At 71.1% G+C, this 108,254-nt stretch carries 117 protein-coding genes and 7 pseudogenes; 56 read left to right on the top strand and 68 right to left on the bottom strand.

Annotated elements, in window-relative coordinates; genetic code table 11:
* The first annotated feature begins 57 nt into the window (after positions 1-57).
* Both Nocox_RS21885 and Nocox_RS21880 read left to right on the top strand, forming a co-directional pair.
* Positions 58-546, top strand: coding sequence for a MarR family winged helix-turn-helix transcriptional regulator (locus Nocox_RS21885; RefSeq protein ID WP_020545661.1), 489 nt, complete (start codon positions 58-60; stop codon positions 544-546).
* 64 nt (positions 547-610) lie between these two features.
* Positions 611-1,483, top strand: a complete 873-nt coding sequence (locus tag Nocox_RS21880) for a hypothetical protein (RefSeq protein WP_020545660.1) — start codon at positions 611-613, stop codon at positions 1,481-1,483.
* A 48-nt stretch (positions 1,484-1,531) separates the two neighbouring features.
* Here the strand turns inward: Nocox_RS21880 and Nocox_RS21875 are convergent, their stop codons facing one another.
* A complete protein-coding gene (locus Nocox_RS21875; RefSeq protein ID WP_211212765.1) occupies positions 1,532-1,735 on the bottom strand; it encodes an MFS transporter in 204 nt (67 codons plus the stop codon).
* On the opposite strand from Nocox_RS21875, the gene Nocox_RS21870 reads away from it, so the two are divergent.
* The gene (locus Nocox_RS21870; protein ID WP_020545658.1) at positions 1,728-2,024 is read left to right on the top strand and encodes a TetR family transcriptional regulator C-terminal domain-containing protein; all 297 of its coding nucleotides are present in this window, start codon (positions 1,728-1,730) and stop codon (positions 2,022-2,024) included. The genes Nocox_RS21875 and Nocox_RS21870 overlap by 8 nt on opposite strands.
* Positions 2,025-2,133: 109 nt before the next feature.
* Here Nocox_RS21870 and Nocox_RS21865 read toward each other — a convergent pair whose 3' ends face one another.
* Complete coding sequence (locus Nocox_RS21865) at positions 2,134-3,090, bottom strand: cyclase family protein (protein WP_246649489.1); 957 nt, start codon at positions 3,088-3,090, stop codon at positions 2,134-2,136.
* Between the two features lie 152 nt (positions 3,091-3,242).
* On the opposite strand from Nocox_RS21865, the pseudogene Nocox_RS21860 reads away from it, so the two are divergent.
* Positions 3,243-4,463 (top strand): annotated as a pseudogene (locus Nocox_RS21860) (RNA-guided endonuclease InsQ/TnpB family protein).
* 66 nt (positions 4,464-4,529) lie between these two features.
* On the opposite strand, the gene Nocox_RS21855 reads toward Nocox_RS21860, so the two are convergent.
* Positions 4,530-5,201, bottom strand: a complete 672-nt coding sequence (locus tag Nocox_RS21855) for an alpha/beta fold hydrolase (protein WP_020547412.1) — start codon at positions 5,199-5,201, stop codon at positions 4,530-4,532.
* Positions 5,202-5,292: 91 nt separating this feature from the next.
* On the opposite strand from Nocox_RS21855, the gene Nocox_RS21850 reads away from it, so the two are divergent.
* Positions 5,293-6,099, top strand: coding sequence for an alpha/beta fold hydrolase (locus Nocox_RS21850; RefSeq protein WP_026215205.1), 807 nt, complete (start codon positions 5,293-5,295; stop codon positions 6,097-6,099).
* On the top strand, positions 6,096-6,551 hold the full coding sequence (locus tag Nocox_RS21845; protein WP_020547410.1) for a GbsR/MarR family transcriptional regulator: 456 nt from the start codon (positions 6,096-6,098) through the stop codon (positions 6,549-6,551). Before Nocox_RS21850 ends, Nocox_RS21845 begins: the two co-directional genes overlap by 4 nt.
* On the opposite strand, the gene Nocox_RS21840 is transcribed toward Nocox_RS21845, so the two are convergent.
* Together Nocox_RS21840 and Nocox_RS21835 are read right to left on the bottom strand one after the other, a co-directional pair.
* Complete coding sequence (locus Nocox_RS21840) at positions 6,548-7,510, bottom strand: hypothetical protein (RefSeq protein WP_157383487.1); 963 nt, start codon at positions 7,508-7,510, stop codon at positions 6,548-6,550. The two genes, Nocox_RS21845 and Nocox_RS21840, sit on opposite strands and share 4 nt — an antisense overlap.
* 5 nt (positions 7,511-7,515) lie before the next feature.
* The gene (locus Nocox_RS21835; protein ID WP_020547408.1) at positions 7,516-8,076 is read right to left on the bottom strand and encodes an RNA polymerase sigma factor; all 561 of its coding nucleotides are present in this window, start codon (positions 8,074-8,076) and stop codon (positions 7,516-7,518) included.
* Positions 8,077-8,584: 508 nt separating this feature from the next.
* Here Nocox_RS21835 and Nocox_RS21830 point away from each other — a divergent pair.
* The 3 genes from Nocox_RS21830 to Nocox_RS21820 all read left to right on the top strand — a co-directional run bounded on the left by Nocox_RS21830 (position 8,585) and on the right by Nocox_RS21820 (position 10,542).
* A complete protein-coding gene (locus tag Nocox_RS21830) occupies positions 8,585-8,767 on the top strand; it encodes a hypothetical protein (protein WP_157383486.1) in 183 nt (60 codons plus the stop codon).
* 224 nt (positions 8,768-8,991) lie between these two features.
* Complete coding sequence (locus tag Nocox_RS21825) at positions 8,992-9,309, top strand: hypothetical protein (RefSeq protein ID WP_020547406.1); 318 nt, start codon at positions 8,992-8,994, stop codon at positions 9,307-9,309.
* 468 nt (positions 9,310-9,777) lie between these two features.
* Complete coding sequence (locus Nocox_RS21820; RefSeq protein ID WP_020547405.1) at positions 9,778-10,542, top strand: pyrroline-5-carboxylate reductase; 765 nt, start codon at positions 9,778-9,780, stop codon at positions 10,540-10,542.
* A gap of 10 nt (positions 10,543-10,552) precedes the next feature.
* Here the strand turns inward: Nocox_RS21820 and Nocox_RS21815 are convergent, their stop codons facing one another.
* Entirely contained in the window at positions 10,553-11,161 is a 609-nt protein-coding gene (locus Nocox_RS21815) for a TetR/AcrR family transcriptional regulator (RefSeq protein ID WP_020547404.1), read from the bottom strand.
* A 54-nt stretch (positions 11,162-11,215) separates the two neighbouring features.
* Entirely contained in the window at positions 11,216-11,575 is a 360-nt protein-coding gene (locus Nocox_RS21810; protein ID WP_020547403.1) for a hypothetical protein, read from the bottom strand.
* Positions 11,576-11,959: 384 nt separating this feature from the next.
* On the opposite strand from Nocox_RS21810, the gene recD2 reads away from it, so the two are divergent.
* The 3 genes from recD2 to Nocox_RS21795 all read left to right on the top strand — a co-directional run bounded on the left by recD2 (position 11,960) and on the right by Nocox_RS21795 (position 16,030).
* The gene (recD2, locus tag Nocox_RS21805) at positions 11,960-14,176 is read left to right on the top strand and encodes an SF1B family DNA helicase RecD2 (protein ID WP_020547402.1); all 2,217 of its coding nucleotides are present in this window, start codon (positions 11,960-11,962) and stop codon (positions 14,174-14,176) included.
* A gap of 124 nt (positions 14,177-14,300) precedes the next feature.
* Entirely contained in the window at positions 14,301-15,503 is a 1,203-nt protein-coding gene (locus tag Nocox_RS21800) for a L,D-transpeptidase (RefSeq protein WP_020547401.1), read from the top strand.
* A 29-nt stretch (positions 15,504-15,532) separates the two neighbouring features.
* Positions 15,533-16,030: a GNAT family N-acetyltransferase gene (locus Nocox_RS21795; RefSeq protein WP_020547400.1), complete on the top strand. Its 498-nt coding sequence runs from the start codon at positions 15,533-15,535 to the stop codon at positions 16,028-16,030.
* Positions 16,031-16,231: 201 nt separating this feature from the next.
* Here Nocox_RS21795 and Nocox_RS21790 read toward each other — a convergent pair whose 3' ends face one another.
* Entirely contained in the window at positions 16,232-16,603 is a 372-nt protein-coding gene (locus tag Nocox_RS21790; RefSeq protein ID WP_020547399.1) for a winged helix-turn-helix transcriptional regulator, read from the bottom strand.
* 75 nt (positions 16,604-16,678) lie between these two features.
* Between Nocox_RS21790 and Nocox_RS21785 the strand changes: the two genes are divergently transcribed.
* Positions 16,679-17,089: a RidA family protein gene (locus Nocox_RS21785; protein ID WP_020547398.1), complete on the top strand. Its 411-nt coding sequence runs from the start codon at positions 16,679-16,681 to the stop codon at positions 17,087-17,089.
* 219 nt (positions 17,090-17,308) lie between these two features.
* Here Nocox_RS21785 and Nocox_RS21780 read toward each other — a convergent pair whose 3' ends face one another.
* Positions 17,309-18,067: a hypothetical protein gene (locus tag Nocox_RS21780; RefSeq protein ID WP_020547397.1), complete on the bottom strand. Its 759-nt coding sequence runs from the start codon at positions 18,065-18,067 to the stop codon at positions 17,309-17,311.
* A gap of 262 nt (positions 18,068-18,329) precedes the next feature.
* Here Nocox_RS21780 and Nocox_RS21775 point away from each other — a divergent pair, with 262 nt between their 5' ends.
* The 3 genes from Nocox_RS21775 to Nocox_RS21765 all read left to right on the top strand — a co-directional run bounded on the left by Nocox_RS21775 (position 18,330) and on the right by Nocox_RS21765 (position 21,729).
* The gene (locus Nocox_RS21775; protein ID WP_033411383.1) at positions 18,330-19,532 is read left to right on the top strand and encodes a sensor histidine kinase; all 1,203 of its coding nucleotides are present in this window, start codon (positions 18,330-18,332) and stop codon (positions 19,530-19,532) included.
* Positions 19,529-20,239, top strand: a complete 711-nt coding sequence (locus Nocox_RS21770; protein WP_020547395.1) for a response regulator — start codon at positions 19,529-19,531, stop codon at positions 20,237-20,239. Before Nocox_RS21775 ends, Nocox_RS21770 begins: the two co-directional genes overlap by 4 nt.
* Before the next feature lie 260 nt (positions 20,240-20,499).
* Positions 20,500-21,729 carry a serine hydrolase domain-containing protein gene (locus Nocox_RS21765; RefSeq protein ID WP_219495487.1) on the top strand — a complete coding sequence of 410 codons (1,230 nt, stop codon included), beginning with the start codon at positions 20,500-20,502 and terminating at the stop codon, positions 21,727-21,729.
* A gap of 317 nt (positions 21,730-22,046) precedes the next feature.
* On the opposite strand, the gene Nocox_RS21760 is transcribed toward Nocox_RS21765, so the two are convergent.
* On the bottom strand, positions 22,047-23,492 hold the full coding sequence (locus Nocox_RS21760; RefSeq protein ID WP_020546932.1) for an MFS transporter: 1,446 nt from the start codon (positions 23,490-23,492) through the stop codon (positions 22,047-22,049).
* Between the two features lie 521 nt (positions 23,493-24,013).
* Here Nocox_RS21760 and Nocox_RS21755 point away from each other — a divergent pair.
* Positions 24,014-24,343 (top strand): hypothetical protein, encoded by a 330-nt coding sequence (locus Nocox_RS21755; protein WP_157383434.1) that lies wholly within the window; start codon positions 24,014-24,016, stop codon positions 24,341-24,343.
* Positions 24,344-24,397: 54 nt separating this feature from the next.
* The gene (locus Nocox_RS21750; protein WP_020546929.1) at positions 24,398-24,829 is read left to right on the top strand and encodes a YkvA family protein; all 432 of its coding nucleotides are present in this window, start codon (positions 24,398-24,400) and stop codon (positions 24,827-24,829) included.
* Here Nocox_RS21750 and Nocox_RS21745 read toward each other — a convergent pair.
* The 3 genes from Nocox_RS21745 to Nocox_RS21735 all read right to left on the bottom strand — a co-directional run bounded on the left by Nocox_RS21745 (position 24,826) and on the right by Nocox_RS21735 (position 28,334).
* On the bottom strand, positions 24,826-25,818 hold the full coding sequence (locus Nocox_RS21745) for a tyrosine-type recombinase/integrase (RefSeq protein ID WP_246649883.1): 993 nt from the start codon (positions 25,816-25,818) through the stop codon (positions 24,826-24,828). The two genes, Nocox_RS21750 and Nocox_RS21745, sit on opposite strands and share 4 nt — an antisense overlap.
* A 170-nt stretch (positions 25,819-25,988) precedes the next feature.
* Entirely contained in the window at positions 25,989-27,518 is a 1,530-nt protein-coding gene (locus tag Nocox_RS21740; protein WP_026215116.1) for a helix-turn-helix domain-containing protein, read from the bottom strand.
* Positions 27,519-28,079: 561 nt separating this feature from the next.
* The gene (locus Nocox_RS21735) at positions 28,080-28,334 is read right to left on the bottom strand and encodes a hypothetical protein (protein ID WP_020546926.1); all 255 of its coding nucleotides are present in this window, start codon (positions 28,332-28,334) and stop codon (positions 28,080-28,082) included.
* A gap of 198 nt (positions 28,335-28,532) precedes the next feature.
* On the opposite strand from Nocox_RS21735, the gene Nocox_RS21730 reads away from it, so the two are divergent.
* Positions 28,533-28,832, top strand: a complete 300-nt coding sequence (locus Nocox_RS21730; protein ID WP_157383433.1) for a hypothetical protein — start codon at positions 28,533-28,535, stop codon at positions 28,830-28,832.
* 102 nt (positions 28,833-28,934) lie between these two features.
* On the opposite strand, the gene Nocox_RS21725 is transcribed toward Nocox_RS21730, so the two are convergent.
* Genes Nocox_RS21725 through Nocox_RS21705 form a run of 5 tightly spaced genes read right to left on the bottom strand, consistent with a single transcriptional unit; the run spans position 28,935 to position 31,085 of the window.
* Positions 28,935-29,309 (bottom strand): nuclear transport factor 2 family protein, encoded by a 375-nt coding sequence (locus Nocox_RS21725; protein ID WP_020546924.1) that lies wholly within the window; start codon positions 29,307-29,309, stop codon positions 28,935-28,937.
* Between the two features lie 30 nt (positions 29,310-29,339).
* The gene (locus Nocox_RS21720; RefSeq protein WP_020546923.1) at positions 29,340-29,636 is read right to left on the bottom strand and encodes a DUF952 domain-containing protein; all 297 of its coding nucleotides are present in this window, start codon (positions 29,634-29,636) and stop codon (positions 29,340-29,342) included.
* On the bottom strand, positions 29,633-30,187 hold the full coding sequence (locus Nocox_RS21715; RefSeq protein ID WP_020546922.1) for a GNAT family N-acetyltransferase: 555 nt from the start codon (positions 30,185-30,187) through the stop codon (positions 29,633-29,635). The genes Nocox_RS21720 and Nocox_RS21715 overlap by 4 nt, the downstream gene beginning before the upstream one ends.
* 20 nt (positions 30,188-30,207) lie before the next feature.
* On the bottom strand, positions 30,208-30,762 hold the full coding sequence (locus Nocox_RS21710; RefSeq protein ID WP_020546921.1) for a TetR/AcrR family transcriptional regulator: 555 nt from the start codon (positions 30,760-30,762) through the stop codon (positions 30,208-30,210).
* The gene (locus tag Nocox_RS21705) at positions 30,759-31,085 is read right to left on the bottom strand and encodes a DMT family transporter (protein WP_020546920.1); all 327 of its coding nucleotides are present in this window, start codon (positions 31,083-31,085) and stop codon (positions 30,759-30,761) included. Before Nocox_RS21705 ends, Nocox_RS21710 begins: the two co-directional genes overlap by 4 nt.
* 193 nt (positions 31,086-31,278) lie before the next feature.
* On the opposite strand from Nocox_RS21705, the gene Nocox_RS21700 reads away from it, so the two are divergent.
* Complete coding sequence (locus Nocox_RS21700) at positions 31,279-32,166, top strand: radical SAM protein (RefSeq protein ID WP_020546918.1); 888 nt, start codon at positions 31,279-31,281, stop codon at positions 32,164-32,166.
* A gap of 57 nt (positions 32,167-32,223) precedes the next feature.
* Here Nocox_RS21700 and Nocox_RS21695 read toward each other — a convergent pair whose 3' ends face one another.
* The 5 genes from Nocox_RS21695 to Nocox_RS43720 all read right to left on the bottom strand — a co-directional run bounded on the left by Nocox_RS21695 (position 32,224) and on the right by Nocox_RS43720 (position 34,506).
* Positions 32,224-32,688, bottom strand: coding sequence for a nuclear transport factor 2 family protein (locus Nocox_RS21695; protein ID WP_020546917.1), 465 nt, complete (start codon positions 32,686-32,688; stop codon positions 32,224-32,226).
* Between the two features lie 70 nt (positions 32,689-32,758).
* On the bottom strand, positions 32,759-32,902 hold the full coding sequence (locus Nocox_RS21690; RefSeq protein WP_020546916.1) for a hypothetical protein: 144 nt from the start codon (positions 32,900-32,902) through the stop codon (positions 32,759-32,761).
* Positions 32,903-32,945: 43 nt separating this feature from the next.
* Positions 32,946-33,197: a helix-turn-helix domain-containing protein gene (locus Nocox_RS21685; RefSeq protein WP_026215115.1), complete on the bottom strand. Its 252-nt coding sequence runs from the start codon at positions 33,195-33,197 to the stop codon at positions 32,946-32,948.
* A 713-nt stretch (positions 33,198-33,910) separates the two neighbouring features.
* Positions 33,911-34,381, bottom strand: coding sequence for an ATP-binding protein (locus Nocox_RS21680; RefSeq protein WP_211212826.1), 471 nt, complete (start codon positions 34,379-34,381; stop codon positions 33,911-33,913).
* Complete coding sequence (locus Nocox_RS43720; RefSeq protein WP_020546913.1) at positions 34,378-34,506, bottom strand: hypothetical protein; 129 nt, start codon at positions 34,504-34,506, stop codon at positions 34,378-34,380. Before Nocox_RS43720 ends, Nocox_RS21680 begins: the two co-directional genes overlap by 4 nt.
* A 191-nt stretch (positions 34,507-34,697) precedes the next feature.
* Here Nocox_RS43720 and Nocox_RS21675 point away from each other — a divergent pair, with 191 nt between their 5' ends.
* From Nocox_RS21675 to Nocox_RS21655, 5 genes are all read left to right on the top strand, one after another.
* Positions 34,698-35,456 (top strand): MerR family transcriptional regulator, encoded by a 759-nt coding sequence (locus Nocox_RS21675; RefSeq protein WP_020546912.1) that lies wholly within the window; start codon positions 34,698-34,700, stop codon positions 35,454-35,456.
* A 45-nt stretch (positions 35,457-35,501) separates the two neighbouring features.
* On the top strand, positions 35,502-35,825 hold the full coding sequence (locus tag Nocox_RS21670; RefSeq protein WP_020546911.1) for an ArsR/SmtB family transcription factor: 324 nt from the start codon (positions 35,502-35,504) through the stop codon (positions 35,823-35,825).
* Positions 35,822-36,613: an SRPBCC family protein gene (locus tag Nocox_RS21665; protein ID WP_020546910.1), complete on the top strand. Its 792-nt coding sequence runs from the start codon at positions 35,822-35,824 to the stop codon at positions 36,611-36,613. Before Nocox_RS21670 ends, Nocox_RS21665 begins: the two co-directional genes overlap by 4 nt.
* Positions 36,614-36,686: 73 nt before the next feature.
* Complete coding sequence (locus Nocox_RS21660; RefSeq protein WP_020546909.1) at positions 36,687-37,187, top strand: pyridoxamine 5'-phosphate oxidase family protein; 501 nt, start codon at positions 36,687-36,689, stop codon at positions 37,185-37,187.
* Between the two features lie 9 nt (positions 37,188-37,196).
* Positions 37,197-37,604, top strand: coding sequence for a YciI family protein (locus Nocox_RS21655; protein ID WP_020546908.1), 408 nt, complete (start codon positions 37,197-37,199; stop codon positions 37,602-37,604).
* A gap of 24 nt (positions 37,605-37,628) precedes the next feature.
* On the opposite strand, the gene Nocox_RS21650 is transcribed toward Nocox_RS21655, so the two are convergent.
* The 4 genes from Nocox_RS21650 to Nocox_RS21635 all read right to left on the bottom strand — a co-directional run bounded on the left by Nocox_RS21650 (position 37,629) and on the right by Nocox_RS21635 (position 44,263).
* Positions 37,629-38,651: a DUF4037 domain-containing protein gene (locus Nocox_RS21650; RefSeq protein ID WP_246649488.1), complete on the bottom strand. Its 1,023-nt coding sequence runs from the start codon at positions 38,649-38,651 to the stop codon at positions 37,629-37,631.
* A gap of 82 nt (positions 38,652-38,733) precedes the next feature.
* Positions 38,734-39,465 (bottom strand): GNAT family N-acetyltransferase, encoded by a 732-nt coding sequence (locus tag Nocox_RS21645; protein WP_020546906.1) that lies wholly within the window; start codon positions 39,463-39,465, stop codon positions 38,734-38,736.
* A gap of 19 nt (positions 39,466-39,484) precedes the next feature.
* Positions 39,485-40,915 (bottom strand): adenylosuccinate lyase, encoded by a 1,431-nt coding sequence (gene purB, locus Nocox_RS21640; protein WP_020546905.1) that lies wholly within the window; start codon positions 40,913-40,915, stop codon positions 39,485-39,487.
* A 102-nt stretch (positions 40,916-41,017) separates the two neighbouring features.
* Complete coding sequence (locus Nocox_RS21635; RefSeq protein WP_020546904.1) at positions 41,018-44,263, bottom strand: efflux RND transporter permease subunit; 3,246 nt, start codon at positions 44,261-44,263, stop codon at positions 41,018-41,020.
* Positions 44,264-44,360: 97 nt separating this feature from the next.
* Here Nocox_RS21635 and Nocox_RS21630 point away from each other — a divergent pair, with 97 nt between their 5' ends.
* Complete coding sequence (locus Nocox_RS21630) at positions 44,361-44,816, top strand: MarR family winged helix-turn-helix transcriptional regulator (RefSeq protein ID WP_157383432.1); 456 nt, start codon at positions 44,361-44,363, stop codon at positions 44,814-44,816.
* A gap of 12 nt (positions 44,817-44,828) precedes the next feature.
* On the opposite strand, the gene Nocox_RS21625 is transcribed toward Nocox_RS21630, so the two are convergent.
* The 6 genes and pseudogenes from Nocox_RS21625 to Nocox_RS21605 all read right to left on the bottom strand — a co-directional run bounded on the left by Nocox_RS21625 (position 44,829) and on the right by Nocox_RS21605 (position 50,440).
* Positions 44,829-47,078: a HelD family protein gene (locus Nocox_RS21625; RefSeq protein ID WP_020546902.1), complete on the bottom strand. Its 2,250-nt coding sequence runs from the start codon at positions 47,076-47,078 to the stop codon at positions 44,829-44,831.
* 427 nt (positions 47,079-47,505) lie between these two features.
* Entirely contained in the window at positions 47,506-47,877 is a 372-nt protein-coding gene (locus Nocox_RS21620) for a tyrosine-type recombinase/integrase (RefSeq protein WP_020546901.1), read from the bottom strand.
* A 290-nt stretch (positions 47,878-48,167) separates the two neighbouring features.
* Positions 48,168-48,332: pseudogene (locus Nocox_RS43170) on the bottom strand (ISKra4 family transposase); the annotation flags it as partial.
* Between the two features lie 188 nt (positions 48,333-48,520).
* Complete coding sequence (locus tag Nocox_RS21615; RefSeq protein ID WP_020546899.1) at positions 48,521-48,793, bottom strand: group II intron maturase-specific domain-containing protein; 273 nt, start codon at positions 48,791-48,793, stop codon at positions 48,521-48,523.
* A 151-nt stretch (positions 48,794-48,944) separates the two neighbouring features.
* On the bottom strand, positions 48,945-49,952 hold the full coding sequence (locus Nocox_RS21610) for an IS3 family transposase (protein WP_219495485.1): 1,008 nt from the start codon (positions 49,950-49,952) through the stop codon (positions 48,945-48,947).
* A gap of 29 nt (positions 49,953-49,981) precedes the next feature.
* A complete protein-coding gene (locus Nocox_RS21605; RefSeq protein ID WP_219495483.1) occupies positions 49,982-50,440 on the bottom strand; it encodes a hypothetical protein in 459 nt (152 codons plus the stop codon).
* Between the two features lie 177 nt (positions 50,441-50,617).
* Between Nocox_RS21605 and Nocox_RS21600 the strand changes: the two are divergent.
* A pseudogene (locus tag Nocox_RS21600) lies at positions 50,618-50,749 on the top strand (IS256 family transposase); the annotation flags it as partial.
* 78 nt (positions 50,750-50,827) lie between these two features.
* On the opposite strand, the gene Nocox_RS21595 reads toward Nocox_RS21600, so the two are convergent.
* Together Nocox_RS21595 and Nocox_RS21590 are read right to left on the bottom strand one after the other, a co-directional pair.
* Positions 50,828-50,968, bottom strand: a complete 141-nt coding sequence (locus Nocox_RS21595) for a hypothetical protein (protein ID WP_219495479.1) — start codon at positions 50,966-50,968, stop codon at positions 50,828-50,830.
* Positions 50,969-51,006: 38 nt separating this feature from the next.
* A pseudogene (locus Nocox_RS21590) lies at positions 51,007-51,666 on the bottom strand (IS3 family transposase); the annotation flags it as partial.
* A 113-nt stretch (positions 51,667-51,779) separates the two neighbouring features.
* Between Nocox_RS21590 and Nocox_RS21585 the strand changes: the two are divergent.
* The gene (locus Nocox_RS21585; protein WP_020543074.1) at positions 51,780-53,069 is read left to right on the top strand and encodes an IS256 family transposase; all 1,290 of its coding nucleotides are present in this window, start codon (positions 51,780-51,782) and stop codon (positions 53,067-53,069) included.
* Between the two features lie 35 nt (positions 53,070-53,104).
* On the opposite strand, the pseudogene Nocox_RS43165 reads toward Nocox_RS21585, so the two are convergent.
* The 3 genes and pseudogenes from Nocox_RS43165 to Nocox_RS21565 form a co-directional block, all read right to left on the bottom strand.
* A pseudogene (locus Nocox_RS43165) lies at positions 53,105-53,664 on the bottom strand (transposase); the annotation flags it as partial.
* Between the two features lie 100 nt (positions 53,665-53,764).
* Positions 53,765-54,400 (bottom strand): annotated as a pseudogene (locus Nocox_RS21570) (IS701 family transposase); the annotation flags it as partial.
* A 164-nt stretch (positions 54,401-54,564) separates the two neighbouring features.
* On the bottom strand, positions 54,565-55,158 hold the full coding sequence (locus Nocox_RS21565; RefSeq protein WP_020543078.1) for a TetR/AcrR family transcriptional regulator: 594 nt from the start codon (positions 55,156-55,158) through the stop codon (positions 54,565-54,567).
* A gap of 128 nt (positions 55,159-55,286) precedes the next feature.
* Here Nocox_RS21565 and Nocox_RS44175 point away from each other — a divergent pair, with 128 nt between their 5' ends.
* Positions 55,287-56,129 carry a DUF998 domain-containing protein gene (locus Nocox_RS44175; protein WP_425517799.1) on the top strand — a complete coding sequence of 281 codons (843 nt, stop codon included), beginning with the start codon at positions 55,287-55,289 and terminating at the stop codon, positions 56,127-56,129.
* Between the two features lie 252 nt (positions 56,130-56,381).
* Here the strand turns inward: Nocox_RS44175 and Nocox_RS44170 are convergent.
* Positions 56,382-56,987 (bottom strand): annotated as a pseudogene (locus Nocox_RS44170) (Tn3 family transposase); the annotation flags it as partial.
* 358 nt (positions 56,988-57,345) lie between these two features.
* Here Nocox_RS44170 and Nocox_RS21555 point away from each other — a divergent pair.
* Positions 57,346-58,395 carry a TerC family protein gene (locus Nocox_RS21555; protein ID WP_051112555.1) on the top strand — a complete coding sequence of 350 codons (1,050 nt, stop codon included), beginning with the start codon at positions 57,346-57,348 and terminating at the stop codon, positions 58,393-58,395.
* A 129-nt stretch (positions 58,396-58,524) separates the two neighbouring features.
* Positions 58,525-58,848 carry a helix-turn-helix transcriptional regulator gene (locus Nocox_RS21550; protein WP_033408998.1) on the top strand — a complete coding sequence of 108 codons (324 nt, stop codon included), beginning with the start codon at positions 58,525-58,527 and terminating at the stop codon, positions 58,846-58,848.
* A 195-nt stretch (positions 58,849-59,043) separates the two neighbouring features.
* Here Nocox_RS21550 and Nocox_RS21545 read toward each other — a convergent pair whose 3' ends face one another.
* Positions 59,044-60,069: a LacI family DNA-binding transcriptional regulator gene (locus Nocox_RS21545; protein ID WP_033409000.1), complete on the bottom strand. Its 1,026-nt coding sequence runs from the start codon at positions 60,067-60,069 to the stop codon at positions 59,044-59,046.
* A gap of 109 nt (positions 60,070-60,178) precedes the next feature.
* Between Nocox_RS21545 and Nocox_RS21540 the strand changes: the two genes are divergently transcribed.
* Positions 60,179-60,940, top strand: a complete 762-nt coding sequence (locus tag Nocox_RS21540) for an SDR family NAD(P)-dependent oxidoreductase (RefSeq protein ID WP_020543086.1) — start codon at positions 60,179-60,181, stop codon at positions 60,938-60,940.
* A gap of 21 nt (positions 60,941-60,961) precedes the next feature.
* On the opposite strand, the gene Nocox_RS21535 is transcribed toward Nocox_RS21540, so the two are convergent.
* The 4 genes from Nocox_RS21535 to Nocox_RS21520 form a co-directional block, all read right to left on the bottom strand.
* Entirely contained in the window at positions 60,962-62,176 is a 1,215-nt protein-coding gene (locus tag Nocox_RS21535) for a cytochrome P450 (protein ID WP_020543087.1), read from the bottom strand.
* Between the two features lie 33 nt (positions 62,177-62,209).
* A complete protein-coding gene (locus Nocox_RS21530; protein WP_026214322.1) occupies positions 62,210-63,580 on the bottom strand; it encodes an NAD(P)/FAD-dependent oxidoreductase in 1,371 nt (456 codons plus the stop codon).
* Positions 63,570-63,779 carry a ferredoxin gene (locus tag Nocox_RS21525; protein WP_020543089.1) on the bottom strand — a complete coding sequence of 70 codons (210 nt, stop codon included), beginning with the start codon at positions 63,777-63,779 and terminating at the stop codon, positions 63,570-63,572. Before Nocox_RS21525 ends, Nocox_RS21530 begins: the two co-directional genes overlap by 11 nt.
* Before the next feature lie 95 nt (positions 63,780-63,874).
* Positions 63,875-64,288 (bottom strand): cupin domain-containing protein, encoded by a 414-nt coding sequence (locus Nocox_RS21520; RefSeq protein ID WP_020543090.1) that lies wholly within the window; start codon positions 64,286-64,288, stop codon positions 63,875-63,877.
* A 206-nt stretch (positions 64,289-64,494) separates the two neighbouring features.
* Here Nocox_RS21520 and Nocox_RS21515 point away from each other — a divergent pair, with 206 nt between their 5' ends.
* Both Nocox_RS21515 and Nocox_RS21510 read left to right on the top strand, forming a co-directional pair.
* The gene (locus Nocox_RS21515; RefSeq protein WP_157383034.1) at positions 64,495-64,743 is read left to right on the top strand and encodes a hypothetical protein; all 249 of its coding nucleotides are present in this window, start codon (positions 64,495-64,497) and stop codon (positions 64,741-64,743) included.
* A 416-nt stretch (positions 64,744-65,159) separates the two neighbouring features.
* The gene (locus Nocox_RS21510; protein WP_020543091.1) at positions 65,160-65,531 is read left to right on the top strand and encodes a hypothetical protein; all 372 of its coding nucleotides are present in this window, start codon (positions 65,160-65,162) and stop codon (positions 65,529-65,531) included.
* Positions 65,532-65,788: 257 nt separating this feature from the next.
* Here the strand turns inward: Nocox_RS21510 and Nocox_RS21505 are convergent, their stop codons facing one another.
* Positions 65,789-66,010, bottom strand: a complete 222-nt coding sequence (locus tag Nocox_RS21505; RefSeq protein ID WP_020543092.1) for a Tn3 family transposase — start codon at positions 66,008-66,010, stop codon at positions 65,789-65,791.
* A 1,003-nt stretch (positions 66,011-67,013) separates the two neighbouring features.
* Here Nocox_RS21505 and Nocox_RS21500 point away from each other — a divergent pair.
* The 5 genes from Nocox_RS21500 (at position 67,014) to Nocox_RS21480 (ending at position 72,126) form a co-directional block, all read left to right on the top strand.
* On the top strand, positions 67,014-69,287 hold the full coding sequence (locus Nocox_RS21500; RefSeq protein ID WP_020543093.1) for a hypothetical protein: 2,274 nt from the start codon (positions 67,014-67,016) through the stop codon (positions 69,285-69,287).
* A gap of 242 nt (positions 69,288-69,529) precedes the next feature.
* Entirely contained in the window at positions 69,530-69,754 is a 225-nt protein-coding gene (locus tag Nocox_RS21495) for a DUF4158 domain-containing protein (RefSeq protein ID WP_020543094.1), read from the top strand.
* A gap of 436 nt (positions 69,755-70,190) precedes the next feature.
* Positions 70,191-71,267, top strand: coding sequence for a ribosome small subunit-dependent GTPase A (gene rsgA / locus Nocox_RS21490; protein WP_020543095.1), 1,077 nt, complete (start codon positions 70,191-70,193; stop codon positions 71,265-71,267).
* Positions 71,264-71,617, top strand: coding sequence for a class I SAM-dependent methyltransferase (locus Nocox_RS21485; protein WP_169577031.1), 354 nt, complete (start codon positions 71,264-71,266; stop codon positions 71,615-71,617). The genes rsgA and Nocox_RS21485 overlap by 4 nt, the downstream gene beginning before the upstream one ends.
* On the top strand, positions 71,524-72,126 hold the full coding sequence (locus tag Nocox_RS21480; RefSeq protein ID WP_020543096.1) for a GNAT family N-acetyltransferase: 603 nt from the start codon (positions 71,524-71,526) through the stop codon (positions 72,124-72,126). Before Nocox_RS21485 ends, Nocox_RS21480 begins: the two co-directional genes overlap by 94 nt.
* A gap of 362 nt (positions 72,127-72,488) precedes the next feature.
* Here Nocox_RS21480 and Nocox_RS21475 read toward each other — a convergent pair whose 3' ends face one another.
* The 4 genes from Nocox_RS21475 to Nocox_RS43715 form a co-directional block, all read right to left on the bottom strand.
* A complete protein-coding gene (locus Nocox_RS21475) occupies positions 72,489-73,649 on the bottom strand; it encodes a hypothetical protein (RefSeq protein ID WP_157383035.1) in 1,161 nt (386 codons plus the stop codon).
* Positions 73,650-73,860: 211 nt separating this feature from the next.
* Positions 73,861-75,456 carry an ABC transporter permease gene (locus Nocox_RS21470; protein WP_020543100.1) on the bottom strand — a complete coding sequence of 532 codons (1,596 nt, stop codon included), beginning with the start codon at positions 75,454-75,456 and terminating at the stop codon, positions 73,861-73,863.
* Positions 75,453-76,379: an ABC transporter ATP-binding protein gene (locus tag Nocox_RS21465; protein ID WP_169577032.1), complete on the bottom strand. Its 927-nt coding sequence runs from the start codon at positions 76,377-76,379 to the stop codon at positions 75,453-75,455. Before Nocox_RS21465 ends, Nocox_RS21470 begins: the two co-directional genes overlap by 4 nt.
* Entirely contained in the window at positions 76,372-77,061 is a 690-nt protein-coding gene (locus Nocox_RS43715) for a TetR/AcrR family transcriptional regulator (protein WP_020543102.1), read from the bottom strand. Before Nocox_RS43715 ends, Nocox_RS21465 begins: the two co-directional genes overlap by 8 nt.
* Positions 77,062-77,270: 209 nt before the next feature.
* Between Nocox_RS43715 and Nocox_RS21455 the strand changes: the two genes are divergently transcribed.
* Positions 77,271-77,837, top strand: coding sequence for a dihydrofolate reductase family protein (locus Nocox_RS21455; RefSeq protein WP_020543103.1), 567 nt, complete (start codon positions 77,271-77,273; stop codon positions 77,835-77,837).
* A 36-nt stretch (positions 77,838-77,873) separates the two neighbouring features.
* Here Nocox_RS21455 and Nocox_RS21450 read toward each other — a convergent pair whose 3' ends face one another.
* On the bottom strand, positions 77,874-78,881 hold the full coding sequence (locus Nocox_RS21450; RefSeq protein ID WP_020543104.1) for an RNA polymerase subunit sigma-70: 1,008 nt from the start codon (positions 78,879-78,881) through the stop codon (positions 77,874-77,876).
* Between the two features lie 167 nt (positions 78,882-79,048).
* Here Nocox_RS21450 and Nocox_RS21445 point away from each other — a divergent pair, with 167 nt between their 5' ends.
* Genes Nocox_RS21445 through Nocox_RS21435 form a run of 3 tightly spaced genes read left to right on the top strand, consistent with a single transcriptional unit; the run spans position 79,049 to position 81,587 of the window.
* Positions 79,049-79,804 carry a ThuA domain-containing protein gene (locus Nocox_RS21445; protein ID WP_020543105.1) on the top strand — a complete coding sequence of 252 codons (756 nt, stop codon included), beginning with the start codon at positions 79,049-79,051 and terminating at the stop codon, positions 79,802-79,804.
* Between the two features lie 8 nt (positions 79,805-79,812).
* The gene (locus Nocox_RS21440) at positions 79,813-80,859 is read left to right on the top strand and encodes a Gfo/Idh/MocA family protein (protein ID WP_084685653.1); all 1,047 of its coding nucleotides are present in this window, start codon (positions 79,813-79,815) and stop codon (positions 80,857-80,859) included.
* A 14-nt stretch (positions 80,860-80,873) separates the two neighbouring features.
* Positions 80,874-81,587 (top strand): hypothetical protein, encoded by a 714-nt coding sequence (locus Nocox_RS21435; RefSeq protein ID WP_157383037.1) that lies wholly within the window; start codon positions 80,874-80,876, stop codon positions 81,585-81,587.
* On the opposite strand, the gene Nocox_RS21430 is transcribed toward Nocox_RS21435, so the two are convergent.
* From Nocox_RS21430 to Nocox_RS21420, 4 genes are all read right to left on the bottom strand, one after another.
* Positions 81,520-82,770, bottom strand: coding sequence for a hypothetical protein (locus Nocox_RS21430; protein WP_211212648.1), 1,251 nt, complete (start codon positions 82,768-82,770; stop codon positions 81,520-81,522). The genes Nocox_RS21435 and Nocox_RS21430 overlap by 68 nt on opposite strands.
* A gap of 219 nt (positions 82,771-82,989) precedes the next feature.
* Positions 82,990-83,427, bottom strand: coding sequence for a cytochrome P450 (locus Nocox_RS43155; RefSeq protein WP_246649487.1), 438 nt, complete (start codon positions 83,425-83,427; stop codon positions 82,990-82,992).
* On the bottom strand, positions 83,321-84,175 hold the full coding sequence (locus tag Nocox_RS21425; protein WP_246649486.1) for a cytochrome P450 family protein: 855 nt from the start codon (positions 84,173-84,175) through the stop codon (positions 83,321-83,323). Before Nocox_RS21425 ends, Nocox_RS43155 begins: the two co-directional genes overlap by 107 nt.
* A gap of 126 nt (positions 84,176-84,301) precedes the next feature.
* Positions 84,302-85,243, bottom strand: a complete 942-nt coding sequence (locus Nocox_RS21420) for an RNA polymerase sigma-70 factor (protein WP_020543108.1) — start codon at positions 85,241-85,243, stop codon at positions 84,302-84,304.
* A 188-nt stretch (positions 85,244-85,431) separates the two neighbouring features.
* Between Nocox_RS21420 and Nocox_RS21415 the strand changes: the two genes are divergently transcribed.
* On the top strand, positions 85,432-86,280 hold the full coding sequence (locus Nocox_RS21415; RefSeq protein ID WP_020543109.1) for an SDR family NAD(P)-dependent oxidoreductase: 849 nt from the start codon (positions 85,432-85,434) through the stop codon (positions 86,278-86,280).
* A 2-nt stretch (positions 86,281-86,282) separates the two neighbouring features.
* On the opposite strand, the gene Nocox_RS21410 is transcribed toward Nocox_RS21415, so the two are convergent.
* The 3 genes from Nocox_RS21410 to Nocox_RS21400 all read right to left on the bottom strand — a co-directional run bounded on the left by Nocox_RS21410 (position 86,283) and on the right by Nocox_RS21400 (position 87,668).
* Positions 86,283-86,825 (bottom strand): cysteine hydrolase family protein, encoded by a 543-nt coding sequence (locus Nocox_RS21410; protein ID WP_020543110.1) that lies wholly within the window; start codon positions 86,823-86,825, stop codon positions 86,283-86,285.
* 61 nt (positions 86,826-86,886) lie between these two features.
* Positions 86,887-87,249 carry a YdeI/OmpD-associated family protein gene (locus tag Nocox_RS21405; RefSeq protein WP_020543111.1) on the bottom strand — a complete coding sequence of 121 codons (363 nt, stop codon included), beginning with the start codon at positions 87,247-87,249 and terminating at the stop codon, positions 86,887-86,889.
* 5 nt (positions 87,250-87,254) lie between these two features.
* Complete coding sequence (locus Nocox_RS21400; RefSeq protein WP_020543112.1) at positions 87,255-87,668, bottom strand: VOC family protein; 414 nt, start codon at positions 87,666-87,668, stop codon at positions 87,255-87,257.
* Between the two features lie 242 nt (positions 87,669-87,910).
* On the opposite strand from Nocox_RS21400, the gene Nocox_RS21395 reads away from it, so the two are divergent.
* The 5 genes from Nocox_RS21395 to Nocox_RS21375 all read left to right on the top strand — a co-directional run bounded on the left by Nocox_RS21395 (position 87,911) and on the right by Nocox_RS21375 (position 91,093).
* Positions 87,911-88,309, top strand: coding sequence for a VOC family protein (locus tag Nocox_RS21395; RefSeq protein WP_026214325.1), 399 nt, complete (start codon positions 87,911-87,913; stop codon positions 88,307-88,309).
* A 25-nt stretch (positions 88,310-88,334) separates the two neighbouring features.
* On the top strand, positions 88,335-88,673 hold the full coding sequence (locus Nocox_RS21390; RefSeq protein WP_026214326.1) for a YciI family protein: 339 nt from the start codon (positions 88,335-88,337) through the stop codon (positions 88,671-88,673).
* Complete coding sequence (locus tag Nocox_RS21385; protein WP_020543115.1) at positions 88,670-89,872, top strand: RNA polymerase sigma factor; 1,203 nt, start codon at positions 88,670-88,672, stop codon at positions 89,870-89,872. Before Nocox_RS21390 ends, Nocox_RS21385 begins: the two co-directional genes overlap by 4 nt.
* A 214-nt stretch (positions 89,873-90,086) precedes the next feature.
* Positions 90,087-90,608: an RNA polymerase sigma factor gene (locus Nocox_RS21380; RefSeq protein ID WP_020543116.1), complete on the top strand. Its 522-nt coding sequence runs from the start codon at positions 90,087-90,089 to the stop codon at positions 90,606-90,608.
* A complete protein-coding gene (locus Nocox_RS21375) occupies positions 90,605-91,093 on the top strand; it encodes a hypothetical protein (protein WP_020543117.1) in 489 nt (162 codons plus the stop codon). The genes Nocox_RS21380 and Nocox_RS21375 overlap by 4 nt, the downstream gene beginning before the upstream one ends.
* 144 nt (positions 91,094-91,237) lie before the next feature.
* On the opposite strand, the gene Nocox_RS21370 is transcribed toward Nocox_RS21375, so the two are convergent.
* The 8 genes from Nocox_RS21370 to Nocox_RS21335 form a co-directional block, all read right to left on the bottom strand.
* Positions 91,238-92,494, bottom strand: coding sequence for a M28 family metallopeptidase (locus Nocox_RS21370; protein WP_157383039.1), 1,257 nt, complete (start codon positions 92,492-92,494; stop codon positions 91,238-91,240).
* Entirely contained in the window at positions 92,491-92,769 is a 279-nt protein-coding gene (locus Nocox_RS21365) for a hypothetical protein (RefSeq protein WP_085996012.1), read from the bottom strand. Before Nocox_RS21365 ends, Nocox_RS21370 begins: the two co-directional genes overlap by 4 nt.
* Before the next feature lie 149 nt (positions 92,770-92,918).
* Positions 92,919-93,662: a helix-turn-helix domain-containing protein gene (locus Nocox_RS21360; RefSeq protein WP_020543120.1), complete on the bottom strand. Its 744-nt coding sequence runs from the start codon at positions 93,660-93,662 to the stop codon at positions 92,919-92,921.
* A gap of 86 nt (positions 93,663-93,748) precedes the next feature.
* Positions 93,749-94,831, bottom strand: coding sequence for an ArsO family NAD(P)H-dependent flavin-containing monooxygenase (locus tag Nocox_RS21355; RefSeq protein ID WP_020543121.1), 1,083 nt, complete (start codon positions 94,829-94,831; stop codon positions 93,749-93,751).
* Positions 94,828-95,226 (bottom strand): ArsR/SmtB family transcription factor, encoded by a 399-nt coding sequence (locus Nocox_RS21350; protein ID WP_020543122.1) that lies wholly within the window; start codon positions 95,224-95,226, stop codon positions 94,828-94,830. Before Nocox_RS21350 ends, Nocox_RS21355 begins: the two co-directional genes overlap by 4 nt.
* 43 nt (positions 95,227-95,269) lie before the next feature.
* Positions 95,270-96,682, bottom strand: coding sequence for an FAD-dependent oxidoreductase (locus Nocox_RS21345; RefSeq protein ID WP_020543123.1), 1,413 nt, complete (start codon positions 96,680-96,682; stop codon positions 95,270-95,272).
* Positions 96,683-96,708: 26 nt separating this feature from the next.
* On the bottom strand, positions 96,709-96,855 hold the full coding sequence (locus tag Nocox_RS21340; protein WP_020543124.1) for a hypothetical protein: 147 nt from the start codon (positions 96,853-96,855) through the stop codon (positions 96,709-96,711).
* 113 nt (positions 96,856-96,968) lie between these two features.
* Positions 96,969-97,307, bottom strand: a complete 339-nt coding sequence (locus Nocox_RS21335) for an ArsR/SmtB family transcription factor (protein WP_020543125.1) — start codon at positions 97,305-97,307, stop codon at positions 96,969-96,971.
* Between the two features lie 58 nt (positions 97,308-97,365).
* On the opposite strand from Nocox_RS21335, the gene Nocox_RS21330 reads away from it, so the two are divergent.
* On the top strand, positions 97,366-98,433 hold the full coding sequence (locus tag Nocox_RS21330) for a flavin-containing monooxygenase (protein WP_020543126.1): 1,068 nt from the start codon (positions 97,366-97,368) through the stop codon (positions 98,431-98,433).
* 204 nt (positions 98,434-98,637) lie between these two features.
* Here Nocox_RS21330 and Nocox_RS21325 read toward each other — a convergent pair whose 3' ends face one another.
* Positions 98,638-100,290, bottom strand: a complete 1,653-nt coding sequence (locus tag Nocox_RS21325; RefSeq protein ID WP_157383040.1) for an OmpA family protein — start codon at positions 100,288-100,290, stop codon at positions 98,638-98,640.
* 334 nt (positions 100,291-100,624) lie between these two features.
* On the opposite strand from Nocox_RS21325, the gene Nocox_RS21320 reads away from it, so the two are divergent.
* The 3 genes from Nocox_RS21320 to Nocox_RS21310 all read left to right on the top strand — a co-directional run bounded on the left by Nocox_RS21320 (position 100,625) and on the right by Nocox_RS21310 (position 104,213).
* Positions 100,625-102,316 (top strand): YncE family protein, encoded by a 1,692-nt coding sequence (locus Nocox_RS21320; protein ID WP_157383041.1) that lies wholly within the window; start codon positions 100,625-100,627, stop codon positions 102,314-102,316.
* Between the two features lie 204 nt (positions 102,317-102,520).
* Positions 102,521-103,300 carry a DUF6193 family natural product biosynthesis protein gene (locus Nocox_RS21315; protein ID WP_157383042.1) on the top strand — a complete coding sequence of 260 codons (780 nt, stop codon included), beginning with the start codon at positions 102,521-102,523 and terminating at the stop codon, positions 103,298-103,300.
* 220 nt (positions 103,301-103,520) lie between these two features.
* Entirely contained in the window at positions 103,521-104,213 is a 693-nt protein-coding gene (locus tag Nocox_RS21310; protein ID WP_020543130.1) for a class I SAM-dependent methyltransferase, read from the top strand.
* 121 nt (positions 104,214-104,334) lie between these two features.
* Here the strand turns inward: Nocox_RS21310 and Nocox_RS21305 are convergent, their stop codons facing one another.
* Positions 104,335-104,655 (bottom strand): hypothetical protein, encoded by a 321-nt coding sequence (locus Nocox_RS21305; protein WP_020543131.1) that lies wholly within the window; start codon positions 104,653-104,655, stop codon positions 104,335-104,337.
* A 285-nt stretch (positions 104,656-104,940) separates the two neighbouring features.
* On the opposite strand from Nocox_RS21305, the gene Nocox_RS21300 reads away from it, so the two are divergent.
* From Nocox_RS21300 to Nocox_RS21290, 3 genes are all read left to right on the top strand, one after another.
* A complete protein-coding gene (locus Nocox_RS21300; RefSeq protein ID WP_026214328.1) occupies positions 104,941-105,213 on the top strand; it encodes a DUF1876 domain-containing protein in 273 nt (90 codons plus the stop codon).
* A gap of 77 nt (positions 105,214-105,290) precedes the next feature.
* Positions 105,291-105,575, top strand: coding sequence for a DUF1876 domain-containing protein (locus Nocox_RS21295; protein WP_020543133.1), 285 nt, complete (start codon positions 105,291-105,293; stop codon positions 105,573-105,575).
* Positions 105,576-105,734: 159 nt separating this feature from the next.
* A complete protein-coding gene (locus Nocox_RS21290; RefSeq protein WP_020543134.1) occupies positions 105,735-106,607 on the top strand; it encodes a GerMN domain-containing protein in 873 nt (290 codons plus the stop codon).
* A gap of 87 nt (positions 106,608-106,694) precedes the next feature.
* On the opposite strand, the gene Nocox_RS21285 is transcribed toward Nocox_RS21290, so the two are convergent.
* Entirely contained in the window at positions 106,695-108,227 is a 1,533-nt protein-coding gene (locus Nocox_RS21285) for a bifunctional aminoglycoside phosphotransferase/ATP-binding protein (protein ID WP_020543135.1), read from the bottom strand.
* Positions 108,228-108,254 lie beyond the last annotated feature (27 nt).

Here is a 108,254-nt window from a genome sequence, read left to right as displayed (position 1 = left end):
TCGCCTGATATCGTCAAGCAGCCTGACGAATCCGCCCGGAAAGAGGACCGCACGACCATGACGCCCCGTTCAGGAGCACGGGAGCGGCGACCTGAGCCGAAGCTGCCCCTCCCGACCCTGCTCACCCAGGTCAGGGACATCGCGATCGAGGGACTTCACCGGCGGCTGGCCGACGAAGGGTTCGAGGGGATCCGGTTCGTCCACGGCTCGGTCTTCCGGAACATCGACCCCGAAGGCTCGCGGCTCACCACGCTCGCCGAACGCGCCGGACTCACCAAGCAGGCGATCGGCGAACTCGTCGGCGAACTGGAGGAGCACGGCTACCTCGAACGGGTCGCCGACGAGGCCGACCGCCGTGCCAAGATCATCCGGTTGACCGGCCAGGGCCGGGCGGCCCAGGCCGCGGCCGCCCGGATCCTCGCGGACGCCGAGCAACGATGGTCCCGGCTGCTCGGCGAGGACCAGGTCGCCGTGCTGCGCCGCGCTCTGGAACAGGTCATCGCCCTCGAATCGGCCGGCACCGCGACCCCGTCCTCCCCGCGATGAGCGGACGGACCGGATCTTGTGATCAGCCCAGTCCGGCCATCTGTGAACGAGACAAGGAGATCCCGTGACGCAGCCGCCGGCTGTGGGCCCGCGGCTCATTCCCGGCCTCCTTCGGGCCGGAGCCGTGCTGGCCGCATCCGCGCCGGTCCTGCTGAAGACGTCCGGCGTCACCGCAGCGGAACTGGTCCTCGGGATCTGCGGTGGAATCGAGGGAGCAGGCCCCTCCCTCATGACGGTCACGCCGTGGGGGAACCTGCTCTCGTGGGCCGAGCTGATGTTGCCCGCCGTCCTGGCCTGCCTCCTTCTCGCGGCGCCGCGCCACAGCGTAGCCCTGGGAACAGCGGCGATCTCAGCTGCTCTCATGCTCCGGCTCCCCTCCGAGACCCACCACACCGACAGCGCTGGACACCTCCCTTTCGCACCGCACTGGGCGGCGGTGACGTGGTATGCCGCCGCCCTCATCGCGTTGCTGCTCACCGCGCGTTCGCCCAGCTCCCCGGCCCGACCGGAAGCCGTCTTCTGGGCGCTCGCCATGGCGGCGTCGGCGGTCACGGCCGGATGGGCCTCACTCCGGCCGGCCTCGGGCGCTGCCGGATGGGTCCTCGGCACGAAGCCGGCCGAGGTGCTGTGGAACCATCCGTGGGCATGGTCGTGCAAGGCCGAGGTGGACGGTGTCCTGATCGTCCTGGTGGCCCTGGCGGCAGCGGCGGGCACCGTCGCCACGCATCGGGCACGACGCCACATCACCCTGGCAACGGCCGCGCTCCTCGGCCTGGCCGCACTCCAGCGAGCCATTGAGAATCTCACCCACGGCACCGAGTCCGCGCTCATGATCACCGGCATCCGCTGGAACCTGCTCGTCGCAGCCGCACTCGTTGTCACCACCCTCTACGCGGAACGGCTTCTTCGTTCTCCGGCATCACGCGCACCCGCATAAGCCGTACACGGGCGAGCCAGCACCCTGTGGGCTCGGTGAAGGGTTCGGTCAGTGACGGGCGTCGTTGCGGGCAGTCCAGATCGCCAGGGCGGCGAGCAGGGCGCAGGCACCGCCGAGCCACAGCACGCCCTGGAGGGCGAGCGTGTCGACGATGACGCCGCCGACCAGCGCGCCGAGGCCGATGGACAGGTTGAACACCGCCACCCACAGCGAGGAGGCCGCTTCCACCGCCCGCGGGGCGGACTTGATCATCCAGGTCTGGAGGCCCACGGAACTCGGCACCACCGACGAAACGGTCCGTCAGCAGACCGAGGCCGCCTTCGAGGTCACCCGGCAGGCCCTGCGGTCCGTGCTGGCCGAGGGCCGTGGCCGTGGCGAACTGTCCGCCGGTCTCGACATCGACGACGCCGTGGAGCTGCTGTTCACCACGGTGCTCGGCCTGCGGGTGCGGGAACGCGCCGGCCACGGCACCGAGCGTCTGACCACCGCGATCGATCTCGCGATCCGCGCCCTGGGACCCACGTCCGCGCCACCTGCCTGACAGCACCGGGAGGTGCCAGGAGCGTGTCGCAGTAACGGGGTGATCCCGGTATGCGTGATCCAGCATCCGCCTAACGCCTCACCCATCACCGCGCAGGGGTGAGCCGCGGTCAGAAGGTGGCGATCGGGTTGACCGGGCTGCCGGACGTGCCGGCGAGGCGGACCGGCGCGACGGTGAGGTGGAAGTCCCACTGGCCGAGTTCGGCGGCCGTCGCCGCGCACGCCTCCAGGTCGCAGTTGTCGAGCATCCACAGGCCCATCGCGACGAGGCTCACGGCGTGGACCGGCATCAGCACGTCGTCGTACCCCGACGGCTGAACGTCCTGCGGGGTGTCGGCACCGATCAGCGCGACCTGCCGTTCGTGCAGCCACGGCAGGCAGGAGGCGTGCCAGCCGGCCTGCGTGAAGCCGCCCGCCGGGCCGTTCTCGTGCCGGGCGCGGCCTTGGCCGGTACGCAGGAGCACCGCGTCGCCGGATCGCACCCGCACACCCTGGCGACGTTCGGCCTCCTCGAGATCGTCGGGGCACACGCCCTGCCCCGGCTCCAGCCACGGCACCTCGCGGGCTCCGGCGATGTCCAGCAGGACGCCACGGGTGATGATCCCGTTCGCCGCCGCCGTGACGGCCGCCCACGCCGATCCCGTCGCGGCGTCGACCAGCGCATGCGGGCGCCCGTTGTACATCGTGCCGTCCCAGAAGATATGGCACGGCGAGTCGAGGTGGGTGACGGTGTTGCCGTGGAAGGTGATGGCGAGCCGCTCGGTCGAGAAGCCCCAGCTCCGGTCGTTGCGGAACCCGGGCGCCGGCATGTTCTCGGCGCCCGGCATGTCGGCGGCGCACGGGCACGCGGTCGTCGTCCGCTCCATCTCCTCCGGTACGGCGACCTCCCAGGCGCACGACACGCTCCTGCCGTGACGCACCGCCCGCGCCGCCGCCACCCGGACGTCGCCGGTGATGAGGTTCAGGGTGCCGAGTTCGTCGTCGTCGCCCCACCGTCCCCAGTTCGACAGCGTGTCGAAGTAGGCGAGCACGTCGTCCTGGGTGGGCACCGGCCGCCCTGCCGTCATCAGGTACCTCCGAGGAAACCCCCGCCTTCAGGCGGGGGAGGAATCGGACTCCTGCGAAGCAGGGCAGGAGCAGGCGATACGCCGCCAGGCGGACCGCCGTTGTCTTCTGGGATCGGCCGGTGCGCGGGTGATCTCGCACCTAGGATCGGGGAATGGCGCAGCTGGTGAAGCGGGCCTACAAGTACCGCTTCTACCCGACCCCCGAACAGGCCGAGGAGCTTGTCCGGACGTTCGGCTGCGTGCGCCTGGTCTACAACAAGGCATTGGAGGAGCGGATTCGCGCCTACACCCAGGAAGGCCGCGGCGTCTCCTGCACCGAGTCGTCCGCGACGCTGACCGCCTGGAAGAAGACACCCGAGCTGGCGTTCTTGAACGAGGTGTCGTCGGTGCCGCTGCAGCAGACCCTGCGGCATCTGCAAGCGGCGTTCGCGAACTTCTTCGCCAAACGGGCCAAGCACCCGACGTTCAAGAGCAAGAAGAAGTCGCGGGCGTCGGCCGAGTACACCCGCTCGGCGTTCCGCTGGCGCGACGGCCGGCTCACCCTGGCCAAAATGAACGCGCCGCTGAACATCGTATGGTCGCGCCCGCTGCCCGAGGGAGCCGAGCCGTCCACGGTCACCGTGAGCCGGGACGCGGCCGGGCGGTGGTTCGTGTCCTTGCTGGTGGAGGAGAAGATCGCGCCGTTGCCGCCGGTCGAGCGGTCGATCGGCGTGGACGCCGGCCTCACCGCCCTGCTCACGCTGTCGTGCGGCGAGCAGATCGCCAACCCGCGTCACGAGCGTCGCGAACGGCGCAGACTGGCCAAAGCACAGCGGGCACTGGCCCGCAAACAGAAAGGATCGAACAACCGGGCCAAGGCCCGGCTGCGCGTGGCGAAGATTTATGCCCGGATCGCCGATCGCAGGCGCGACTACCTGCACAAGGTCACCACCCGGCTGGTTCGCGAGAATCAAGTGATCGCCGTGGAGGACCTGGCCGTCCGCAACCTGCTGAAGAATCATGCGCTCGCCCGCGCCATCTCCGATGCCGGTTGGCGGGAGCTGCTGCGCATGCTGGAGTACAAGACGGACTGGTACGGTCGCACCCTGGTCGTGGTGGACCGGTTCTTTCCCTCCTCCAAGTTGTGCTCGGTCTGCGGGGCCCTGCGGGAAGAGATGCCGTTGAGCGTCCGCGAGTGGACCTGTGCCTGCGGTGCGATCCATGATCGGGAGGTGAACGCGGCGCAGAACATGCTGCTCGCCGCCGGGCCGGCGGAGAGCTGAAACGCCTGTGGAGCTGGTGTAAGACCTCAAACGGGAGTCCTCCTCTCGGGCGGGCGATCGGCGGTGAAGCAGGAAGACCGACCGGCGACGGTCGGAATCCCCCTCGTTTAGGAGGGGGAGGAGCATCAGCTCCTCCGGTCACGCGGTTCGCTGCGACAAGGGCAAGGGTAGGCGGGGTCAGGCCGGGCCCAGCACCTGTTCGGCCAGTTGCCGGATGACGCGGGCGACCTCCCCGGGTTTTCTCAGGTCGGCGCCGTGGTCGAGCCCGGGGAGCGTCACCCGCTCGGCGCGCGGCATCACGCCGGCGAGGGCGTCGAGCCGTCCGGCGAGGTGCGCGGGGCTGCGGTCGCCGCCGAGCCACGCCTGCCGGCCCGGCAGGCCGACGGTGTCACGCAGGAAGATCGTCAGCGCCTTGCCCGTCCGGCCCGCCGCCATCGCCGCGCGGGCCTGCTTCAGCACCTCGCCGCCCAGCGGCGGCCCGGTGACCACGGGCGGCTCGAAGATCACGGCTCCGGCGAACGACGACGGCGAGGCCACCAGAGCCTCCAGCGCCACGACCCCTCCGGAGGAGTGGCCGTAGAGGACGACCGGCGCTCCGACGGCCCGTACGAGCGCCAGCACGTCCTCGACCTCCTGCTCGATCCCGACGGGCGGCCCCGGCCTGAGGTCGAGCCGGTACTGCCGGCGCTCCAGGCGCAGCACCCGATAGCCGCCGCCGGACAGGATCGCGGCGAGCCTGCGGCACCGGGTCCCGTCGGAGAGCCCCGGGTGGACCATCAGGATCGGGGGGCCCTGCCCGTCGTCGTAGGCGCGGACGCCGGTGCCGTCCGCCGACACTGTGGTGATCATCGGGCCTCCGGCGCGTCTCGCCCAGTCTCCGCGCCGCCCACCATACTGCGTCCCGGTCCGGCCGGACGGGAATGTTCACTATATTCAGAGAATGCTGAATCTACCGTCGGTGCTTCCCTTCCACGGCTGCGACCTGCGCTACGCCGACAGCGGCGGCGACGGCGTCCCGCTGGTGTTCACCCACGGGGCCGGGGCCGACCACGTGATGTTCCAGGCCCAGCGCGAGCACCTGCGTGCGCGGGGCCACCGCGTCGTCGTCTGGGACCTGCGCGGCCACGGCCTCTCGCGCCCGTCCGCCGTCCCGTTCACCGCCGGGCAGGCGCTCGCCGACCTGCGCGCGCTGATCGAGCACCTGGCACTCGACCGGCCGGTGCTGGTGGGGCAGTCGCTCGGCGGCAACCTCGGCCAGGCCCTCGTACGGCGGCATCCCGGCCTCGCCCGGGCCCTGGTCGTCATCGGCGCGACGTGGAACACCGCGCCGCTGTCCCGGTGGGACCGTCTCCTGCTGCGGTCCGCCGCGCCGCTGCTGGCGGCCATCCCGGCCAGGGCGCTCCCGCCGCTCATGGCCGCTGCCTCCGCCGTCACCCCGGAGGCGCGCGACGACGCCCGGCGGGCCTTCGGCGGGCTGTCGAAGAAGGAGTTCCTCCAGGCATGGCGGGCCACCGTCGCCCTCCTCGCCCCGGAGCCCGGCTACCGTACGCCGGTGCCGTTGTGCCTGATCCGCGGCGAGCGGGACCGTACCGGCAACATCGCCTCCGCCATGCCCCGCTGGGCCGCGGCCGAAGGCGTCGAGGAGGTCGTCGTGCCGGACGCGGGCCACATCGCCAACCAGGACAACCCGGAGGCGGTCAACGAGGCGATCGAGACGTTCCTGGCCGCGATCGGGGCGCGGCGATGAGCGCCGCCGGGCGCGGGGCGTTCATCACCTCGGTGGGCGACCTGCTGGCCTCCTGGAACCTGCCGCACGCGACCGGCCGCGTCTACGGGCTGCTGCTCCTCGGCGAGGAGCCGGTCTCGCACGACACGATCGCCGCCGAGCTCGAACTCAGCAAGGGGGCGGTGAGCACGGCCGTACGGCAGCTCGCCTCCTGGGGGCTGGCCAGGGTGATCCCGCAGCCCGGCAGCCGGCGGCTCCTGGTCGAGGCCACTGGAGGGATCGAGTCCCTGCTGGAGGCCAGCCAGGCGCGGGCCAGGACCCTGATCGCCGCCCTGCGCGAGGGCCAGGGACTGGTGGCCCCCGGCCCCGCGCGGGAACGGCTCGACGACGTCATCGGGTTGTTCGCCGGCTACGTCGACGTCGGCGGCGAACTGCTGGCGAGCCACCGGCGGCGCACCTCCGGGCCGTCCTAGTCGAAGGCCGCGTCCCGGGGCCCGCCGTAGACGGGATTGCGGTCCAGCCGCTGCTCCGTCACCAGCAGCCTGATCACCCCCTTCGCGTTCTCCTCGGCCTCCCACACGACGAAGCCGTCGCCGACGGGCTCGTCCTGGGTGCGGTCGATGCCGTACCCGCCGGGGTTGCCCGGCGGCACGGAGATGATCGCGAAGACGACCTTCTTGCCGCGCCTGTGCAATTCGGGCAGAACCTCTCCGACGGTCTTCTCGTCCACGCGCAGGCCCGCCAGCGACCGTCCCTCCACCGTCGCGACGCGGAACTCCGGCTTGACGAGCCGCGGGGCGGGCGCGGGCACGGGCTCGCAGGCCGCCACCGGGCCTTCCATCAGGTACGTCGTGGTCGTGCCGCCCTTGCCGCTGATGGTCCACACGAACGTCTGGCCGGGCCCGAACAGCTTCGTGTTGATCCGCATCTGCCAGCCCTCCGCCTCGCCGGGGATGTTCTCCGGCACGCTGTACAGGCCCCGCGGGATGTTCTCCACGAGCCTGCCGCGCGGTTCCCTGCACATCATGCCCTCGGGCACGTGATCGACCGTCGCGGGCACCTTCAGCTCCTTCAGCCGCCGTTCCAGCCCGGCGGCGTCGTCGAAGTCGCGGATCTGGATGGTGACGGTCCCGTCGTCCAGGGTGACGGCGTAGGAGCTGGGCGCGCCGTCGCGCAGCGCGATCGGTACGGCGATGACGCCCGCGGCCACCCCGACCGCGACCGCCAGCCCGAACGCGGGCCGCCTCAGCGACCGCCGGCGCCGGGCCGCCGGCGCCGGCGACGGCTCCTGCGCGGTGATCGCGGCCAGCAGCGCCCGTCCGGCCGCGCCGGACGGCTCGCCGCCCCGGCCGCCGGGCTCGACCCTGGCCAGCCGCCTGATCGCGGCGAGGCCGCCGGTGTCGTCGGTGATCTCGTCTGCGTTGTTCATCATGCTCCTCACAGCGACCTCTCCGACGGGACCAGCGGGGTGCCCGCGCCCGGCCGCTCGTCCGCGCGCTCGCCCGAACGGGCCAAGGCGCGGGCCAGGCGCCTGCGGGCGCGGTGCAGCCTGATGCGTACGGCGTTGCGCGACAGCCCCAGCGCCGTGGCGATCTCCTCACGGCCCAGGCCCTCCCAGGCGACCAGGGACAGCAGCTCCCGGTCCTCCTCGGGCAGGCTCCTGAACGCCCGGCCGATCGCGTCCAGCTCGACCTCGGTGTCGGGGGAGTGGCCGTACAGGTCGGCCATCTCGGCGTCGAGCTCGGCGGTGCGTGCCCGGCGGCGGTTGTCGCCCCGGAAGTGGTTGGCCAGCACCTTGCGCGCCACCCCGTACAGCCAGGGCGTGGCCTCCGCGCCGTCCGGCAGCTCCGCCACCCGCCGCCAGGCGACGGTGAACGTCTCGGCCACCACGTCGGCGGCGTCCTGCGGCGAGTCGCAGCGGCGCGCGGCGTAGGCCGTGATCAGGCCGTAGGCCTGGTGGTAGGCGGCCTCGAACTTGGCCCGCCGCTCGTCATCCACGGGCGGTTCCCATGGCAGGTCTCCTCATCGGATCATTTACAGGGACACCTCTGCCTATGTACGCCCGACAGCCATCATTTCGGCATGTGCCCATCGTGTGCGCCTGGACCGCCGTGTCCCAGCCGCAGGTCACTGGCGGCGCCGCCCGCACCGGCACCGTGCTCCCTCTGCTGACCCGGAACTTCACGCCTGTCCACGAAACGATCCCGCTGGTGCCGTCGGTCAGGGTGACAGCATGGGTAGCTTCGCCGCCATGAACATTCGCGCCGCCGCTTAGCGGCGGTATGACCATGTGCCGAGGGTGAGGCGGCACGTGGTCTCGGTGTGGTACTCGACTGTTGATCCGCCTGGGGCGAAGCGGGCGACGGTGGAGGCGGGCCAGGCGAGGACGGCTGAGCCCGGTCGAGGGGGGTGCGTGGGCGTGTGGGGCTTGATGCGGTCCATGCGCATCGCGCGCCATCGGTCCGGCCGGCTGGCGAGCCCATCCATGACATCTACTCTCCTGTACGTGATGATCGCCTTTTGTCATGTACATGAGCGATCAGGACGGCGCGGCGACCCGGACAGCCCTTCGCCGGGCTGGCGCCAGACCGAGAAGCACTGGGGCGCCCCCTCGGATCCGGCCGGCGCCGAACGCCGTGAGGAGAGCGCCGGCGAGGCCGACGCGCCGCCGTACCCACTGATCAACTGAGTGGCGGCCGGCCGGAGCCAGGGGAATTCAGGCCAACAGGTCTGGAATGATGCACAGGATGATCAAGCTGAACCGCGACAGGGTAACGCCGCACGGCCCCGTGATGCCGGGCGTCGCGGCAAGGCACGTCAACCTCGCCGCCGGATCGGCCTCACGCCTGATCGGCCAGCGGCGTTGATCGCACGGCATGACGCGAAAGCACACCACGAAAAGGACGATCGCAGTTGGGCGCGGAAGAGGATTTCAAGCAGGTCGGAGCCGAGTTGGCCGACCTGGGTGTGCAGCGGTCCAGAATGATGGGGCGTCCCGCGCTCAAAGACCAAGCGGGGAAGGTGTTCGCGAGTTTGCAGCGTGACGGCGCGATGGTGTTCAGGCTGGTCAGGGACACGCCCGAACACGCGGCCGCGCTTCAGTTGCCCGGGGCGTCCCTGTTCGACCCCATGGGGAAGGGCCGGGAGGTGAAGGACTGGGTGGTCGTGCCGCACTCCTCGGTCGATGAATGGACGGATCTGGCCGAGGTGGCACTCGGCCGCCCACGCTGAATCATCTGGCCGCACCGGAGGTCGGCTGACTCCCTTCGGCGACGCCCACGGGTGCGCCGGGACACGCCGCTTCGTGATCCGAGCCGCAGCCGGGCCGGGTTCTGGCCGCAGGGCGGATGACGATGGTGCCGTCTCCTCTGGCGGGGGAGCAGGCTGACCCCCGTACTCGGAGGTGGTGGCGCTGCTGGACGTGATGCGGGTGGGACCGATCGGCGCTACCACGGCGGCTCGGCTCCAGGGTCGTCGAATAGCGCACGTGGCCTCACCCTCCCTCGCCGTAACGGGCGCCGCGCCTGCACGACGTCGTCAACCGGCCGGCGCCGGGCAGGAACTGCGCGCTGTTGGCGACGTGCATGACGGCCCCGGCAAGGTCCTGGCTGCCGTCCTCGTCAAGGTCCTCGGCGTCGAACGGTATGTTCGACAGCGGTCACCCATGAGCGGCCCGTGACCAGCCAAGAAGGAGCCTTCGTGCAGCACATCGGGATCATCGGCGTCGGCGAGATCGGCGGGGCCGTCGTGGACGGCCTGAGCGACGGCGTCGAGGATCCGCCGCGCGTCCACCTGTCGCCGCGCGGCGCCCGCGCGGCCGCCGAGCTGTCCGGACGCTACGCCAACGTCGAGGTGTGCGCCGGCAACCAGGAGGTGGTTGACCGCTCCGACCTGGTGATCCTCGCCGTGCGCCGCCCTGACGTCCACGACGCGCTCGCCGGTCTGAGGGTGGACGACGGCACGGTCGTGGTCAGCGTGGTGGCCGGCGTCGCCGTCGCCGACCTGCGCGCGATCCTGGGCACCGGCGCGCCGGTGGTGCGGGCCATCCCGCTTCCTCCGGTGCGTGAACGCCGCTGCGTGACCGTGACGTACCCGTCGCACCCGGTCGTGGACGCCTTCTTCGGCCGCCTCGGGGAGGCGCTGCCGGCCGCGGACGAGGCGGCCTTCAACGTCATGTCCGCGCTGACCGGCACGCTCACGACCCACTACGCGTTCCTGGGGACGCTCGCGACGTGGGCGGCCGGCCACGGCATCGCCCCCGACGAGGCCGAGCGTTACGTCCGCGGCCTGTTCCAGGCGGCCGGCCGTTCGCTGGGGGACGAGACCCGTTCCCTGCAGCGGCTCGCCGCCGACCACGAGACCCCGAACGGCCTCAACGAACGGGTCCGCACCACCTGGTTCGACCCGGGCAACGCCGAGGCGCTGACCAAGGTCCTGGACGCGGTCCTCGGCGACCTCGGCTGACCTCCGCCTCTCAGCGCGGGCCCGGGTCCGGCCGCATGGCTTTGAGCAGGGCGTCGACGAGGGCGTCGGCGTAGTGCGGGGTGAGCGGGCCGGAGCGCAGCAGCCAGCGCTGGTAGAGGGGGGCGTACAGCAGTTCGAGCGCCAGGTCGAGGTCGGCGTCGGCGGCGAGCTGCCCGGCCCGTTGCGCGCTGCGCAGCCGGTCCTTCTTGGCCTCGTCCACCGGGCCGGCCAGTTTCTCGCGGTACTGCGCGGCCAGCGCCGGGTCGTTGATGATCTCGGTGTTGAGCGCGCGGACCGGCGCCTCGAACGCCGGGTCGGCGAACTCGGCCACCGTCGCCCGCATCACCGTCTTGAGGTCGGCCTCCAGGTCCCCGGTGTCGGGCAGCGCGAGGTCCCGCTCGGGCCCGCCCTCGCTGAGCGCGAGGAACGCGTCCAGGACCACCGCGCCCTTGGAGGGCCACCAGCGGTAGATGGTCTGCTTGCCGACGCCCGCCCGGGCCGCGATGGCCTCGATGCTCAGCTTGGCGTATCCCAGTTCGGAGACCAGCTCGCGGGCGGCGGTGAGGATGGCCTGCCGGGAGCGCTGGCTGCGGCGGGCGGGGTCGGGCTGCTTGGCCATGCGCCGGATCGTACCACGTCGTGAGACGATCCGTTCCGTCTTGTCAGGGTCCGCTCACGACGCGAGAAGATCCAGGTGAAAACCGGCGAACAACAGCGCGAACCCCGCCCACCGCAGCAGATGGCCGGGCCGCGCACTGTGCAGGACGTCCGCGAGCGCCGACCGTACGAGGACCGAGACCCGGTACCTGAGCCACAGCCCCGACCTCTCCAGCCAGAACGGCTCACCACCCCCGGACAGGACCAGGACGAGCACCACCCCGGCGATCCACGTCCACACCGGGCTCGCCGTCAGTGCCCACACCGCCCAGCCGCCCGTGACCACCACCCCGCCGCACAGCCACGGATGCGGCTCGCCCTGGCCGCACCCGGCCCCGCAGGAGGCGCTCCGCTCCCTGACGAACGCCTCCTTCATCCGCAGATACGCGGCGAGCGGGAAGTGCCCCCGCCCGAAGGTCGCGGGCGGCGTCCCGGGATCGACGTACGCGAGCCCCTGGCCTCGCCACGACTCGTACGGATAGCGGACCGTCCGCTCGTAGACGGCCCTCTCCAGGGCGGCGAGCTCCGCGAGATAGCGGCTCGCCTGCAGCAGCCCGCGTAACCCGGCGGCCTTCCTGCCCGCCCTGCGCGCCGAGGCCCGCAGCTTCTCCGGATCGACCAGGTCCAGGAGCGCGACCAGCCCCCCGGCGAACTGCAGCCACTTGCCGACGCGCCCCCACCAGAACAGACGCTCCGCTTCCGCCCCTGTCGGCCGCCTGCTCTACTCTGGCCACCATCACCGGCAGGAGAGGGGTTTCGCGTGAAGTCTGGCGACGACGACCGTCCCGTCGGATCGACGCTGGACGCCGTCCTCGAACGCATCACCTACGCCAATGAGGAGACCGGCTACACGATCGCCCGCGTCGCCACCGAGCGCACCGGTGCCGACCTGCTGACCGTCGTCGGCCCCCTGCTCGGCGCGCAGGTCGGGGAGTCGCTGCGGCTGCAGGGGCGCTGGACCTCCCATCCCCGCTACGGCCGCCAGTTCGAGGTGTGGTCCTACTCCACCGTGCTGCCTGCCACCGTGCAGGGCATCCGCCGCTATCTGGGCTCGGGCCTCATCAAGGGCATCGGCCCCAAGATGGCCGAGCGGATCGTCGACCACTTCGGCACCGGCACCCTCGACGTCATCGAGCAGCAGCCGGAACGCCTCGTCGAGGTTCCCGGCCTCGGGCCCAAGCGCACCAGGATGATCGCCGCCGCCTGGGAGGAACAGAAGATCATCAAAGAGGTGATGATCTTCCTTCAGGGCGTCGGCGTGTCGACCTCCATCGCGGTGCGCATCTTCAAGCAGTACGGCGAGTCGTCCATCTCCGTCGTGCGCACCCAGCCCTACAAGCTGGCCGACGAGGTCTGGGGCATCGGCTTCAAGACCGCCGACACCATCGCCCAGGCCGTCGGCATCCCCCACGACAGCCCCGAACGGGTCAAGGCCGGCCTGCGCTACACCCTGTCCCAGGCCGCCGACGACGGCCACTGCTACCTGCCCGCCCCCAACCTCACCGCCGACGCCGTCAAGATCCTCGACGTGCCCCCCGACCTGGTGGCCACCTGCCTGCAGGAGCTGGCCGCGGCCGAGGGCGTCGTGGGCGAGGACGTCCCCGCCGGCGACAACACCGTCCCCGCCGTCTACCTGCCGCCCTTCCACCGCGCCGAGCTGTCCCTGGCCGGCACCCTGCTCACCCTGCTGCGCAGCGGCCACGACCGGCTCAAGGCCTTCGCCGACGTCGACTGGGAACGCGCGGAGACCTGGCTGCACCGCCAGACCGGCGCCGAGCTCGCGCCGGAGCAGCGCCAGGCCGTCCGCCTGGCGCTCACCGAGAAGGTCGCCGTCCTGACCGGCGGCCCCGGCTGCGGCAAGAGCTTCACCGTACGGTCCATCGTCACCCTCGCCCGCGCCAAACGCGCCAAGGTCATCCTGGCCGCTCCCACCGGCCGCGCCGCCAAACGCCTGGCCGAGCTGACCGGCCACGAGGCCACCACCGTCCACCGGCTGCTGCAGCTGCGCCCCGGCGGCGAGGCCACCTTCGACCGCGACAATCCTCTCGACGCCGACCTCGTCGTCGTCGACGAGGCCTCGATGCTCGACCTGCTGCTGGCCAACAAGCTCGTCAAGGCCGTCGCCCCGGGCGCCCATCTGCTGTTCGTGGGCGACGTCGACCAGCTGCCCTCCGTCGGCGCCGGCGAGGTGCTCAAGGACCTCCTGGCCGCGCCCGAGATCCCGCGCGTGCGCCTGACCCAGATCTTCCGCCAGGCCCAGGAGTCCGGCGTCGTCGTCAACGCCCACCGGGTCAACACCGGCCGCCACCCGGTCCTGGAGGGGATGAAGGACTTCTTCCTGTTCCCCTGCGAGGAGCCGGAGGAGATCGCCGCCCTCACGGTCGACGTCGTCGCGCGCCGCATCCCCGCCCGCTTCCGCCTCGACCCCCGCCGCGACGTACAGGTCCTGGCCCCCATGCACCGCGGCGCCGCCGGCGCGGGCGCGCTCAACATGGCCCTGCAGGAGGCTCTCACCCCCGCCCGTGAGGGCATGCCCGAACGCCGCTACGGCGGGCGCGTCTTCCGCGTCGGCGACAAGGTCACCCAGCTGCGCAACAACTACGACAAGGGCGCGGCCGGGGTGTTCAACGGCACCGTCGGCATCGTCACCGACATCCGGCCCGACGAGCACAAGCTGGCCGTGCTCACCGACGAGGACGAGCACGTCGACTACGCCTTCGACGAGCTCGACGAGCTCGCCCACGCCTACGCCGTGTCCATCCACCGCTCGCAGGGCAGCGAGTACCCGGCGGTCGTCGTGCCGCTGGCCACCAGCGCCTGGATGATGCTGCAGCGCAACCTGCTCTACACGGCCATCACCCGCGCCAAGAAGCTCGTGGTGATCGTCGGTTCCCGCCGGGCGCTGGCCCAGGCCGTACGCACCAAGGGAGCCGGCCGCCGGCACACCGGCCTGACCTATCGCCTGACCCCGCGTTGAGCTGCTCCGATCGGCGAACAGTGATCTAAATGTGACCGAACTCTCCCATATGATTCCTCGTCTTACATGCAGGAGCATTAAGGTTTTTGGGGTGTGATTGACCGCCCCGGGGGAGAGGACAGTCTTGAACGTTGCGACCGCCTGGCGGACACCGGCCGTCCCGCTCGCCCTGCTGGCTGCCGCCGTGCTGACCACGTCCTGCTCGTCGTCCGGCGACAACGCCGCGGGCGGCCGGCCTGACGCGTCCGACGCCACCACCAGCGCCACTCCCGAGGCCCCCGTCGTCAAGATCAGCCCCGCCGAGGGCAGCGCCACCGTCAGCCCCGACAAGAAGATCGTCGTGGCCGCCGCCGGCGGCGCCCTGGAGGACGTCACGGTCGAGGCCGGCGGCGACGAGATCCAGGGCCGCTACAACGCCGACAAGACCCGCTGGATCTCCAGGACGCCGCTGAAGCCCTCCACCGACTACACCGTCACAGCCAAGGCCGGCGCCACCACCTCCACCAGCACCTTCACCACCGCCAAGCCCGAGCGCTCCCTGCAGGTCATCGACGTCACCCCCAACGCCAAGGGCGAGACCCTCGGCGTCGGCGCGCCCATCATCGTGACCTTCAACCAGCCCGTCACCAACAAGGCCACCATCGAGCGCACCCTCAAGATCGACGCGGAGAAGCCCGTCGACGGCGCCTGGCGCTGGGTCAACGACAGCAAGGTCATCTACCGCACCGCGAAGTACTGGCCCGCCCACCAGAAGGTCACCTTCACCGCCGGCATCACCGGCATCAAGGCCGGCAAGGGCCTGTACGGCACCAAGGACTACACCGCGAACCTCAAGATCGGCGCCAAGCAGATCAGCAAGGTCGACACGCGTACCCACATGATGTACGTCTACAAGGACGGCAAGCGCGTCCAGACCATGCGCATCAGCGCCGGCATGGCCACCACCCGCGAGTACACCACCACCTCCGGCGTCCACCTCACCATGGAACGCGGCAACCCCGTCCGCATGATCTCCCCGGGCCGCAAGAAGGGCGACGAGGGCTACTACGACGTCATGATCAACCATGCCGTCCGCATCTCCAACTCGGGCGAGTACGTCCACGCCAAGGACAACGTGTGGGCCCAGGGCCGCAGGAACGTCAGCCACGGCTGCGTCAACGCCCGCCCCGACCAGGCCCGCTGGTTCTACGACACCATGCAGCGCGGCGACGTCGTCGAGATCACCGGCACCGACCGCCAGCTCGAATGGGACAACGGCTGGGGCTACTGGCAGATGCCCTTCTCCCAGTGGAAGAAGGGCAGCGCCCTTCACGACGACAACGCCTGACCCACCCTTTTGCGAGGAACACACCCGACGTGCACATCCGTCCCGGCACCCCCGACGACGTCACCGCCGTTCTGGCCATGTTCGACAGCGCCGTCGCCTGGCTCGCCGCCCGGGGCCGCACCGGCCAATGGGGCGACCAGCCCTTCACCGGCAATCCCCGGCGTACCGACCAGGTCACCCGCTGGGCCTTCGGCGGCGGCATGTACGTCGCCGAACGCGACGGCGACCCCGCCGGCTGCATCGTCCTCGGGGACGCCCACGACTACGTCACCCCCGCCCCCGAGCCCGAGCTCTACGTCCAGGCCCTGGTCATCGACCGCCGCCACGCCGGCCACGACGTCGGCCGCACCCTCCTCGACCACGCCGCCGGCCAGGCCCGCGAGCGCGGCCTGAACCTCCTGCGCGTCGACTGCTACGCCGGCGACGACGGCCGCCTGGTCGCGTACTACGAAAGCTGTGGCTTCACCCGCGAAGCCCCCTTCACGGTGGGGGAGTGGCCCGGCATGCTCCTGCACCGCCGCCCCTGACCCGCGCGGATCCTCACCACGCCCCTGCCCGCCTTCTCCTCGCCCTCACATGGGGGAGAGGAAAGCAGGCATGGGGGTGAAGACACTCGCAGCCCTCGCGGGCGCCTTCATGGCCCTGGGCCTTCTCCCCGCACCTCCGCCGCCGAGCGGGTACCGCGGCCCGGCACGCTCCGGGCCGTGGACCAGCGTGAAGCGGGGCGCTCAGAGGCTGGTCTCCTCCCGTGTGTCGAAGGCGTCGCGCGCGCGTTCGACGGCGGGCATGTGCTCCGAGGCCCACGCCAGCAGGACGTCAACGGGCTGCCGCAGGGTCTTGCCGAGCGGTGTGATCCGGTACCTGATCGCCACCGGACGCGTGGAGACGACCTCGCGTTCGATCACGCCGTTGCGTTCGAGCCGGCGGAGAGTGGCGGTCAGGGACTTCTGCGTGACCGCGGGAATGGCCCGGCGCAGCTCGTTGAAGCGGCAGGGGCGTTCGCAGAGCTCGTTGAGCACGCCGAGGGACCACTTGTCGAGCACCTGATCGAGGAGCTCGCGGTGGGGGGCGTCGATGCGGAGTTCTCCGTCGGTATCCATGGCGAAACCTGGTCTCGTTGAAGTGTCCTTTTTGTACTAGATATCGTACGGATACCTACTTGAAGGAGAAAAGGGATGACTGTCCAGCACTTCACGCCGGAAGGCATGATGCAGCCCACCCCGTACCACCACGTGGCCGTCGGCAAGGGCGCGACTCACGTACACGTCAGCGGCCAGGTCGCCCGCCAGGCCGACGGAACCCCGGTGGCCCCAGGCGATCTTGCCGGGCAGGTCGCCCAGGCACTGCGGAACACCGCCCTCGGCCTGGCGGGCGCGGGCGCCTCGTTCGCGGACGTGCTGCGCCTGACGTTCTACGTGACCCGGTGGAGCCCGGACAAGATCGGCGACTTCATGGCCGGCGTGGAGGCCGTCGCCGAAGAGATCGGCCTCCCGCTTCCCATGCCGCCGGCCAGCCTCATCGGTGTGGAGTACCTCTTCGAGCCGGACGTGCTCGTCGAGGTCGAGGCGACCGCGCTGCTCGACTGACTCGCCGCACACGGACCCGGTCCGCCTGACGGAGCCGCAGCAGTGACGTACTGGATCGTCCGCAGTTCGCCCTGCACGATGACCCACGCTCGTGGCACGCGAACCACCGCGAGGTCCCGCCAGGGGCACGCAGAGCTCCCGGCCGGTGTTTCTCCGGCCGCCGGTCAGCGACTCCCTCAAGGGAGCCGGCATCGGCCGGAAACGGACCTGGCCGTCGCCCTATCCCCTTGGGCCGTAGGCCGTCATGAGGATGTGCACGACGATGAGGACCACGACCCAGACCATGGCGCGTCCGGTCGGCGGGGGGCCGCTGCGCAGCAGGGAGATGCCCAGGGGGATGAAAGCGACGCAGAGGCCGCCCACGGCGATGAAGGACTGCGGGACTTGGGTGCCTTTGAGTGGCCCGAGCGCGAGCACCGACATCAGGCCGAGTGCGACCGAGCGGCCCAGCCCCAGGGCGCCGGAGCGATAGGCGCCGATGGCCAGCACGACCCAGCCGAAGAACGCCGGTCCGGACATGGCCTTGAACGGATGCCAGCGCGTATCTCCCCACGCCGTGTAGTAGTCGTCGATGCCCTTGAGCATCGTCTGCAGGCCAAAACCGTCAGTCAGGTGCAAGGCCAGGTGATCAGTGCCGAACTGGAAGGTCCGGGTGAACAGGCCGACGATCACCAGGCAGCCGCCCCACAGTCCCCACAGCGGGCTGGTGGCGGCGATCCGTTGCGCCAGCGTCATGACCGCCGGCCACAGGAGGACGAACCCGGCGGCGAAGCAGGTGTAGGCGGCGGTGACGAGGGCGGGGTGCCGGGTGTAGGCGGCGAGTTGGTGAGGGACGAAGAAGTGGAACGGGGAGCGCAGAAGAGTTCCCGTCATGATCAGTATGGGGCCGCCGATCAGCGAGATGGCGCTCACCCATCGTCCGGGAAACAGGTGTGGCCGGCCCAGGTCGGCCGTGGCGTTGGCGGCGCGCCGGTCCACAGCGGACTGCCGCCATCGCGTGAATCGCCCCTGAAGATCAAACGTCATGAGTTCCTGCCCGTCTTGTCGATGCCGGCGGCGCGCGCCTCGGCTGGGGATGCCGGGCGCATCAGCATGGTGATGGGCGCCGCGGTGGAGGCGCGTCTGGCTCAGGTCGCATCTTGGTCGCCAGGACCGAGCCAGTGGTACGACCCCAGACGGATGCGGAAGGTCCGACCGTGGGCAGATGCCGGGCGATCCGGTGGGGCGATAACGTGCCGTCATGGAGTGGGCTGGGCGGCGGCTCGATGGGCGGGGTGCCGCCGACGCGGCAACGGCGGCCGTCGTGGCGCTGATCATGAGATACGCCATCGTTGACCCGCCGGGACCGTCGTCGTGGTGGCCCGCCTGGTCGGCTTGGCCGGTCGCGGCGGCTGTGAGCTTGCCCGTCGCCGTCCGGCGGCGCCGCCCGCGCGCTGTGCTCGTTCTCGCGTGCGCCGCGGGCGTGCTGGCGACCGTGGCCGGCGCTGTCGCGGCAGGCGCCATCTGGGTGACGTTCGTGCCCACCGTGCTCGTGTTGTACCTGGTGGCCTCCACAGCCTCGGTCGCGTGGTCGGTGGCGGGCTTGGCGACGTGCGCGTCAGCCGCGGTGATCGCAGTCCTGATCTTCTACGAGCGGGTGTTCCCGGGCCTCGAGCCCGCGGCGGCGCCCAGCGAGCTGCCGCCGGCCTGGCCGATCGAGATCGGCGTGATCTGTGTGCTCCTGGCCGCCGGATGGGCCGTCGGGACGGCTGTCCGCTGGAAACGGGACACGACCGCCCACCTCGTCCGGCACCTCGCCGAGGCGGCCGTGGCCGACGAACGCATGCGCATAGCCCGCGAACTGCACGACGTCATCGGCCACAGCATGAGCCTGATCGCCGTCAAGGCCACCGTGGCCAACCACGTCGCCGACGCCCGGCCGCAGGAGGTGCGCGCCGCGCTGACCGTCATCGAACAGACCAGCCGAAGCACGCTCACCGAGATCCACCGAGTGCTCGGCCTCCTGCGCTCCGACAGCGACCCCCAGCAGGCCCATCTGCCCGTTCCCGGCATGGCGGAGCTGCCCGAACTGGCCGCCCACGCCCGCTGCGCCGGGGTCGAGGTGGACCTGACCGTCCGCGAAGGAGCCGAGCTGCCTGCCGCGGTCGCGATGTCGGTGTACCGCATCGTGCAGCAGGCTCTGACCAACGTCATCACCCACGCGGCGCCCACCCGCTGCGCGGTCACCGTGGACATCGACGGGCGGGAGGCCGCGATCGAGGTCGTCGACGACGGCCCCCGCCACGGACGGCCGCCGCGAGCGAGCCACGGCGGACACGGCCTGATCGGCATGCGTGAACGGGCCAAGATGTACGGGGGCACCTTCAGCGCAGGCCGCCGGCCCGAGGGAGGTTTTCGCGTAGCGGCTCGACTGCCTTACGACCAGAGCGGCGCCATGACATGACCGTCGACGACGACGCTCCGCACGACCCGTCCCCGCCGCCCGTCCGGGTCCTGCTCGCCGAGGACCAAGTGCTGGTACGCGACAGCCTCAAAGTCCTCATCGACACCACGCCAGGGCTGGCCACCGTGGGAGAGGCGGGCACCGGCGCCGAAGCCGTGCTCCTGGCCCGCCGGCGGCGGCCCGACGTCGTCCTCATGGACGTGCGGATGCCCGACATGGACGGCATCGAGGCGACCAGGCGCATCTGCGCGCACCCGGACAGCGCCGGCGTCCGCGTGCTGATCCTCACCACCTTCGACCTCGACGAATACCTGTACGCGTCGCTACGAGCGGGTGCGAGCGGCTTCCTCCTCAAAAGCGCGACTGCGACCGAGCTCCTGGCCGCCATCCAGATCGTCGCCGCCGGCGAGGCGCTGCTGGCCCCTTCCGTGACCCGCCGGCTCATCGCCGAGTTCCTGCGGGGCGCTCACCCCGCCCCGTTCGTACGAGACCTCGGCGACATCACGCAACGCGAGCGAGAGGTGCTCACCCTCATCGGCAAGGGCATGTCCAACTCCGAGATCGCCGAACACCTCCGCCTCACCGTCGGCACGGTCAAGACACACGTCGGCCGCCTCCTGGCCAAACTGCACGCCCGCGACCGGGCTCAGCTCGTCATCGCGGCCTACGAAGGCGGGCTCGTCACTCTCCCGGATGGCCGCCGGTAGCCAGGCAGCCCTCTCCAGGGCACCCGCAGGACGGCAAAAGACCGGCCAATGACCGCATCCGGGCCGTGACCTGCGTATCCCGCGATGTCGCCTCCTGCCCGCTGTGTCCCGCCGGGTTCGCGGGTGCCCAGGCCGCGCGTGCCAGCGGCCGTGTCAGGACGGTGACGGCCCGATATCAGGGCGCCCGGCGATCGTGGACGTCATGAACGGCCCGGCGCCCGCGCACCGGGCCACACCGATCACAGATGAGGAAGTCCACCATGGGACAGAACAACACCGGCTTCACCACGACCGGGCTGCGCAGGCTGCGTGAGGTGCTGGCCCGGCATGTCGATTCGGGGAAGATCCCCGGGCTGGTGGCCCTGGTCAGCCGGGGCGGCCAGACGCACGTGGAGGCGCTGGGCACGATGCGGCATGACGGTGGCGCGCCGATGCGCCGGGACACGATCTTCCGGATGGCGTCCACGTCCAAGCCGGTGTCGATCGCGGCGGCGATGGTGCTGCTGGATGAGTGCCGGCTGCGGCTGGACGACGTGGTCGACCCGTGGCTGCCGGAGCTGTCGGGCCGGCAGGTGCTCAGGAGCATCGACGCCGGGCTGGACGACACGGTGCCGGCCCGCCGCCCGATCACCGTGCGGGACGTGCTGACCTCCACGTTCGGCCTGGGTATGGACATGACCGCGCTGGGCACCCCGATCCTGAACGCCGTCTTCGAGCGGGGGCTGACGCCGAACCTGCCGGCCGAGGTGCCCGAGCAGGACGAGTGGATGCGCCGCCTGGGCGAGCTGCCGCTGATGCACCAGCCCGGCGAGCAGTGGCAGTACCAGATCAGCAGCGACCTGGCCGGCGTGCTGGTGTCCCGGGTGACCGGCCAGAGCTTCGGGGAGTTCCTGCGTGAGCGCATCTTCGAGCCTCTGGGCATGGCCGACACCGGCTTCCACGTGCCCGCCGACCGGATCGACCGGCTGCCTGCCCTGTATGCCCCCGACCCGGCCACGGGTGAGTTCCTCGTGTGGGACGAGCCCGCCGGCGGCCGGTGGAGCAAGCCGCCGGCGTTCCAGGGCGGCGGTGGCGGCCTGGTCTCCACCGCCGACGACTATCACGCCTACTTCCGGATGCTGCTCAACGGCGGGGTTCACGAGGGCCGGCGGATCCTGTCGCGGCCGGCGGTGGAGCTGATGACCACCAACCGGCTCACCCCGGAGCAGAACGCCGCCCGCACCGCGCTGGCCCGCAACGCCGTGCACATCTCCTTCGGCCAGGGCCAGCAGGGCGGCTGGGGCCTGGGCATGGCGGTGCGCACCTACCGCGGCGACTACGCGCCCGTCGGCCAGTTCGGCTGGGATGGCGGCAGCGGCACCTCCGCCTACGCCGACCCGGCCAACCAGCTCACCGGCATCCTGCTCTGCCAGCTCGGCTACACCGTGCCGGACCCGGCCCACCTGATGAGCGACTTCTGGACCACCGTCTACCAGGCCATCGACGCCTGACACCGAGCCTCGCCCAAGGGGGTGAAGCTGGACCACGCGTCCGTGGCCGCCATCGCCGAGCCGGCGCCTGGTCGCCGAGGTGTCCGGCCGCGCGGGTTGATCAGGGCGCACGATGGGGGCAGGTGCCCGATCCACCTGACCGGCCGGAAGCGGCGGTCACGCGGATCCGGCCGGATGCCTCCTCCGGCAGCGACGAGGAACATCAGGATGTCTCCATCTCAAGGACCCTCCCCGGCACCTCGTTCGACCTTCGACGACGGACCCGCCCTCCCCGTACGGAGGAGGGCGGGTCCCGCCGGCTCAGGCGCCGCCGATGCTCACGGGACGGACGCGGTTTCCGGGTCCGGCGCGGGCCGGGACCCGGCACGCGCACCGGGGAGCCTGAGAGCGGCCAGGACGGCCGTCAGCATGACGGCGCCCAGGACGTGGACGGCGACGCGCATCCCTTCTGCGGAGGCCGCGCGCAGCGCCTGACCGGACAGCCCTTCGATGCCGGCGTTGGCGACGGCCACCAGAACCGCCAGCCCCGCGGCCGTCCCGACCTGCAGCGCGGTGGAGGCCACCCCGGAGGCGAGGCCCTGTTCGCCGGCCGGGACGCCGGTGCCGGCGGCGATCCACATGGCCTCGTACGTGATGCCCATGCCCAGGCCGATGACGACGACCCCGGCCAGGACGGTGAGGACGGACCCGTCCGCCTGCATGCCCGGCGCCAGGAGCGCGGCGCCCACGGCGTTGACGACGATGCCGGCGAGAAGCGTCCTGCGGGTGCCGAAACGATGGTTCAGCCGCTCGCTGAGGAAGTTCCCGGCCGTGATCGACAGGGTCGGGCCGAGGAACGCCAGCCCGGTCTCCAGGGCGTTCAGTCCGAGGACGTCCTGGAAGTAGAGAGTCAGGAAGTACGGCACGGCCTGCATCGTCAGCCCGAACACGAGAATGACCATGATCGCTCCGCTGAGCGCCCGGTTGCGGAACAGCCGCAGCGGCATCAGCGGCGTCCGCCCGCGGGCCTGGACGAGCAGGAACGTGGCCAGCAGGACCACCGCGGCGACAGCCGAGGCGATCACCTCGGTCCGCGCCCAGCCGGCCTCGCTGCCATGCGCGACCGCGAAGATCAGCATCGTGATGCCCGCGGTGCCGGTCAGGGCTCCGGGCACGTCGACGCTCCCCCGGGTGACAGGGCCGTCGGGGGGCAGCAGGGCGAACGCGGCGGCGGCGCCGGCGACGGCCAGCGGGACGTTGACGTAGAACACGGCCTGCCAGCCGAGCGTCTGAGTGAGCACCCCGCCGGCCAGGGCGCCCGCGGTGAGCCCGCCGGCGCCCGCCATGGCCCAGACGGTCAGCGCGCGGTTGCGTTCCCTGCCCTCGGCGAACGCGGTGTTGACCAGGGCCAGCACCGCCGGGAACAGCACCGCGCCGGCGAGACCCTGCAGGGCGCGCGCGGCCAGCAGCACCGCCGGCACCGTGGCCAGGCCGCCCAGCAGGGAGGCCACACCGTACAGCGTCATGCCGAGCACGAACATGCGCCGGCGTCCCATCAGGTCGGAAAGCCGGCCGCCGAACAGCAGGAAACCTCCGTACAGGACGGCGTACGCGGTGACCACCCACGGCAGGGTGTGCGGCGTGAACCCGACATCGGCCGCGATGTCGGGCAGGGCCACGAAGATGATGGTGAAATCGAGACTGATGATCAGATGCCCGAGCGCGAGCAGCGCGAGGCTCCAGCCCGGCCTCCGGCCGCGGGCCGGGGACTGGTGTGGGGACATGGATGTGCCTTTCGTCCGTGATGGGTCCAGTGGCCTGTCATGGCTGCACCGGCATCGGCGGACATTTGTTGGCACACCCCTTCAGCGCGCTGGGATGGGCCGCACCCGGGCTCGGCCCGTCCGGTCCGGTCATCGCTCCTCCCTCCCCGCGCGTCCCGCGCTGTCCGGGCTCCGATCATGCCGCTCGCCGGAACCGGCGGCATCGGACGCTGGGCGGGCATGATCCGGGACCTTGGACCTACGACCCCGGGACCACGGCGCGCCTCAGACAGCGGGGCGGGCGGCGAGACGCAGGCCGAGATGGGCGTGCGCGCCGAGCAGCCACGCCGCGCTGACGTACACCGAGACCGTGGAGCCGCCGAAGATCTGGGCCACCATCGTCACCGGGAACCACATCCCGGCGAGCAGCGGCAGCCACCGGTTCGCGCCCCGGTAGCGGCCGCAGGCCGCGACGACGACGCCCGCTGGATCACCGGCCAGGTCATCGACGCCAGCGGCGGCCTGTTCCTGGGCCCGCGCACATGACGAGCGGCGCGCGGTTGCCCGGCTTCCAGGGCCAGGTCACGGCCGATCCCGGCGTGCCCGGACGTCCGGGTCCCGGCTGGAAAGACACCTGGACCCCCAGCACCACGTACGGCACCGGCGTCTTCTCCTGGCAGCCGTCGTGCGGGGTGAAGGTCTGGGGCATCACCGGCGGGTTCTCCTTCGCGATGGGCACCCGGGACGCCAAACGCATGATCACCACCAACATCAACATCGACCGCTACGGCCGGCACAACTCGCTCGACATGGCCAAGACCGTGATCCACGCCGAGTTCTGCCCCTCCGGTTCCCCGACACGAAACAATTGACGATCACGCACGAAACGGAGCGCTGAGCCGGACGCCAGGGGAGAGCGAGCAGACATGACCGGATCATGGGAATGGGACCTGCTGATCGGGGTCACGGCCGCACTGCTGGTCGCCTGGCTGGCGCTGATCGGCACGCTCGCGATCCTGCGGCCCCACGGCACACTCCTGCGCGAGGCGCTGCGACTGCTGCCCGACGTGCTGCGCCTGGTACGCCGCCTGGCCGCCGACCCCACCCTCCCACGCGGCGTGCGCGTGCGGCTCGCACTGCTGCTGGCCTACCTGGTCCTGCCGTTCGACCTGGTGCCCGACTTCATCCCCGTCCTCGGCTACGCCGACGACGCCATCATCGTCATCGCCGTACTGCGTTCCGTGGTCCGCCGCGCCGGCCCGCAGGCGGTGCGCCGGCACTGGCCGGGCACCGACGACGGCCTCGCCACCCTGGCCAGGCTGACCGGCCTCGACAAACCCCCCACCACCCCCCGCTAACCGGACCCCTCACCCCGCAGCAGCGGATGCGTCCGCATCGCCACCTCCAGCTCACCCGGCAACTCGTCCCGGTAACGCCCCAGCGTCGACAGATCACTGTGCCCCAGCACCCGCCGCACCGCATCCATGTCCACCGCCTCGGCCAGCAGATGCGTCGCCGTCGTGTGCCGCAACCCGTGCGGCGTCACCGACCGCCGCCGATCCGGATCCACCCGCGCCAGCACCCGGTCGATCACCGCCTGCACATCGCCCCGCGCCAGCCGCCGCCCCCGCCACGACAGCAGCAACGCCTTCTCCTCCACCCCCGCGGACCGGCCCCGCTCCAGGTACGCCTGCAACACCCGCGCCACGTCATCCGGCAACGGCACATCCCGCGTACGCCCGCCCTTGCCGAAGATCCGCCAATAACGCACCCCGCCGTTGGTGAAGAAATCCTCCACATTCGCCCGCGTCAGCTCCGACACCCGCGGACCCACCGTCGCCAGCAGCAACACGATCAGCCCGTCACGCAACTCCGTACGCTGATCACGCCGCTTGCCCGCTCCCACCGGCTCCTCCGGCAGCCGCCGCGCCGCCCCGATCAGCCCCTGCGCCTGCTCCCGCGTCAACGCCCGCCGATGCGGACGCAACCCGCCCCGCTCCTTCGCCGTCACCGTCGCATGCAGCATCGGATTGACCTGCACCCACCCCACCAGCGCCGCATGCTTGAACAACGCCGACACCGACCGGCGAAACCGCGCCTGCGACGACGGCGACTGCCCCCCGCCCCCCGACCCGGCGGGGGAGCGGCCGTCAGGCTTACGCGCGAACGCCAGCAACACCGCGTCCACGTCCTCGCCCGTCAGATCGTCCAGCACCCGATCCGCCCCCGCCAGCTCCACCAGCGTCGCCACGTCCCGCGCGTACACCTCAGCCGTCGACGCCGACAAACCCCCCGTCACCGTCCGCGCCCGCACCAGCTCCACATAACGGTCAGCCGCCTCCACCACCGTCAACCGCTCGAGCTCCGCAGGCCGCACCCGCCAACCCCCTCCACAGCCGACGCCCGCACGAACGCTCACGCCGCACGGGCCACCCGATCACCCCCGACCGTAACCGACCCCACCGACGAAAACGCGCGCCGCCTCAGACGCCGCCACGCCTCAGACGCCGCGCCACCTCAGATGTCGCGGAACGTCTCGATCCGCGCCCCCAACGCATTCAACCGCTCCGCCAGATCCTCATACCCCCGGTTGATCACGTACACGTTCCGCAACACCGACGTCCCCTCCGCCGCCATCATCGCCAGCAGCACCACCACCGCCGGCCGCAACGCCGGAGGACACATCATCTCCGCACTACGCCACCGCGTCGGCCCCTCCACCAGCACCCGATGCGGATCCAGCAACTTCACCGACGCCCCCAGCCGCGTCAGCTCCGTCAGATAAATCGCCCGATTGTCGTACACCCAGTCATGAATCAACGTCGACCCCTGAGCCGACGCCGCGATCGCCGCGAAGAACGGCACATTGTCGATGTTCAGCCCCGGGAACGGCATCGGGTGGATCTTGTCGATCGGGGAGACCAGCTTCGACGGCCGCACCGTCAGATCCACCAGCCGCGTACGCCCGTTCGCCGCCCGATACTCCGGCCCCCGATCACAGTCCAGCCCCATCTCCTCCAGAACCGCCAGCTCGATCTCCAGGAACTCCACCGGCACCCGGCAGATCGTCAGCTCCGACGACGTCACCACCGCCGCCGCCAGCAGACTCATCGCCTCCACCGGATCCTCACTGGGGGAGTAGTCCACATCCCGCTCGATCACCGGCACCCCATGCACCGTCAGCGTCGTCGTCCCCACCCCCTCCACCCGGACACCCAGCTCCTCCAGGAAGAAGCACAGATCCTGCACCATGTAGTTCGACGAAGCGTTACGGATCACCGTGACACCGTCATGACGCGCCGCCGCCAGCAGCGCATTCTCCGTCACCGTGTCACCCCGCTCCGTCAGAACGATCGGCCGCGACGGCGCCGCCGACCCATCCACCCGCGCGTGATAGAACCCACCCGTCGCCGTAATGTCCAGCCCGAAATGCCGCAACGCCGACATGTGCGGCTGCACCGTCCGCGTCCCCAGATCACAACCCCCCGCGTACGGGATCCGGAACTGCTCCGTCCGATGCATCAACGGACCCAAGAACATGATCACACTCCGAGTACGCCGCGCCGCCTCGGTGTCCATCGCCTCCAGCTCCAGCCGAGCCGGCGGCACGATCTCCAGATCACTGCCCTCGTTGATCCACCGCGCCCGCACCCCGATCGAGGCCAGCACCTCCAGAATCCGGTAGACCTCCTCGATCCGCGCCACCTTACGCAGGATCGTCCGCCCCGAATTCAGCAACGACGCACACAACAACGCCACACACGCGTTCTTCGACGTCTTGACATCAATGCTGCCCGACAACCGCCGGCCACCCACCACCCGCAGATGCATCGGCCCCGCATACCCCAGCGACACGATCTCACTGTCGAGCGCCTCACCGATCCGGGCGATCATCTCAAGGCTGATGTTCTGATTGCCCCGCTCGATCCGGTTCACCGCACTCTGACTCGTCGCCAGCGCATCCGCCAGCTGCAACTGCGTCCATCCACGATGCTGCCGAGCATCCCGAATCAACCGGCCGATCCGTACCAGGTAATCATCTGTCATAACAGCCGACCATATCTCACATATGAGATGCATCCACGACCGGAGCCCCCCGACGCGCCGAAGCAGGGGAGAGGCCGGCCCCTCACCATGCCCCTCCCGAACGAACCAACACCTGACACTCCTCAGCGGCATGAAAGACAGCGGCTCATACCCTGATCAACTGTTCGTGCCGGGCGCGATGGCAGGGACCACGAGTGAGCGCAGCCAAGAGCATGCGGTGGGGGAGCGAAGGCTGCCGCTCCGGCAGTCAGTGGCAACGCCCGGACTGTGCCGTGACACTGCGTGTCGGCGCGTGGGCCGAACGTGCCAGGTGGTGGGGGAGTCGGCGTGCAGGTTGTCGGCTGCCTGCGGGAACGGGACTCGCGTACACGCTCAGGGGAAGGCGCGACGGCGTGGGAGACGCACCGGACGCTGCACATACGCCAGGAACGGTCGTTCCTGGCGTATGCCGGAGAAAAGTACGAAACGGTCGATACCAGACAGAACCCACATTCTGTCTGGTATCGCGTCATTTTCCGGCATTACCCAGTGTCACCGGGGAGCGGCCCGGCCAAACCAGGTTCACAGCCGGTTGACGAACCGGGCGGCGGCCCGCTGGCTCATGCCGGTCTCGCCGCGTACCAGGAACACGGCTTCCTGGATCTGGCCGAGGGACTTGAGTTCGCGAGCCTGGTCGACAAGATCGATGCTCGGGTTGAGCCGGTTACGCGGCCGCTGGGTCAGGCGCACGGCGAGGATGATGAGCCAGATGGCGGCTGCGGTGATGACGGCCGTGAGCGCGATGAGGCTCGGGGTCGTGATCTCCAGGGGGTACATGCGGTGCGTCTTCCCGGTGTGGTGGGCTTTATGCGGGACATGTGTGTTTGCTCGATAATGAACATTATGTCAAGTAGAGCGGATCCGCCCTGGTGGGGCCTGACGGTGAGGTTGACCTTGTGTTGATTAGCTGTTCTTGTGCGGGAGTGTGGCTTTAGGGTGGAACTCCTGCTATTCGCGCCGCGAGAGGAGCAGCACGTGGGGACCGAGTCTGTTTTATGCCCGGTGTGTCAGGGGGTTCTGCCCGCTTCCGGTAAGGAGGCGTACACGACGCTGCGGGGGCGGCTGATCCTGACGAACGGTTATTGCGGGGGTGACTGCGCGGAGCGGGTCGCGCAGGAGCGGACGCGAGAGATGGCACGCCCGCGGCCGGCCATGCCGGTGATGCCGGCGGAGCCGGCGCAGGCGCCCGTTCCGATGGCCGAAGCGGCGCCGGTGATGCCGCCGGTGATGACGGCGCGTCCGGCGGGTGGGGCGTCGCTGCGGGTGGTTCGCTGACGTAAGGGGCGTTCAGGGGCAGGGGCGCTCAGGGGCGCTCGGCGGGTGCCGTGTTGACGGGGTGTGCTGACCGGGGTTGGTTGTCGCGCGGGCGGGTGCGGGTCAGTGGTGGCCGTCGGTGGTGTGCCAGTAGTCGCGGGTCTCGGTGGCGAGGCCGTCGGGGTCGAAGCGGGCGAAGACGCAGCCTGCGAGGGTGACGGGGCGGCCGTTGTCGAGGGCGTGGACGCGGAATTCGATGGCGGCCCGGTCGCCGTCGACGATGGGGGTGGCGAAGGTGACGTGGGGGTCGCTCTCGCCGGTAAAGGACCAGGTGATGTAGTCGGCGATGGCCTTTTTGCCGTGGTGTGGGGGGCGGAAGGGCATGCTGGTGTGGACGGCGTCGTCGTGGTAGAGGGCGGTGATGGCGGGGACGTCGTGGTGGGTCCAGGCGTGCTGCCAGGTGTCGGCGAATCGGTGGGCGGCGGTGCGGGTGTCCATGTGGGGTGCTTCTCCCCCGCTGCTGGGCGGTCAGGTGGTGTAGGGGCGGACGTGGGTGACGGCGGTCACGGGTAGCGGTCCGTAGAGGTGGGGGTAGCCGTTCTCGGTGCGGATGTCGAGCCCGGTGGGGTCGATGTCGAGGACGAGCAGGGGTTCGGTGACGTGGGTGTAGTAGCGGTGGTGGACTTCGTGGAGCTGGTCGAGGTCGCGGCTGCAGTGGATGAAGCCTTCCTCGTCGAGGGTGCGGCCGAGGGTGGAGATGCGGTACTCCCCCGTGTGGGTGGCGTGGTGCCAGTCGGTGGCGAGGGCGAGGTGGTGGATGGTCATGGGGTGGCCTCGGTCTCGAGGATGGCGTAGATGGTTTCGCTGGCCCATTCGCCTTTGACGAATTCGTTGTCGACGAGGGTGGCTTCGTGGCGCATGCCGAGTTTGGCGAGGACGCGGGCGGAGGCGGTGTTGCGGGCGTCGAGGCGGCCGGTGATGCGGTGCAGGTGCAGGCCGGTGAAGCCGAGGGTGAGCATGGCGCGGGCGGCTTCGGTGGCGTAGCCGTGGCCGTGGTGGTCGGGGTGGAGGATGTAGCCGATCTCGCCTTGGCGGTGGGTGCTGCTGGTCCAGATGAGCAGGGCGGAGCCGATGAGTTCGCCGGTGTGGCGGTGGGTGATGGCGAGGTCGAGGGCGTCGCCTTCTTGGTGGATGGCGGTGCGGGTGGCTTTCTTGGCGAGGAGTTCGCGGCTGGTGTCGCGGTCGCGGGGTTCCCAGTAGAGGTAGCGGGCGACGTCGGGGCGGGCTTCGTAGGCGTGGACGGCGTCGAGGTCGTCGGTGGTGAAGGGGCGCAAGGCGAGGCGTGGGGTGGTGATGGGGTAGGTGGGTTGCAGCACGGGGGCAGTGTAGGGAGTGGTCAGCGGGGTGGCAAAAGGGTTTCGAGTGCGTGGGTGAGGAGGGTGGTGGCGTGGTCGGCGGGGCGTTGTTCGACGATGAGTTCGAGCCAGAGGGTGGAGAGGGTGGTGTAGAGGAGGCGGGCGCGGGGGTCGGTGTCGGGGAGGTCGAGGGTTTGGGCGATGAGGTGGGTGCAGCCGTCGGTCCAGCGGCGGGCGATGTGTTGCAGGACGGGGTCGCGTCCTGCGTGGACGTACAGCTCCCAGAGGCCGAGTTGGCGGGTGCGGTCGGCGTCGGTGGTGAGGGCGGTGGGCAGTCCGGTGAGGCCGTGGTGGTTGATCCAGGTGGCGGTGGTGGTGAGTTCGGTCTCGACGAGCTGGGCGAAGGCTTCGGCGAGGAGTTGGTCGCGGGAGGCGAAGTAGTAGGTGGTGGCGGCGAGTGGGAGGTGGGCGCGTTGGGCGACGGCTCGGTGGGTGACGGCGGCGAAGCCGCCTTCGGCGAGGAGGTCGACGGCGGCGTTGAGGAGGGTGGCGCGGCGGCGGCGGGAGCGGGCCTGGGTGGTGGGGTGGGGGTTCATGGGGTGCGGGCGGCGAGGTTGAGGACGATGACGCCGGCGATGATGAGGAGGATGCCGCTGATCTTGAGTGGGGTCAGGGTCTCCCCCATGAAGGCGGCGCCGATGAGGGCGATGGCGGCGGTGCCGGCGCCGGACCAGACGGCGTAGGCGGTGCCCATGTCGAGCTGGAGTTTGAGTGCTTGGGCGAGGAGGGTGAAGGAGGTGATGTAGCCGGCGGCGACGGTGATGGTCCAGCCGGGGTGGGTGAGGCCGTTGCTGAGTTTGAGTGCGCTGGTGGCGAGGATTTCGGAGGCGATGGCGAGGGCGAGCAGGAGCCAGGCCATGGTGTCCCTTGGGGGGTGAAGTGGTACGGGTGTCTCAGTTTATCGTGGGCGGCCGGGATGGGCCCGCTCCCCCGGGTGTGCCGGAACTGCTTGAAAACGCAGTCGAATACGTGTTCCACTGGAAGGTGTGGGTTGGGACGCGCTTCCGCTGGTTGACGCAGCAGATGAGCGACCGCTGATCGAGCGGCGCGCGGTGTTGCGCGACGGCTTCTACGAGACGCAGGCCCGGACGATGATCGAGCGGGTGCCGGCGGTGGCGGGCATCGCGCAGCGGTGGGCGGTCTCCCCTTATCGGGGTTGTGCGCACGCCTGCCGGGGTTGTGGGGCGCGGGCGGGTCATCGGCGGCTGGGGCTGGACGCGGGGCGTGATTTCGACACCCGGATCGTGGTCAAGCCGAACGCGGTGGCGCGGTTGCGCGCGGATCTGGCGCGCTGGGGTGGTGAGGAGCTGGCGGTGGGCGTCAGCGGTGACTGCTACCAGGAGGCGGAGCGGACCTACCGGTTGATGCCGGGGGTGATCGGGGCGCTGGCGGAGGCGGGGGTGCCGTTCACCGTTCACACCAAGGCGGCGCTGGTGTTGCGGGACGCGGCGTTGCTGGCTGAGGCGGGGGCTCGGGTGGCGGTGTCGATCGCGTTCGTGGACGAGCGGATCCGGCGGGCGGTGGAGCCGGGGGCGCCGACGGCGCAGGCGCGGCTGGAGCTGGTGTCGGCGCTGGCGGAGGCGGGGGTGGAGTGCCGGGTGTTGATGGCGCCGGTGCTGCCGTTGCTGAGTGACGCGGCCGATCAGCTCGGGGCGACGGTGCGGCGGATCGCGGGTGCGGGGGCTCGGGCGGTGGAGCCTGTGGTGCTGCGGCTGCCGCCGGGGACGCGGGCGTGGTATCTGGAGTGGCTGGGGCAGGCGCATCCGCGGCTGGTGGAGCGTTACGAGGAGTTGTACGACCGGGCGGGGCTGCCGTCGCCGGATTACGAGCGGCGGATCACGGGGCAGATCGCGCAGTTGTGCCGGGTGTACGGGATGGCGTTCGGGCCGGGTGAGGCGCGGCGGCGGGAGCCGCGGGTGGCGCAGTTGTCCCTCGTCTGATTCGGGGGCGGGGTCGCGGGCCGCGCTGCCCGCGCGTGGTGAGGCGCGGGCAGGTGTTCAGGGGGCGTCGGGGGTTCGGCAGGCGTCGGCGATGGCTTGGGGGTCCCAGTAGAAGGGGCGGCATTCGAGCATGCGGCCGTTTCTGGTGGTGATGAGTTGCATGATGTGGGTGTCGACTTCCTGTCCGGTGGCGCGGGCTCGGAAGCGGACGCGGTTCCGTACGACCACGGTGTCTTGTTCACCCCAGTGGTCCTGTTCGAGGAACTCCATCGATTCCCATACTTCGCTGAAGCGGGCCAGGAAGCGTTCCATGCCGTCGTGGCCGTGCCAGGTTCCGGTGCCGGTGAAGGGCAGTCCGGGGGCTTGGTGCAGGGTCACCTCTGGGTCGAGGTGGGCGGCGACGTGCTCGTAGCTGGCTTTGCCGAGTCCGCCGGCGGCCACGTATGCGGCCTCGGCCTCGTAGAACTTCTGCATGACCGTCCAGGCGTCGGCGTGGCCGGCGGCGGGGTCTGTTGTGCTCATGGTGACGAGTGTGGTCGTCGGGGGCGGTTCTTCGCTGGCGGTGATCAGACCTGCATCCGGAGTGCGGTGGTCAGCGGGTGGTGGTGGTGAGCAGGAAGGAGGCCGCGCCGAGTGCGGCGGCGGTGAGGATCACCGTGGCCAGGGCGGTCAGGATGAGCAGGCGCCGCCAGAGGCTGGGCCTGGGCGGTGGCGGGCGGTGCTCCCCCGTGTCCATGTGTCCGACGGTAACAAGGGGGTTGAGCTGGGCTGACGCGGGGTCAGGTGGGGGCGGGGGTGGTGCGGGTGGCGAGGTGGTCGAGGGAGATGCCGAGGACGTCGGCGAGGGCGGCGATGGTGAAGAACGCGGGTGTGGCGATGCGGCCGGTCTCGATCTTGCGGAGGGTTTCGGCGGACATGCCGGCGGCGGCGGCGACCTCGACGATGCTGCGCTCGCCGCGGGCCTGGCGGAGCATGGTGCCGAGGTGCTCGCCGCGGAGTCGTTCTTCGGGGGTCAGTGGTGGTCGCACCATGGGGCTCACTCTATACCGTCACCGGTATTGTTATCGTCCGCGTGGTGGCTTGTGGGTGGTGCGCGGCGCGCACCCCGGGTAATAAGCGGTGGTCGAGTGACGTGGCCGGTCGGTGGCCGTGCTCGGGTCGCCGGCTGTGCCGGCCGGCGTGGTGGGGCGGCTGCTCGGGTTGCCGGCCGGGTTCGGGCGTTGCCGTTACGGCCGTAACGGCCGTAACGGCTGTGGCGGCCATAGTGGTCAGGGCGTCCGGCCGGGGCCGGGGGCCTGGGTGGTGAAGCCTGCGGGCGCGGCGCGGTAATAAGCGTGGCGCGGCGAGGGCGGGCACGCGTGTCCGTTCCGGCGCCGGCTGCGCGGCGTGCGGGAGCGGGTGTCGTCCGCGTGGTCCACGCGCGTCGGCGCGGGCTCGTCCGGCGGGTCCGGGACGTCCTGGAGGGCGGTTGCGGCCGCGGAGCGGGCCGGTCCGGCGGGCGCCGAGGTGCGTTGCCATGGCGGTCGTTCCTCCTTCGTCCCTGACCGCGGTCTCGCGGTCGGCGGTGGTACGGAGCAGGCGCGTGACGGGGAAGGCCGGCCGGCGGGGGTACGTGCCGGGTCGCCTCCCGCCGTCGTTCCCAGGTTATGTCCGGCCCCTTATCCGGGGCAGTTCCTGCCAAAACCCACAGCAAGTTTTTGCCTGTTGATGGGGTGACGCCGGGGCGCGCGTGACCAGGGGAATCTCACGCGCGTCCCGGCGCGGCCAGTTCGAACCAGACGACCTTGCCGCGCCGGGTGGGGGCGCTGCCCCAGGTGTCGGCGAGCGCCTGCACGAGTTCGAGGCCGCGGGAGCCTTCGTCCTCCTCGCGGGCCTGGCGGGGGCGGGGTGGGCGGGGGTCGGCGTCGGCCACTTCGCAGCGCAGCCGTCCGTCGCGTGCCCACATGCTGAGCACGACGGGGCCGTGCGCGTGCTGGACGGCGTTCGTGACGAGTTCGCTGACCAGGAGTTCGGCGACTTCTCCTACCTGGTGGGGCGGGCCCCATTCGGCGAGCAGGCCGCGTGCCGCGCGGCGGGCGCGCGGGACCGAGGCGGCGGCGGCGGGCAGTGTCCATGACGCCGCGAGCATGGGCTTCAGCGTGGGCATGGGCGACGGGAGGAGGGCGGGCATGAGCGTGGGCACGGCGGCGAGCACGGCCGCGGGGGCCGGGGTCATGCGGGCCGCCCGCCGCTGAGGGCCACCAGGCGGGCGGCGTCACGGGCGGCGTCGCGGGCGGTGTCGCGGGCGGTGTCGCGGGCGGTGTCTCCGGGCGGCGGGCACGGAGGCCGGTGCTGGCACATGTCGGATTCCCCCAATCCTTGGCGTGTCCCGATTCCGGGGCACTGTGTCATCATGCGCGCACACCTCGCCCCACCAAGAGGTGAGAAATCCCCATTTGAGTACCTACGTAGGTCAGGTGCGCGCCGCGTCCCCGTACTCCCCGCGCAAAGGATTTGACCCTCACCCTTCGTGAGGGTGCATCGTGGGGGGTATGAGTCTGTCGGTCGGCCAGGTCGCGCGTCTCGCCGGCGTCACCGTCCGCACCCTGCACCACTACGACGAGATCGGCCTGCTCTCCCCCACCGAGCGCACCCGCGCGGGCTACCGCCGTTACACCGACGCCGATCTGTCCCGTCTGCAGCAGATCCTGCTGTACCGGGAGCTCGGCTTCCCCCTGGAGGAGATCGCCGTCATCCTCGACGAGCCCTCGGCCGACGAGCTGACCCACCTGCGCCGCCAGCACGCGCTGCTGACCGACCGCGCCCGCCATCTCGGTCAGGTGATCGCCGCCGTCGAACGCGCCATCCACGCGCACACCAGCGGCGTCGCCCTCACCCCTGAGGAGCGTTTCGAGGTCTTCGGCGGCTTCCGGCCGGAGGAGCACGAGGCCGAGGCCGCCGCCCGCTGGGGCGCGGACCCTCGGTACGCCGAGAGCCGCCGCCGGGTCGCCTCCTACACCAAGGCCGACTGGCTGGAGCTCAAGGCGGAGGCCGGGGCCATCACGGGCGCGCTGGCCGCCGCCTGCGAGGCCGGGCTGCCCGCCGGCGGCGAGCACGCGATGGACCTGGCCGAACGTCACCGCGGCCACGTCACCCGCTGGTTCTACGACTGCGGGCACGACCTGCACCGCGGCCTCGGCGACCTGTACGTCGCCGATGCCCGTTTCACCGCGGTCTTCGACGCCGTGCTGCCGGGCCTGGCGGCTTACGTGCGTGAGGCCATCCACGCGAACGCCGCCCGCCACCCCTGATGCATGCCCTTGCGGGCATATAACTGGCTGGGTATATTCGCTGGCATGCCTTTCGACGTCCTCGCCGAGCCCGCCCGCCGGCGCATCCTCGACCTGCTCCTCGAACGCCCCCGCAACGTCACCGAGCTCACCGCCGGCCTCGGCCTCACCCAGCCCGGCACCAGCAAGCACCTGCGCGCCCTGCGCCGCGCCGGCCTCGTCACCGTCCGCAAGGACGCCCAGCGCCGCTTCTACGAGCTCACCCCCGCTCCCCTGGCCGAGATCGACGCCTGGCTCACCCCGTACCGCCGGCTGTGGACCCGCAGCCTCGACCGCCTGGAAGCCCATCTGGACGCCATGCCGGACGAGCCGGGAAAGGACGCGCGATGAACGAGAGCCTCACCCTGCACCCCGACGGCCGCACCTCCCTGAGCATGCGGCGCCGCCTGCCGCACCCGCCGGAGAAGGTCTGGCGCGCCCTCACCGAGCCGGGCCACCTGGCCGCCTGGTTCCCCGCGGAGGTCACCTTCGACGGCGACCGCGTCGGCTACGGTTTCGGCCCCGGCGGCCGGGTCACCCACCGGGAGCCGCCCCGCCTGCTCGCCCACACCTGGGGCGAGGACCACCTGCGGTGGGAGCTGGAGCCCGACGAGGACGGCGGCACCCTGCTCACGCTCACCCACACCTTCTCCGACCGGCACGGCGCCGCGAGCTTCGCCGCCGGCTGGCACACCTGCCTCATCGCCCTGCTCGCCCACCTGGACGGCCGCTCCCCCGCCGCCGCCCCGGCGGACATGGGCCGCCTGCACGAGGACTACGTCCACATCCTCGGCCTCGGCGCCGTGACCCGCGACGGCGGCACCGTACGCGTGGAACGCCAGCTCGTCCGCCCCGCCGCTCAGGTGTGGCGGCATCTGGACGGTGACCGCGCCGCCGTCGGCGAGCCGCCGCCCGCCCCGTTCACCGTGCCCTCCGTCCCCGCCGGCCCCGTCACCCGCGCCGAGCCCGGCAGGCTCCTGCAGTACGCGACGCCGGGCGGCAGCGTCCGCTGGGAGCTGGGCGAAGGCACCGGCCACGGCGCCCGGCTCGTCCTGACGTGCACCGGCGGGACGGCCGCGCCGGACGCCTGGCGGTCGCGCGCCGCGGAAGTGGCCGCCGAACTCGCCGAGGAGATCTGAAAAAAATCTCGGCGCGGATGTCGAGAACGGGCCGCCGGCTCCGTCCCAGGGGCATCGGAAAGGAGAACCCAGCATGCACCCGCACGAAGTCGCCGAGATCCTGAACCTGCCGGGCAGCCGCGAGCTGCTGTCGCGCGACATCACCCGCCTGGCCTACGTCGCCGCCGACGGCACGCCCCGCAACGTCCCGATCGGGTTCACCTGGAACGGCACCCACATCGTCCTGTGCACCACGCCGAACGCCCCCAAGCTCGCCGCGCTGCGCCGCAACCCGGCGGTCGCGCTGACCATCGACACCGAGGTGCACCCGCCCTCCATCCTGCTCATCCGCGGCCGCGCCGAGCTGGACCCCGTGGACGGCATCCCCGAGGAGTACCTGCAGATGAACGGCAGCTACCGGATGACGCCCGAGCAGCGCGTCCACTGGGAGGCCGAGGTGCGCTCGCTCTACACCGGCGGGATGGTCCGCATCCTCGTCACCCCCGCCTGGGCCAAGCTCATCGACTTCGACAACACCTTGCCGAGCGCCGTCGAGGAGCTCGTCCGCGCCCGCGACGCGCGCCTGCCCGCCTGAGGAGACCACATGGCCAAGTACCTGCTGCTCAAGCACTACCGGGGCGCGCCGGCGGCGGTCAACGACGTGCCCATGGACCGGTGGACGCCCGAGGAGATCGCCGCCCACGTGCGTTACATGGACGACTTCGCCGACCGGCTGAGGAGCACCGGCGAGTACGTCGACGGCCAGGCGCTGTCCCCGGACGGCGTGTTCGTCCGTCACGGGGGCGAGGGCCGGCCGCCGGTCGTCGACGGGCCGTTCGCCGAGACCAAGGACCTGATCGCCGGCTGGATGGTGATCGACGTCGAGTCCTACGAGCGGGCTCTGGAGCTGGCCGCCGAGCTGTCGGCCGCGCCGGGCGCCGGCGGTGAGCCGATCCACGAGTGGCTGGAGCTGCGGCCGTTCCTGGCGCCGCACCCGGCGGCCACCGACTGACCGTGAAGGGCCGGGTGCGGGCGGTCAGGCGGTCAGGCCCAGTGCCGCCGCCGTGAGCGCCCGCGCCCGCCCCGACTCCACCAGCACCTCGGTGGAGTCCGACAGCTGGTCGACGCATCCCGCCATCGGCAGCGCCCGGATCGCCGGGTCCGACACCGACGCCAGCAGCGCCTCGGCGAACCGGTCCCCGCCGATCACCTTGAACGGCCGGTCGTGGAAGGCGCGCACGCCCTCGTCCAGCCGCGCGGCCAGCGCCGTCCGGTTCTGCAGCGCCGCCAGCCGCGCGTAGGCGCCCGCCAGCCGTTCCTCGCGGTCCCGCCACGACCGGGCGGCCACCGCCGAGCCCAGGCACTCGCCGAGCTCCGCCGACCCGGGCAGCCGGGCCAGGGCGCTGCCGAGCCATTTGGCGTAGGGCGGGTAGCGGCGGCGCAGCAGCAGCGCCAGCCGCATCACCTCGCGGGCCAGCCGCGCCCCCACCACCGCCGACCCCAGCTCGTCGCCCACCTCGCCGCACCGGCCGGGGAACGGCTCCTCCTGCGCGATGCGCCGCCACTGGCAGGCCAGCACGTACCGCCACACGTCCTCGGGATACCAGCGCAGCGCCGCCCGCGCCGCCTCCATCGCGCCGAGGCCGTCGTGGAAGACCTCGCCGCGGGTCACCTCCGCCAGCCGCTGCCACGGCGCCGACAGCCAGTCCAGCAACGACATGCCCGCCCGCGGGTCGAACCCGAGGTGCTCGCGCAGCCACGCGCCCGGCTCGCACACCCGCACCCCGGCCCGTGTCCGGCCGTGATAGGGGAACACGGTCGGCAGGCCGCGGAAGCGCTCCGGCAGTCCCGCCAGCACCCGCGCCTCCACCTCGGCCACCTGCTCGCCCGGCACGAACAGCAGCACCCGCGGCCCCCAGTCGTGGTCGGCCGAGCGCGCGGTGTCGAACTCCAGCACCTCCGACCCCGGCCCCACCAGCGCGGCGCTGTGCGGGATCGCCGGCACCAGCGGCGCCACCACCTCGTGGTAGAAAGCCCGCGACAACTCAATACCCGGCATGAAATCGGACATCACGCCGTCAACTCTGCACCAGCACCGCCGGAACCTCACCCGATTTTCGCCCGCCCGTCCGGGGGTGCGTTCAGGCGGTGACGCGGGAGGTCATGACGGGGCGGCGCCGGTAGCCGATGCGCTCGTAGACGCGGATCGCGGCCGGGTTGTCGTCGTCCACCATGAGCGCCGCCCGGCCGTAGGTGTCGATGAGCCGCCCCGACACCCACCGGCACACCCGTTCGGCGAGGCCGCGCCCGCGGTAGGCGGAGCCGGTCGCGACGCCGGCCAGCAGCCCGACGTCCGGGGCCGACCAGGCGTCGGCGGCGACCGCCGCGAGCCGGTCGCCGTCGCGCAGCCCCGCCCACCGCAGCACCCCGGCGTCGCCGGGCACCGCGTAGGCGTCGGGGGCGTCGGCGGCCAGCAGCGCGGCGATCTCGGCGTCCGCGCCCTCCAGCCACCCCACCCCGTCCCCGCCGCCGTCGTGGCGAAGTCCGGTGAGGCTCATCCAGGAGAAGCACGGCCCCGCCCGCAGCTCCTCGACCGCGCCGGCGACCTGCCGGATCAGCCCGGCCTCGCCGAGCGGCCGGTACGACGGCCCCAGCTCCGCCAGCGCGTGCCGGACCAGCGGCGCGGCGTCGCCCGGCCGGCCCCACACCACGAGCCGGTCCCGGCGGGAGATGCGCGGGCAGCCGGCCACGACCGCGCCGCCCGCCGCCCAGGCGCGCGCTCCCGCGCGCAGGCCCTGGGCCGCCCACATCACCAGGTCGTCGTTCCCGCACGCCGAGCGCACCTCGGCCGGTGTGCGCAGCTCCCGTGTCACCGCAGGGCTCCTCAGCGGGTCAGAGGATGGCGCCCGGCCGGTACGCAGCCGCCTGCGGATGCGCCGCCACGACCTCGCCCACCCGCCGCGCGACCTCCTCGACCTGCTCGGCCGCCGCCCCGGTGAACGACACCCGGTCGGCCAGCAGCTCCTCCAGCCGCGCCCGGTCCAGCGGGAACCGCTCGTCGCCGCCCAGCAGGTCCAGCAGCTCGTTGGCCGCGCCGCGCGAGCGCATCGCCAGCGCCGCCGCGACCGCGTGCTCCTTGATGATCTCGTGGGCCGCCTCGCGGCCCATCCCGGCCCGCACGGCCGCCATGAGCATCTTGGTGGTGGCCAGGAACGGCAGGTAGCGGTCCAGCTCCGCGGCGATCACCGCGGGGAAGGCGCCGAACTCGTCCAGCACCGTCAGCATCGTCTCCATCAGCCCGTCGAAGGCGAAGAACGCGTCCGGCAGCGCCACCCGGCGCACCACCGAGCACGACACGTCGCCCTCGTTCCACTGGTCGCCCGCCAGCTCGCCGGTCATCGAGGCGTAGCCGCGCAGCACGACCGCCAGGCCGTTGACGCGCTCGCAGGAGCGGGTGTTCATCTTGTGCGGCATCGCCGAGGAGCCGACCTGCCCTTCGGCGAACCCTTCGGTGACCAGCTCGTGGCCGGCCATCAGCCGGATCGTCCTAGCCAGCGACGACGGCGCCGCCGCCAGCTGCACCAGCGCCGTCACCACCTCGAAGTCGAGTGAGCGCGGGTAGACCTGGCCGACGCTGGTGAGGGCGCCGGCGAACCCGAGGTGCCGGGCCACCCGGCCCTCCAGGCCGGCGAGCTTGTCCTGGTCGCCGCCGAGCAGGTCCAGCATGTCCTGGGCGGTGCCGACCGGGCCCTTGATGCCGCGCAGCGGGTAGCGGGCGATCAGCTCCTCCAGCCGCCGGTAGGCGACCAGCAGCTCGTCGGCGGCCGTGGCGAACCGCTTGCCCAGCGTCGTGGCCTGCGCGGCCACGTTGTGGGAGCGGCCGGCCATCACCGTGGCCTCGTGCTCCTTGGCCAGCCTCGCCAGCCGCGCGAGCAGGGCGACCGTCTTCCCGCGCGCCAGCAGCAGGCTGTCGCGGATCTGCAGCTGCTCGACGTTCTCCGTCAGGTCGCGCGAGGTCATGCCCTTGTGCACCTGCTCGTGCCCGGCCAGCGCGTTGAACTCCTCGATGCGGGCCTTCACGTCGTGGCGGGTCACCCGCTCGCGCGCGGCGATGGACTCCAGGTCGACCTGCTCGACGACCTTGTCGTAGTCGGCGAGGGCGCCCTCGGGCACCGCGACGCCCAGCTCCGCCTGCGCCCGCAGCACCGCCAGCCACAACCGCCGCTCGGCGACGATCTTGTACTCGGGCGACCACAGGCGGGTCAGCTCCGGCGAGGCGTAGCGGGCGGCCAGGACGTTCGGGATGCGCGGCTTGGAAGTCACGTTCGACAAGTGTAGGCACCGCCACCTGCCATGGTGCACGCCCGGGGGCGCGGAAGGGCCCGGCCGCCGTCGCCGGCGGCCGAGCCCTTCCGCGCCGTGCCGTCAGGACGGCGTCGGCTCCAGCACCTTCTCCTCCTTGGCCGGCGCCGCGGGCCGGCGGCGCAGCCGCTCCTTGGCCCGCTCGACCATCGTGTACAGGGTCGGCACCAGCACCAGCGTGAGCAGCGTCGAGGAGATCAGCCCGCCGATCACCACGATCGCCAGCGGCTGCGAGATGAACCCGCCCGACCCGGTCACGCCCAGCGCCATCGGCGTCAGCGCGCAGATCGTCGCCACGGCCGTCATCAGGATCGGCCGCAGCCGCCGCCGGCCGCCCTCGATCACCGCCTCGACCACGCCCATGCCCTGCTCGCGGTACTGGTTGATCAGGTCGATGAGCACGATCGCGTTCGTCACCACGATCCCGATCAGCATGAGCATGCCGATCAGCGCGGGCACGCCCATCGCGGTGCCGGTCGCGACCAGCAGCCCGATCGCGCCGGTCGCGGCGAACGGGATCGACACCAGCAGGATCAGCGGCTGCACGAAGCTGCGGAACGTGGCCACCATGATGAGGAACACGATCGCGATGGCCGCCAGCATCGCCATGCCGAGGTCGGCGAAGGCGTCCTCCTGGTCCGCCGACGCGCCGCCCAGCGTGTAGGAGGCCGACGCCGGCAGTTGCAGCCCGTCGAGCTTGTCGCGCAGCGCCTGCGTGACCGCGCCCAGGTCGCCGGCGTCGGCGGCCTTGGCCGTCACCGTCGCCGACCGCTCGCCGTCGATGCGGGTCACCTGGGTGGGGCCGGCGACCTCCTTGACCTGCGCGACCGACGACAGCCGCACCGGGCCGGAGGCGGTCATCAGCGGCAGGTCCCGTACCGCCTTGAGGTCCTCCGGCGCCGCCGAGCCGCGCAGCACCAGGTCGCTGTTGCGGCCGTCCAGCGTCACCTGGCCGAGCGGCGCGCCGCGGAACGCCTGTGCCACGCTCTGCCCGATCTGCGCCTCCGACAGGCCGCGTGCCGCCGCCTTCTCGCGGTCGACGACGACCTCGACGCGCGGGGCGGACGCCTCCATGTTCGAGGCGACGTCGCGCAGCCCGCTGACCTCGCCCATCGCCGTGGCGACCTGCTCCGCCGCCGAGCGCAGCGTCGGCAGGTCGGGGCCGCGCACGATGACGCTGATGCCGTCGGCGTTGAACCCGCCGCCGCCGGCCGCGCCGACCGTGACCTCGCCGACCCCGCTCAGCTTGCCGATCTTGTCGCGCAGCCGCTGCTCCACGGCCGGGGTGTCGGCCCCGTCGGCGAGCGTCACCGAGTACGACGCCCGGTCCGAGCCGCCGCCCCCGCCGAACGCGGCCGCCATCGCGTTGCCGCCGCCCACGTTCGCCTGGTACATCTCGACCTGGTCGTCGTCGGCGAGCACCTGCTCGATCTTCTTGGCCGCCCGGTCGGTGGTCTCCAGGTCGGTGCCGACCGGCATCCGCTGCGACAGCGAGATGGTGTTCTGGCCGGAGGAGTCGAGGAAGTTGGTCTGCAGCGCGCCCGCCACGCCCATCGTCGCGACGAACACCGCCACCCCGATGAGCACCGTCGTCAGCTTGAACCGGGTCGCGAAGCGCAGCACCGGCAGGTAGGCGCGCTGCAGCGGCGAGCGCAGTTCCTTGGCCTCGGCCTCCTCGCGCTGCTTGCGCGCCTGCTCCGGGGTGAGCTGCGGCGCCTTGAGGAACCAGTACGCCAGCACCGGCACCACCGTCAGCGACACCACCAGCGACGCCAGCAGCGCCACCGTCACCGTGATCGCGAACGGGCTGAACAGCTCGCCCACCATGCCGCCGACGACCGCGATCGGCACGAACACCGCGACCGTGGTCAGCGTCGAGGCCGTCACCGCGCCCGACACCTCGCGCACCGCCGTCAGGATCGCCTGCAGCTTGGCCTCTCCGTAGCCGAGATGCCGTTTGATGTTCTCCAGCACCACGATCGAGTCGTCCACGACCCGGCCGACCGCGATGGTCAGCGCGCCGAGCGTCAGCATGTTGAGCGAGTGGCCGCCCGCCCACAGCACGATCAGCGCGATCACCACCGACAGCGGGATCGACACCGCCGTCACCAGCGTCGAGCGGACCGACAGCAGGAAGACCAGGATGACCAGCACCGCGAACACCAGGCCGAGCACGCCCTCGGTCGTCAGGCTCTCGATGGACTTCTCCACGTAGGGGGCCTGGTCGAACACCACCGACACGGCCGTGTCCGAGCCGTCGCCGAGCGCCTTGGTCAGGTCCGGCAGCAGGTCGCGGATCTCGTGGGAGATCGACACGGCGTTGCCGTCGGGGGTCATCGTCACCGACACGCCGAGGCTGGAGCGCCCGTCGGTGCGGGTGATCGTGGTCGCCTCCGCCAGGCCCTGCGTGATCGTGGCCACGTCGCCCAGCTTGACCGGCCGCGACGGCCGCGCCGGGGCCTGAGCCTGAGCTTGTGCCTGGGCTTGCGCTTGTGCCTGGGACGTGGGGGTGCGGGCCTGGGCGGGGGACTGCTGCCGGGCCTGCTGGGGCTGCTGGGCCTGCTGCTGGGGCTGGGCCGGCGTCAGGTAGAGGTTCTTCAGCTTCTCCAGCGAGTCGACGCGGGTGCCCACCTGGACCGTCAGCGCCTTGCCGTCCTCGACGAGCGTGCCGGCGGGGATCGGGGTGCCGTTGGCCCGCAGCGCCTCGGGGATCTGCGCGGGCGACACGCCCGCGAGCGCCATCTTCCCGGCGTCCGGCTCGATCGTCACCACCTCGTCGCGGACGCCGGTGACCGTCGTCTCGCGCACGCCCTCCACGCCCTGCAGCGCCGGCACCACGATGCGGCTGAGCTTGTCGGCCATCGCCTGCTCGTCGCCGCCGTCGCCGACCGCCAGCACCAGCACCGGGATGTCGTCGGTGCTGCCCGCCGCGACCTGCGGCTCGACGCCGTCCGGCAGGGTCACCCGGTTCAGCGCCTGCTGCATCCTGTTCAGCGACGCCTCGATGTCGGTGCCGTACTCAAAGGCCACCTGGACCTGCGACAGGCCCTCCCGCGAGGTGGACGTCAGCTGCTCCATGCCGTCAAGCCCCTGGAAGGAGTCCTCGATCGGCTTGGTGACCTGCTCCTCCACGATCTCGGGCGACGCGCCCGGGTACGGGGCGATCACGAACGCGCCGGGGAACGACAACGACGGCAGCAACTGCTGCTTCAGCTGCGGGATCGTGAACGCGCCGAACGCGCTGAGCACGACCGCGATCAGGATGACAAGCGTGCGGTTGACCAGGCTCAGCCTGGCGAAAGCGGTCATAAGCCCCCTCCAAGAGTTCGGCCAAGACTAACACTTCGCATCGCACGAATATTTAGACACATCAAACCTTCCTGATAACCTTCTCAGGAAGCGAGAGGTGAAAGTGAACGACGAACGCGAAGACCTGATCCGCCGGATCAACGAGACACAACGCAGCCTGGGGCGCGTCTTCGCCCAGCATCCGTCTCCCCTGTTCACCTCCAACCTCACGATGCGCCAGTTCAAGGTCGTCCTGCTCCTGTCGGCCAGCGGCGGCTCGGCCAGCGGCCAGGAGATCGCCGCCGGCCTCGGCGTCGGCCCCGGCACCGTCACCGGCATCGTCGACCGCCTCCTCGCCCAGGGCCTCGTCAGCCGGCACGAGGACCCCCACGACCGGCGGGTGCGCCGCGTCGAGCTCACCCCCGCCGGCGCCGCCTTCCTCGAAGAGGTCAACAGCGTCGGCAGCCAGCAGATGCGCCGCATCATGGACCACCTCGACACCGAGACCCTGCGTGCGCTCGACGAGGTCACCCGGGCGATCCGGGCCGCCGCGGAGAAGCTCGGCGGCCCCTGACCCCGGCCGCCCCTACGCGGGGGTCCCGCCGGCCAGGCGGGACAGCACGGCCGGCAGCTCGCCCTCGTGGACGACCGTCAGCCGCCGCGTCGCCCGCGTCACCGCCACGTACAGGTCCCGCCCGCCCATCGGCGACTGCGTGAGGATCCCCGCCGGGTCCACCACCACGACCGCGTCGAACTCCAGCCCCTTGGCCTGCGTCACCGTCAGCACCGCCACCGGCGCGTCCAGGTCCGCCGCCGGGAACGCGCGCGCCACCCGCTCACGCAGCGCGTCGGAGGTCACCACCCCGACCCGGCCCTCCCCGATCGCCGCCCGTTCCCCCGCCACCAGCTCCGCCAGCTCCTCCTCCAGCCCTCCGGCCGGGACCCGCACCGCGCGTGGCGCCGACTCCCCCGAGCGCACCGACTCCGGCGGCTCCTGCTCGGCGTCGAAGGCCCGCAGCACGTCCGCCGCCACGTCCATGATCTCGACCGGCGTCCGGTAGTTGACCCGCAGGTGCTCCAGCCGCCACCGGCCGAGCAGGTAGGGGTCCAGCACCTCGCCCCAGGACCGCGCGCCGGCCGCCGAGCCCGTCTGCGCGATGTCGCCCACCACCGTCAGCGACTTGGCCGGCACCCGCCGCATCACCATCCGCCACGCCATCGGCGACAGCTCCTGCGCCTCGTCCACGATCACGTGCCCGTAGGCCCAGCTCCGGTCGGCGGCCGCCCGGTCGGCCGTGGTCAGCTCCGCGCCCGGGTCGGCCTGCCGCTCGGCCAGCACGTCCGCCCGCGCGAAGACGCCCTCCTCGGCCACGCCCGTGCTCTGCAGCACCTCGCTCGCGTACAGCAGCTCCTCGTCCTGTTCGGCCCGTGACCGCCGGGAGGCCGCGCGCCGCGCCGAGTCGTCCTCGCCCAGCAGCTCGGCGGCCTCGTCCAGCAGCGGGACGTCCTCCACCGTCCACGGCGCGCCCGCCGGGCGCAGCAGGGGCGTCCAGTCCAGGCCGGGCGGCATGGCCGCGGCCAGCGCCCGCCGGTCCGACAGCAGCCCGGCGACCAGCTGCTGCGGCGTCAGCTCCGGCCACAGGCCGTCGACGGCGCGGCGCACGGCCGGCTCGCCCCACAGCCGCCGCGAGGCCAGGTCCAGGTCCAGCTCGTCCAGGTCGCCCTCCAGGTCCAGCGGCTGGGCCAGCTCCTCCAGCTCCGGGTCGCCGTTGGCGAGCTCCTCGATGTGCAGCGACTCCTCCAGCGCCCGCGCCTCCGCCCGGGCCAGCTCCCGGAGCAGCTCGCTCACGTACAGCTTGCGGGCCATGTTGTGCGGCAGCCGCACCGCCCGCGCCCGCTCGCGCAGCCGTACGCACGTCTCGTGCGGCACCCGCAGCTCCAGTCCGTCCAGCTCCACCACCAGGTCGCCCTCCGGCGGCCGGCGGCGCAGCTCCAGTGCCGCCGCCATCACCTCGCTCATCCGCGGGTCGCCCTTGACCACCGCGGCGGCCGGCGCGTCGGCCTCCACCGCCCGCACGCCCGGGAACATCTCGCCGACCGTCGTCAGCACCACCTGCGTCTCCCCCAGCGACGGCAGCACCTGGCCGATGTAGCGCAGGAACATCGCGTTCGGGCCGACGACCAGCACGCCGCGCCGCTCCAGCACGTCGCGGTGGGTGTAGAGGAGGTACGCCGCCCGGTGCAGCGCCGCGACGGTCTTGCCGGTGCCCGGTCCTCCCTGCACCACCAGCGCCCCCTGCAGGCCGGCCCTGATCACCCGGTCCTGCTCGGTCTGGATGGTGGCCACGACGTCGCCCATGCGGCCCGTACGGCCCCGGCGCAGCGCCGCCAGCAGCGCGGCCTCCCCCACCAGCGTGCGCCGGTCGCCCTCGCTCATCCGCTCCAGGTCGAACACCTCGTCGTCGATCGCGACCACGCGGCGGTCCTTCAGATGCAGGTGGCGGCGGCGCAGCAGCCCGCCGGGGTCGCCGGCCGTGGCGACGTAGAACGGCCGCGCCGCCGGCGCCCGCCAGTCGATCAGGACCGTCTCGTGCCGCTCGTCGCGCAGCCCGATCCGGCCGATGTAGGCGCTGCGGCCGGACCGGTCGTCGACGCGGCCGAAGCACAGGCCCCGCTCCACGGCGTCGAGCTGCGCCAGCCTGCGCGCCTGCTCCGAGGCCGCGGCCTCGCGCTCGACCATCGCCTGGCGGGTGCCGCCGCCACGGCCGTACACCTGGCGCAGCGTCGCCCGCGCGCGGTCCCTGGCGAGGTCGAGCAGTCCGTACAGCCACGACACGGTCCGCTGCTCGGTGTCAAGGGCTTCGGCGAGACCATCTTGACGATTAGCCATCCGCTGGTATACTCCTATCGGGAAGCTTGTGAAGCGCATGCGTTTATGGAAGCGTTCGAGCTTACTCCGCGCCGCCATGACCGCGCAATCCGGCCCCTGGCGATGACTGCGGAAACCCCGGGCGTCGGCGATACTGCGGGCGTGGAGTACGTGTCCAGAGTGCCGCGACCGCCGCTGGACGGGCTGATCGACGACCTCTACTACCTCGAGGGCACGCCACCGTACGCCCGGCTGACGCTGCCGCCGATGCCGGCGGCGCTGCTCATCGTCAACCTCGGGGGGGTCCTCGTAGCAATCGCGGAAAATTCAACGAACCCATCTCTGACCTGCGCTGATGACGCAAGAGGGTGCGATGGCCCAGAGCGATTTGTCGTCAGTGGATCGTTTGGTCGCGGCGTCGGCGGGCGGCGCGGATCTCGGCGTCGGCGACCTTGTCGTCCAGCAGTGCGTAAAGCTCGGTGGTCTCGGTGGAGGCGTGGCCGAGGCGGCGGCGAACGGCCTCGATGGACACTCCGGCGTTGATGAGCTCGGTGGCGTGGGCGTGCCGCAGTTGATGGATGTCGATCTCGACGCGTGCGGCGGTGCAGTAGTTCTGCCAGCGATGGTGGGCGGCGTCGTAGGACAGCGGTCCGCCGCGGCCGTTGATGCTGGCACGGAACAGTGGCCCGGCGGTGTAACCGGAGCGGGCCAGGTAAAGCTTGAGCAGGGTGACGTAGCCGCGGTCGTCCAGCAGGACGGTGCGCACGCTGCCGCCCTTGCCGGCCGGAGCTGGCGTTCACCCCACCGACCCGTCCGCCTGCAGCGCTGGGCATGGGCCCCGGCGGGTCTCCGGTCTCACGGGGATTGGCTGGCGTGTAGGGCCACGAGGATGGCCGCTTCCACGCTGTGGTGCGCGGTCAGCACGGGCCTGGCGCCCGTGGTGGCCAGCAGGCAGGCGGGCCGTGCTGCAGGGCGGCCAGGTGCAGGTCGCCGCCATGCCGGCGGATCAGAGCGCGAACGTTGAGGGGTGTAGCTCTTTCTCAGTGACCGCAGCGATCAGGCCGTGAGGGAGTATCCGTCCTGGTAGCCGCTCTGGTGGACACGTTCGTGTTGCCGGGCGAGGTGAAAACGCCAGTATTCGTCGAGATCACCGTTGGCGATCAGGGCGCGGAGTTTCAGGACGGCTTCGGCTCCGGCCAAACCCCAGCGTGCCCCGGCGATCACCGTGTAGGGTCGGGGGCTGGCGCGGTGGCGTCTCCTGGCGGTAGGGCCTGGGGCCTTCATGTTCCGCCGGTTTCCCGGTCGGTTGTGCCACCCCAGTGACCGTGACCAGGTTCGTTGCTCCGTTTCCAGTCCCCGCCCGTCGAACCGTGCATGCCGTTCTCCGGCACACGGCTCACCGACGTCGTTCACCGCCTGGCATTCGGCATCCCCCTCCAGTCCCGGAAGGGCCTGGGTGCGACGACGATTCCCGACAACGTGACCAGGCCGAGTTGGTCCGGGGACTGGAAGGCCACGACCGACCAGCCGAACCCTCGCGAGCGGCGATGACGTTTGCGAAGCACGAGTGCCATCCGCATCCGCGCGTAGCTCCTGATCTCGTTGAAGTGCCGGGAGGAGTTACCGAACCGGAAATAGGCGGCCCAGCCGCGCAGGAACCGGTTGACGTCCTCCACGATCACTTCCGGGTGCAGCAGCAGCCGGGATCGGAGCGTCAGCTGACGGATCCGGTCACGAGCAGAGCGTGGTTAGCGTCCACGGGAGTGGTGTACGGGTTTGGACCCGTTCGTCACCTTGACGCCCGCGACGGTGCCTGTCAAACCGAATGAGACATCAGGCTACTTGTGTGGTTTGAGGTGAAGCGTCGCTCTGGAGGGTCGTAGGTGGCCTGTTGATCCACACTCTGGCCGGCAGCGACGGCGGGTAGGGGCGCCGGCCGCGGAACCGCTCGGGGCGGGCCAGGAAGGCCGCGTTCAGCGTGGCGACCCGCTGGGCGTGGATCTTGACGGCGGTGCCGTCGTGCACGGACGCGGGAGTGTGCATCGCGATACCCGAATGACGATGCTCGTTGTTGTAATAATCAAAGAACTGCTCACAGAAGATACGGGCGTCTTCGATCGAGCCGAACCTCCCGGGAAACGCCGGGCAATATTTGAGTGTCTTGAACTGCGCCTCCGAGTAGGGGTTGTCGTTGGACACGCGCGGCCGTGAATGCGACTGATCGATCCCGAGCTGCGCGAGCAGGCCAGTGACGGTGTTCGACGTCATCGACGTGCCGCGATCGGCGTGGATCGCGTCAGGTGCGATCCCGCCGTTGCGCTCGATGGCGCGCTCGATGAACTCCTTGGCCAGAGTGCCGTTCTCGGTCGGCCAGATCTCCCACCAGATGACCTTGCGGGAGAAAATGTCGAGGATGACGTAGAGAAGGTAGTGGACGCCGCGCGCCGGGCCTTTCAGTTTCGTGATATCCCAGCTCCATACTTGATTCGGTCCGTCGGCCTCCAGTTCGGGCTTCTTCTTCGCCGGATGGGTGGCCTGCGCGCGCCGCTCGCCGGACTGGCCGCGCTCGCGCAGCAACCGGTACATGGTGGCCTGCGAGCACAGGTAGGTGCCCTCATCCAGCAGGATCGCCCATACCTGGCCCGCCGACTTGTCGGCGAACCGGGACGAGTCCAGCACCGCCAGCACCTGCGCCCGTTCCTCCTCGGACAACTCCGCCGGGTGATGAAACGGCCGGCGCGGACCTTGCCTGCGCGGCTTCGGATTTCGCTGCCGGTACAGGCTGGCGCGGGCCTTGCCGAGTACCTCGCACGCCTTGGTCGTGCCGACGGCCGTCTCCATGCCCGGGAAATGCTCGTCGATGATGCGGTTCAGGTCTCGTCGGAGTCCGCGCTGCGTGAGATGTCGTCCAGCAGCGCGAATGCTTTTCCCGCGATATTCAGCGCGGTCTTCGTCTTCCCCAGTTCGCTGGTGAGCTTTTCGTTCTTGGCCTCAAGCTTGGCCGCGTCGGCTTTGAGCTTCTTGTTCTCGGCCCGCAGCCGGGCCAGTTCCTCAGATTCCGTGTCCTTCTTCGGTTTACCTGTCGAGGAGGCCAGCGTCCCGTTCTCCTGCTGCTTTCGCCAGTGTTCGATGTGCGAGTGATACAGCCTTTCCCGGCGCATCAGGGCGCCACGCTCGGAGCTGCCCTCGGGCAGAGCGTCGAAGGCCGCCAGGATCCGTGCCTTGTAGGCCGCGGTGAACGTCCGGCGCGTCGGCCGGCTCACCTGCTTGTCGGTCGCCTGACCGTTCTGCCCGCTCATGGCGGCCTGGTCGGCGAGGGTCATCGTCACTGTCTCGATCGTCCTGTCTCGCCCTGCTTCGTATCAAAAGGACTCGTTCATCCCATGTCTCACAGCAGTCTGACAGAGAGGGCGAGGGAAGATCGATGTGACATGAGGGCGGCCACTCCGCGATCCTTCACAGCTGACTAGGCATACGAAGGAGAACGAGAAGTGGCCGCTAAAGACATTCTGCCTGCTGAGGGTGAGTGGTTCGACGAGACCCTCGCCGCGGCTTCGCCCGATGTGCTGCGCGAGATGGTCGTGCGGATGGCGCAGATGATGATGGATGCCGAGGTCGAGCAGCGCTGCGGCGCCGGCTAGCGATGGGGTCCGCATTGTGAAAGTTCGACGTGGAATGTCCTGGTGGCTGGGGCCACCGCATCCGATCAGACCGCCTCAGGCCGGTGATGACGTGCTTGTGGCCACGTTGGTCTCCTCCCCGAGGTTGCGATGCACCTCCATGTTCTCCAGCGGCGCAGTCAGGTCGTAGATGTAGTCACCGAAGCGGCGTACGTTGTCCTCCTGGTAGGGCGACATGATGGCGGGGGCTCGCCCCGAAGTGTGGACACGGGGTGTTATACGGCGAGCAGCACCTTATCGGTGGTTTGCTGCTCGTAGTCGATAGGGCTGAGGTAGCCGAGGGTGGAGTGTCTCCTTCGGGTGTTGTAGCGAGTGATCCACTTGAAGACGGCCAGGCGGGCCTCGCGCGCCGACGGCCAGCGCTTGGCGCCCTGCAGCGTTTCGCGTTTGAGGGTGGCGTTGAACGCCTCCGCCGCGGCGTTGTCGGCGCTGGTGCCGACGGCTCCCATGGACTGGCGTACCCCGAGTTCGGCGCAGACCTTGGCGAACTCGGCCGAGGTGTACTGGGCCCCGTGATCGGCATGGAAGATCGCGCCGTGCAGGCTGCCCCGTGTCGCAGCGGCCGCGCGCAGTGCGTCGCTCACCAGCTCGGTGCGCATGTGATCGGCGATCGACCAGCCCGCCAGCCGCCGCGAGCCCAGGTCCAGCACGGTCGCCAGATACAGGAACCGGCCCTCACGGACGGGCAGGTGGGTGATGTCGCCGACATAGCGCTGGTTCGGGGCCGGCGCGGTGAAGTCCCGCTTGATCAGGTCGGGCACTTTCTGATGCGAGGGTTCCGGAACCGTGGTGCGCACCTTCTTGCGCAAGTGCAGCCCGACGATGCCGAAACGGCGCATCACCCGCGCAACTCGCTTGTGGTTGACCGCCCGCCCCGGAGCAATGCTTGAGATCTGTGGATCGCCGGGAAAGGGGTGTACCTTCCCGGTGATCATGTGATTCCACCAAGCATGACCGACGCGCCAACGTCGGCCGGAAAGGCACACCCGTGCTCACCGTAGTCCCTGATCCCGCCAGCGGCGACCGCGCCGCCACCACCCCCGCCCCGACGCCGGCGCTCATCGACGAGCTGGTCCGCGAAGGTGCCCGCCGGATGCTCGCTGAAGCGCTCAAGGCCGAGGTCGACGCCTACATCGCCGCTTTCGCCGACGAGCGCGACGAGGCCGGCCGCCGCCTGGTCGTGCGCAACGGCCACCACCAGCCCCGCACCGTGCTGACCAGCGCGGGCGCGATCGAGGTCCAGGCCCCTCGGGTCAACGACAAGCGCATCGACGAGACCACCGGCGAGCGGCACCGGTTTTCCTCGGCGATCCTGCCGCCGTGGTGCCGCAAGAGCCCGGCCATCACCGAGGTGCTGCCGCTGCTCTACCTGCACGGCCTGTCCACCGGCGATTTCGTCCCCGCGCTGGGCCAGTTCCTCGGCTCGAGCAGCGGGCTGTCGGCCCCGGTCATCACCAAGCTCACCGAGCAGTGGAAAGCCGAACAACGCGCCTTCGCCGCCCGCGACCTGTCCGGTGTCGACTACGTCTACCTGTGGGCCGATGGCATCCACGTCAACATCCGGCTGGAGGAGCACAAGCTGTGCCTGCTGGTGCTGATCGGGGTGCGCGCCGACGGCCGCAAGGAACTCGTCGCGCTGACCGACGGCTACCGCGAGTCGGCCGAGTCCTGGGCGGATCTGCTGCGTGATTGCGCCCGACGCGGCATGCGCGCCCCGGTGCTCGCCATCGGCGACGGCGCGCTCGGTTTCTGGTCGGCGCTGTCGGAGGTGTTCCCGCAGGCCAGAGCACAGCGCTGCTGGTTTCACAAGATCGCCAACGTGCTCGGGGCGCTCCCGAAGTCGGCCCACCCCGGCGCGAAGAAGGCGCTGGCCGAGATCTGGAACGCCGAGGGCAAGGACCACGCCCTGGCCGCGGTCACCGCCTTCGAGGCCGCCTACGGCGCCAAGTTCCCCAAGGCCGCCGCCAAGATCACCGACGATGTCGAGGAACTGCTGGCCTTCTACGACTACCCGGCCGAGCACTGGCGGCATCTGCGCACCACCAACCCGATCGAGTCGACGTTCGCCACCGTCCGGCACCGCACCAAGGTCACCAAGGGCCCCGGCTCCCGCGCCGCCGGCCTGGCCATGGCCTTCAAGCTGATCGAGTCCGCCCAACGGCGCTGGCGCGCGGTCAACGGCGCCCACCTGGTCGCCCTGGTCCGCGCCGGAGCGGTCTTCATCGACGGCAAGCTCGTCGAACGCCCCGCTGAATCACCCGTCCCGACAGCCGCCTAGGAACTCACAATCCACAGGTCTTGACTATTGCTCCGGCCCCGGGCGCGCAGCTCGGCGGTGATGCGCGGACTGCCATAGCTGCCGTCGAACGCGCCGTGGATCTGCCTGATCTCCTCCGCCAGCGCGGCATCGGCCGCGGCCCGCTCCGCCCGGGCCGGCGCCGCCTTGCGCCACCGGTAGAAGCCCGAGCGCGACACCTTCAGCACCCGGCACAGCCGCTTCACGCCGAAGGCGCCCGCGTGGTCGTCGACGAACTCGAAGCGGCTCACCAGTTCGTCTCGCCGGCGAAATATTTGGCCGCCCGGCGCAGGATCTCGCGCTCCAGCTCCAGCTCCCGGATCCGGGCCTTGAGCTGCTTGTTCTCCTCTTCCAGCACGTCGTCGAACGATAGCGGGCCCTGCGCCGGCCGCTTGTGCGGGGCCCGCTTCTTCGCGCCCGCGCTGCCGTCCGCCTGCGCCTGACGCACCCAGTTACGCAGCGTCTCCCGGCTGATCCCCAGGTCCTCAGCCACCGATGCCAGCGTCCGTCCCGGATCGGACAGATACAACGCGACGGCGTCCGCCTTGAACTCCGGCGGATACGACTTCATCGCCACGTGGAACTCCTTGTCTCCGGATCTCCATCATCCGGTACTCAAGGTGTCCACACATCGGGGGCAGGGCCCGTCCGTGCTTGCGCACCATCATGGTGGAGACCTCGCCGGTCGACTCATCACCACCTACCCAGGCGAAGGTCAGCAGCGGGTCGTCGGCAGCACGTTCGATCATCCGCCAGGCAAGCTCGGGCTTGGTCGCGAACACCACGCCCGCGCCGACACCGGCGCCGGCGAGCCGGGCGGGCTCGTCGAACCAGGACGCGGGCAGGTACAGCTCTCGGTCGATCAGCACTCGTTGCCCGCCCGGGACGGCGTAGGCCGCGAACACCCCGATCTGACAGTTGGTGATCTTCCCCGCGGTGCCGGTGTACTGCCGCTGCACCCCGGCCGAGCAGCGACCCTTCTTCTCAAGCCCGGTGTCGTCGACTACCAGGACCCCGTCTCGGCTGCCGAGCCGCTCGGCCACCTGCGCCCGCAGCGCGTCCCGGACCTCATCAGCATCCCAGCGGGCATGGCTGAACAGCCGTTGCATCCCATCCGGTGTGCCGTTCCCGGCATACTCGGCCAGCAACCAGCCGTTCTTCCGCTCCAGACTGCTCAGCAACCCATCCAGACACGCCCGCGCCCGCAACCGGGGCTCGCTCCGGACGAAGAACGGTGCCAGCACCTGCGAAAACAACTCATCCAACGCATCGTCCCACCGCGCGGGGACACCCTGGGCTACCGTGGACGGCACGGCCACCGCCTGGTCATCGATCTTCACACATCCATGGTCACGGCGGTGGCCGCTTCATGTCCGTCGCTTCGCCAACCCCCAGGCCTCAAGTGCGGCTGGAGTACTAGAGACTCTCCTCCCCAGCTGCCCGGATGGCGGCGGCTCACGACTCCTTGCGGCTGCGCTTATCCCCCTCCGGCCTCGTCGTAGGGCGCCCACCCCTTATCGAGAAGGTGGAACCCCGCATCGATGGCCGCCGCTGGATCGGGCTCACGGATGGCCATGAGCTGAATCTGCAGGGCAAACCGGACGTAGAAGCGGATCTCTTCGCTTGGCTCCTCCAGCCCGAACTCCTCGGTGATCGCCGCGACCAAGGCATCCTCGTGGCGCAACCACATCTTCTCCGCGTAGTCGACCAGAGCTGGCGTCTCCTCCATGAGCGCGAGTATTTGGCTCTGCGGCCCGGATTTGAGCGCGGCGATTTCGGAGAGGTAGTGGGCCTTCAGCGCGTCGGAGATCGAGGTCCCCGCCATGCGGCCACTCACCGCAGCAATCAGGCGTTCATGCCGCTCACCTTCGTCACTGAAGACAAGCGCCTCCTTGTGTGGGAAGTGTGTGAAGACCGTCTTGGGCGACACATCGGCCGCATCCGCGATCTCGCGCACAGTCACCGCATCGAAGCCGCGTGCGAGGAAAAGCGTCGTCGCCGCCTCCAGTATCGCCGCCCGCGTCGCCGCCTTCTTGCGCTCACGTCGCCCTGCCGTCGCTGCATCCACCATGGCGCATACTCTACACCCGAACACTAAGAACATTGACAGTAAAAGTAGTCTCGATATAGTGAGTGAGTGGGTGAAGTTCGAGGTTCTCGCTCACGGCGTACTCGTTGACGGTTACCGGGCTCCAAGCCATGAGGTTTCAGCCCAGCCACTCGGCCTCCCCGGCCGCCGCCGATCGGGAGTTGCAGGCACAAGCGAGCCGCGTCAATCTCCGGCGGGCCCTCCCGCCAACCCGGCTACCAGAAAGGGACCCGACCATGTCCGAAGCAATTGACTCACGGTCTAAAAGTCGCGAGATGCCTGCCTCCCACGTGTGCCTGCCTGCGCAGCGCCGAGTGGCGGGAGCGTTGCTCATCGCCGGGCCGGCGATCTTCCTGCTCGGGGAGTTTGTCGCCGCCGCAGCGTGGACCGACCCCGCCTACAGCTACACACACCATTTCATCAGCAACCTCGGAGTCCACGGGCCCTCGACTCTGTTCGGGCAGTACATGTACTCGCCCCTGGCCTGGGTAATGAACGCCGGATTCCTCCTCTTCGGGATCACGATCCTGGCCGGAGTGGCCACGCTGCGCGATCTGTCGGATAGCCGCCGTTGGGCCATGCTCGCCCCCGCGACGCTGCTGGCCGTCGGCGGCGTCCTGCTCGCGCTGTTTCCCGGATCTGGCGAGGCAATCAACAACGGCACCGGCGAGTACCACAGCATGGGAGCCTTCGCCGGCTTCGTCGGTGGGAACGCGCTGGCCATCGTGCTCGGAAGCAGGTGGCGGCGCATCGGCATCTCTCCGCGAATGGGGCGAGCACTGATCACGGTCGGCGTGATCGGTCTGCTTTCGATGGTGCTCTACCTCGCGATGATCTTTACCACGGGCGACACCCCCATCGGCATCATCGGCCTCATCGAACGCGGCGCCGTTCACCCGTTCCTGATCGGCCTCATCTGCGCTGGAGCATCGATCTGGAAGCGGAAGACGTGAACGAACCCTTGCGCCCTCCGTCACCACGGAAATGGCAGCCTGACGCCGAACTCTTCGAGCACCCACCAAAGACGGGCACGCATGTGCAGGGGCCATAGGCGGATCCCGGCGGATCTCAGGCGGCCAAGCCGAGGTCGAGGCGGCGGTCCATGTCGATGTCGATCCGGCCGTAGAGGTTGGCGTTGGACCGAACAGGGGCGAAAGGCCGCGTCTGTCGACGTCGGTCATCTTCTCCTGCCAGGCGGGGTCCTTCAGGACGGACTGAACCAGCAGGATGTTGATGAACACCAGCGCGGACTGCAGCAGGTGCAGGCTGAGCATGGAGACTTCCTGGTGCTCCTTGTCGCTGCCGGGCAGGGTGCCGGCGCTGCCGTAGAACAGGTCTGCGTTGGCCGAGTTCCAGTTCTCCACGACCTGCAGCCCCTCGTGGATCTCCCGGCGCAGCTCTGAGGCGGCGACGTACTCGGCGACGAAGATGCTCTTGACCGCCTTGCCGAGCTCCTCGATGGCCTTGTAGGCGGGGTGCTTAGGACCGCCGCGGGTGAAGCGGCGCAGCACCTGCTCGGCCTCGGCCGTGCCCAGCCGCAAGGCGGTGGCGTACTTGACCATCTGGTCGTACTGCTGGGCGATGATCGTCCAGTCGATCGGCTTGTCGGCCACCATGCCGCTCAGGCTGGACGGGACCTGGCCGCTGGCATCGGCCTTGACCAGCTTCTGGTGGGCGATCCTCCTCATCCGCGACAGCAGCTTGAATCCCAGCAGGTAGGAGAAGGCGAACCCCACCAGGGACTGGCCATGACTATCGGTGTACTGGCGGTCGATGGCGGCGTCGGTGCAGTGCCGCAGCACGCCCTCCATCATCGCGGCGACCTCGGAGGCGTTGCAGGAGCGAAGCTGGGCGACGGTCGACGGCTGACCGTACGCCTGCCAGCGGAAACGAGCTTCAAGATCGACCCATGGCCGGTTTTCCCCGTATCTCGGCTGGACCCGTACAGCCCGCACCCGTGAATACCTGACGCTTGACACATGTCTTTTATGTCATGAATAATGGTGTGTAGATCGAGGGGGAGTACCCAACGCACCACGCACCGCCGTCAAGACGGGTCCGGCCCATCCGGGCTCCGGCGCTGTAGCCGCCCTTCACCGGCGGCCTGGGGAGACCGTCGACCACCGGCGCCGCCGCGTCCGCCGGCGGCTGGTCGAGGAGGTTTCCCCGTTGTCTGCTGAATGGTGGGTCTGGGCTGCGGTGATGCTGGCCGTGGCCGTCATGCTGGCCATCGATCTGTTCCTGCACCGCGACAACCACGTCATCGGCTTCCGTGAGGCGGCCGCCTGGTCCGGCGTCTGGATCGCCGCCGGCCTGCTGTTCGGCGTGATCCTGTGGGGCTGGCAGGGCGGCGAGACGGCCGGCACCTACTTCGCCGGCTACTTGATCGAAAAGGCGTTGTCGATCGACAACGTGTTCATCTTCGCGATGATCTTCACCGCCTTCGCCGTCCCGGCCGCGCTCCAGCACAAGGTGCTGTTCTGGGGCGTCATCGGCGCGCTGGCCTTCCGGCTGGTGTTCATCTTCCTCGGCGCCGAACTACTGGAGCGGTTCTTCTGGACCGCCTACCTCTTCGGCGCGTTCCTCATCTACACCGGCTACAAGATGGCCTTCCGGCACGGCCGGCAGGCGCCGCCCGAGCACAACCCGCTGGTACGCCTGGTGCGCCGCATCGTGCCCACCGACGCCCGCTACCACGGCGACCGGTTCTTCACCCGCGTCGGCGGCCGGCGGGTGGCCACGCTGCTGTTCGTGGTGCTGATCGCCATCGAGGCCACCGACCTGATCTTCGCGATCGACTCGGTCGCGGCCGTCCTGGCGATCACCACCAGTACCTTCATCGTCTGGACCGCCAACGCTTTCGCCATCCTGGGGCTGCGCAGCCTGTACTTCTGCCTGGCCGGGCTGCTGCGCCGGTTCGTGCACCTGCACTACGGCCTGGCCCTCCTGCTGGCCTTCGCCGGCGTCAAGCTGATCGCCTCGGAGACCTCGGTCGGCAAGCTGCCGATCCCGCTGACCCTGGGCGTCATCGTGGTCACCATCGGCGCTTCCATCGCCTGGAGCATGCTGGCCACCCGCCGCACCCCCGGCTCCGGCGCAGCCACCCGCAGCGCCGCCGGCAGCGGTGACGGCGGCGCGCAGCCGGCCGAGGCCGCCTGCGGCGAGGCGCCGGAGCACGCACGGAGCTCCGCCCGAGCGTCCGCGGCAACCGATCAGTGACCGTCCCTGCTGAGCCGTCCCGACCCGTCCATGCCACGCAGCAAACGCCAGGGGGCCCGCCGCTTCACGCTTTCCAACTCACCACCTGCTGTTCGTGACATCGATAGCGTGCTTTGTAGGCTGGTGGGCATGCCCGACTGGACCTTCCTGACCAACCACGCCCACGTGCTGCTGTGCATCGCCCGTGACCCCGGCATCCGGATCCGCGACGTGGCCGCCCGCGTCGAGATCACCGAGCGTGCCGCGCAGCGCATCCTGGCCGACCTGACCGCCGCCGGCTACCTCACCGCCACCCGGGAAGGACGGCGCAACCACTACCGCATCAACCCCGCTCTGCCTCTGCGTCACCCCCTCGAACGCGACCACCAGATCGGCGAGATCCTCGCGGTCTTCCACCCCGCCCAACCACCGGCCCCGGCCGGCACGAGCGATCAGGCGGCCGTGAGCGCATGAGGTGTCAGCCGACCGGCTCGCCGCGCCGTGCCGAGCACCTGCTCGCCTGCGGCCAGCACCGCCTCGGCCAGCGCCAGGCCGAGCCCGGAGGGCCACGAGGCTCCCGAACATGACGTCGTAGCGGGCCGGCAGGCCCCCAGCGTGTGGCGCAAGTCGATGCCGTCCAGGACGATCTTGTCCTCGGCCGGTGTCGCGTCAGCGCGCCCGCTCCCCCGAGGATCCGGGAGGGGCCGTCGAGCGGCGCGGCACCAGCGTCGGCGTCACCGAGAACCGCACCGACGAGCCACGCCCCTCGATCCGCTCCAGCAGCAGCCGCCCCGCCGTCCGCCCCATCTCCTCGCCGTCCTGGTCGACGCTCGTCAGCGAGATGCTCGACAGCGCCGCCAGCCGCGTGTTGTCGTAGCCGGCCAGCGAGACGTCCGCCGGCACCGACAGCCCCGCCTCGTGCAGCGCCCGTAACGCGCCCAGCGCCGCCGAGTCCGCCCCCGCGAAGATCGCCGTCGGCCGCGGCGAACGCGCCAGCAGCCGCCGCGCCCCCTCGTAGCCGCCCTCCTCGCTGTAGGAGGTCAGCGCCACCGGGATCTCGCCCTCCAGCCCGTGCTCGCGCATCACCCGCTCGTACGTCGCCGCCCTGATCGCGTGCAGCGCCGCCGACGCCCGCACCCGCCCGCCCGGCAGGTGCCCGATGTGCGCGATCCGCCGGTGCCCCAGCCCGATCAGGTGCCGCACGACCAGCTCCGCGCCCAGCTCGTCGTCGTCGTGCACCGCGTCGTACACCGCCGACCGCTCGTGCAGCCCCAGCACCACCGTCGGGACCTGCGCCGCGACCTCCTCCAGCCGCGCCCGCCCCAGCTCCGGGGCGATCATGAGGATGCCGTCCACCTGACGGTCGACCAGCGCCTCGATCGCCCGCGCCTCGGCCTCGGTGCCAGGCCCGCCCTGCACCATGATCGCCTGGTAGTCGGTGCCAGCCAGCCGCTCGTTCAACCCGTCCAGAATGTCGGGAAAAAACGGATTCCGGAGGTCGGGGAGCAACACCCCGATCGTGAACGTACGCCCCCGCATCGCCCGCGCCGCCGCATGCGGCCGATAACCCAGCTCCTCGATCGCCGCCTTCACCCGGTCACGCATCGCCGGACTGACCCCGTAAGCACTGCGCAGCACCTTCGACACCGCCGTCGTCGACACCCCGGCATGCCGCGCCACATCGGCGATCGTCACCCGACGCGGCCGCTCCCGCGTGGCCATCCCCCGCCTCCCCTTCCGGACCCACCGATTCTACGAGCGCCCCGCACCACCCGCCCCCACCCAGGTGCTACCTTGTCCGACCGTGCCGCACTATCTGCAGGAACTGTTCTCCCTCCACGGCCGCCGCGCCCTCGTCACCGGCGGCAGCTCCGGAATCGGCCACGCCATCGCCGAAGCCCTCGGCCGCGCCGGCGCCGACGTCGTCCTCGTCGCCCGCCGCCCCGCCGAACTCGACCAGGCCGCCGGCCACCTGCGCAGCCACGGCGTCACCACCACCTGCATCAGCGCCGACCTCGCCGACCGCGACGACGTCCAGCGCGTCTGCGACACCGCCGGCGACATCGACATCCTCGTCAACAACGCCGGCAACAACATCCGCAAACCCATGGCCGAGCTGACCACCGACGACTACGAGCTCACCCTCGCCGTCAACCTCACCGCCCCCTACCTGCTCGGCCAGCATTACGGCCCCCGCATGGCCGCCCGCGGCTGGGGCCGCATCATCAACATCGGCTCCCAGCAGTCCGTCAGCGCCTTCGGCGACAGCGGCGCCTACGGAGCCGCCAAAGCCGGACTCGCCGGCCTCACCCGCTCCCAGGCCGAGGCCTGGTCACCCAGCGGCGTGTGCGTCAACACGATCATCCCCGGGTTCGTCCTCACCCCCCTGACCGCCCCCGCCCAGGCCGTCCCCGGCCGGATCGAGGCCCTCGCCGCCCGCCACATGCTCGGCCGCAACGGCGTCCCCGCCGACTTCGCCGGCGCCGCGGTGTTCCTCGCCGGCGACGCCTCGGCGTTCGTCACCGGCCAGATGCTGTTCGTCGACGGCGGCTTCTTCGTCCACTAGCGCCCCGCGGCCCCACGGTGATCAGGCCGGCTGCCGCGCCCGCAGGGGCAGGTGGCGCGGACCGCGCAGCATCGCATTGCGCCGGTAGGGCGGCGGATCCTCCACCAGAGTCACCTCGCCGAGACGCGGGATCAGCGCCCCCAGCGCCGCCAGGGCCTCGATCCGGGCGAGCGGCGCGCCGTAACAGAGATGGACGCCGCCGCCGAAACCCAGATGCTGGTTGTCCGCCCGTGCCGGGTCGAACCGGTCCGGGTCACGGAACCGCCTGGGGTCGCGGTTGCCCGAGGCGATCACGAGGACCAAAGGCTCGCCCTTGGGCACCACCGAGCCGGCGACCTCGACGTCGGCGAGGGGGACACGCCTGCGCAGCTGGACCGGCGGCTCGAAGCGCAACAGCTCCTCCACCGCGCCCGGCAGCAGACCCGGGTCCTCGCGCAGCCGGTCGAGCTGGTCAGGATGGCGCAGCAACGTCAGGACCCCGTTGGTGATCAGGTTCACCGTGGTCTCGTGACCGGCGATGAGCAGCAGGACGGCGGTCTCCGCCAGCTCCTCCCGCGTCAGCCGCAGCGCCGGATCCGGCTCGTTGACGAACGCCGACAGCAGGTCGTCACCCGGGCGGCCGCGACGCTGCTCGGCCAGATCCACCAGGTACCGGCCCATCTCCATCCGCGCCCGCCGCCCCGTACGCGCCCGCTCCGCGGCCTCCTCACCCGGCTGCACGTCGGCCGAGGCGACGATCACGTCCGACCACCGCCGGAACAGCGGCTCGTCCTCCCGCGGAACGCCGAGCAACCGGCAGATGACCGTGACCGGCAGCGGATAGGCGAAGTCGTCGACCAGATCGAACTCCGCCCGATCACCGAGCCCGCCGGCCAGCTCCCCGGTGAGCTCGGCGATCCGACCCCGCATGGCGTCGACCCGGCCCGGAGTGTGCGGCGGCCCGAACGGCCGCATCGCCAACGTCCGCAACCGGTGATGCGCGGGATCGTCGAGAACGAGAAACGGAAGCCGCTCCCCCTCCACCAGCTCCGGGTCACCCGCCAGGCCGTAACGAGGATCGGCACTGACCCGCGGATCGTGGAGCAGGGCGTTGATCTCGTGATAGGTGCCGACCAGATGACTGCCGTCCGCCTGCCGCACCACAGGACCGGCCTCACGCAGCTCCGCGTACAAAGGGTAGGGGTCGGCGCGGCAGGCGTGGTCCGTGATCCGTTCCAGCAGGGTATCGGCGGTCATGGCGTCTCGGCTCCTCGTGGACGGGCGGAACAATCAGGCATGCCGCACCAAGGTCAGCCGGCGATCCGGCAGATGACCGGTGAGCGCGACCGTCGGGCCGTGCGACAACCTCTTCGGGTCCGGCACGTCGGAGGGAAGCGTCAGCTCCGCGGCGAGCGGCCGGTCCGCCGCACCAGGCCCCGGCGGGAACGGCGCGGCCGTCTCGATCAGCTGCTGGTAGTACTCCAGCGACTTGGCCATGTTGACCGTGACCGCGGCGGTCACCCGCCCCCGGTAGCCGTACACCACGGCCAGCCGGCGCTCCTCCAAAGACCCCTGCGCGAGCACGATCTGGTCGGAGAAGGTGGGGACGCCCACCGACTTGATGTTCAGCCCGAACTGGCTCGACCAGAACGCCGGCAGCGACAGATGAGGACGCCGCAACGGCCCCGGACTGATCATGTTGTGGGCCGCCACCTCCGCCTGCGCCACCGCGTTGCCCCAGTGCTCCAGCGACAGCAGCTGGTACTCGAACAGCGGATGCGGAAAACGGGACACGTCACCGGCGACGAAAACGTCATCGGTGACGATCCCGTACATGTCGAAAGCCCGGCACCCCGCGTCGCACGCCACCCCGCGCGGACCCGCCGCCAACCCGGCATCCGCCAACCACTCGACATTGCGGACCGCCCCCAGCGCCACGACGCACACCTCCGCGTCGACCCGGCCACCGTCCGACAGATCCGCCCCCACGAACCGGCCCCTCCCGTCCCCGCGCAGCGCCGTCACCGTCACCCCGCAACGCAGGTCCACCCCGTGCGCACGCTGCACCCCGGCGGCCAGCTTCGACAACGTGCCGCCGAGCGCCCCCACCAAAGGCGCCGGACCGCGTTCGGTGACCGTCACCTCCAGCCCCCGCTCCCGGCACGCCGAGGCGATCTCCGAACCCGTGAAACCACCACCGATCACCAGCACCCGCCGCGGCCCCGCCGCCAGCCGCTCCGCCAGCCGCCCGGCGTCGCCACAGGTCCGCAAGGTGAACACCCCGTCCAGAGCCGCCTCCTCCCGGTCGGGCCAGGGCCGCGCCCGCGTCCCGGTCGCGATCAGCAACCGGTCATAGGCGAGCCACTCACCGTCCGCCAGCAGCACCCGCTTACGGAGCGGATCCAGACCGGTGGCCGGCACCCCGAGCCGCCACTCGGCATCCGGGTTCCGCCGCATCGGCAGCCCCGTCGAGTCCGCCGCCGCCTGACCGAGCAGCACCTGCTTCGACAGCGGCGGCCGGTCATACGGCGGATGAGGCTCATCGCCCACCACGGTCAGCGAACCGGTGAAACCCTGCTCACGCAACGACTCGGCGGCCCGCAGCCCCGCCAGCGACGCGCCGACCACCACGACACGGCCCTCACGCGGATCACCATCCACCCGACCCCACCTCCTCACCGAGGAGAATGGCCTGGACCGGGCACGCCACCGCGGCCTCACGCACCCGCTCCACCTGGTCGTCAGGGACGGCCGGGTCGTACAGCAGCGCCTCTTCCCCATGCAACTGGAACACCTCTGGTGCGAGGAACACACACTGCGCGTAGCCCTGGCAGCGGGTGAGGTCCACGACGATCTGCATCCCACCGCTCCCTCCGTCGCCTCCCCTTCGTTCCTGCCCGGAGCGACGGCAAAGAGAAATCGGCGACGCGGCGAGGAATCGGCAATCCCGGCAGTTCAGGCGCGCGGCCGGGCCGGCGCCTGAACCTCGGCCCGCCGCTCCAGGCGACTGCCCCGCGGCAACGTCACCGCCATGATGTTGCTGGGAATGTCCAGCTCGATGCGGTGCCACCGCCCACGAGGCACGATCGCGGCCGTACCCGCCGGCAGCCTCACCTCCTCCTCCTGCTCCCCCGGCCGCTCCGGACGCAGGAACAGGCGAATCTTCCCCACCAGACAGGAGACGATCTCCTCGGCCTCCGGATGAACCTCCCAATGACCGACATGCACGTCCGCACCCGTCTTGGCATGGAACGCCGTCAGCCGCCAGCCGTCCTGGTCGGGGTCGGCCGTCCTTCTCCCCGCGCGGATCCGGCCCTCCTGATCGAGGTGGATGGACGAGGCGAAGAGATCGATCGGGGTCACACGCATACCGAAGCGCCCTCCCTCGGAATCACTCGGGCCTTGGCCCCCATGACCGGGAATTCTTCGCCGGCCACGCCCCGGGGACATCCCGCGAGTGAAGCGAACTTCCCCTACCCCGCCGGAACCAACGACCGGCCCGCGTACGACACCGGAAGTACACCCCCTCGTCCCGCCGCACGCTTCACCTGCCACACATAGGGCAGATGCCGGTCATGAACGCACAAGACGGGACAAATACCGACCTCCCCGCGGCAGTAGGCCGAGTCAACGGAGAAAGCGACATCGTCGCCGAACGCTCCGGAGGCGACGTCCACACCTCCTCCCCCCGCCCCGTACCCGCCGAACCCATCGAGCCCCCGCCCAACCCCGAACGCAAGGCCGAACAGGAACGCCACGAAGCGGCCAAGAACACCGACACCAGCACCGAACAAGGACGCCCAGGAGCCGAACCAACCGACTGACCACCCTCGCAGCAGGCGCCCCCGGAGATCAGAATGACGCGATCTCGGGCACGCCCTGCCCGATGAGCACCGCGTGATCGAAGAAGATACCCACGCCCCACCAGCCATCTCTCTTGCAGGTCAGAGCGAGGCGACGCGCAGGCGCAGGCACGTCGGATGAGGACCGGCCGCAGGGCGAGAATGTCGGCGACCGAGCAAAACAGGCGGGCGGCCTCGGGCAGGAGCATCGTGAACCCTGCACGGTCCAGGGACCGCTGACGGCTGGAGGTGGCGAGGCCCTCGCAGACAGGGGCACCGGCTGCGAGCAGGGCGGCCAGGGCATGCCGCTGCCGGGCGTCGGCCTGCTTGTCGGCGGAGTGCCGCAGGGCGATTCGGCCGGCCAGGCGGGGCCGGTTCTGATCAGGTAGCTTCACGCCATGGTTGATGGTGCGACGCTGCGCGAGTTCCTCCGGACGGAGCTGCCCGAGGCTCGGCCGATCCTAGCCGCGTGGGAAGCGAAGGAGATCGCGGACGCCGCCGACAACGACCATGAGCCGTTCCTCGACAACGTGTACGGGTTGATGTCCGAGGTTTTCTGGTGGGAGGTGTTCGAGCCTGCCGTCTCCAAGGCGGACGTCCCAGTGCTCGAACGCTGCTACGCAGTGACGGAAGCGCTCCTCACGTGTGACGATCCGTCGAACATGATCCGAGAATGTGTGATCATCCGAGTCCTCAAGTATCTGGACGCACAGTCTCCTGGGTACGCCTTCGCGGGCCCGGAGACCAGACGGCTTCTCGAATCACCGTGAGCGGCAAATGCTCGCCGAGCATCATCGCCCGGGCGCACCTTACTGATCATCCTCGACGGACAGTGGACCTACGAAGCGCCACCCAACCATCACGCGGTGCCGCGCGGCAAGGCGTCCATCCGTTGCCCGACCGTTCACAACGCGACGACCTGAGAGGTTGAGAAGGAAGGTGATGCCGGCCTCGTTCACCGGGGTCGGGCAGAGGGGCCGACAGCGCGGCGTCAGGGCTTTGCCGACGAGGTCGAACAGCCCGAAGTTCACCGGATATTCATGTCCCGGCCGGTGAGGGGCTTGCCGCGGAGGGGGAACCGCTGCCCGTCGGAGGAGGACCTGGTGGCGCCGCCGAACTCCTTGGCCAACTCCAGCTGGTAGTGGTGGTCGACCAGAACCGTGTTGGCCTCGCGGAGCGTCTCGTCCCCCGCGTACCACTCCTGGGTCCAGGCCAGGGTGTCGCAGGAGACACCACACGCCTCCGACATGCGGGTCAGCCCGAGGTCGGTGGCCCCGCGACGAGCACCGCGAGAATGTCACGGCGGGTCTCCACCGACAGGCTGATCTTCCGGCCGCCGGCGTGGCGCCAGCTTCTGCACTCAGCCTCCAGTCACCAGTAACGAAGGCGAAGAAGCCCCGGCCTCCCACGTCATGCCCGGCGCGACTGCCTGGACGTACCCATCCTCAAGCCCTGACAGTCTCGGCCCATGCGGTCTGTCGAGGCCAGATACCTACCCCCATCGGTGTAAGGCGTACAGCGAACGGTGCAAAGTCCAGTGACGATCAACGGACGACGCGCCCCCGCTGCAGCCCGGCCTAGCGTTTCTCGGCGAGATAGCCGGACGAGAACTAGAGGAATCGCGATGAGCAAAAAAGTGATGACTGCGATCGCCGGGCTGAGCCTGACGGCCGGTTCACTGGGATTGGCCGCCGCGCCGACTGGCGCCCAAGCCGGCACCGCGCGCGAGGCCACCGCTGCGACGGCCACGCCGAAACCGCCGAAGGGCGCCAGGGCGGTGGTGCGGGGGTCGGCAGCTCCGCAGCCCCCTACCCCGATGGCAGATGTGTCGCTCTGTCGGCGAACAGGGTGTACGTGACGTTGGTAAGTCGTTCGGACATCTGCTAGAGACGAATGGTTGTGGCAAAACCCGGGAGCTTTACGTTGTAGATCACAATACGGAGCGGAGACACCGTCACCGGCGCGTTCACCTTCAAGGAGCTTCGAACAGACCTTCCCGAGAGGAGCGGACGCGAGCCTCAGGTGCGCCGTCATGCCCGCCTCCTCCGGCCTGGTCAGCAGGGTGCAGAGCAGGTTCAGGTTCTCCGCGGGCTCGACAGCCGCCGAGAACCCTCACCAAGCCGCCACTCCCCCATCTCGATGACTTAGATGATTGATGCCGAGAGGGCTGACTTTCGGCGCTTGATCCACTTAGTCGAAGATCAGTAAGGTTGGGCGCTTTCCTCCTCGCGCCCGCATCCCGGAGTGCCCTCATGCGCCGCCACCGTTTCGGCCGGCTCGCCGCCTGCCTGGCCGCCCTCTACCTGGCCGCCGTGATCGTCCTCGCCGTCGTCGGACTGGTCACCGGCGACCTCGTCCCCCTGTGGAGAGTTGTCGCGGACCAAAACGGATACATGGCGGCCGAGATCCGGCCGTGGCCGTGGCTGCCCGTCCTGCTCGTGCCGATCGCGGCGGTGCAGGCGTGGGCCTACTGGGAGGTGTTGCGCGGGCGGCTGCGCGGCGAACCGGCGCGGCACGGCCGGGACGTGCGATTGCTGCGGATCGCTCTCTACTCCACGGTCGTGTACGTCCTGACCTGGCACCTGCCGATCCCCTACCTGTGGTGGCTGTCGCTGGTCGCCGATGTGATCGAGCTCGCGACGATATGGCTGTTCTTCCGCGTGCTGCGGGAGACCGTCCGCAACTGGCTGCGGGTGCTCATGCTGGTGACCGGCACGCTCAGCGTGGTGCACGACGTGGTGACCACCATCGCCTACCAGACAGGCAACTACCTCTTCGCCGGGCAGAACTGGACCTGGGCTCTGGACGTCCTGTGGTCGGCGTGGCTGGCGTCGCTGCTGGTGGCGCAGGCGCGGGATCCGCGCTGGAGCGGCGCGACGGTACGGGCCGGCGTGATCGCGGTCCTGTTCTCGCTGCTGTCCTCCGGCTCGCTCTCGATCGTGGCGTTCGGCGGCTCACTGGACGTGGTGCCGTGGAAGCTGCTGATACCCTCGCTCCTGGGCGCGGTTTCGGTCTTCTCGCTGGTCTGGTTGGCACGGTCCGCGCACGACCTGGGCACTCTCCAGCCTCCCGCGCCCCGGACGGAGCCCGTGCGGGCGCGCGCCAGGCGGTGGCCGCTGCCGACCGTGGCGATCGTGCTCCCGCTGATCCCCGCAGCCCTCAACCTGGCCCGCGGGGTGCCGTTCTGGCTCGGGCCGAAGAACGTGCTGAGTGACGTGGTACGCGACTACACCGGGTCGGAGGCCACCGCGTACTGGTTCGCGCTCGACCTCCTCGTCGGCGTCGGCGCGCCGGCGGTGCTGATCCTGGTCGCCGTACGGCGGCGGACGCGCACGTTGCTGCGCGCGACGACACTGAGCTTGTTCCTGCTGGGCGTGGCCGGCGCCGTGAGCGCGTTCACCTGGGAGCACTCCACGTTCTTCGGGGAGTTGTGGCTCTACCCGGAAAGCCTCTACGTCGAGCAGGGCGCGACCGTCCCCTACGAGGGCGACCAGCTCCTGTCCCCCGGCATCTCCCCGCTCTGGTACGCGCTCGCGCTCACCGCCTCCGGCCTCATCCTGCTCCTGCTGTACGCCGCCCCGCCCGCCCACCGCGTCCGTCACCATGTCCTGCTGGCGGGTCTCGCCTCGGCCGTGGCCCTGTGCCTGCTGCCCGCGGCGGACAAGGCCCGAGGCCCCGTCACGGACTGCGCCATGCCCGAGCCGTGGGAGATCGACATGGGCGAGGCGCAGCCGCGCGAGCTGACCGCCGAGCAGAAGTTCGTGTGCTCCCTGCGCGGCGACTTCAGCGCCCAGGGCCTGCACGTGTTCCCCGCCACCACGCCCGACCAGGTCGTGCTCGCCTACGGACGCCGTCTGTGCGGCGTCCACACCCGCAACGACCCGCGGGAGCTGTCCCGGCTGAAGATCAACCGTGCGTCCCTCACCTATCCGCTGGCCGGCATCTGTCCCAGCGCCGCCACCATCGTGCGGGCCGCCAAGGCCGAGCAGGACCAGGAGATCGCGGCGATGCAGGCCGACTCCCAAGCCATGTGCGACGCCACGCCGCGCCACCGCCCGCGCATCAAGCCGGCCCGCGCGATCCGGATGAAGGAGCCGCAGTGGACCGACTACGGGGTGCTGCAGACGTACGAGGGGGAAGCAGAGGAGGAGACCGAACCGGACACGGAGCCCGGCAACGGGCTGGTTTCCTCCGCACACGGCATCCTGGCCGTCATGACCCATCCCGACTTCGACCTCTGCGTCACCCTGGAGACCTACACCCGCCGGCCGCCCGTCGAGATCAAGGGCTGGGACAAGGTGGTCGAGGTCGGCTACTACAGCCCGGGCGGCGAGATCGTGCTCTACGACAGCCTCAGCGGCACCGAGCTGCCCAACCTCGCCCTCAACAGGCGTAAGGGGCACTACCGCATCCGCGTGCACTATGCCTGGTTCCCCTGGAAGAGCGAGGCGCAGAGTGGGCAGCGGCTGCTGATCATGGCGTACCCGGGCAAGGGCGACAAGGAGATCGTCCACCGGAACCGATAGCGTCGCCATCGACGCCCTGACCCCCGAGCAGAGGCCAGGTCCCCTCCACGTGGCTACGCCGAGATGGCCTGGACCTCCCACCAACGCTACGGCGAGCCGCTATCCCACCCCCGGCCAGTTCTGAGGGCCGATGAGGGGATATGCGATTGGTGATCGGGCCGCTGATAGCGCCGGCCTGGAGAGGAACTCCGAGGCGCGTACCGCCTGGGAACAGGACGAGCTGATCAGCACGTGGACGCCGGTTGATCTTGAAGTTCTACGAGATCGAGGGGCAGTTTCCCGTCTACACCGAGGAGATTCCGGCGGCCGCGGTGCAGTACGTGGCGTCGCTGATGGAGGTCGAGCCGGAGCTGCTGGCGAAGTACTCCTGGCGGAGCCGGACCATCGAGCGCCACCGGGCTCAGATCCGCAACCGATCCGGCACCCACCCGGCGACCGAGGACGATGGGGAGCGGCTGGCCCAGTAGCTGGCCGACAAGGTGGGCCCGATCGAGACGAACCGTGATCGCCTGGCCCAGGCGGTGCACGAGCGTTGCCCGACAGGCCGAGCGGGTAGACGGCCTGGTGGAGCTGCTGATCGCGTTGATCACCAGATCAACGCACGCGCCGAGCGGCGGGCGGAGAAGGAGCTGATCGATCAGCTGGCCGCAGCGCCCGGCAAGCGGTACGACTGACCTTGATCGGGTGCTAGGCTTCCGTTCGTTCAGTATGGGATCGGCGTGGGAGGGAGGTGAGGTTTGATGACCGCGGTGAAGACCGCTGCCACGCGCAGCGCCCGGACCAACCTCACGTCCCGGGCCCCGGTCTGACCTACTTCTTCGCCCAGCCTTGAGCCATCCGGCTCGCCAGGCGGGGTGATGTCCGCGTCTCGTCGGGGCCCCTTCTCCGCAAGGGTCTCTCACGTTGCCACACACGTACACCGATCCATCCGGCCTGTCCCGGTACGGGTGGACCGGCGCACTCGACCAAACCTTCACCGAACACTACGAAGCGGGCCTCGTACCGGCCCGGATCTCCCGGGTCGATCGCAGCCTGTGCACGGCGATCACCACGTCGGGCCTGGTGCGGGCCACGTTCGCCGCGCCGCACCCGCCCGACCCGTTCCTGACGCCCTGCACCGGCGACTGGGCCGCGCTACGTCCGGGCGCTGAGCCGCACCTGGTGACGCTGCTGCCGCGGCACAGCGCGATCGTGCGCTCGTCAGCGTCCAGGTCCTCCCATGGACAGGTGCTCGCCGCCAACGTCGACACGGTCGTCATCACCCTGTCCCTGGCCACGCCCCTGGACGCGGCCAAACTGGAGCGGCTGCTCGCCCTCGCCTGGGAGAGCGGGGCACAGCCGTTGATCGTCTTGACCAAGGCGGACCTGGCCGCCGACCCCGAGGCTGTCCACGCCGAGGCCGGCACGCTGGCACCCGGTGTGGACGTCCTGGTCACCAGCGTCGCCACCGGTCACAACATCGACGTACTGGCCGCGCTGCTGCGCGGCACCACCGTGCTGCTCGGCCCATCGGGCGCGGGCAAGTCCACCCTCGGCAACACGCTGCTCGGCGAGGAGCTGCTGGCCACCGGAACGGTACGCGAGCAGGACGGCAAGGGCCGCCACACCACCGTCCGCCGCGAGCTGCTCCCCCTGCCCGGCGGCGGGGTGCTCATCGACACGCCCGGCCTGCGCGGGATCAGCCTGCACGACGCCGCTGACGGCCTGGAGCGGGTCTTCTCCGAGATCGAAGACCTCGCCGCGGATTGCCGCTTCGGCGATTGCTCCCACGACACCGAGCCAGGATGTGCGGTGCAGGCCGCCATCCAGGCGGGTGAACTGCCCGAACGTCGCCTGCGCAGCTACCGCAAACTGCAACGGGAGAACGCCTGGGCAGCCTCACGTACCGATTCACGGCTGCGCGAAGAGCGCGACAACCAGAAGAAGGCCATCACCAGTCACCTGCGCGCCACCTACAGGTTCCGGGACCGGCAGCTATGACCGGCCGCATCCCACCGACCTCCCCGGCTGCTCACCATCCACCAGAAGCCCGCACCACCCGCCACCTGCCGTCCCTGGCCGCGCCGCCGGCGCCGCACCCGCGCGTACTGGACATCGGCTGCGGTCCGGGCCGCTCCTCGCTGGTGCCGGCCCAGGCCGGCACCGAGGTCACCGCGGTCGACCTGCATCGGCCGTACCTCGACGAACTGGCACGAACCGCCGCCGATCGCGGCCTCGTCGTCCATGCCGTACGAGCATGGAGCACCGACCCCTCATCCGCCACGGCGCGGACCCCCAGTACACCGGCTATGTCCTGCAACCTCAGGACAAGGAGACGAACCCGATCATGACCTCTTCCCTCACCACCCGTCCCGAGAGCGCCGGCGACGTCGCCGTCATTCGCGACATCAACCTCGCCGCCTTCCCCACCCCGCACGAGGCCGACCTCGTCGAGGCGCTGCGGGCCGACCCGCAGGCGTGGCTGCCCGGCCTGTCCTGGCTCGTCGAGGCCCCCGGCGGCGAGCTCGCCGGATACGCACTGCTCACCCGCTGCCGCGTCGGCGACTCACCCGCCCTCACCTTGGGCCCGTGCGCCGTCAAGCCCGACCATCAGCGGCGGGGCGCGGGTTCCGCCGCTATCCGCGCCGCTCTGCAAGCCGCCCGTGAACAGGGCGAGAACCTCGTGCTCGTGCTCGGCCACGCCGAGTACTACCCGCGCTTCGGCTTCACCCCGGCCTCCGGATTCGGCATCCGCCCGCCCTTCGACGTCGAGGACAAGTACATGATGGCGCTCGCCCTCGACCCGGAACAGCCGGTCCCGAGCGGCGTCATCCGCTACCCGGCGGCGTTCGGCGTCTGATCTCCCGCTTTGAATGCGTCGGACGGCCCTCAGCGTGGCTGAGGGCCGTCCGGCCGAGCAAGCGACACGATCGGAATCCGGGTGGTGCCGGACAGGGCCGTACCCATTGATCAACTGAGTGGCGGACCGCCGGGGTCACCCCCTCAGTTTTGACGGCTGGCCCACCGGCTGACCACCTTCGCCAGTGGGATGCCGCCGCGGACCAGGAAGCTGTCACGATTCTGCGCGGCGCGGCGCGGGGCGCAAGGGCCTCTGGGTCTTGGTGAACGTCAGCACACCGTGCTCGGCCAGGTGGTGGATGGCCCACGTTGCCCTCAGGGCCGGCCGATCGATCTGGAGCAGGGTCACGTGCTGGCCGCGGCTCAGACCCGCTGCCAGTGCCAGCCCGTTCCGTGGCGCAGGAGACGGTTAGCTGGTGGGGCGTCCGCCGGCGCCGGCAGCGCGGGGGTGGCGGGGCGGGTCGCGTGGAGGAAGGCCAGGTGCGGGTTGTATCTCATCGCCAGCCACGCGGCGCTGCTGAGGCAGAGGGCGACGCCCGCGATGGCGAGCAGGCCGAGCAGGGCTGCCTGGCTGTCGCTGCTCACGGAGTCGGCGGCGTGGGGTCCGAGGATCCGGTGAGGGAGGTGTGAGCGCAGTTGGTCGGCGGCCGGTGTGCCTGTGCGGTTCGGCGGGGAGCCGGGGCGGGAGGGATTGGCATCGGACAGGTGGCGGGAGCCGGGGCCGCCGGGACCCGGACCGGGACCGGGACCGGGATCTGCCGAGCCGGTCTCCCCCGTGGTGGTTTCGTTCCTGATGAGGTGGTGGGCGTCCGGCAGGTGGCTGCGGGGCTCGGGAGGGCGGCCGACGGCAGCGGGGCCAGGGGTGGCGGAGGAGTCGTTTCGTGTCCTGGCGGTGTCGGTCGGCGGTGGGCCGTTCCTGGTGGGTGGGGTGGTGGGGGTGGCCGAGGGGGCGCCGGGGTTGGCCGCCGCGGGCGGGGGGTCTCTTGCGGGGGCGTCTGTGGGGGCGGTGGCTGGGGAGGGGGCTGTTGCGAAGCCGGTCGGCGCCGGCGTTGCAGCGCTGATGCCGGTGGGCGGGCGTGAGGTGGCGGCGAGGTCGAAGCCGACGGCGGAGCCGCGGCCGGTCGTGCCGGCGGTCGTGCCGCGGCCGGTCCTGGTGGTGGCGCTCTTGCCGGTCGTGGTGCTGGTCGTGATGGTGTCGCACAGGGTGTGGCGGGTTGTGCACGAGGTGGTCGGAGCGGGCACCTGTCGGGTGGGCTTCGGGGCTGGGGCGGTGCTGCTGTGGGGCGGCTTGCGGGGGCGGGAGGCTGTTTCCGTGGGGTGGGTGGTGCGCCGGGAGTGGTGGCTCTGGACGCCGTCATCGTCATCGCTGCCGCCGCCGCCATCGTCGTCGGCATGAGCGGCGAGCGGGGCGAAGAGAGACGACGATCCCGTGGGGCGGCTCGGATCGGCGAAGACGACAGGGAAGCAGGCGAACACGAACGTGGCCACGCCGGCGGACAGGAGCCGCCGCATCACTCGACCCATCGGTGACCCCCCGGATGCTCTGCGAGCTTGGCACCACCTTCGGGGCGCGGGGTGAGACCACCGTTAGGGCTTCATTAGAGCCCTCTCATGTTCGGGGATACGAGGGAGCCCACCCCCTACAGGTGCACCAGGCCGTCGTACGGCAGGTTCAGGGCCGGAGGGGTGTCGAGCCGCTCCTGGAACATGCTGGCCGGGTTCGGCCTGGGGAGGGTCAGCCGAAGTCTCGGCGACGCAGGGACAGCAGGCCGCCGGCGAGCAGGAGAGCGGTGACCACGATGAGCCCGAGGGTCGGACGGACGTCGTACGGCGCCCCGGTCATCGCGTTCGCCACGTAGTGGAACGGCTCGACGGGGAAACCGCCGAAAAACCCATAGAAGGGGGTCATGATCTGGCCCAGTGCGACGGTCAGGACCCAGGCCGGCCAGGAGATCGCCACGCAGGCCCGCGGCACCAGCCCGTACGCGAGCAGGCACACCGCCCCCACGCTCCACGCCGCGGGCACGGTGGTCAGCGCCCCCGCGACGAAGCGGGGCAGGTCGACGGCGAGGTCACCGACGAGCAGCGAGAACACCGTGCCGAAGACCAGACCGGCGACGGCCATCAGCGCGGCCGTGCCGAGCCCGGCCACGAGCAGGTGCCCGCCCGCCCACCGCAGACGGGACAGCGGGGTGGCCAGCACCGCCTCCCCGCGGCCCGACACCTCCTCCGCCCGGAGCCGGATGACCATGAGCACCGGGTAGAGCGCGACGGCGTACGCCATGATCATAATCAGGTACCAGACGTACGCGGCGAGTGACGGCGACCGCATCCCGGTCATGGTGATGATGGTGTCCAGCATGACGCTCGGCCGCGTGAGCAGGTCGTTCGTCAGCGGCGACAGCCCGCCCGCGGCCCCCGCGAAGATCGCGACCCCCACCGCCCACTTCAGGAGCAGGCCGCGGTGCAGCCGCCAGGCCAGGCTGACCGGGCCGCGCAGCCGCGGGGCCGTGGCCGGGCCCGGCCGCTCGGCCAGTACGCCCGCGCCGAGGTCGCGGCGGTCGAGCAGCCGGTACGCGAGCCCGTACAGCACCGCCCCCACCACGAACCCGGCACCGACCAGCCACCACCGCTCCCCCTGGTACGGCTGCACGAGGTGACTCCAGCCGATGGGGGACAGATATCTCAGCCAGGGCTGTCCCAGGGCGTCCCCGGAGAACCGCAGCACGTAGGCGAGGCCGAGCACCGACAGAGCGATCGTGGTGGCCGTGCGGGCGCCGGCGGCGAGCTGGGCCGCGACCGCGGCGACGCCGCCGAACAGCCACCCCGCCAGCGCGATGGCGGCACCGTAGGCGATCGATCCGATCGGCGGCAGCCCTGCCGTGATCAGCGCGGCCGCGGTCAGCGCCCCGGCGAGCAGGCTGACACCCGACGCCACCAGCACGGCGGCGGTCAGCGGGGCACGGCGGCTCACGACGGCGGCGCGCACCAGCTCGGTCCTGCCCGCGTCCTCCTCCCTGCGGGTGTGCCGGATGACCGACATCAGGGCGGCGAACGCGCCGGCCACGTACAGGAAGCCGCCGCTGCGCCAGGTCGCGAGCACCTCGAGCCGGGGCTCCACCTGGCCGCCGCCGATCGCGTGGAGCAGGGGCGTCCTGGCGATGATCCCGAGGTAGGTGAGCTTCAGCTCCTCGGTGCGCATGTAGCGGTTGATGTACGCCACCATCACCAGGCTCATGCTCACGATCAGCAGGATCCACCACGGGGCGATGGCCCGTTCGCGGCGCAGCGCCAGGCGGACCAGGTGGCCGGTGCCGGCGAAGGCGTTCACGCTGTCGCTCCCGCGTGCCGCCCGTCGCTCCTGCCGGTGGCGCGGTCGTAGTGCCGCAGGAACAGCTCCTCCAGGGTGGGGGGCCGGCTGACGAGGGCGCGTACGCCGGAGTCGGCGAGGTGCCGCAGCACGGCGTCCAGGTCGGCGGTGTCGACGTCGAACCACACCCGGCTGCCCTCGGTACGCAGGTCGTGCACCCCGCGCAGGCCCGCCAGCCTCTCCGCCGGCGCCGCCAGGTCGGCCTGGACGGAGGTACGGGTGAGATGCCGCAGACCGGCCAGGGAGCCGCTTTCGACCGTGCGGCCGTCCTTGACGATGGTCACCCGGTCGCACAGCGCCTCGACCTCGGCCAGGATGTGGCTGGACAGCAGCACGGTACGGTCCCCGCGGCGCCGCTCCTGCCGGACGAGCTCGCGGAACACCTCCTCCATCAGCGGGTCCAGGCCGGAGGTGGGCTCGTCGAGGATGAGCAGCTCGGCATCGGAGGCCAGCGCGGCGACCAGGGCGACCTTCTGCCGGTTGCCCTTGGAGTAGGCGCCGCACTTCTTGCGGGGGTCCAGGTCGAAGCGCTCCAGCAGCTCGGCGCGGCGCCGCTCGTCGAGCCCGCCGCGCAGCCGCCCGAGCAGGTCGATCACCTCGCCGCCGGACAGCTGGGGCCACAGCGTGACATCGCCGGGTACGTAGGCCAGCCTGCGGTGCAACTCCGTCGCGTCGGCCCACGGATCGCCGCCGAGCAGCCGGGCGGTGCCCGCGTCGGCGCGCAGCAGGCCGAGCAGGATCCGGATCGTGGTGCTCTTGCCCGCGCCGTTCGGCCCCAGGAAGCCGTGCACCTCGCCGGCGCCGACGACGAGATCGAGGCCGTCCAGCGCGCGAGTGGCGCCGAACGTCTTGACCAAGCCTGTCACGGATATCGCGTCACTCATCGGGATGCTCCTCGGCCGAACGCGGTGGGGCTGTGGCGTGTGCCCGGGTCCTGTCCAGGGCGTCGCGGTGGGCGGCGGCCTCCTCCGGGCTGAGCCAGGGGTGGGAGTAGACGTCGAGCAGGGTCAGGGCGAGCAGGTGGGCGCCCTCCGGGCTGGACACGTCGGCACCCAGCCCCCGGGACACGTGCTCGTGGAGGATCCCGACGGCCAGGGCCATCGCCGTGCCCACCGTCGCCCTGGCCTTGCGGTCGGCGAAGGGGGGATCGGAGCGGCGCTCGTCGAGCTGCGCGTACCACTGCTCGCTCATCCGGACCATCGCGTCGAACACCGGCGCGGCCCATCCCTCGGTCAGGGCGCGCGCCAGGTATCGCTGGTAGGGCCCGAGAGCCGCCATGGAGGCCGCGACGTAGTTGACGCCGTTCACGCCGCCGGCGGCCGTGTCGGCACTGGCCTGCTCGTTGATCCTGGTGATCAGCTTGACCAGGTGGGCGTCGCACGCCTCGCGCAACGCCTGCTTGGAACCGAAGTGATGGCGCAGCAGTCCCGGGGAGACGCCCGCGGTCTCGGCGATCGCCCGGGTGGTCGCCCTGTCGAAGCCCTGCTCCCCGAAGTGCCGCAGGGCCGCGTCTCTGATCCGCGCGCGAGCGGTCAGGTCCTCGGCGTCGGGTGGTGGTGTCGTCACTCCCCCATCGCTCCTATCCACGTGCATAGTAAATAGCTTCGGTGGACAGGCTACTACGCGGACGCACAAGAAGCCTGCGGCGGGCGCGAGTGAACGGGGGCAGGCGCATCGTGCGTCGTCCGCTGCCCGTACGGCGGACGGCACACCGATCAGGTTTCCGCGCCGCACCCGTCTGTACGTGTCAGATCACCTCACGAAAGGCTGGCACGATGCGGAAACTGATCTTCGGCATGAACATGTCCCTGGACGGCTACATCGCCGCGACCGGCGACGACATCGGCTGGAGCGGGCCGCCGAGCGACGAGCTGTTCCAGTGGTGGCTCGACCAGGAACAGGCGAACGAGCTGTCGCTGTACGGGCGCAAGCTGTGGGAGACGATGAGCTCCTCCTGGCCGACCGGCGACCAGCAGCCCGACGCCACCCCGGCGCAGATCGAGTTCGCGCGGAACTGGCGGGACACGCCGAAGGTGGTGTTCTCCTCGACGATCGACAAGGTCGACTGGAACACCCGCCTGATCACCGGCGACGCCGTCGCCGAGATCACCCGGCTCAGGGCCGAGGACGGCGGCCCGATGGGCATCGGCGGCGCAACGCTCGCCGGCGCTGCCATGCGGGCCGGGCTGATCGACGAGTACGCCCTGGTCAGCCACCCGGCCCTGGTGGGCGGCGGCACGCCGTTCTTCACGGCGCTGGACAACTGGGTGAACCTGAACCTGGTGGAGACGCGGACGTTTCCCGGCGGCGTGGTGCTGACCCGATACGAGACGAGACGATGAGGACGGGGCCAGGGAAAGGTTCCCTGGCCCCTTGCGTCACAGGGTGGGGGGCAGGCCCAGCCAGGGTTTGCCGGTGGCGTCGAATCCGGTGAGCTCGGCGATCTTCCCGTCGACGACGTGCAGGACCGCCATGGTGAACAGCCGGTGCTCCAGGTCGCCGGGGGTGCGGAGGTACAGCGCGGCGGCAGGCATGCGGTTGACCGTCGTGGTGACACAGCGCCAGTCGTCGCGCCCGCGCTGGAAGAGCCCTCCGGAGACCCAGCCGTCCACCGCGTCCTTGGCCGTCATGACCAAGGTGCCCCGCTCGGGCAGCATCACGAAGCGCAGGTCGTCGCGCAGCAGCGACGTCAGCCCGTCGAGGTCGTTGCGCTCATGGGCGTCGATGTACGACCTCACCACGCCGCGCTCGTCGTCCGACAGCTCGTGGGTGGCGGGGCTCCGCCAGTCGAGGCGGCGGCCGGGCAGCTGCTCGCGCATCGTCACACGGGCCCGCTGCAGTGCGCTGGTCACCGAGGCGACGGTCAGCTCCAGGGCCTCGGCGGCTTTCGACGCCGGCCAGCCGAGGACGTCGCGCAGGACGAACACCGCCCGCTGCCGGGGCGGCAGGTGCTGGACGGCGACGATGAACGCCAGCTCGATCGTCTCCCGCGCCACCACCGACTCCTGCGGGTCCTCGGGGAGCATCCGGTCGGGGTACGGCTGCAGGTACAGCACCTCGAAGCCGGGGCCCGGCAGCCCGGACGGGAGGGGCGCGCGGTCTTTGCGCTTCTCCAGGAAGTCGAGGCAGGCGTTCGTCGCGATCCGGTACAGCCAGGTCCGCGGGGTCGCGTGGCCCTTGAACGACTCACGCTTGTTCCACGCCCGCAGGAACGTCTCCTGCGTCAGGTCCTGGGCGTCCTCGTAGTTCGCGAGCATCCGGTAGCAGTGCACCTGCAGCTCGCGCCGGTGGCGCTCGGTGATGCGCGCGAACCGCTCCGGGTCGCCTGAGCGGACCGCCGCGATGAACGCGGCCTCGTCGGCGCCCGGCAGTCTGGCGTCGGTCATGGGTCGTCAATCCTTCCACAGGTGCGACAGGGCTGACAGGTCTGACGATGTGGCAGAGGATTTCTGATCGGTAAAGCCGCATGCCCTTTACAATGTAGATCACTAGTTCCGGTACGGGGGCGGCGGGGGAGGAACAGGGGCGACGACCGACGACCGGAAGGAAACGGATGGCGCCCCACGTCCTGCCCCCAGCCGATGTCCCGCTCAACGTCACCGTCTGGAGCGAGAACTACCACGAGCCGCGCGAGGAGGAGGTACGCCGCCGCTACCCCACCGGCATCCACGGCGCCATCGCCGACGGGCTGCGCGAGACGCTGGGCGACCGGGTACGGGTCCGCACCGCCGTACTGGAGGAGCCCGAGCACGGGCTCACCGACGAGACCCTCGCCTCCACCGACGTGCTCACCTGGTGGGGACACATGGCCCACGAGGAGGTGGACGACAAGGTCGTCGACCGCGTACGGCGCCGCGTCCTCGGCGGCATGGGCCTGCTCGTGCTGCACTCCGGCCACTACTCCAAGATCTTCCGCACCCTCATGGGCACCACGTGCACCCTCAACTGGCGTGACTACGGCGAACGCGAGCTGGTCTGGACGGTCTCCCCCGGCCACCCGATCGCCCGCGGCGTCCCCCACCCGCTGGTCATCGACGCGCAGGAGACCTACGGCGAGCCGTTCGGCATCCCCCAGCCCGACGAGCTGGTCTTCGTCAGCGGCTTCGCCGGCGGCGAGGTGTTCCGCAGCGGCTGCTGCTACCGCCGCGGCCTCGGCCGCGTCTTCTACTTCAGCCCCGGCGACCAGAACTACCCGGTCTACCACCATCCGGACGTACGGCGGGTGCTGGCCAACGCGGTCCTGTGGGCCGCCCCGGACGCCGGGACCGGCGAGCCGCTCCAGAACGCCCACACCCCGATCACCTGGTAGGGGGCACGATGACGTCAGCGACGTTCGCGACCGTGGACGCCGACCGGCCGCTGCGCGCCGTGATCGCCGGAGCCGGGTTCATCGGCGGCCAGTGGGCGCCCGAACTGCTCGCCCACCCCGGCGTCGAGCTGGCCGGCTGGGTGGACGTGGCGCCCGGACGGGCCCGCGCCGCCGCCCGCGCCCTGGGCCTGGACGACCTGCCTACGGGCACGTCCCTGACCTCGCTGCTCGACGGCGAGGAGCCCGACTTCATCGTCAACTGCACCGTGCCGCAGGCCCACCACGAGGTGACGGTGACGGCGCTGCGCCGCGGCGTGTCGGTGCTGAGCGAGAAGCCGATGGCGGTCACCCTGGACGAGGCGCGCGCCATGGTGCGCGCCGCCGACGAGTCCCGGCGGCTGTTCGCCGTCAGCCAGAACCGCCGCCACCTGCGCGGCCTGGTCGCCTACCGGCGCACCGTGGGCGAACTGGGGCCGCTCGGGATGATGACGTCGGAGTTCTTCATCCCGTACCGGGGGGCGGCGTTCCTGTCCACGCTGGAGCACCCGCTGCTGCAGGACATGGCGATCCACCTGTTCGACGCGGCGCGGGCGGTGTCGGGCGCCGATCCGGTGGCGGTGTACTGCGAATCGTTCCGGCCGGCGTGGACCTGGTACCCGGGCGCGTGCTCGGCGACGGCGATCTTCGAGATGACCGGCGGGCTGCGCTACACCTTCACCGGGAGCTGGTCGGCGCCCGGCCCGCCGACGTCGTGGACCGGCTCCTGGCGGGCGGCCGGCACCCGCGGCACCGCCCTGTGGGACGGCGAGGGCGACCCGGTGGCCGAACCGGCCAAGGGCGAGGTCGTACGGGCCCACAAACGCGAGGACGACCCCTACCCGGAGCGGCGCCGCCGCTTCGGCGGGCTCGCCGAAGGGCTGGAGGAGTTCGTGACGGGCCTGCGCACCGGGCGGGCGCCGCAGGGCGAGTGCCACGACAACATCCGCAGCCTGGCCATGGTGACGGCGGCCCTGGAGTCCGCCCGCACCGGGATGCGTACGCCTGTCACGGTCTAGCCCGATGTGGTTGGGTGGGCGGATGCCGAACGTACGGGCCGTGCTCGTCGCCGGGCTGGTGGCGCCCGCGCTGGCGGCACGTGCCGCTGGGCGCGCGGCCCTCACCGGCGGCGGTGGCGGTGGCCGCCGTGGCGGGCGCGGCGCTCGCGGCGGGGCAGCTCGTCGCCGCCCGGGCGCTCGGGATGACGCTGTGGACCGACTACCACCCCTACGACGGGCCCGGCTGGTATCGGGACGTCACCTCCGCCCTGTGGTACCCGGCCGCGTCGGTCGTGCTGGCGTCGGTGGCCGCCGGAGCGGTCGCGCTGCGGCGGCCGGAGGCGGGATGGGGGCTGGTGTGCTTCGTCGTGCTGTACCCCCTCGGCCGGATGCCGCCGGACGTCTGGCCGGAGGCCGTCGAGAACGTGGTGGACCTGCTGCTCCTGCCGGCGTCGCTGGCCGTCGTGGCGGTGGCCGCCGCCCGGGCGGCGCGGCGGGCCGCGAGGCCGGGGCCGGGCCTGGCCGCGGGCCTGGTCGGGCCCCTCCTCGTCTGGTCCGTCTACGCGGCGGTCGGGCCCCGGGCCTACGACCACAGCACGCAGAGCGGCCCGTACCTGCTGGCGCTGCTGACCGTCCTCCTCGCCCTCGTCGTGGCACCCGTCGCGGCCCTGGTGGCGGCGGTCACAGCCCGTAGCGGCTCTTCAAGTGACGCCACCAGTCACGGAACATCCACGCGTCGAAGTCCGTGATCGACGTCGCGCTGCCCGCCTTCATGAGGAAGCAGCACACGCCGGTCGGCGTCCAGTCGTAGAAGTCGTCCAGCCCGAACGAGTGGCCGATCTCGTGCAGCAGGATGTGCATGTCGGCGGTGTTCAGGTTGGACATGTAGTACTCGCTGCCGACCCGCTGCCCCCAGTCGCCGCCCGCTCCCCCGGAGAACCCGGCGGTCAGCCACAGCGACATGTCGTAGTGGTGGGACGCGCCGCCCGGGCAGTTCGGATAGGTGCCGCCCTGGTTGAAGAAGCGGCCGCACGGCTCCGCGCACTGGGGCGCGTTCTCGCGGATGTTGTTGACGTAGACGTCCACGCTGGTGTCGCTCCACTGGAGCTGGGCGCGGTCGCGCACGGCCCAGCCGACGACCTTGAGCGGCACGTCCGCGTACGGCCAGTCGTTGTGGCCGGCCATGACGTCCATCCACTTCTTGAACTGGCGGGCCAGCGCGGCGTGGATCTGGTCACGCTGGGCGGCGGTCACGGTCGCGCTGGAGTCCCAGCGGACGCAGTAGTTGACGGAGCCGCGGTTGGCCATGACCTGGTCCCAGCCGTAGTTGCGGAACCCGTACAGGTTGGAATAGGTCGACTCGACGTGCCGCCAGACCTCGTCGAGCGGGGTGACGAGGGAGGCGGGCGGGTTCCAGCCGCTCGGGCCGCCGCCGGAGTCCGGCGTGAACGCGCGCACCTCCAGCAGCCCCACCGACGCCTGGCCGCTCTGGAGCACGACCCGCAGGCGGGTGGTGCTGACCTGGGCGAAGGACGCGGTGTTGTAGGTGTCGGCGGCCACCGGGTAGGAGGCGGAGATGTCGGCGTAGGCGCTGCCGGTCCAGTACTGGAGCTTCCAGGACGCCGGGACGCGCACGCCGCCGCCGTCGTCGAAGAAGTAGACGTCGGCCGAACGCAGGGTCCGCGCCGACGCCCAGGTCAGCTCGGCCCACTGGCTGCCGGTCTGCGGCCAGGTGCCCCAGCGGCGGTTGACGGTGTCGTTCGACCGTGACGGGTCGATGCCGTCGTTGATCGCCGCCACGCTCTCCCACGGCGAGGTGTAGGACGCCGTCGGGGTGGCCGAGCGGGCCACGTTGGTGTCCGCCGCGGCCTGCCGGAGCGGGAGAAGTAACGTCGTGAGCAGCAGGAGGGGCAGGATGGCCAGGCGTCTCATAGGATCGGGTCCCCTTTGGTAGCGCTAACATGCCCTGATACGCGACTCCGTCGTCCCGTGCGAGCTTTGATCGCACGCCACCGGTCGGGCGTCAACCGGCACGCGGACGCGGCGACGACCGACCTGCGGCTTCTCCCTGAAACTTTCACCTCGCCGCGACACCGTGGCGCGACCGGGGCGTGGTGGCGACACCTAAGGGCGACCGGGGCGTGGTGGCGCTCAGTCGTCCTCGCGTCGGACCGGTGAGTGGCGGTGGCTCCGTTCGCCTTGGCTCCAGGTGACCGGGAGTTCGTGCATGCCGTAGATGACGGCGTCGCTCTTGAACGGCAGGTCCTCGGCCGGCGCGGCGAGCCGCAGGGTGGGGATGCGACGGAACAGCGTGTCGAAGACGATCTGCAGCTCCATCCTGGCCAGGTTCTGGCCGAGGCACTGGTGCGGGCCGAACCCGAAGGCCAGGTGGTGGCGGGCGCCGCGCTCGACGTCCAGTTCGGCCGGATCCTTGAACGCCGCCGGGTCCCAGTTGGCCGACAGGGTCGAGACGATGACGCCTTCACCGGCCCCGATGCTCGCCCCGCCGATCTCCACGTCCTCGGTGGTCAGCCGGGAGGTGACCCCGTCGGCGATGGCGAAGTAGCGCAGCAGTTCCTCCACGGCCATGGGGGTCTTGTCCGGCGGTCAGCAGCAGGAAGGCCAGGCTTACCAGGCTCTCGTGATCGAGGGCGCCCGTCCGGCGTTGCCGGGCGATCTGCCGGCTGAACAGGTCGTCGCCGGGTTCGGACTCCTTGCGGATGATCAGGTCGTCGAGGTAGGCGCGCAGTTCGGCGAAGGCTCGCTGCCGGTCCTCCAGGGAGGTCCGGCGTACCAGCACGGAGGTACGACCTTGGAAGAAGTCGTGGTCGGCGTAGGGGACGCCGAGCAGCTCGCAGATCACCAAGGAGGGCACCGGCAGGGACAGCGCCCGTACCAGGTCGACCGGCTGCCGGCCGGTGGCGAGCATGTCGTCGATGAAGTGGTCGACGATGCCCTGGATCCGCGGGCGCAGCGAGGCCAGCCGCCTCACGGTGAACTCGCCGATCACCGCCCGGCGCGCCGCGGCGTGTTCGGCGCCGTCCATGCTGAGCATCAACGGCGGCAGGCTGCGGAGCTGCTGCAAGGTCGCCGCGTCCAGGGTGAAGAGCGGCCAGCCGTCCTTGCGCTTGTCGGAGGAGAAGCGGGGGTCGGCGAGGACGGCCCGGGCTTCCTCATGCCCGGACACCCACCACGCCTCGCCGCCGCCGGCCAGGCGGATCTTGCTGATCGGCGCCTGCTCGCGCAGCCGTTCGTAGGCGGCGGGCGGGGCTAACGGGCAACCACGCTCGACCGGCAGTTCCAGGTCGGCGAGTTCGCCGGCAACGCTGTTCGTCATGAATGACCTCCTGGTAGAGGATCTGGCCCGAATGTGTACGGGCCGCCCGGGATGAAACCGGACGCGGTGTGCGGCCAAGTCGGCGACGGCGCCGCTGTCGGTCCAGTGGTGGTCGCCGGTGAAGGGTCACTTCAGCGTGAGCGGGGTCTCGGCCGCGATGCGGGTCAGCTTGCGCGGGTTGCGGACGTAGTACAGGCCGGAGATGCGGGCGTCCTCGACCCGGACCGCTATGACGCCGTCGATCTCGCCGTTGACGCGGAGAACGAGCCCCGGGTTGCCGTTGACCACGGTGGGCTCGCTGGTGAGCACGACCTGGGCCTTGCCGAGGCCGCTGACGATCATGCGGGCCACCTTGCCGGCGCCGGTGATCGGCCGCGGCACGGCCTGCTTGACGCCGCCGCCGTCGCTCACCAGGACGACCTCGGGCGCGAGCACATCGAGCAGACCTTGCAGGTCCCTGGTTTCGAGCGCGCGCCGAAAGCACTCCACAGCCGCCCGGGCCTGGCCCGGGGAGACCGCCTCGCGAGGCCGCCGGGCATCGACGTGCCGGCGGGCCCGGTGCGCGATCTGGCGCACGGTCGCCTGCGTCTTGCCGACGGCCGCCGCGATCTCCTCGTAGCCGATGTCGAAGACCTCACGCAGCACGAACACGGCCCGCTCGGTCGGCGACAGCGTCTCCAGGACGAGCATCAGCGCCATCGACACGCTCTCGGCCAGCTCGACGTCCTCGGCCACGTCCGGAGCGGTGAGCAGGGGCTCGGGAAGCCACGGGCCGACGTACGCCTCCTTACGGCGCTTCCTGACGCGCAGCCGGTCCAGCGAGCGCCGGGTGACGATGCGTACCAGGTAGGCGCGCTGATCGGACACCTGCCCGAGGTCGATCCTGACCCACCGCAGCCAGGCCTCCTGCAGGGCGTCCTCGGCGTCGGCCGCGGAGCCGAGCATCTCGTAGGCAACGGTGAACAGCAGGCTGCGGTGGGCGATGAATGCCTCGGTGGCCAGGTCCATCCGGCCGTCACCGGCCATCGGCCCGGCTGTGCCCGCCGTCGCGCCCCTGCGCTCGTTCATCCCTGGCTCCTGCCTGTACGCCCGCGACTCCTGCTCCATGCACAAGGCGTCCGCGCCTGCCGCTGTGTGACACCCGCGACGGGTGACTCATGTCACATGACCGCACTGTCACAAAGCCCGGGGCGCGGACGCCGCATGGTCGTCAGGACGCCACGCAGCCGTCACCTCGGAAAGAACGGAAAGACATCATGAGCAAGGTCTGGTTCGTCACCGGTTCCTCCCGCGGCCTGGGCCGCAGCTTCGTCGAGGCCGCCCTGTCGCGTGGCGACAGAGTGGCCGCGACCGCCCGGAGCACCGCAAGCCTTGACGAGCTGGTCACCGCCCACGGCGAGGCGGTGCTGGCGCTGGAGCTGGATGTGACCGACAAGGCCGCCGTCGCCGAAAGCGTGAAGCGGGCCGCCGAGCACTTCGGCCGCCTCGATGTGATCGTCAACAACGCCGGCTACGCCCATGTCGGCGCGATCGAGGAGACGACCGAGCGGGAGCTGCGCGACCAGCTCGAGACCAACCTGTTCGGCGCGGTGTGGGTGATCCAGGCCGCGCTGCCCTACCTGCGCGAGCAGCGCGGCGGGCACATCATCCAGCTGTCCTCGGCGGCCGGGCTGATGGCGTTCCCGCTCAGCGGCGCCTACAGCGCCTCCAAGTGGGCCCTGGAAGCCCTGAACGAATCCCTCGCCCACGAGGTCGCCGGTTTCGGCATCAAGGTGACCGTGATCGAGCCCGGCGGCTTCGCCACCCGCTCCGGCGAGAACCCCGATCCCCTCGACAACGGCCACATGGCCGAGCCCGACCCGATCTACGACGGCCTTCGCCGGCGCATCGCCGCGATGGCGGGAAAGCAGCCCGCCGGTGACCCGGCCGCCGCGGCCCAGGCACTCCTCAAGATCGTCGACTCCGGTAACCCGCCCCTGCGCGTGCTCTTCGGGCAGGGCTTCTACCCGATGCTCCAACAGGTCTACGCCGACCGGCTCAAGACGTGGGCCGACTGGCAGGACCTTTCGGCACAGGCTCACGGATCGACCGCCTTTACAATGTAGATTTATGAGGCGAAGACGTCGCGGGACAGTGTCAGGCGCGCTGACATGTTGCGTTCCATCATGCGCAGCGCCGCCTCGCCGAGATCCTGGTGGATGGCGGCCACGCAGTCCGGCGGCACCGTCAGGTCGTAGTGGCGCACGTACGCGTCCAGCGCGCTGTAGAGCACGCACTGCTCCGTCACCTGCCCCGCCAGCACGACGGTCCCGATCTCCAGGTGGGACAGCAGGTACTCCAGGGACGTGCCGAAGAACGCGCTGTGGCGCACCTTGGGCAGGAAGGCGCACTCGGCCGGCGCCAGGATCGGCTCCACCAGGTCCGGCCGCTCCCCCTCCATCGCCCGCTTCTCCAGTTCGTGCCGGTCGGCGGAGAAGTCGCCGTAGTTGTCGTTGACGTAGATCAGCTCCACGTCGTCACGCTCGCGGGCGCGGGCGACGAGCCGCGCCAGGGGCTCGACGATCGGCTCGACGTGCCGGATGAGCTTGTCGGCGTCCTGATGGTCGTAGGGGTTCAGCATGTCGATGACGACGAGCGCGGATTTAGTCATGGCCCTCCCCTTCTCCGGAGGGCCGCGGCTAATCGGGGCGCCGGTAAGGAACGCGTCATGGTCATCGCCGGGCGGGCCAGCGGCCGGTGGTCCTGGCCGCCTCGATCGCGGCGTGGCCTGCCGGGCGCATCCGGCCGGCGGCCGTCAACGCCTCGGCCCTGGCGGCGTTGATGCTGGACCAAGGGCTGCGGCGGGTGCGCGGCGAGTAACGCTGCAGGTAGTAGACGCCGTCGAACGCCCTGCGGTGGCTGTCGATCCAGCCGTGGCACAGCGCCTCGTCCAGAGCCTCGTCGATGGTGACGGTCGTCGCGCCGCCGTTCTTCCTGGCGATCAGGAGCCAGACGTCACGGGCGGTCTCGTGGTGCTCGGTCAGCCAGGCCCTCCACGCGGCGGCGTCGTCCAGGAGCAGGGCGTCGTCGGTCATCGTGGTCAGCCCTTCCGGCCCGCGAGGACGTCCAGGTAGTGCTGGTTGGCCATGACGCCGAGGATGTTGCCGAACGGGTCACGCACCGAGGCGGTGACGAACCCGGGCCCGCGCTCGGTCGGCTCGTCGTACGGGATGGCCCCCATCTCCAGCAGCCGCTTCCAGGCCGCCTCCAGGTCGTCGACGGCCCAGTAGGCGATCGCTCCGCCGTCCTCGGAGCTCCAGCCGTCCGGGGCGTACCGGGCGTCGACGATGCCGAGCTCGTGCAGGTAGTCGCCGACGCGGAACTCCACGTAGGCCGGGTCGCCCTGCTCGGGCCGCTGGAAGTAGGCCCCGATGCCGAGGAGCTCGGCGTACCAGTCGCGGGCGGCGGCGACGTCCTGGGCGTAGAAGGTGATGGTGGTGAGTCCGCGGAGCATGTCTCTCTGCTTTCTGCCGGGTGGCTTGTGAGATCGATGCTGCCAGCCAAAGTGCTCATCCCATGAGTACTTTTCTTCGACGTCGCGTCAGCGCCGCGGGTCGCCCCGCGAAGATCAGCCAGAGGTGCGGCGGGGCCCTTGTCGTGTCGGGGCATCAGCCGATCGTCTGTGAAGTGAGGGTCAGGCCGTCAGCGGGCGGGCTGACCCTCAACCTCACCGGCCGGGACCCGAAGGAGCGCATCATGCATCCCATCCTGAACACCATCGACATCGTGGTCTCCGACATGGACGCCTCGATCGCCTTCTACGCCCGTCTGGGCCTGACGTTCAAGCTCGACGAGCACTCCCCCGAGCACGCCGGCTGCGACCTGCCGAACGGGCTGCACGTCATGCTGGACACCGAGGGCTTCCGCACGCCGTTCCTGCCCGGCTGGAGCGCGCCGACCGGCGGGCCGCGTACGCTGCTGTGTTTCGAGTTCGAGGGCCCGGCCGGGGTGGACGCCACGTACGCCGAGCTCGTCGCGGCCGGATACCAAGGGATCGCTGAGCCGTTCGACGCGTTCTGGGGGATGCGCTATGCCACGGTGGCCGACCCGGACGGCAACGGCGTCGACCTGTACGCCGCCCTACCGGCACGCTGACCACGACACCACTGGGGAGAACGACGTGAAATATGTGCTCATGTTCGTCGAGACCGAGGAGTTCGCCCAGAAGCTGGAGGCGATGGGCGAGCTGGAACAGCAGGCCGCCTACGCGGCGGTCGGTCAGTGGTTCGCCGACCACGCCGACAAGATCACACACCATACGCATCTGGCGCCGGTGCACACCGCCACCACGGTGCGCCCGGGCCAGGGGGAGCCGGTGGTGACCGACGGGCCGTTCGTGGAGGGCAAGGAGGTGGTCAGCGGCTTCGCCGAGGTCGAGGTGGCCGACCTGGACGAGGCGCTGAGGATCGCCCGCTCCTGGCCGGCCTGCCCGGTCGTGGAGATCCGCCCCGTCTCATGAAGGCTGACCCGAGCCAGGACGTGCTGGCCCGCGTGGTACGCGAGCACGCGGGCCGGCTGGCCGCGTCCCTGGTGTCGCTGCTGGGCGACTTCTCCGCCGCCGAGGACCTGGTCCAGGACGCGGTCGAGACCGCGCTGCGGCGCTGGCCGGTCGAGGGAGTGCCGGAACGCCCGGACGCGTGGCTGTTCACCGTGGCCCGGCGGCGCGGCCTGGACGTGCTGCGCAGGGAGTCGAACCACCGGGCCAAGCTCGCCCGGTTGCGCCGGCCCGCGCCCGCCGCGCGTGACGACCGGCTGCGGCTGATCTTCACCTGCTGCCACCCGGCGCTGTCCCGGGCCGCGCAGATCGCGCTCACGCTGCGCGTGGTGTGCGGGCTGTCGGCCGCGCAGATCGCGGCGGCGTTCCTCGTGCCCGAATCCACGGTGGCGCAGCGCATCACCCGCGCCAAGCGCAAGATCGGCGAGGCCGCGATCCCGTACCGCATCCCCGCTGAGCAGGAGCTGCCGCAGCGCGTCAACGAGGTGCTGGCGGTCATCTACCTGCTGTTCAACGAGGGCTACCTGTCGAGCACCGCCGAACGGGCCCAGGCCCGCGACCTGGTCGACGACGCCGAGTGGCTGGCCGCGCTGCTGGCGAACCTGATGCCCAAGGAGCCGGAAGCGGCCGGGCTGCTGGCGCTGATCCGGCTGCACCGGGCCCGCGGCGCCGCCCGGTTCGATCCCGACGGGCGGCTGGTGCTGCTGGCCGACCAGGACCGCTCGTTGTGGGACCGCCAGGCCATCGAGGACGCCACTGCCCTGCTGACGCGGGCCGCCCGCGCTCACCGCCGGGCGGGGCCGTACCAGTTGCAGGCGGCGATCGTGGCCTGCCACGCCGAGGCCGAGAGCTTCGCCGGCACCGACTGGGCGCAGATCCTGGTGCTGTACGACATGCTGCTGCACCTGGCGCCCTCGCCCGTGACGCGGCTGCACCGGGCCGTCGCCCTGCGCCATGTACAGGGCCCTGAGGCGGCGTTGGCCGAGCTGGAGGAGCTCGGACAGGCGCTGGAGCGCTATCCGCTCCTCCACGCCACCCGCGCCGAGCTGCTGCGGAGCCTGGGGCGCCGGGAGGAAGCGCGGCGGGCCGATGAGCGGGCGCTGAAGCTGACCGCCAACCCGGCCCAGCATGCGCTGCTGGAGCGACGCCTGGCCTGGGACTGACGCGGACCGGCCTCGCGCGTTCCCGATCGCCGTCATCCGACCCGCCCCATGCCATCGGTGACCTCGGGCGCGGGAAGGTGCACGTACGCGGGACCGGTGGCGATCATTCCCTGCGCGGTGTCCGGACGTCCACCGGCCGGCAAGGTTACGCGGGCCGGTCGTGAACCCGGGGGCGGAGTTTCCCGACTGTACCGGTGGACGACGGGAGGACGGGATGACCGACGAGCTGTTGATCGTGCGCTGCCAGCTCGGCGAGCACGACGCGCTCACCGAGCTGGTGCGCTCCTGGCACGAGCCGGTGCGGACCTACGTGCGCGGGATGCTGGGCGCCGAACGCGCCGACGACGTGACCCAGGAGGTCTGGCTGGCGGTGATCCGCGGGCTGCCGCGGCTGAGGGAGCCGGGCCGGTTCGCGCCCTGGTTGTTCACGATCGCCAGGCGGGCCGTGACCGACCGGCTGCGCCAGGAGTACGGCATGCCCGAGGCCGGCGCGCAGCAGGAGCCGGTCACCGAGGACGCCGCCGGCGTCGTGGTGGAGCGCGCCGCGCTGATCGCCGCCCTGTCCTGCCTGCCCGTACGGGAGCGGGAGGTTCTGGTGCTGTTCTACCTGGAGGACCTGTCGCTGGAGGACTGCGCCGAGATCTGCGCCGTCCCGGTCGGCACGGTCAAGTCACGGCTCAACCGCGCCCGTCGCATGCTGCGCGACCACCTGACGGAGAAGGGAACGAAGCGATGAACGACGAGCCGAACCTGCCCGCCGAGGAGATGATCGGCCGGCTGTCGCCGGTGCTGTCGCCGTGGCGGCGCCTGCGCGGGGTCGTGGCGCTGGTGAGCGGGCTCGCCGGAGCCGTCTGCGCGGGGTCGCTGTGGGCGACCGAGCCTGCCGTGCTGCCGGGCCGTACCCGCCTGGCCTTCGCCGTCTTCACCCTGGTGTGCCTGGCCTGGGCCGGGTACGGCGCCTGGCTGGTCACCCGGCGGACACCGCTGCTGGCGCTGGACCGGGTCATCGCGGGATGGTTCGCGCTGACCGCGTCGATCGCCACCACCGTGATCATCGCGGTGGCGGCCGTCCAGCGGGGCGCCGGCCTCGCTCCCGCCCTGGCGACCGGTGCGGTCGTCATCGCCGTGTCCGGCGTCCTCGTCGTACGGGCTCACGTCCGGCGTGCCGCGCTGCTGCGCCGCAAGCGGGAGCTGGAGGCGGTGCGGCAGATCGGTGGGTAGCGCTGCGCACCGGCCTGCACCGCCCGCGCCGACGCCTGCCGCCGCTGCGAGCAGGCCTGCCAGAGCCTGCTGGACAGCATCAGCTGAGTCGCGGTTCGGCGACGTCGGGCCGCACCTGCGCACGAAGAGTGGTGCGCTCCCCCGTCACGGTGCTGAGGTGACCGAGGGGGCCAGGAGCCACACGGTGGCCACCAGCAGCCGGGCCGCCGCCACCAGGGTGTCCGGCTGGACGCGGTCGGGGGTTTCCGCGGGGGTCTGGTAGCCGGGCATGCCCATGCCGACGCCGATCGCGGCCAGGCCGGCGGCGGCGTAGCGGCGGTTGTCGGAGGCCATCGCACCCGCCCGCAAGGGCACGCCGGTCAGGCGGGCGGCCTGGTCGAGGGCGGCGAGCAGCGCGTGGGCGGGGCCGCCCGCCTCGACGGCGGCGGCCTGGTGCAGGTGCGCGGCGCCGTCGAGGTTGATCACGTGCGTGCCGGGCGGCACGGTGGGGGCGTGGTGGGCCGAGCCCCACGCGCCCGCCTCCTCCGCGTCCAGGAAGGCCACTGTCAGCTCCAGCGCCCCGGCCGGCGCGGCGGCCGCCAGCACGCGGGCGGCCTCCAGGACCGCGGCCACCCCGGAGGCGTTGTCGGCGGCCGCGGGCAGGCGCCGGTCGGGATCGTCGCCGACGCCGTCGTAGTGCGCACAGAGCAGTACCCGCGACACCGCCTGCCTGCTGCCGAAGCGGGCGTAGACGTTGCGGCCTCGGGTGGTGATCTGCCGCAGCGGCATCGAGCCGGTCACCTGGACCGGGCCGTCGTCCAGCGCTTCGGCCAGGCGCCGGTGGACGTCCGGGTGCACGGCGATGACGGGCACCGCGCGAGCGGGTGGCCCGGCGATCATCTTGGGCATCCAGCCTTCGGCGTCGGCGCCGCGTACGGTCAGCACTCCGGCCGCGCCCTGCGCCTCGGCCGGCTCGCACGCCCGCCCCCAGTTCGCGGCTTCGGCCAGCACCCACCGCTCGCGCAACCCGGTCCCCGCGGAGCCGGCTTCGGGGGCCTTGACCAGGGGTGCGGAGCGCGGGTGCGGCAGTTCGGCGGAGGCCAGGTGCTCGACGAAGTCGCGGCGGTGCTCCAGCCGGTGCGTCTGCCCGGCTCCGGTCCATTGGAGCACGGGCGTCGCGTGCAGCTCGCGTACGCCGGCGACGTCGAACTCCGACACCTGCACCCGGGCGCCGAGGACGTCCAGCCGCTCGGCCAGCCAGGTCCCGGCGGCCCGGCCGCCGGGCGAGCCCACGCGCCGCCCGGCGAACCGGTCGCCGGCCAGCTCGCGCACCGTGGCCTGCATGCGGGTGGCCGACACCGCCTCCACCAGGGAGGCCAGTTCCGGCCCGCCCTGGCCGAGGTGGGGTGCCGCGGTGGTCATCCGCAGCACCCGGCGGCGCTCGTGACACCGGCCTGGGGGCCGGCCGGAGCCGGGGCCTGGCCGCAGCACCCGCTCTGGGCGGCCTCCTCGGCGGCGGCCGGGCTGCCGCAGCAGGCCGTCGCCTCAGCGGTCGTCCGGGTGGCCTGCCCGGCGACGTCGGACGGCTCGCCGGTGGAGGTGGAGGGGGTGCCGCAGCAGCCTCCGGCGGCGGGCGGGGTGAAGGCTTCTTCCAGGTCGCCGAGGAAGCCGCCGTTCGCTGCGGAGTTCGTCATCATGTCTCCTCACCGTCGAGCGGAGGCACGGCGGCCTCCGCCCGAACCAGTTAGATGGATGTCTAAGCAGAATGACGATCTCAGATGATTCGATAGACGTCAAGATAGGAGAATGTCGAAATAGGAGGCGGCGCGTCCGCGCACGGTTCGGGTCACTGTCCCCATTTCTCCGGCTCTCGTCGTCCGTACTCGACGAGGAGCTCCATGGCCCGCCGCTGGCCAGGGCTCATATCGGTCACCATCATCTGCCCGAACCGTGCCGTGGCGGCGACGGCGGCCGACTGGTCCGAGGTGAGCTCGGCAGGGACGTCCGCGGGCAGCAGACCCGGCAGCATCGCGTAGAGCTCACCCGCGATCTCGTCGACGCGAGGGTCGTCCGCGTCGGCGTCCGCCAACGCGCCCAGCTTCAGGCCCCACTCCTCCCACGGCGAGCTCTGCCCGACACCGGCGAGATAGCTGTCCACGAGTTCGGGCAGCGCCACCTCTGCCGCCCGGAGGATCCCGATGTCGCCCTGGGGCAGATCGAGATCGCGGACGGCCGCGGCGAGCTCGGGAGACAGCGTCGGATCGTCCCCGGATTCGAGGAGGCGCGCCACCACGGCACGGCGGCGCCGAATCTCCGACTCCTCGCCGGCCAGTTCCGCGTCCAGCTCGGCCAGCATCTCCCTCAGGTCCACCGTGCCGGTCTCCTCCAGGGCGTCGGCGACCTCTCCGAGTCCCATGCCGAGCGCGGTGAACCTGCGGATCTGCAGCAGGCGGCTCAACGCGCTCATGCCGTAGCTTCGATAGCCGCCGGCGGTGCGCTCCGGCTCGGCCAGCAGCCCGATACGGTGATAGTGACGAACGGTCCGCGGAGTCACGCCCGCGAGCTTGGCGATTTCGCCTATCAGCAACATGGCGAACAGTAGAACCCATGTCCTTGCGACAAGGTCAAGCCCGCCCGGCGGCCACTGGGCCGCGCGAACGACGAGAGCGGCGGACGTCAGCTGCCGCGGTCGCGGTCGTCGTTCACCTGCTCGACGATCGTGGCCACGGCCTTCTTGGCCGCCCGGCCGGCGCCGATGAGGGTGGCCGAGGCGGGCCCGGTCCAGTCGCCGTAGCCGAGCAGGTGCAGGCGGGGTTCGCCCACCGCCTGGGTGCCGCGGGCCGGGATGAGCCCGTCCCGGCCACGCAGGCGCAACGGGGCCAGGTGGCCCAGGGCGGGCCGGAAGCCGGTGCACCACAGGATCACGTCGCAGGACAGGGTGCTGCCGTCGGCCCAGGCGACGCCGCGGGAGGTGATGCGGGCGAACATGGGTTCGGCCTTCAGAACGCCGCGGTCGCGGGCCTCTCGTACGGGCGGGACGGCGACGATGTCGCCCAGGTCGGCGATGCCCTCGGCCTGCTCCCCCGCCTGGACGGCGCGGTGGCGGCGGGTGGCCAGGTCGAACAGGGCGCGGCCGTCGATGTCGTCCGGCAGCAGGCGCGGCGGCCGCTGGGTCACCCAGGTGACCTCGGCGAGCGGGGACAGCTCGGCCAGGAGCTGGGCGGCGGAGTTGCCGCCGCCGACGATGACCACGCGCTTGCCACGCAACGGTTCGGGGCCGCGGTAGCCGGCGGTGTGCAGGTGCTCGCCGCCGAAGTCGCGCAGGCCGGGACAGTGCGGGACGTAGGGGCGCCACCAGGTGCCGGTCGCGCTGATCACGCTCTTGGCCTGCCAGGTGCCGTGACCGGTCTCGACCGACAGGTGGCCGTCACCGCGCCGCACCGCGTGCACCGCCACCGGACGCAGCACCGGCAGCTCGTAGCGGCGTTCGTAGTCGGCCAGGTAGGTGACGACGTCGGCGGCACTCGGACAGCCGCCGCCGGGCGGGACGGGCATCATGCGGCCGGGCAGCGAGCTGTACTGAGCGGGCGAGAACAGGCGCAGGCTGTCCCAGGCGTGCCGCCACGCGCCACCGGCGCTGTCCTGGGCGTCGAGGATGACGAAGTCGGCCTTCGCGCGGCGCAGGTGGTAACCGGCGGCCAGGCCCGCCTGCCCGCCGCCGATCACGAGGACGTCGACGGGCCTGGGGGCGGCCGTCATGCGGGCAGCAGGTCCAGCTCGGCGCGTCCCGCCGCAGGCTGGGGAGCGGCCCCAGGAGCGGACTCGGTGAGCGGGGCGAACAGGGCGCCGAGCCGGTTCACCGCTTCAGGGATGATGCGGTAGTAGACCCAGGTGCCGCGCCGCTCGCCGTCGATCAGCCCGGCCGTGCGCAGCACCTTGAGGTGGTGGGAGATGGTGGGGGCGGTCAGGTCGAACGTGCCGGTCAGGTCGCAGACGCACGCCTCGCCGCCGGCGTGCGAGCCGATCATGGAGAGCAGGCGCAGCCGTACCGGGTCGGCGACCGCCTTGAGCATGACGGCGAGCTCGGCGGCAGTCTCCTCGGCCAGTGGTTCGCGGGCGATCGGGGCGCAGCACTGGCCGGTGGGGACGGTCATGACACCCTCCTGATTCGAAGTCTGTCAAAATTATAGGCGACGGTCAGCCGCAGCAGCCACCGCCGTCCCCGGCGGAGACCGTGGCGAGAGGGAGCGGGGTGGACAGCAGGCCGCCGCTGATGCCGGTCGCCAGGCCGACCCGCTGCTCCTGGGCCTCGGCCAGGTTCGAGGAGCACACGCCGGTCTCGGGCAGGTCCAGCTGAACGTCCCTGGCCGCCTCCCAGTCCCCCGCCAGCGCCGCCACGACCGAGCGGACCTGCTCGTAGCCGGTGGCCATGAGGAACGTCGGCGCGCGGCCGTAGCTCTTGACGCCGACCGCGTAGTAGCCGGGCTCGGGGTGAGCGAGCTCGTCCACGCCGTGGGCGGGGACGGTGCCGCAGGAGTGCTGGTTGGGGTCGATCAGCGGGGCCAGTGCGCGGGTGGAGCCGAGCACCGGGTCGAGGTCGAGGCGGAGTTCGGAGGCGATGGAGTGGTCGGGGCGGTAGCCGGTGGCCGACACGATCCGGTCCACGGTGACCGCTTGCTCACGGCCGGACGGGTCGCGGCTGACCACCTCGACGCCCTGGCCGGTGGCGTTGACGCGGTGGGTGAAGAAGCCGGTGAGCAGCTGGATGCGGCCGGATTCGACGTGGGCGCGCAGCCGGGTGCCGAGCGCGCCGCGGGCCGGCAGTGCGTCGGCCTCGCCGCCGCCGTAGGTGCGGGTGGCGTCGCCGGCCCGGATCGCCCAGGTGATCGGGGTGTGCTCCAGTTCGGCCAGCGCGAGCAGGGTGGTGGCGGCCGAGTGGCCGGCGCCGACGACCAGCACCCGCTTGCCCTCGTAGCGGTCGCGGTCGGCGCCGAGCACGTCGGGCATGGCGTGGTCGACGAACACCTCGTTCTCGCCGTGGGCGGGCAGGCCGCTCGCGCCGAGCACGTTCGGGCTGGCGTAGGTGCCGGAGGCGTCGATGATCGCGCGGGCCCGCAGCTCGGCGCCGTCGTCGAGCCGGATCAGGAACGGGGCCTGCTCGCGGCCTGCGGCGCGGACCCGGTCGTAGCCGAGGCGGCTGATCGCGCCCACCTTCGCGCCGAGCCGGACCCGGTCGCCGAACAGCCTGGCCAGGGGGGCGAGGTAGTCGTCGATCAGTTCGGCGCCGGTCGGCAGCCAGTCGGGGTCGGGGGCGCTCCAGCCGCCGGCCTCCAGGAGTCGGCGGGCGGCGGCGTCGACGTTGTACTTCCACGGGCTGAACACCCGTACGTGGCCCCACTGCGCCACCGAGGCGGCGACCCGGTCACCGGCTTCGAGGATCGTGAAGTCGATGCCGCGCTCGGCCAGGTGCGCGGCGGCGGCCAGGCCGACCGGGCCGGCGCCGATCACGACGACGGGCAGGTTGCTCAGCTGCCCGGAGACGGCGGTCTGCTGAGGGGTGGCGAACTGCTCGATCTCGACGGCAACGGTGCCGCAGCAACTGTCACTCATGACGGCTCTCCAGATGGGCGCGCGAATTAGCGGAAGGACAGGCCAAAGGTGCGGGCACGCTCGACGGCGGCCTCGGCGCGGCAGGTGCGGTCACACACTTCCGAGGTCGCCTCGTTGAAAGTGATGCCCGAGACGTCGGCGGGGCGGCGCAGGCGGTTGAGCAGAGCGCGCATCGCGCACCTCCTGAATAGAAACTCATCTAAACAGCTCAGATTCTGGACCACTACTTAGAGGAATGTCAAATCAGACGAGGGCCGCGTCGGGACGTGCCGCCACCTCCGCCCCGTCAGCCACAACCGCCGGCGGCGGGACCATCGCCCGGCGGGCAGCACGCGGCCAAGGCCGCCTGCAGGTCGGCCAGCGCCCGCCGGACCCCGTCGGGATCGGCGCGATAGTAGACGGTCTTCCATTCGCGCCGGGAGGCGAGCACCCCGCCCTCGCGCAGCGTCGCCAGGTGCGTGGAGGTGGCCGACTGGGCCAGCGACAGGCGCTCGGCCACCTCCCCCACCGTCAGCTCCACCCCGCCCTCGAACAGGAACAGGATCTGCTGGCGGGTGTCGCTGGCCAGGGCCTTGAGGAAGCCGCGCGCCGCGTCGGTGAGCTGGATGCCGCTGCCTGCCGTCATGGGACGACTCTATCGCATCGAATTGTCATTTCTGGATCTGACGATATGATGCGGCGGCATGGACACCATCGTCATCGGCGCCGGCCAGTCCGGCCTCGCCGCCGCCCGCGCCCTGCGCGCCGCCGGCCGCACCCCCGTCGTCCTCGAAGCCGGCCCGGCGCCCACCGGCTCCTGGGCCGGCTACTACGACAGCCTCACGCTGTTCTCGCCCGCCCGCTACAGCGCCATGCCCGGCCAGGACTTCCCCGGCGACGGCGACCACTACCCCACCCGCGACGACGTCGTCGCCTACCTGCGGCGCTACGCCGACGGCCTGGACGCCGAGATCCGTACCGGCACCCGCGTCACCGCCGTGGAAGCCGACGGCGCGGGCGGGTTCCTCGTCCACACCGCCGCCGGGGACACCCTGCGCACCATGGGCGTGATCGCGGCCAGCGGCTCCTTCGGCAACCCCTGCACCCCCGCCCTGCCCGGCCAGGACGGCTACACCGGCCAAACCCTGCACGTGGCCGGCTACCGCAGCCCCAAGCACTACGCGGAGCAGCGCGTCGTGGTGGTCGGCGGCGGCAACTCGGCCGTCCAGGTCGCGTACGAACTGGCCGAGGTGGCCGACGTCACGATCGCCTCCCGCCGGCCGCTGCAGCTCATGCCGCAGATCGTCGGCGGCAAGGACGTGCACCACTGGCACACCACCACCGGCTTCGACCGGCTCCCGCCCGCCTGGCTGGCCCGCGTCGCGAGCGGCACCCTGGTCATGGACACCGGCGACTACGCCGCCGCCCTGGCCGACGGCCGCCTGCGACGCCGCCCCATGTTCACCGCCTTCGACGGCGACCATCTCATCTGGGCCGACGGCGAGCCCGAGCGCGTAGACACGGTGATCTACGCCACCGGCTACCTGCCGCACCTGGACTACCTGGCTCCACTCGGCGCCCTCGACGAGGCGGGGCTGCCCCTGCACGTCGGCGGTCTGTCCACCACCCACCTCGGGCTCGGCTACGTCGGCCTGGAGTTCCAGCGCTCCTTCGCCTCCAACACCCTGCGCGGCGTCCACCGCGACGCCGAACACGTGGCGGCGCCGATCGCCGCCTACGCCGGCGGCGTCCTGGCCGCCTACGGCCTGTGACACGGGCCTCCACCGGTCACGCAGGGACTCGTCCTACCGCCGGTCGGGGACCAGACCATGCCCACCATCGGCACCGGTGGCCGTCCTGCCCGTGCCGGTGGCGCCCAGCAGAACGTTGCCCTTGGCTCCGGGCCTTGAGGCGGCGTCCCCGCTCGGCGATGGCTGCTGGCTGCCCGCCGTAGGCCGCGGCCACCGGCAGAACCGTCACCCGGTGACGGGCACACCCTTCATCGGGGTGAACCCGAAGAGATTGACATCGACGCTGGTCACGTCGGCGGGCGGCGCGGTCATGAGCACGAACATCCGGATGTGCTCCCCGGGCCCGACCTTGGTCAGGATGGGCGTCGAGCAGACGCAGCGTTCCGGGTGGCGGTCCCCGGCTGTCATCAACGGGAAGTAGCGGGTCCCGGAGGCGTCTGTCAGCGCGAGCCAGAAGAAGTCGATTTTGACCTTGAGCACGGACGCGAACTCCTCGGTATCCCGGTCCCAGGCTCCGTCCTCCAGCCGGACCGGACCGCCCTCGCCGGTGTGGCGGAAGTCGACGGTGGCGATGAGCGTCCTGCTGCTGAGCCGGCGCAGTTCGAGGAGGTCGGCCGACAGGCCGGTCAGCTTGCGCTGCCCGGTGGCGGTGGCCACGGCCGGGCCGGGCGTCGCGGAGGCTGGGGCGGCGGAGGGGGCAGAAGCGGACTCGGGACCAGAGGGGGCCGTGGTCGCCTCCGGGCGAGGCTGGGGCGCGACGGCGCTCTCCCGCTCGAACGTCACCTCGACCCGCCGGTTGCGGGCACGGGCCTGGCCGGAGTCGTCCTTGTCGGCCGGCTCGTCCTCGCCCCTGCCCTCGGTACGGAACCTCGCGTCCGGGACGAGCGCGGCGAGCGCTTGTTCGACCGCCTTGGCACGGCGCAGGGACAGGGCGAGGTTGTAGCGTGCGGTGCCGACGTCGTCGGTGTGGCCGACGATGTGCACGGCGCCGGTGGCCTCGGCGTCGATCCGGTCGGCGGTGCGGCGCAAGGTCTCGCGCGCCTGGGAGGTGAGCTTGGCCTTGTCGAAGGCGAACAGGACGTCGGTGTTGAGCGCGATCTCGACCTGCTTGTCCGACTCTGCGACCGAGGACGTGGCGCTGGTCAGGTGGGTGGCGAGCGGGACGGTGGTGGGAAAGGCCGCCGTGATGGCCGCGGCGTCAGGCTCGTCCTCCAGCCGGGCGCCGGTGCCCGCGGGGCTGATCGGCAGGGGCGCGGTGATGCCCGCATGGTGGAAGCCGACCGCCACGCTGGTCGTCTCCGGCGGGACCTGGTAGACGGCCCAGTGCTGGGCGGGCGCGCCGGGCGTGGCCTTGGCGAAGAACTCGGGATAGCTGCACAGGCAGGGCGCCCGGGTGTCGACGTCCTTCTTGCGCATCGGGTAGTACGCGCTCAGGCGCGGATGGTCCAGCAGGTAGAAGCCGGAGAAGGCGCGGGTGTAGTCGTAGAGCGTGGTTCCGGGCAGCCCGGAGGCCCTGAAGCCCTCCAGCCTGACCATGCCGGTCTCGGTGCTGATCCGGAAGCGGGCGGTGACCGAGGTGGGGGTGGTGCGCTCCAGCCCGATCACCTCGATCTTCGCGCTGCCGTGATCGTCGTCGTGGCCATCGCCGTACAGGGTGGCCAGGGCAGGTACGCCGGCGGTCCCGGGCGTTGCGGCGGGCGCGGAGCCCTCGGGGGTGGCGGAGCCGGACGTCGCCCGGGAGGCTTCGGACGGGGTGGCGGCGGATGCGGCCGGCTGCCTCGGCTGGGAACTGCCGCCCGGTAGGGGCACGAGCCCGCATCCGCCGAGGAGTAACGCCGCGATGCCGATCCTGGCCGCCCAAGCGCACCTGAGAGTCATAGATCGTTATTTATAGCGACATGTCAGGCAGCACGCTCGCCAGGCTCCGGGAACGGGGTCGTTTTCTGGAGGTGGGGCGGGTTGGCGCCGGCAGGAGGTGCAGGCGTGCCGGCCCCGTAAAGGTCTGGCCGGACCAGAGCCATGGCGCGGGGATGCGCAGACGCGGGCGGTGGCGGCGGGAGCGGCAGTGACGGGCCGCGTGACCGACACTCTGGACGACGATCCGACACTATGCGAATATGTGTTCGATTAACGAAGATCGTCAGCGGGGGCGGGCCTTGTAGTCATGCCGGGAATGCTCGACTCCCCCCTTCTTCTCCAGAACGGAGTGCCTGTGCGCGCATCAACCTCTGCCCGTGCTCCTCTGTCCCGCCGATTAGTCGCCTGGGCCGGAACCCTGCTCCTGACGGCGGCCCTGCTCGTCGCTCAGGCGCCCACCGCCGCTACCGCCGCGGCCGCGGCGACCGTCACCGACCTCGGCGTCGCCGGTGAGGGCGGGGACGTGGTGGTGCGCAACAGGAAGGTGTTCGTCGCCGCCGGCGACCAGATCGTGGTCACGTCCACCGACGGCAAGGTCATCGACACGATCCCCGGCCTGTCCGGTGCCGTGGCCCTGGCCTCGGCGGAGGACGGCAGGAAGGTGTACGCGGCGCTGCGCGATGCGCACGAAGTGATCGAGATCGACTCCACTTCACTCGCCATCACCAGACGTATCGATTTCACCGCGTACCCCTGCCCGTCGAGACTGGCGCAGGCCTACGACCGGTTGTGGATCGGATTCGGCTGCGGCGAGGCGGGAGAGGGTGGCGTTCTCGGCCTGATCACGTCGGCGGCGACACCCACCCTCGTCCGGGTCGGGCCGGCCACCACCCAGGCCCCGCTCGTCGCCGTCGCCGGGAACACCCTGGTGGCCGCGGAGCCAGGAGTCAGCCCCGCCACGGTCAAGATCTACGACATCAGCACCACGCCCGTCACGTCGCGCGGCGAGATCCGCGGAGACGCGAACGGGCTGCCGGCCCTGCGGGATCTCGCCCTCGCCGAGCACGGGTCGGCCGCGCTGTCGGCGTCGAACGACACCCGCCAGCTCGACGCCTGGGACACCACAGCGCTGAGCCGGGGCCGCGCCTACGACAGCAACGGATTCGGCGAGCACGGCCTCCCCACCGCCGTCGCGGCCAGCCCGAACGACGCCTACGTCGTGGGCGGCTGGAACTCCTCCACGGGCGACGCGGCGGAGCTCGTGGTGTACGACGCGACCACCGCCGAGGTCATCTACACAGCCGCCCACCGGGGGAAGGCGGTGGTGGCGGGCAGCATCGAGTTCTACGGCACCGTCACCTTCGCGGTCCTGCAAGAGCCCGGCACCGGGCGGATGCACCTCTGGCGGCTGCCGCCCTCGCCCTACCACTCCTCCACGCTGACCTTGACGGCTCCCCCCAAGGTGACCGCGCTCAAGCAGTCGGCCTTCGGCGGACGACTCACGCTGAGCAGCGGACTGCCGCCCGGCGTACAGACGCTCGAACTGTACCGCTGGCTTCCCGACGGCACCTCCAGGCCGTTCCAGGAGATCACCACGGCGGCGGACGGGACCTACCGGTTCACCGACGCCCCGCCGTCCACGGGAGCGTTCAAGTATCAGGTGTACTGGCCGGGCAACTCATGGTTCCGGGGCAGCGGCTCGTCAGTGACCGTCACGGTGACCTTGTACGAGCCGACGCTCACCGTGACCGGACCGGCGACGGGCGGCGTCGGCGAGCGACTCGAATTCAGCGGCACCTTCGGCGCCGACGGCATCACCTTCCCGCGGACGATCCTCAACGTCTCGCGCAAGGTCGTCAGCCCGGACGGCACCGTCACCTCGAACGGGCTGCTGAAGTTGGCCGCCGCCGCCGACGGGTCGTTCAGCTTCTCCGACACGCCGACCACGGCCGGCGAACACACCTACACCGTCACCTTGTTCGGCAACTCGACCGTCGATTCAGCGAGCACCACCCACGTGGTCACCGTCTCCCAGCCGCCCGCGTAGCAACCCGACGCCCGGGGTGACGGCGGGACCCGGCTCGCCGTCACCCGTGCTTTCGCACTCCAAGGGACTGCAGTCCCCAAGACAGCCATGGGGTCCGTCTGAGCGCGGGCGGAACGACATCGTCCGCCGACGAGGTCGCCGGCCGCCAATCCTTCCGACCGGCGGCACATGCACGAGAGTTCTCCTTCTGCCACCCTGATAGTCGTGGCCGTCCCCCATGACGCGCCGGCTTCAGAGGCGGAAGATTGGAAGCTGATGAACCACGAACCAGACCCAGCCATCCTCTATCCGGACGTGGCCGCCCACGGAAGCCTCGCCGCGGCACTTCAAGCCGTAGCCTCCGACCAAGGCCTAGTCCTTCCCGCCCTGGCCGCCACCCCATCCGATCCACTGCGTCATGCCACGTTCGCCAGCGTCACCCCGCATCGCCACGGGTCCTACGTCACGGCGTGGCATCTCGAACGGAGCTGGACCATCTGGGGCTCGTCCCACAACAGGCTCATGATCTGCGGCGCCACCAAGGACCTGCGTGAGCTTCCCCCCGTGATACGCGGCTGGGCCGAAGGAGCCGGCCTCGACGAGATCGGGCAGGCCGCGCCCTTCGACGTCCTGACCGGGCGATTCGAGGTGCCCGACAACAATCCCGCCGACATCATCGCCTCAGAGTGGCAGTGGATGCTCAAAGACGCCCGCGACGCCGACTGGCCCGAGTACCAGGCACTCATCGACGCGGCCTACGCCGAGCCGACACTGCGAAGGCTCTACCCTTTCACCAGCCACTGGGCGCTGAGCTTCTCCAGCACGCCCGACTACCCGTTCTCCCCGCCCTTCGTCTGGATTGAATCGCCAAGAGGAGCCGGCGGCTACATCATCAGGGAAGGGCGCGACGATCCTGCCCCGGTCCAGGTCTCCACACCCGCCGAAGCGATCTCCATCGCCGCAGACCGGATCCCCGCCGCCCTCCTGCGCGCCTTTACACTGTAGATTCACAGGATCACGGAGCCCTGGCAGGGAGGCCAGGCGCGAGTGGCACGATCCGGACGCCATGCGAACGTATTGCCACCATTCCTGGCTGTCTTCCAGGGAAAGCGGGAGGTCAACCGCGCCCATGCCCCGTATGGCGGGCGGGTGGTGCGCCGGGGCCGGTGATGTGGTCCCGGTTCGGCGACTGACGGCGCTGCTTCGCGGAGTTAGAGTCGGGAGCATGAAGATCATCCCCAACAGCGGAACCGGGTCCGGCGCCATCACGCCCGACGGTTCCTCCGTCGAGGTCTACAAGATGATCAAACCGGGTGAGGAGCCGGACGTCGTGGCCGGTCAGGTGCCGGCCGGTGGCTCGGTGCTCGATCTGGGCGCGGGCGTCGGCCGGATCACGCACGCTCTCATCGAGCGGGGCTACGAGGTGGTCGCGGTCGACGAGTCGGCCGAGATGCTGGCCGAGGTACGCGGCGCGCAGACCGTGCGCTGCCGTATCCAGGACCTGCGGCTGGAACGCCGCTTCGACGGGGTGCTCATGGCCTCGAACCTCGTGCACACCGCAGACGAGACCGGGCGGCAGGGCCTGCTGGAGGCGTGCGCGCGGCACGTCGCCGACGACGGGGTGGTGCTGATCCAGTGGACGCCGCCCGAGCGGCACGACGCCTGGCAGGTGGGCACGGGCCGCACCGAGGGCGACATCCGGATCGAGATGGCGGCGCTGGAGGAGGTCTCCCCCGGCGTGGTCAACGCCACCATGCGGTGCGTGCTGGGAGAGCGCGAGTGGACGCAGTCGTTCACGTCGCGGCGGCTGACGGACGAGCAGCTGGCGGTCGCGCTGGAGGAGGCGGGGCTGCGTCTGGACCGGTTCGTGACCGATGACAGGGTCTGGGTCAAAGCGGTGCCCTCGGCCCGTTCCTGACCGGGGCCGCACACCGGTCGCGGCGAGGTGGTGGGTCGGACTTCCCGACGACCGGCCGCGCGAGTGGCGCCGTCGGGCGGCGACCGGTCGGCTGTCTGCTTCCAGGGGAAACGCATGCGGGCTACGGGAACTGCGTCCAGGCCTCGACGACGTGGCAGCCTTGGGAGTCGCCGGAGACGGTGGAAGCCGGTCCCGGCTGGCCGGAGACCTTGGTCACCCACGGGCCGACGACCGTTCTCGTGTAGGGGTAGTGAGCCGAGTTGCACTTGGCGGCCACCCGGTAGCTGCCGAAGCCGCTGCCGCATACCGTCCCCGCCACGTTCGTTGTCGTGTTCACGGAGGTGAAGCAGTTCCAGACTTCGGCGTGGGCAGGGGTGGCGAGTCCGGCGAGGGCTGTCGCGCCGCCCGCCGCCGCGGCCAGGATTTGGGTGAACCTTCGCATCGCGTCTCCTTCGTGCCTGTCGGCGTGGCTGACGCGTTTCATCCTTCAGCGGCCGCGGGTGCCGGCACAGGGTGCGGGGAGGTCATCTACCGGACACCTCGCGTCAGCGGATCGCACGCCCGTTGTCCAGCGGCGCGCCGGCCTCGGCCACGGCCGAAGAGACCTGGGCTGATGACCGCACCCCTGGCTCTCGTCACACCAGGTCGGGACGTTCGCCTCTGGTCCAGGACGCAGGCGGGCGGTGTGATGGACGTACCTGCAGCGATGACGGTGGAGGGATCGATCATGGAAGCCAAGCAGTGGACGGTGCAGATCCACCTGACCGAGAACGGCGACGACACCCATGCCCGAGCGGTCCTGACCACCCGCGCCGGCCAGGCTCGGCTGACGGGCGCCGGGCACGCCCGGCGGAACCCGGCCGACGCGTCGGTGCCGGAGATCGGCGACGAACTGGCGGCCTCCCGGGCGCTGGCCGACCTCGCCGACAAACTCGCCGTCATCACGCAGCGCGACATCACCGCGCTCGCCGGCCCACCGGTCCCGAGCCGTTCGTGGTGACGAGGCAGGGCCCCGGACCCGGTGAAGTTCCCGTCGCGGTCACGCGACGGGATCGGTCTCCCAGGAGGTTGACAGCGATGGACCGCAAGCAGTGGACCGTACGGATCTTCGTCACCGAGGACGGAGACGACACGTCCGTGCGGGCGGTGCTGGTCACCAGAGGCGGGGGGCGGGTGGACGGACTGGGGCGGGCACGCCGCAATCCGGCCGACCGGTCCGTCCCCGAGATCGGCGACGAACTGGCCGTGGCACGCGCGCTCGACGACCTGGCCGGCAAGCTGTCCGCCATCAGCCGGGAACCGTCGCGCGAAGCCGAGGTGACCCCGCCAGGAGCGGCCCGCCTGCTCGCGGCGACCTCTTGAAGGTCGCCGCCCGCGCAGGGCGGCGTCCGCACCGCCTCAGGGCGTCCGGCCGGCCACGGCAGTACGGCGCCGATGCCGGGACCTTCGTCCCTACCGAGGCTTCCCGCCCCGCAGGATGCTTGGATCAAGGAGCACTCACGGGGAAGAAGATGGTCCATCATGCTCCCGATCCGCCCCCTCATCACCGGCGCCGCCTTGGCAGCGGCCGTGACGGTCCCGCTGGCCCTGCCGGCTCAGGCGAGCCCGCTCGCCCCGGTGCCGCCCACGTTGACCGGCGTCCGCGCCGCCCACCACCCCGGCTTCGACCGGCTGGTGTTCGAGTTCCGCGGCCGCCTCCCGCGTACCGTGCAGACCCGCTACGTCAGCCGGATCGTCGACCCGGCCACCGGCCGCACCGTCGGCGTGGTGGGCGACGCGCTGCTGCGGGTCCGCTTCGACGAGGCGAGCACCGCCGCCGCTCCGGCGCGCACCACCTACCCGCTGCCCGGCGTCATCCAGGTCGCCGCCGCCACCCCGTACGACTCCGAGCTCACCTACGGGGTCGGGCTGGCCCGGCAGAGTCCGTACCGGGTCTACAAGCTGATCCGGCCCAGCCGCGTCGTGGTGGACATCACCACCCCTTACCGGACCGTTCCGGTGCGCGACTACTTCCTCAACACCGCCAACTACGACGCCGGACGGCAGCCGTACACGGCTGCGGTGCAGCGGCCGGTCGTCACACCGGCCACCGCCTATGGGGCGCTGCAGCGGCTGTTCGCCGGCCCCACCCAGGACGAGAAGGCGCAAGGGCTGCGCTTCGTCACCTCCAAGGCCACCGGCTTCAGCAAGCTGACCGTCAAGAAGGGCGTCGCCAGGGTCTACCTGACCGGCCGGCTCAATGGCGCGGGATCGACGTTCACCATCGCCGACGAGATCATGCCGACCCTCAAGCAGTTCCCGTCGATCAAGTGGGTGAAGATCTACGATGCCCGCGGGCACACCCAGCAGCCCTACGGCCCTTCCGACTCCGTCCCACGGAGCCTGGAACCGTAACCGGCAGCACCCACCTGGGCCCGGACCGCCGCCTCGGCGTCCGGGCCCAGGCATGTCCACCCCGCCGAGCACGCCGCCGTCACGCTCTCAGCCGGGTTCGATCCGGGGGCGGCGGAAGCGCCGTGACGGTTCCGGTCCCGCGCGGTGGACGGCCCGCAGGGCCTGTTCGAGGCTGTCCTGAAGGGCGGTGCCGGTGTCGATCTCGACGGCGTCCGGCCAGGCGTCCAGGTCCGCGGTCATGAGTCGGGAGACGGCCGGGTCCGCGTCCGACAGGCCGGGCCGCCGTGCGGCGAGCCGCCGGTCGATGATCCGCGGCGTGGCGGTGCAGCGCAGTTGTACGAGATCGGCGGCGGCGCGGAGGGCGACCTGTTCAGCCGCGTCCCGGTGCCGCCGGTCGCCCCAGGTCGCGTCGAGGACGACCGACTCGCCGGAGCCGAGCAGTTTCTCCGCACGCGACAGCAGCTCGGCGTAGACCTGTTCGGTGTGCGCGGCGTCGTAGATGCCCTGCCGGTAGGGCGCGGCGGCGGGCCGCAGCGGATCCAGCCCGGCCAGTTCCTTGCGTACGCGGTCGCTGCGCAGCAGCGTGTGACCGAGCCGGTCGGCCAGGGCCCCGCCGATCGTGGACTTGCCGGTCGCGGGTGCTCCGCCCACCAGGATCAGGCTCACCGCGCCCGCCCGCAGGTGGCGCAGCGCGAGCTCGGCCAGCCGCCGGGCCTCCGTTCCCGCCTCGGCCTGCGCCCGGGCCTCTGCTGTCGTGTCGCTGCCTGTCGTGTCGCTTCGGTCCTGCCAGTGGCGCAGGCAGGCGACCTTGGCCCGGACGAAGGCACGGTAGGCGACGTAATGGTGCCACAGCGCCGGCGGCGCCGGGTCGCCGGAGAACTCGACGTACCAGCTCAGGAAACGCTCCGCGAGCAGGGGCGCGCCCAGCCGTTCCAGGTCCATGGCCAGGAACGCGGCGTCGTCCAGCCCGTCCAGGAAGCGCAGCCGGTCGTCGAACTCCAGGCAGTCCAGGATCCTGGGTCCGTCGTCCAGGCAGAAGACGTCCTCGGCCTGCAGGTCGCCATGGCCGTCCACGATCCGGCGCGCCGCTCTGCGGGCCTCGAACAGGGGTGCGCGGCCGTCGAGGAAGCGCAGGGCCAGGCGTTCGATCTCCTCCAGCACGGGGCGTTCGATCGGCATCGAGGGCAGGCCGCGCACCTGGTCGAAGCCGTCGGTCCAGCGGCCGCGCAGCGCCTCGACGCCGCCCTCGCGGTCGATCCCGGGGCCGTGCGGGCTTGAGGCGTGCAGCCCCGCCACAGCGCGGGCGACGGCCCTCAGCTGCTCGTCCACGGGCGCGCCTGCGCGTACCAGCGTGGCCAGGCGCCGTTCCCCGGGCATGCGCCGCATCACGACCAGGTGTTCGCACACCTGGCCGTCGGGGCCGAGCACGTCGGCCACGCCTTCGTACACGTCGGGGGCCAGCCTGCGGTTCAGCTCCACCTCGCGGCGGCAGGCGGCCAGCCGGGCGCGCAGCGTGGTGAAGTCCAGGAAGCCGAAGTCCACCGGCTTCTTCAGCTTGTACGCGTGCCCGCCGAACAGCACGACCACGGCGGTGTGCGTCTCCTTGACCACGATGGACATGGCGTCACCGTCGCCTTCGGCCCCGGC

Origin of the sequence: Nonomuraea coxensis DSM 45129 (genome assembly GCF_019397265.1) — a bacterium.
In the GTDB taxonomy this organism is placed as follows: domain Bacteria; phylum Actinomycetota; class Actinomycetes; order Streptosporangiales; family Streptosporangiaceae; genus Nonomuraea; species Nonomuraea coxensis.
The sequence above is the reverse complement of the archived record's forward strand: the minus strand, read 5'-3'. Positions and strand labels throughout refer to the sequence as shown.

Excerpts from the sequence above, each read along its gene's own strand:
- Nocox_RS21885 (WP_020545661.1), top strand. The coding sequence starts at position 58 with ATGACGCCCCGTTCAGGAGCACGGGAGCGGCGACCTGAGCCGAAGCTG.
- Nocox_RS21875 (WP_211212765.1), bottom strand. The coding sequence starts at position 1,735 with ATGATCAAGTCCGCCCCGCGGGCGGTGGAAGCGGCCTCCTCGCTGTGG.
- Nocox_RS21865 (WP_246649489.1), bottom strand. The coding sequence starts at position 3,090 with ATGACGGCAGGGCGGCCGGTGCCCACCCAGGACGACGTGCTCGCCTAC.
- Nocox_RS21855 (WP_020547412.1), bottom strand. The coding sequence starts at position 5,201 with ATGATCACCACAGTGTCGGCGGACGGCACCGGCGTCCGCGCCTACGAC.
- Nocox_RS21850 (WP_026215205.1), top strand. The coding sequence starts at position 5,293 with ATGCTGAATCTACCGTCGGTGCTTCCCTTCCACGGCTGCGACCTGCGC.
- Nocox_RS21845 (WP_020547410.1), top strand. The coding sequence starts at position 6,096 with ATGAGCGCCGCCGGGCGCGGGGCGTTCATCACCTCGGTGGGCGACCTG.
- Nocox_RS21840 (WP_157383487.1), bottom strand. The coding sequence starts at position 7,510 with ATGATGAACAACGCAGACGAGATCACCGACGACACCGGCGGCCTCGCC.
- Nocox_RS21815 (WP_020547404.1), bottom strand. The coding sequence starts at position 11,161 with ATGGCCAAGCAGCCCGACCCCGCCCGCCGCAGCCAGCGCTCCCGGCAG.
- Nocox_RS21810 (WP_020547403.1), bottom strand. The coding sequence starts at position 11,575 with ATGAAGGAGGCGTTCGTCAGGGAGCGGAGCGCCTCCTGCGGGGCCGGG.
- Nocox_RS21790 (WP_020547399.1), bottom strand. The coding sequence starts at position 16,603 with ATGGATACCGACGGAGAACTCCGCATCGACGCCCCCCACCGCGAGCTC.
- Nocox_RS21785 (WP_020547398.1), top strand. The coding sequence starts at position 16,679 with ATGACTGTCCAGCACTTCACGCCGGAAGGCATGATGCAGCCCACCCCG.
- Nocox_RS21775 (WP_033411383.1), top strand. The coding sequence starts at position 18,330 with ATGGAGTGGGCTGGGCGGCGGCTCGATGGGCGGGGTGCCGCCGACGCG.
- Nocox_RS21770 (WP_020547395.1), top strand. The coding sequence starts at position 19,529 with ATGACCGTCGACGACGACGCTCCGCACGACCCGTCCCCGCCGCCCGTC.
- Nocox_RS21765 (WP_219495487.1), top strand. The coding sequence starts at position 20,500 with ATGGGACAGAACAACACCGGCTTCACCACGACCGGGCTGCGCAGGCTG.
- Nocox_RS21760 (WP_020546932.1), bottom strand. The coding sequence starts at position 23,492 with ATGTCCCCACACCAGTCCCCGGCCCGCGGCCGGAGGCCGGGCTGGAGC.
- Nocox_RS21755 (WP_157383434.1), top strand. The coding sequence starts at position 24,014 with ATGACGAGCGGCGCGCGGTTGCCCGGCTTCCAGGGCCAGGTCACGGCC.
- Nocox_RS21750 (WP_020546929.1), top strand. The coding sequence starts at position 24,398 with ATGACCGGATCATGGGAATGGGACCTGCTGATCGGGGTCACGGCCGCA.
- Nocox_RS21740 (WP_026215116.1), bottom strand. The coding sequence starts at position 27,518 with ATGACAGATGATTACCTGGTACGGATCGGCCGGTTGATTCGGGATGCT.
- Nocox_RS21735 (WP_020546926.1), bottom strand. The coding sequence starts at position 28,334 with ATGTACCCCCTGGAGATCACGACCCCGAGCCTCATCGCGCTCACGGCC.
- Nocox_RS21725 (WP_020546924.1), bottom strand. The coding sequence starts at position 29,309 with ATGGACACCCGCACCGCCGCCCACCGATTCGCCGACACCTGGCAGCAC.
- Nocox_RS21720 (WP_020546923.1), bottom strand. The coding sequence starts at position 29,636 with ATGACCATCCACCACCTCGCCCTCGCCACCGACTGGCACCACGCCACC.
- Nocox_RS21710 (WP_020546921.1), bottom strand. The coding sequence starts at position 30,762 with ATGAACCCCCACCCCACCACCCAGGCCCGCTCCCGCCGCCGCCGCGCC.
- Nocox_RS21705 (WP_020546920.1), bottom strand. The coding sequence starts at position 31,085 with ATGGCCTGGCTCCTGCTCGCCCTCGCCATCGCCTCCGAAATCCTCGCC.
- Nocox_RS21695 (WP_020546917.1), bottom strand. The coding sequence starts at position 32,688 with ATGAGCACAACAGACCCCGCCGCCGGCCACGCCGACGCCTGGACGGTC.
- Nocox_RS21690 (WP_020546916.1), bottom strand. The coding sequence starts at position 32,902 with ATGGACACGGGGGAGCACCGCCCGCCACCGCCCAGGCCCAGCCTCTGG.
- Nocox_RS21685 (WP_026215115.1), bottom strand. The coding sequence starts at position 33,197 with ATGGTGCGACCACCACTGACCCCCGAAGAACGACTCCGCGGCGAGCAC.
- Nocox_RS21680 (WP_211212826.1), bottom strand. The coding sequence starts at position 34,381 with ATGACCCCGGCCCCCGCGGCCGTGCTCGCCGCCGTGCCCACGCTCATG.
- Nocox_RS43720 (WP_020546913.1), bottom strand. The coding sequence starts at position 34,506 with ATGTGCCAGCACCGGCCTCCGTGCCCGCCGCCCGGAGACACCGCCCGC.
- Nocox_RS21675 (WP_020546912.1), top strand. The coding sequence starts at position 34,698 with ATGAGTCTGTCGGTCGGCCAGGTCGCGCGTCTCGCCGGCGTCACCGTC.
- Nocox_RS21670 (WP_020546911.1), top strand. The coding sequence starts at position 35,502 with ATGCCTTTCGACGTCCTCGCCGAGCCCGCCCGCCGGCGCATCCTCGAC.
- Nocox_RS21665 (WP_020546910.1), top strand. The coding sequence starts at position 35,822 with ATGAACGAGAGCCTCACCCTGCACCCCGACGGCCGCACCTCCCTGAGC.
- Nocox_RS21660 (WP_020546909.1), top strand. The coding sequence starts at position 36,687 with ATGCACCCGCACGAAGTCGCCGAGATCCTGAACCTGCCGGGCAGCCGC.
- Nocox_RS21655 (WP_020546908.1), top strand. The coding sequence starts at position 37,197 with ATGGCCAAGTACCTGCTGCTCAAGCACTACCGGGGCGCGCCGGCGGCG.
- Nocox_RS21650 (WP_246649488.1), bottom strand. The coding sequence starts at position 38,651 with ATGCCGGGTATTGAGTTGTCGCGGGCTTTCTACCACGAGGTGGTGGCG.
- Nocox_RS21635 (WP_020546904.1), bottom strand. The coding sequence starts at position 44,263 with ATGACCGCTTTCGCCAGGCTGAGCCTGGTCAACCGCACGCTTGTCATC.
- Nocox_RS21610 (WP_219495485.1), bottom strand. The coding sequence starts at position 49,952 with ATGGAGACGGCCGTCGGCACGACCAAGGCGTGCGAGGTACTCGGCAAG.
- Nocox_RS21595 (WP_219495479.1), bottom strand. The coding sequence starts at position 50,968 with ATGTCGCCCTACCAGGAGGACAACGTACGCCGCTTCGGTGACTACATC.
- Nocox_RS21565 (WP_020543078.1), bottom strand. The coding sequence starts at position 55,158 with ATGGTGGATGCAGCGACGGCAGGGCGACGTGAGCGCAAGAAGGCGGCG.
- Nocox_RS44175 (WP_425517799.1), top strand. The coding sequence starts at position 55,287 with ATGAGGTTTCAGCCCAGCCACTCGGCCTCCCCGGCCGCCGCCGATCGG.
- Nocox_RS21550 (WP_033408998.1), top strand. The coding sequence starts at position 58,525 with ATGCCCGACTGGACCTTCCTGACCAACCACGCCCACGTGCTGCTGTGC.
- Nocox_RS21535 (WP_020543087.1), bottom strand. The coding sequence starts at position 62,176 with ATGACCGCCGATACCCTGCTGGAACGGATCACGGACCACGCCTGCCGC.
- Nocox_RS21525 (WP_020543089.1), bottom strand. The coding sequence starts at position 63,779 with ATGCAGATCGTCGTGGACCTCACCCGCTGCCAGGGCTACGCGCAGTGT.
- Nocox_RS21520 (WP_020543090.1), bottom strand. The coding sequence starts at position 64,288 with ATGCGTGTGACCCCGATCGATCTCTTCGCCTCGTCCATCCACCTCGAT.
- Nocox_RS21515 (WP_157383034.1), top strand. The coding sequence starts at position 64,495 with ATGAACGCACAAGACGGGACAAATACCGACCTCCCCGCGGCAGTAGGC.
- Nocox_RS21510 (WP_020543091.1), top strand. The coding sequence starts at position 65,160 with ATGGTTGATGGTGCGACGCTGCGCGAGTTCCTCCGGACGGAGCTGCCC.
- Nocox_RS21505 (WP_020543092.1), bottom strand. The coding sequence starts at position 66,010 with ATGTCGGAGGCGTGTGGTGTCTCCTGCGACACCCTGGCCTGGACCCAG.
- Nocox_RS21500 (WP_020543093.1), top strand. The coding sequence starts at position 67,014 with ATGCGCCGCCACCGTTTCGGCCGGCTCGCCGCCTGCCTGGCCGCCCTC.
- Nocox_RS21485 (WP_169577031.1), top strand. The coding sequence starts at position 71,264 with ATGACCGGCCGCATCCCACCGACCTCCCCGGCTGCTCACCATCCACCA.
- Nocox_RS21480 (WP_020543096.1), top strand. The coding sequence starts at position 71,524 with ATGGAGCACCGACCCCTCATCCGCCACGGCGCGGACCCCCAGTACACC.
- Nocox_RS21475 (WP_157383035.1), bottom strand. The coding sequence starts at position 73,649 with ATGGGTCGAGTGATGCGGCGGCTCCTGTCCGCCGGCGTGGCCACGTTC.
- Nocox_RS21465 (WP_169577032.1), bottom strand. The coding sequence starts at position 76,379 with ATGAGTGACGCGATATCCGTGACAGGCTTGGTCAAGACGTTCGGCGCC.
- Nocox_RS21455 (WP_020543103.1), top strand. The coding sequence starts at position 77,271 with ATGCGGAAACTGATCTTCGGCATGAACATGTCCCTGGACGGCTACATC.
- Nocox_RS21450 (WP_020543104.1), bottom strand. The coding sequence starts at position 78,881 with ATGACCGACGCCAGACTGCCGGGCGCCGACGAGGCCGCGTTCATCGCG.
- Nocox_RS21445 (WP_020543105.1), top strand. The coding sequence starts at position 79,049 with ATGGCGCCCCACGTCCTGCCCCCAGCCGATGTCCCGCTCAACGTCACC.
- Nocox_RS21440 (WP_084685653.1), top strand. The coding sequence starts at position 79,813 with ATGACGTCAGCGACGTTCGCGACCGTGGACGCCGACCGGCCGCTGCGC.
- Nocox_RS21430 (WP_211212648.1), bottom strand. The coding sequence starts at position 82,770 with ATGAGACGCCTGGCCATCCTGCCCCTCCTGCTGCTCACGACGTTACTT.
- Nocox_RS43155 (WP_246649487.1), bottom strand. The coding sequence starts at position 83,427 with ATGGCCGTGGAGGAACTGCTGCGCTACTTCGCCATCGCCGACGGGGTC.
- Nocox_RS21425 (WP_246649486.1), bottom strand. The coding sequence starts at position 84,175 with ATGACGAACAGCGTTGCCGGCGAACTCGCCGACCTGGAACTGCCGGTC.
- Nocox_RS21420 (WP_020543108.1), bottom strand. The coding sequence starts at position 85,243 with ATGAACGAGCGCAGGGGCGCGACGGCGGGCACAGCCGGGCCGATGGCC.
- Nocox_RS21415 (WP_020543109.1), top strand. The coding sequence starts at position 85,432 with ATGAGCAAGGTCTGGTTCGTCACCGGTTCCTCCCGCGGCCTGGGCCGC.
- Nocox_RS21410 (WP_020543110.1), bottom strand. The coding sequence starts at position 86,825 with ATGACTAAATCCGCGCTCGTCGTCATCGACATGCTGAACCCCTACGAC.
- Nocox_RS21405 (WP_020543111.1), bottom strand. The coding sequence starts at position 87,249 with ATGACCGACGACGCCCTGCTCCTGGACGACGCCGCCGCGTGGAGGGCC.
- Nocox_RS21400 (WP_020543112.1), bottom strand. The coding sequence starts at position 87,668 with ATGCTCCGCGGACTCACCACCATCACCTTCTACGCCCAGGACGTCGCC.
- Nocox_RS21395 (WP_026214325.1), top strand. The coding sequence starts at position 87,911 with ATGCATCCCATCCTGAACACCATCGACATCGTGGTCTCCGACATGGAC.
- Nocox_RS21385 (WP_020543115.1), top strand. The coding sequence starts at position 88,670 with ATGAAGGCTGACCCGAGCCAGGACGTGCTGGCCCGCGTGGTACGCGAG.
- Nocox_RS21380 (WP_020543116.1), top strand. The coding sequence starts at position 90,087 with ATGACCGACGAGCTGTTGATCGTGCGCTGCCAGCTCGGCGAGCACGAC.
- Nocox_RS21375 (WP_020543117.1), top strand. The coding sequence starts at position 90,605 with ATGAACGACGAGCCGAACCTGCCCGCCGAGGAGATGATCGGCCGGCTG.
- Nocox_RS21370 (WP_157383039.1), bottom strand. The coding sequence starts at position 92,494 with ATGACCACCGCGGCACCCCACCTCGGCCAGGGCGGGCCGGAACTGGCC.
- Nocox_RS21365 (WP_085996012.1), bottom strand. The coding sequence starts at position 92,769 with ATGATGACGAACTCCGCAGCGAACGGCGGCTTCCTCGGCGACCTGGAA.
- Nocox_RS21360 (WP_020543120.1), bottom strand. The coding sequence starts at position 93,662 with ATGTTGCTGATAGGCGAAATCGCCAAGCTCGCGGGCGTGACTCCGCGG.
- Nocox_RS21355 (WP_020543121.1), bottom strand. The coding sequence starts at position 94,831 with ATGACGGCCGCCCCCAGGCCCGTCGACGTCCTCGTGATCGGCGGCGGG.
- Nocox_RS21350 (WP_020543122.1), bottom strand. The coding sequence starts at position 95,226 with ATGACCGTCCCCACCGGCCAGTGCTGCGCCCCGATCGCCCGCGAACCA.
- Nocox_RS21345 (WP_020543123.1), bottom strand. The coding sequence starts at position 96,682 with ATGAGTGACAGTTGCTGCGGCACCGTTGCCGTCGAGATCGAGCAGTTC.
- Nocox_RS21340 (WP_020543124.1), bottom strand. The coding sequence starts at position 96,855 with ATGCGCGCTCTGCTCAACCGCCTGCGCCGCCCCGCCGACGTCTCGGGC.
- Nocox_RS21335 (WP_020543125.1), bottom strand. The coding sequence starts at position 97,307 with ATGACGGCAGGCAGCGGCATCCAGCTCACCGACGCGGCGCGCGGCTTC.
- Nocox_RS21330 (WP_020543126.1), top strand. The coding sequence starts at position 97,366 with ATGGACACCATCGTCATCGGCGCCGGCCAGTCCGGCCTCGCCGCCGCC.
- Nocox_RS21325 (WP_157383040.1), bottom strand. The coding sequence starts at position 100,290 with ATGACTCTCAGGTGCGCTTGGGCGGCCAGGATCGGCATCGCGGCGTTA.
- Nocox_RS21310 (WP_020543130.1), top strand. The coding sequence starts at position 103,521 with ATGAAGATCATCCCCAACAGCGGAACCGGGTCCGGCGCCATCACGCCC.
- Nocox_RS21305 (WP_020543131.1), bottom strand. The coding sequence starts at position 104,655 with ATGCGAAGGTTCACCCAAATCCTGGCCGCGGCGGCGGGCGGCGCGACA.
- Nocox_RS21300 (WP_026214328.1), top strand. The coding sequence starts at position 104,941 with ATGGAAGCCAAGCAGTGGACGGTGCAGATCCACCTGACCGAGAACGGC.
- Nocox_RS21295 (WP_020543133.1), top strand. The coding sequence starts at position 105,291 with ATGGACCGCAAGCAGTGGACCGTACGGATCTTCGTCACCGAGGACGGA.
- Nocox_RS21290 (WP_020543134.1), top strand. The coding sequence starts at position 105,735 with ATGCTCCCGATCCGCCCCCTCATCACCGGCGCCGCCTTGGCAGCGGCC.
- Nocox_RS21285 (WP_020543135.1), bottom strand. The coding sequence starts at position 108,227 with ATGTCCATCGTGGTCAAGGAGACGCACACCGCCGTGGTCGTGCTGTTC.